This is a genomic window from Roseburia zhanii, assembly GCF_014287635.1.
GTDB classification, from domain to species: Bacteria; Bacillota; Clostridia; order Lachnospirales; family Lachnospiraceae; genus Roseburia_B; species Roseburia_B zhanii.
The window spans coordinates 288,358-403,700 of record NZ_JACOPH010000002.1 but is presented as its reverse complement, the minus strand read 5'-3'; the positions used below and the strand labels follow the sequence as shown (position 1 = coordinate 403,700).

Annotated in this window: 86 protein-coding genes, 1 tRNA gene, 1 other RNA gene and 1 other annotated feature (1 of these 89 running past the window's edge); of the genes, 74 read left to right on the top strand and 14 right to left on the bottom strand. The window is 39.6% G+C overall.

All coding sequences use genetic code 11. From position 1 onward, the window contains the following. Window positions 1-7 precede the first annotated feature (7 nt). The 6 genes from H8S17_RS04865 to H8S17_RS04840 are packed head-to-tail and all read left to right on the top strand — an operon-like array spanning window position 8 to window position 11,164. A complete protein-coding gene (locus H8S17_RS04865; protein ID WP_186866460.1) occupies window positions 8-1,057 on the top strand; it encodes a response regulator in 1,050 nt (349 codons plus the stop codon). A 41-nt stretch (window positions 1,058-1,098) separates the two neighbouring features. Continuing rightward, a complete protein-coding gene (locus H8S17_RS04860; RefSeq protein ID WP_186866459.1) occupies window positions 1,099-3,891 on the top strand; it encodes an ATP-binding protein in 2,793 nt (930 codons plus the stop codon). 4 nt (window positions 3,892-3,895) lie between these two features. After that, on the top strand, window positions 3,896-6,571 hold the full coding sequence (locus H8S17_RS04855; RefSeq protein ID WP_186866458.1) for a DegV family protein: 2,676 nt from the start codon (window positions 3,896-3,898) through the stop codon (window positions 6,569-6,571). Between the two features lie 9 nt (window positions 6,572-6,580). Next, window positions 6,581-8,335: an LTA synthase family protein gene (locus H8S17_RS04850; protein ID WP_243237967.1), complete on the top strand. Its 1,755-nt coding sequence runs from the start codon at window positions 6,581-6,583 to the stop codon at window positions 8,333-8,335. A gap of 10 nt (window positions 8,336-8,345) precedes the next feature. Further along, entirely contained in the window at window positions 8,346-10,829 is a 2,484-nt protein-coding gene (locus H8S17_RS04845; protein ID WP_186866456.1) for a YfhO family protein, read from the top strand. Then, complete coding sequence (locus H8S17_RS04840) at window positions 10,826-11,164, top strand: hypothetical protein (protein WP_186866455.1); 339 nt, start codon at window positions 10,826-10,828, stop codon at window positions 11,162-11,164. Before H8S17_RS04845 ends, H8S17_RS04840 begins: the two co-directional genes overlap by 4 nt. A 53-nt stretch (window positions 11,165-11,217) precedes the next feature. On the opposite strand, the gene H8S17_RS04835 is transcribed toward H8S17_RS04840, so the two are convergent. Continuing rightward, complete coding sequence (locus H8S17_RS04835; protein WP_186866454.1) at window positions 11,218-11,547, bottom strand: helix-turn-helix domain-containing protein; 330 nt, start codon at window positions 11,545-11,547, stop codon at window positions 11,218-11,220. Between the two features lie 199 nt (window positions 11,548-11,746). On the opposite strand from H8S17_RS04835, the gene H8S17_RS04830 reads away from it, so the two are divergent. From H8S17_RS04830 to H8S17_RS16720, 11 genes are all read left to right on the top strand, one after another. Further along, window positions 11,747-11,968 (top strand): hypothetical protein, encoded by a 222-nt coding sequence (locus H8S17_RS04830; protein ID WP_186866453.1) that lies wholly within the window; start codon window positions 11,747-11,749, stop codon window positions 11,966-11,968. Further along, window positions 11,949-13,676: a phosphoadenosine phosphosulfate reductase domain-containing protein gene (locus H8S17_RS04825; protein WP_186866452.1), complete on the top strand. Its 1,728-nt coding sequence runs from the start codon at window positions 11,949-11,951 to the stop codon at window positions 13,674-13,676. The genes H8S17_RS04830 and H8S17_RS04825 overlap by 20 nt, the downstream gene beginning before the upstream one ends. Next, the gene (locus H8S17_RS04820; RefSeq protein ID WP_186866451.1) at window positions 13,677-14,558 is read left to right on the top strand and encodes a DUF4007 family protein; all 882 of its coding nucleotides are present in this window, start codon (window positions 13,677-13,679) and stop codon (window positions 14,556-14,558) included. It abuts the gene before it with no gap. Further along, window positions 14,546-18,061, top strand: coding sequence for a hypothetical protein (locus H8S17_RS04815; protein WP_186866450.1), 3,516 nt, complete (start codon window positions 14,546-14,548; stop codon window positions 18,059-18,061). Before H8S17_RS04820 ends, H8S17_RS04815 begins: the two co-directional genes overlap by 13 nt. Window positions 18,062-18,082: 21 nt before the next feature. Beyond that, the gene (locus tag H8S17_RS04810; RefSeq protein ID WP_207723360.1) at window positions 18,083-19,264 is read left to right on the top strand and encodes an aminotransferase class V-fold PLP-dependent enzyme; all 1,182 of its coding nucleotides are present in this window, start codon (window positions 18,083-18,085) and stop codon (window positions 19,262-19,264) included. 59 nt (window positions 19,265-19,323) lie between these two features. Continuing rightward, window positions 19,324-21,195: a DUF262 domain-containing protein gene (locus H8S17_RS04805; protein ID WP_186866449.1), complete on the top strand. Its 1,872-nt coding sequence runs from the start codon at window positions 19,324-19,326 to the stop codon at window positions 21,193-21,195. Further along, complete coding sequence (locus tag H8S17_RS04800; protein ID WP_186866448.1) at window positions 21,183-21,335, top strand: hypothetical protein; 153 nt, start codon at window positions 21,183-21,185, stop codon at window positions 21,333-21,335. Before H8S17_RS04805 ends, H8S17_RS04800 begins: the two co-directional genes overlap by 13 nt. A 57-nt stretch (window positions 21,336-21,392) precedes the next feature. Beyond that, the gene (locus H8S17_RS04795) at window positions 21,393-23,420 is read left to right on the top strand and encodes an AAA family ATPase (RefSeq protein WP_186866447.1); all 2,028 of its coding nucleotides are present in this window, start codon (window positions 21,393-21,395) and stop codon (window positions 23,418-23,420) included. Beyond that, window positions 23,420-23,923 carry a hypothetical protein gene (locus H8S17_RS04790; protein WP_186866446.1) on the top strand — a complete coding sequence of 168 codons (504 nt, stop codon included), beginning with the start codon at window positions 23,420-23,422 and terminating at the stop codon, window positions 23,921-23,923. Before H8S17_RS04795 ends, H8S17_RS04790 begins: the two co-directional genes overlap by 1 nt. 634 nt (window positions 23,924-24,557) lie before the next feature. Beyond that, window positions 24,558-26,780 (top strand): Piwi domain-containing protein, encoded by a 2,223-nt coding sequence (locus H8S17_RS04785; RefSeq protein ID WP_186866445.1) that lies wholly within the window; start codon window positions 24,558-24,560, stop codon window positions 26,778-26,780. Window positions 26,781-27,068: 288 nt separating this feature from the next. Next, the gene (locus H8S17_RS16720; protein WP_279287800.1) at window positions 27,069-27,197 is read left to right on the top strand and encodes a hypothetical protein; all 129 of its coding nucleotides are present in this window, start codon (window positions 27,069-27,071) and stop codon (window positions 27,195-27,197) included. Window positions 27,198-27,373: 176 nt separating this feature from the next. On the opposite strand, the gene H8S17_RS04775 is transcribed toward H8S17_RS16720, so the two are convergent. Further along, window positions 27,374-28,207, bottom strand: coding sequence for an AraC family transcriptional regulator (locus H8S17_RS04775; RefSeq protein ID WP_186866444.1), 834 nt, complete (start codon window positions 28,205-28,207; stop codon window positions 27,374-27,376). 198 nt (window positions 28,208-28,405) lie between these two features. Here H8S17_RS04775 and gnpA point away from each other — a divergent pair, with 198 nt between their 5' ends. The 15 genes from gnpA to H8S17_RS16715 all read left to right on the top strand — a co-directional run bounded on the left by gnpA (window position 28,406) and on the right by H8S17_RS16715 (window position 43,143). Then, a complete protein-coding gene (gnpA, locus tag H8S17_RS04770; protein ID WP_186866443.1) occupies window positions 28,406-30,565 on the top strand; it encodes a 1,3-beta-galactosyl-N-acetylhexosamine phosphorylase in 2,160 nt (719 codons plus the stop codon). Window positions 30,566-30,833: 268 nt separating this feature from the next. After that, window positions 30,834-31,025, top strand: coding sequence for a hypothetical protein (locus H8S17_RS04765; RefSeq protein ID WP_186866442.1), 192 nt, complete (start codon window positions 30,834-30,836; stop codon window positions 31,023-31,025). 94 nt (window positions 31,026-31,119) lie between these two features. Then, entirely contained in the window at window positions 31,120-31,656 is a 537-nt protein-coding gene (gene ispF / locus H8S17_RS04760; RefSeq protein WP_186866441.1) for a 2-C-methyl-D-erythritol 2,4-cyclodiphosphate synthase, read from the top strand. Window positions 31,657-31,723: 67 nt separating this feature from the next. Further along, window positions 31,724-31,935, top strand: a binding site (T-box leader). A 91-nt stretch (window positions 31,936-32,026) separates the two neighbouring features. Continuing rightward, window positions 32,027-32,698 (top strand): serine O-acetyltransferase EpsC, encoded by a 672-nt coding sequence (epsC, locus tag H8S17_RS04755; RefSeq protein ID WP_178051720.1) that lies wholly within the window; start codon window positions 32,027-32,029, stop codon window positions 32,696-32,698. Between the two features lie 5 nt (window positions 32,699-32,703). Continuing rightward, complete coding sequence (cysS, locus tag H8S17_RS04750; RefSeq protein WP_186866440.1) at window positions 32,704-34,110, top strand: cysteine--tRNA ligase; 1,407 nt, start codon at window positions 32,704-32,706, stop codon at window positions 34,108-34,110. Further along, entirely contained in the window at window positions 34,095-34,529 is a 435-nt protein-coding gene (locus H8S17_RS04745; protein ID WP_186866439.1) for a Mini-ribonuclease 3, read from the top strand. The genes cysS and H8S17_RS04745 overlap by 16 nt, the downstream gene beginning before the upstream one ends. 105 nt (window positions 34,530-34,634) lie before the next feature. Beyond that, on the top strand, window positions 34,635-35,372 hold the full coding sequence (rlmB, locus tag H8S17_RS04740; protein ID WP_178051331.1) for a 23S rRNA (guanosine(2251)-2'-O)-methyltransferase RlmB: 738 nt from the start codon (window positions 34,635-34,637) through the stop codon (window positions 35,370-35,372). A gap of 4 nt (window positions 35,373-35,376) precedes the next feature. Continuing rightward, window positions 35,377-35,964 carry a sigma-70 family RNA polymerase sigma factor gene (locus tag H8S17_RS04735; RefSeq protein ID WP_186866438.1) on the top strand — a complete coding sequence of 196 codons (588 nt, stop codon included), beginning with the start codon at window positions 35,377-35,379 and terminating at the stop codon, window positions 35,962-35,964. A gap of 78 nt (window positions 35,965-36,042) precedes the next feature. Continuing rightward, a tRNA-Leu gene (locus H8S17_RS04730) sits at window positions 36,043-36,127 on the top strand. 209 nt (window positions 36,128-36,336) lie between these two features. Next, on the top strand, window positions 36,337-38,424 hold the full coding sequence (locus tag H8S17_RS04725; protein ID WP_186866437.1) for a methyl-accepting chemotaxis protein: 2,088 nt from the start codon (window positions 36,337-36,339) through the stop codon (window positions 38,422-38,424). Window positions 38,425-38,789: 365 nt separating this feature from the next. Next, window positions 38,790-39,746 (top strand): TAXI family TRAP transporter solute-binding subunit, encoded by a 957-nt coding sequence (locus tag H8S17_RS04720; RefSeq protein ID WP_330595621.1) that lies wholly within the window; start codon window positions 38,790-38,792, stop codon window positions 39,744-39,746. Between the two features lie 25 nt (window positions 39,747-39,771). After that, complete coding sequence (gltS, locus tag H8S17_RS04715) at window positions 39,772-40,959, top strand: sodium/glutamate symporter (protein ID WP_186866436.1); 1,188 nt, start codon at window positions 39,772-39,774, stop codon at window positions 40,957-40,959. Window positions 40,960-40,996: 37 nt separating this feature from the next. Then, a complete protein-coding gene (locus tag H8S17_RS04710) occupies window positions 40,997-41,176 on the top strand; it encodes a hypothetical protein (RefSeq protein WP_178051327.1) in 180 nt (59 codons plus the stop codon). Between the two features lie 146 nt (window positions 41,177-41,322). Continuing rightward, entirely contained in the window at window positions 41,323-42,927 is a 1,605-nt protein-coding gene (gene pckA / locus H8S17_RS04705; protein ID WP_186866435.1) for a phosphoenolpyruvate carboxykinase (ATP), read from the top strand. A gap of 93 nt (window positions 42,928-43,020) precedes the next feature. Continuing rightward, on the top strand, window positions 43,021-43,143 hold the full coding sequence (locus H8S17_RS16715) for a hypothetical protein (protein ID WP_279287798.1): 123 nt from the start codon (window positions 43,021-43,023) through the stop codon (window positions 43,141-43,143). Window positions 43,144-43,265: 122 nt separating this feature from the next. Here H8S17_RS16715 and H8S17_RS04700 read toward each other — a convergent pair whose 3' ends face one another. Continuing rightward, window positions 43,266-43,631 (bottom strand): hypothetical protein, encoded by a 366-nt coding sequence (locus tag H8S17_RS04700; protein WP_186866434.1) that lies wholly within the window; start codon window positions 43,629-43,631, stop codon window positions 43,266-43,268. Window positions 43,632-43,866: 235 nt separating this feature from the next. Between H8S17_RS04700 and H8S17_RS04695 the strand changes: the two genes are divergently transcribed. The 7 genes from H8S17_RS04695 (at window position 43,867) to H8S17_RS04665 (ending at window position 56,208) form a co-directional block, all read left to right on the top strand. After that, window positions 43,867-45,579 (top strand): sensor domain-containing protein, encoded by a 1,713-nt coding sequence (locus tag H8S17_RS04695; protein WP_186866433.1) that lies wholly within the window; start codon window positions 43,867-43,869, stop codon window positions 45,577-45,579. Between the two features lie 36 nt (window positions 45,580-45,615). Continuing rightward, entirely contained in the window at window positions 45,616-49,059 is a 3,444-nt protein-coding gene (addB, locus tag H8S17_RS04690; RefSeq protein WP_186866432.1) for a helicase-exonuclease AddAB subunit AddB, read from the top strand. Continuing rightward, a complete protein-coding gene (addA, locus tag H8S17_RS04685; RefSeq protein ID WP_186866431.1) occupies window positions 49,056-52,658 on the top strand; it encodes a helicase-exonuclease AddAB subunit AddA in 3,603 nt (1,200 codons plus the stop codon). Before addB ends, addA begins: the two co-directional genes overlap by 4 nt. A 40-nt stretch (window positions 52,659-52,698) precedes the next feature. Next, entirely contained in the window at window positions 52,699-53,295 is a 597-nt protein-coding gene (locus tag H8S17_RS04680; RefSeq protein WP_186866430.1) for a Maf family protein, read from the top strand. Window positions 53,296-53,444: 149 nt separating this feature from the next. After that, window positions 53,445-53,708: a glyoxalase gene (locus tag H8S17_RS04675; RefSeq protein WP_186866429.1), complete on the top strand. Its 264-nt coding sequence runs from the start codon at window positions 53,445-53,447 to the stop codon at window positions 53,706-53,708. A 57-nt stretch (window positions 53,709-53,765) separates the two neighbouring features. Then, on the top strand, window positions 53,766-54,746 hold the full coding sequence (locus tag H8S17_RS04670; protein ID WP_186866428.1) for a peptidyl-prolyl cis-trans isomerase: 981 nt from the start codon (window positions 53,766-53,768) through the stop codon (window positions 54,744-54,746). A gap of 49 nt (window positions 54,747-54,795) precedes the next feature. Next, a complete protein-coding gene (locus tag H8S17_RS04665) occupies window positions 54,796-56,208 on the top strand; it encodes an MATE family efflux transporter (protein WP_330595619.1) in 1,413 nt (470 codons plus the stop codon). Between the two features lie 145 nt (window positions 56,209-56,353). Here the strand turns inward: H8S17_RS04665 and htpG are convergent, their stop codons facing one another. Further along, on the bottom strand, window positions 56,354-58,435 hold the full coding sequence (gene htpG / locus H8S17_RS04660; RefSeq protein ID WP_186866427.1) for a molecular chaperone HtpG: 2,082 nt from the start codon (window positions 58,433-58,435) through the stop codon (window positions 56,354-56,356). Window positions 58,436-58,720: 285 nt separating this feature from the next. Here htpG and H8S17_RS04655 point away from each other — a divergent pair, with 285 nt between their 5' ends. From H8S17_RS04655 to H8S17_RS04645, 3 genes are all read left to right on the top strand, one after another. Then, window positions 58,721-59,605: an Rpn family recombination-promoting nuclease/putative transposase gene (locus H8S17_RS04655; protein ID WP_186866426.1), complete on the top strand. Its 885-nt coding sequence runs from the start codon at window positions 58,721-58,723 to the stop codon at window positions 59,603-59,605. Between the two features lie 92 nt (window positions 59,606-59,697). Beyond that, window positions 59,698-62,484: a hypothetical protein gene (locus tag H8S17_RS04650; protein ID WP_186866425.1), complete on the top strand. Its 2,787-nt coding sequence runs from the start codon at window positions 59,698-59,700 to the stop codon at window positions 62,482-62,484. Between the two features lie 74 nt (window positions 62,485-62,558). Next, window positions 62,559-62,705 (top strand): hypothetical protein, encoded by a 147-nt coding sequence (locus tag H8S17_RS04645; protein ID WP_186866424.1) that lies wholly within the window; start codon window positions 62,559-62,561, stop codon window positions 62,703-62,705. Between the two features lie 13 nt (window positions 62,706-62,718). Here H8S17_RS04645 and H8S17_RS04640 read toward each other — a convergent pair whose 3' ends face one another. Both H8S17_RS04640 and H8S17_RS04635 read right to left on the bottom strand, forming a co-directional pair. Then, the gene (locus H8S17_RS04640; protein ID WP_186866423.1) at window positions 62,719-62,901 is read right to left on the bottom strand and encodes a hypothetical protein; all 183 of its coding nucleotides are present in this window, start codon (window positions 62,899-62,901) and stop codon (window positions 62,719-62,721) included. Window positions 62,902-63,036: 135 nt separating this feature from the next. Further along, the gene (locus H8S17_RS04635) at window positions 63,037-67,287 is read right to left on the bottom strand and encodes a 2-hydroxyacyl-CoA dehydratase (protein ID WP_186866422.1); all 4,251 of its coding nucleotides are present in this window, start codon (window positions 67,285-67,287) and stop codon (window positions 63,037-63,039) included. 195 nt (window positions 67,288-67,482) lie between these two features. Here H8S17_RS04635 and H8S17_RS04630 point away from each other — a divergent pair, with 195 nt between their 5' ends. The 19 genes from H8S17_RS04630 to H8S17_RS04540 all read left to right on the top strand — a co-directional run bounded on the left by H8S17_RS04630 (window position 67,483) and on the right by H8S17_RS04540 (window position 85,092). Then, window positions 67,483-67,665: a LysM peptidoglycan-binding domain-containing protein gene (locus H8S17_RS04630; protein ID WP_243237966.1), complete on the top strand. Its 183-nt coding sequence runs from the start codon at window positions 67,483-67,485 to the stop codon at window positions 67,663-67,665. A gap of 80 nt (window positions 67,666-67,745) precedes the next feature. Beyond that, complete coding sequence (locus H8S17_RS04625; RefSeq protein WP_186866421.1) at window positions 67,746-67,991, top strand: dihydrodipicolinate reductase; 246 nt, start codon at window positions 67,746-67,748, stop codon at window positions 67,989-67,991. After that, window positions 67,975-68,403 carry a PIN domain-containing protein gene (locus H8S17_RS04620; RefSeq protein WP_178051816.1) on the top strand — a complete coding sequence of 143 codons (429 nt, stop codon included), beginning with the start codon at window positions 67,975-67,977 and terminating at the stop codon, window positions 68,401-68,403. Before H8S17_RS04625 ends, H8S17_RS04620 begins: the two co-directional genes overlap by 17 nt. A gap of 159 nt (window positions 68,404-68,562) precedes the next feature. Further along, on the top strand, window positions 68,563-69,414 hold the full coding sequence (locus tag H8S17_RS04615) for a hypothetical protein (protein WP_186866420.1): 852 nt from the start codon (window positions 68,563-68,565) through the stop codon (window positions 69,412-69,414). A gap of 11 nt (window positions 69,415-69,425) precedes the next feature. After that, on the top strand, window positions 69,426-70,601 hold the full coding sequence (locus H8S17_RS04610) for a glycosyltransferase (RefSeq protein ID WP_186866419.1): 1,176 nt from the start codon (window positions 69,426-69,428) through the stop codon (window positions 70,599-70,601). Window positions 70,602-71,647: 1,046 nt separating this feature from the next. Then, complete coding sequence (gene aroD / locus H8S17_RS04605; protein ID WP_186866418.1) at window positions 71,648-72,403, top strand: type I 3-dehydroquinate dehydratase; 756 nt, start codon at window positions 71,648-71,650, stop codon at window positions 72,401-72,403. Between the two features lie 277 nt (window positions 72,404-72,680). Further along, on the top strand, window positions 72,681-73,694 hold the full coding sequence (locus H8S17_RS04600; RefSeq protein ID WP_178050696.1) for a deoxyguanosinetriphosphate triphosphohydrolase: 1,014 nt from the start codon (window positions 72,681-72,683) through the stop codon (window positions 73,692-73,694). A gap of 35 nt (window positions 73,695-73,729) precedes the next feature. Further along, window positions 73,730-75,511 (top strand): DNA primase, encoded by a 1,782-nt coding sequence (gene dnaG / locus H8S17_RS04595; RefSeq protein ID WP_178050697.1) that lies wholly within the window; start codon window positions 73,730-73,732, stop codon window positions 75,509-75,511. A gap of 47 nt (window positions 75,512-75,558) precedes the next feature. Next, entirely contained in the window at window positions 75,559-76,731 is a 1,173-nt protein-coding gene (gene rpoD / locus H8S17_RS04590; protein WP_207723359.1) for an RNA polymerase sigma factor RpoD, read from the top strand. A gap of 4 nt (window positions 76,732-76,735) precedes the next feature. Continuing rightward, complete coding sequence (locus H8S17_RS04585) at window positions 76,736-77,461, top strand: tRNA (adenine(22)-N(1))-methyltransferase (RefSeq protein WP_186866417.1); 726 nt, start codon at window positions 76,736-76,738, stop codon at window positions 77,459-77,461. A gap of 13 nt (window positions 77,462-77,474) precedes the next feature. Next, window positions 77,475-78,257, top strand: coding sequence for a Nif3-like dinuclear metal center hexameric protein (locus H8S17_RS04580; RefSeq protein WP_186866416.1), 783 nt, complete (start codon window positions 77,475-77,477; stop codon window positions 78,255-78,257). 11 nt (window positions 78,258-78,268) lie between these two features. Beyond that, window positions 78,269-79,930, top strand: a complete 1,662-nt coding sequence (locus tag H8S17_RS04575; RefSeq protein WP_186866415.1) for a nucleoside kinase — start codon at window positions 78,269-78,271, stop codon at window positions 79,928-79,930. Between the two features lie 56 nt (window positions 79,931-79,986). Beyond that, an RNA gene (gene rnpB / locus H8S17_RS04570) (RNase P RNA component class A) lies at window positions 79,987-80,326 on the top strand. A gap of 84 nt (window positions 80,327-80,410) precedes the next feature. After that, entirely contained in the window at window positions 80,411-81,469 is a 1,059-nt protein-coding gene (locus H8S17_RS04565; protein WP_186866414.1) for a type IV pilus twitching motility protein PilT, read from the top strand. 108 nt (window positions 81,470-81,577) lie between these two features. Continuing rightward, entirely contained in the window at window positions 81,578-81,973 is a 396-nt protein-coding gene (locus H8S17_RS04560; protein WP_178051346.1) for a hypothetical protein, read from the top strand. Window positions 81,974-81,984: 11 nt separating this feature from the next. Beyond that, complete coding sequence (locus H8S17_RS04555) at window positions 81,985-82,863, top strand: DUF5685 family protein (protein ID WP_178051345.1); 879 nt, start codon at window positions 81,985-81,987, stop codon at window positions 82,861-82,863. Continuing rightward, window positions 82,847-83,506: a J domain-containing protein gene (locus H8S17_RS04550; protein ID WP_178051344.1), complete on the top strand. Its 660-nt coding sequence runs from the start codon at window positions 82,847-82,849 to the stop codon at window positions 83,504-83,506. Before H8S17_RS04555 ends, H8S17_RS04550 begins: the two co-directional genes overlap by 17 nt. Window positions 83,507-83,516: 10 nt before the next feature. Beyond that, a complete protein-coding gene (locus tag H8S17_RS04545) occupies window positions 83,517-83,870 on the top strand; it encodes a hypothetical protein (protein ID WP_186866413.1) in 354 nt (117 codons plus the stop codon). After that, window positions 83,860-85,092, top strand: coding sequence for an O-antigen ligase family protein (locus H8S17_RS04540; RefSeq protein ID WP_243237975.1), 1,233 nt, complete (start codon window positions 83,860-83,862; stop codon window positions 85,090-85,092). Before H8S17_RS04545 ends, H8S17_RS04540 begins: the two co-directional genes overlap by 11 nt. Window positions 85,093-85,202: 110 nt before the next feature. On the opposite strand, the gene glmS is transcribed toward H8S17_RS04540, so the two are convergent. From glmS to pyrB, 3 genes are all read right to left on the bottom strand, one after another. Next, window positions 85,203-87,017: a glutamine--fructose-6-phosphate transaminase (isomerizing) gene (glmS, locus tag H8S17_RS04535; RefSeq protein WP_186866411.1), complete on the bottom strand. Its 1,815-nt coding sequence runs from the start codon at window positions 87,015-87,017 to the stop codon at window positions 85,203-85,205. A gap of 320 nt (window positions 87,018-87,337) precedes the next feature. Next, the gene (locus tag H8S17_RS04530; protein ID WP_186866410.1) at window positions 87,338-87,781 is read right to left on the bottom strand and encodes an aspartate carbamoyltransferase regulatory subunit; all 444 of its coding nucleotides are present in this window, start codon (window positions 87,779-87,781) and stop codon (window positions 87,338-87,340) included. A 4-nt stretch (window positions 87,782-87,785) separates the two neighbouring features. Further along, the gene (pyrB, locus tag H8S17_RS04525) at window positions 87,786-88,700 is read right to left on the bottom strand and encodes an aspartate carbamoyltransferase (protein ID WP_178051339.1); all 915 of its coding nucleotides are present in this window, start codon (window positions 88,698-88,700) and stop codon (window positions 87,786-87,788) included. Window positions 88,701-89,141: 441 nt separating this feature from the next. Here pyrB and H8S17_RS04520 point away from each other — a divergent pair, with 441 nt between their 5' ends. Further along, window positions 89,142-89,534 carry a PH domain-containing protein gene (locus tag H8S17_RS04520; protein ID WP_186866409.1) on the top strand — a complete coding sequence of 131 codons (393 nt, stop codon included), beginning with the start codon at window positions 89,142-89,144 and terminating at the stop codon, window positions 89,532-89,534. Window positions 89,535-89,582: 48 nt separating this feature from the next. Here the strand turns inward: H8S17_RS04520 and H8S17_RS04515 are convergent, their stop codons facing one another. Beyond that, window positions 89,583-90,002 (bottom strand): putative ABC transporter permease, encoded by a 420-nt coding sequence (locus H8S17_RS04515; protein ID WP_178051337.1) that lies wholly within the window; start codon window positions 90,000-90,002, stop codon window positions 89,583-89,585. Between the two features lie 227 nt (window positions 90,003-90,229). On the opposite strand from H8S17_RS04515, the gene H8S17_RS04510 reads away from it, so the two are divergent. The 6 genes from H8S17_RS04510 (at window position 90,230) to H8S17_RS04485 (ending at window position 103,954) form a co-directional block, all read left to right on the top strand. Then, window positions 90,230-95,428: a family 43 glycosylhydrolase gene (locus H8S17_RS04510; protein WP_186866408.1), complete on the top strand. Its 5,199-nt coding sequence runs from the start codon at window positions 90,230-90,232 to the stop codon at window positions 95,426-95,428. A 39-nt stretch (window positions 95,429-95,467) separates the two neighbouring features. Beyond that, window positions 95,468-99,031, top strand: a complete 3,564-nt coding sequence (locus tag H8S17_RS04505) for a carbohydrate binding domain-containing protein (protein WP_186866407.1) — start codon at window positions 95,468-95,470, stop codon at window positions 99,029-99,031. A gap of 16 nt (window positions 99,032-99,047) precedes the next feature. Continuing rightward, a complete protein-coding gene (locus H8S17_RS04500; protein ID WP_186866406.1) occupies window positions 99,048-100,043 on the top strand; it encodes a peptidyl-prolyl cis-trans isomerase in 996 nt (331 codons plus the stop codon). Between the two features lie 442 nt (window positions 100,044-100,485). Then, complete coding sequence (locus H8S17_RS04495; RefSeq protein ID WP_186866405.1) at window positions 100,486-103,314, top strand: M64 family metallopeptidase; 2,829 nt, start codon at window positions 100,486-100,488, stop codon at window positions 103,312-103,314. Between the two features lie 105 nt (window positions 103,315-103,419). Continuing rightward, complete coding sequence (locus tag H8S17_RS04490) at window positions 103,420-103,662, top strand: hypothetical protein (protein ID WP_178051520.1); 243 nt, start codon at window positions 103,420-103,422, stop codon at window positions 103,660-103,662. Further along, window positions 103,643-103,954, top strand: coding sequence for a YbjQ family protein (locus H8S17_RS04485; RefSeq protein ID WP_178051519.1), 312 nt, complete (start codon window positions 103,643-103,645; stop codon window positions 103,952-103,954). The genes H8S17_RS04490 and H8S17_RS04485 overlap by 20 nt, the downstream gene beginning before the upstream one ends. Window positions 103,955-104,011: 57 nt before the next feature. On the opposite strand, the gene H8S17_RS04480 is transcribed toward H8S17_RS04485, so the two are convergent. Continuing rightward, window positions 104,012-104,356: a PilZ domain-containing protein gene (locus H8S17_RS04480; RefSeq protein ID WP_178051518.1), complete on the bottom strand. Its 345-nt coding sequence runs from the start codon at window positions 104,354-104,356 to the stop codon at window positions 104,012-104,014. A gap of 199 nt (window positions 104,357-104,555) precedes the next feature. On the opposite strand from H8S17_RS04480, the gene H8S17_RS04475 reads away from it, so the two are divergent. From H8S17_RS04475 to H8S17_RS04460, 4 genes are read left to right on the top strand one after another with little or no spacing between them, the layout of a single operon-like run. Further along, window positions 104,556-105,434: a phosphoribosylaminoimidazolesuccinocarboxamide synthase gene (locus H8S17_RS04475; protein ID WP_186866404.1), complete on the top strand. Its 879-nt coding sequence runs from the start codon at window positions 104,556-104,558 to the stop codon at window positions 105,432-105,434. Window positions 105,435-105,452: 18 nt separating this feature from the next. After that, window positions 105,453-106,901, top strand: coding sequence for an amidophosphoribosyltransferase (purF, locus tag H8S17_RS04470; protein ID WP_186866403.1), 1,449 nt, complete (start codon window positions 105,453-105,455; stop codon window positions 106,899-106,901). A 46-nt stretch (window positions 106,902-106,947) separates the two neighbouring features. Then, window positions 106,948-108,381 carry an adenylosuccinate lyase gene (purB, locus tag H8S17_RS04465; RefSeq protein WP_186866402.1) on the top strand — a complete coding sequence of 478 codons (1,434 nt, stop codon included), beginning with the start codon at window positions 106,948-106,950 and terminating at the stop codon, window positions 108,379-108,381. After that, window positions 108,374-109,255, top strand: a complete 882-nt coding sequence (locus H8S17_RS04460; RefSeq protein ID WP_186866401.1) for a hypothetical protein — start codon at window positions 108,374-108,376, stop codon at window positions 109,253-109,255. The genes purB and H8S17_RS04460 overlap by 8 nt, the downstream gene beginning before the upstream one ends. A gap of 29 nt (window positions 109,256-109,284) precedes the next feature. Here H8S17_RS04460 and H8S17_RS04455 read toward each other — a convergent pair whose 3' ends face one another. Next, window positions 109,285-110,106, bottom strand: coding sequence for a bifunctional hydroxymethylpyrimidine kinase/phosphomethylpyrimidine kinase (locus tag H8S17_RS04455; RefSeq protein WP_186866400.1), 822 nt, complete (start codon window positions 110,104-110,106; stop codon window positions 109,285-109,287). Then, window positions 110,096-110,701 carry an ECF transporter S component gene (locus H8S17_RS04450; protein ID WP_186866399.1) on the bottom strand — a complete coding sequence of 202 codons (606 nt, stop codon included), beginning with the start codon at window positions 110,699-110,701 and terminating at the stop codon, window positions 110,096-110,098. Before H8S17_RS04450 ends, H8S17_RS04455 begins: the two co-directional genes overlap by 11 nt. A gap of 579 nt (window positions 110,702-111,280) precedes the next feature. Here H8S17_RS04450 and H8S17_RS04445 point away from each other — a divergent pair. Beyond that, the gene (locus H8S17_RS04445; RefSeq protein ID WP_186866398.1) at window positions 111,281-112,099 is read left to right on the top strand and encodes a hypothetical protein; all 819 of its coding nucleotides are present in this window, start codon (window positions 111,281-111,283) and stop codon (window positions 112,097-112,099) included. 69 nt (window positions 112,100-112,168) lie between these two features. Here H8S17_RS04445 and H8S17_RS04440 read toward each other — a convergent pair whose 3' ends face one another. Next, a complete protein-coding gene (locus H8S17_RS04440) occupies window positions 112,169-113,809 on the bottom strand; it encodes an ABC-F family ATP-binding cassette domain-containing protein (protein ID WP_186866397.1) in 1,641 nt (546 codons plus the stop codon). 499 nt (window positions 113,810-114,308) lie between these two features. Here H8S17_RS04440 and H8S17_RS04435 point away from each other — a divergent pair, with 499 nt between their 5' ends. Then, window positions 114,309-115,343: the 5' portion of a [Fe-Fe] hydrogenase large subunit C-terminal domain-containing protein gene (locus H8S17_RS04435; protein WP_186866396.1), read on the top strand. The gene runs 195 nt beyond the window's last position; only the first 1,035 of its 1,230 coding nucleotides appear in the window; its start codon is at window positions 114,309-114,311; the stop codon falls past the right edge of the window.

The following is a 115,343-nucleotide window of genomic DNA, read 5'->3' as shown; positions in this document are numbered from 1 at the left end:
AGAGCATATGAACGAAGTGATTTTAGTGGTTGACGATGACAGTGCAAACTTAATGTTAGCACAGAAAATGTTAGGGAAAGAATTTCGCATTGCAGCCGCAAATTCAGGAAAAGCAGCCTTGCGTTATTTAGAAAAACATAAGCCGGATCTGATCCTTTTAGATATCAATATGCCGGAAATGGATGGTTTTGAAACCATGGAACAGCTGCAGGGCAATGATTCCTATAAGTCCATTCCTGTGATCTTTTTAACAGCAGATAAAAGCGTGGAAACAGAAACGACCTGTTTTCAGGTAGGTGCGATCGATTTTGTAGGAAAACCTTTTGTGCCGGAAGTGCTCTTAAGCCGTGTAAAGAAAACACTTGAATTAGAGCATTACCATATGCATTTAGAGGATATGGTAAAAGAAAAGACACAGCAGATCAAAGATATTCAGGAGCATGTGATCGCAGGTATGGCAAACTTGATCGAATCAAGGGATAACAGTACCGGTAAACATGTGAAGAATACACAGATGTATGTGAAACTGATCGCAGATGAACTGCGCGAGCGTGGAATCTATCAGGACATTTTAAATGATGCATATATCCATGATCTGTGTAATGCAGCACCATTACATGATGTCGGAAAGATCAGGATACCGGATCACATTTTACAAAAACCCGGAAGACTGACGGAAGAAGAATATGAAGTGATGAAGATGCATACAGTCTACAGCAGAGATATCATACAGGATATCATCGGAGATGTAGAAGATGAAGAATACGTAAAGATGGCGCAGGATATCGCATATTACCACCATGAAAGATGGGACGGCAGGGGATATCCGATGGGACTTTCGAAGGACAGGATACCATTATGTGCCAGGATCATGGCATTAGCAGACGTATTTGATGCATTGTATGAGGAACGGTGTTATAAACCGGCAATACGTCCTTTAGAAAAAGTCATGGATACGATTTTAGCCGGTAAAGGAACACAGTTTGATCCTATTATCACAGATGTATTTATCAGCATGGAAGATAAATTGCGGGAAATATTAAATCAGATGGAATGATAGAGATTGTGTTACAGTTATAAATTAAGTGGAGGAATACAGTGGAAAAAACAGATTATCTGGAGGAAAGCCAGTCGAAAAAGGAAAAGATCATACTGATCATTTATAGTTTCTATACGTTAGCCATGTCATTAGTGACATATGTGATTGGCTGGGCAAGCTGGATACTGCCATTTATACTGATTGGAATGGCAGTGGCATGGTGGATATCCATAAAAAAATACAGAACTTACCGTTTTCGGGCATTTTGTATCAGTGCGATCGCATTATTTAATTTTGTGATCTATGGAATGCATTCACAGAGCCTTCCACCGATACTTTCTACTATGGGTGCACTTGTGATCCTGCTTGGAATATTTAATATCCCGCAGATTGTACATTTAGCAGTTGCAGCGTCACTCTTTTTAATGATCTATCATGGATTTGTCATACGGACGATCCACGCATCTGCGATAGAGGATGTCGTTCGTGTGATCTTACAGATCGTGTCTGTATTTACGATTGAATGTGTGACCTATTATCTGGTAAAAACACATATTGACGTAAATGAAACCTTAGTCAGTACCATAGAAACCTTAACAATAGCAGAACAGAGCAAAGATGATTTTATGGCAAATGTTTCCCATGAGATCAGAACCCCGATCAATACTGTCTGTGGCATGAGTGAAATGCTGCTGCGCGAGGATCTTTCAGAGAGTGCACGAGAATATACATTTGATATCCAGACAGCCGGAAGAAACCTGCTGTCTGTTGTCAGTGATATCTTAGATTTTTCAGAATTAGAATCCGGGAAGATGGATCTGATCGAAGAACCTTATAATATCACATCAACAGTCAACGATGTCATGAACATGGCAGTTGCCTTGAAAAATAATAAAAATGTGGAACTGATCGTGGACTGCGATGCTTTGATTCCCAGAAATCTGTCAGGGGACGAACAGAAACTGCGCAGGGTGATCATGAATTTAGTCAGCAATGCGATCAAATTTACAAGGGAAGGCTGTATATTGATCCGGTTTAGTGCCAGAAAAGAGGAGTATGGGATCAATCTGACAGTCAGTGTCAAAGATACCGGAATCGGGATACAAAAAGAGAATTTAGAGAAATTATTTACCACCTTTAATCAAGTCGATACGAAAAAAAACAGGGAAGAAGGCGGTATTGGTTTAGGTCTTGCAATCTCACAGGCAATCGTCAAAAAAATGGGTGGATTCATTACAGTAAAAAGTACTTATGGAAAGGGGACGGAAGTCCAGTTCGTGATTCCACAGAAAGTTTTAGAAGATGAGCCGATCGTAACTATCAGAAATCCGGAAAAGATCCATGCGATTGGTTATATCAATATGGAAAAATATGATTATTCGGCAATCAGGGAAGGTTATGCTAAAAGTATCGAACGGATGGCAGGACAGCTTCGCGTATCATTCCGGTTGTGCCGGAATCTGCCGGAATTAAAGCGCCGTATCGAGAAGACAAACTATACACATGTCTTTATCAGCTGGGAAGAATATTGCGAGGACAAGCCGTATTTTGATGCATTAGCAGAAAAGACAAAAGTAGTTTTAATTTTAGACCGGGAAAATGACAGCAATGTAAACCGGAAACTGTTCAAGATATATAAGCCATTTTATGTATTATCCGCAGTATCTGTGCTCAATGGAGAGAGCGTGGTACAGAGTATTGACAGCAATATCTATGCAAATCACCGGTTTATCGCACCGAAGGCAAGTGTTTTAGTTGTCGATGATAATATTATGAACTTACGGGTTGTAGAAGGACTGCTCCGTCCTTACCGGATCAAAGTATTTACGGCAACAAGCGGCAGGGAGGCATTACAGAAATTAGATACGATGGAATATGATTTTGTATTCATGGATCATATGATGCCGGAAATGGATGGAGTGGAAACCCTTTATCATATCCGCCAGAAGCAGGGCAATTACTTTAAAAACATTCCGGTCATTGCACTTACAGCAAATGCGATCAGCGGGGCAAGGGAAATGTTTTTATCCGAGGGATTTGCGGACTTTGTAGCAAAACCGATCGAACTTTCCGTATTAGAGCGTGTATTAAGACGATATATTCCGGAGGATAAGATCATCAAAGTAGAAGAATATGAAACGGCGAAGAAGGAAAAGACAAAACTGTATTCTGAAGAAAAAAAGGAACATGATCTTTCGATGCAGGGGATCAATGTACAGCAGGGGATCATTTACTGTGGAGGACTTATAGAAGATTATATCGATGTTGTATCTGCTTATTATAAGACCGGACTGCATAAGATTCAGGAGATTGAAGATTCTTATCAGAAAAAAGACTGGAAAAACTATACGATCTTAGTCCATGCGGTTAAGAGCACATCACTTGGGATCGGGGCAGAAGAATTATCAGAAATGGCAAAAGCATTAGAAGCAGCAGGGCAGTCGTCTGATGAAGCCTATATCACGGAACATCACGAAGCAATGATGCAGGAATACCGTAAGATCATGGATGTGCTTAAAGACAATATCATTACAGAAAAAACAGAAGATACTTCCGGTGATACCGGTGCGGCAAAGATGGAAGATACATCAGAAGGATATGCATCAGAAGAACGTGGAACAGAGAAACAAATCGGAAAAGACAGACTAACGGAATTATTTACACAATTAGCAGAACAGTTAGATACATTTGAAAGTACGGCTGTAGAAGGGTTATTAAAGGAACTTTTCCAATACGAATATCAGGGACAGGCATTAAGGACTGTGTTATCTTCTGTAGAAGAAAAAGCAGAGGCATTTGACTTTTTAGGGGCAGAAGAAGAACTGATGAAGTTACAGGAAAAAATGAGGTGATAAGATGTTTAATGTATGGAAAGAAAAAATACATGGAGAAGATGTCCCATTAAGGGAAAAGATTTTTTATCTGATGTTATTTATGGTACTGTTATCTTCTATCTTATCCTTTGTGGCAGGGGTGTTCAGGCAGGATGTAGCAGGACTGTTGCTGCCGATGCTGATACCGGTTCCGATCGTAATATTTTCATTCTGGTATACGATGAGGTATCGGAAAGTAGAATTGCCGGCAGTATTAGTGGATATCGCAATTCATTTTATCCTGATCCCGCTTGCTTTCTTTACCAGAGGTGGTGCAGACGGCGGTACTGCCGTATGGTTTATCCTGGCTATTTTATATGTGTTCCTGATGTTCCATGGAAGACTGTTTTATGTTATGCTCACAGTTACCCTGTTGATGATCATTGGTTTATACAGTATGTCCTATGTACATCCGGAATGGGTCATTGGGTTAGCGGACAGAGCAGAAGTTTACACAGACTCAGTGGTTGCAGTTATTCTTGCAGGGATTATCTGCGGCTGTCTGGTTAAATTCCAGAACCGGATCTATGCAGAGGAAAAAGAGATCACGGAACAGCAGAAGGAAGAAATCGAACAGTTAAGCCGTTCGAGAAGTGCATTTTTTACAAATATGAGCCATGAGATCAGAACACCGATCAATACGATCATCGGTTTAAATGAAATGACACTTAGGGAAAATATATCCGATGAGATCGCAGAAAACTCCATCAATATCCAGAATGCGAGCAAGATGCTGTTAGTGCTGATCAACGATATTTTAGATATGTCTAAGATCGAATCTGGCAAAATGCAGATTGTTCCGGTACAGTATGATACGGGAAATCTCTTTAGTGATCTTGTGAATCTGATCTGGATCCGGGCATATGAAAAGAAGTTAGAGTTTAAGATCGATATTTCAGAAGATATTCCATCGACCTTATTCGGGGATGAAGTAAGGATCAAACAGGTACTGACGAATATTCTGACCAATGCAGTCAAATATACAAATGAGGGTTCTGTCACATTATCAGTGCAGAGTGAACAGATGGCATCAAATATCGTCCGTCTGCGTATTTCCGTATCAGATACAGGTATCGGGATCCGTAAAGAAGATATGGAAAATCTGTTCCATTCATTTAAACGTGTAGACGAAGCAAGAAACCGCGGCATAGAAGGAACAGGACTGGGACTTACGATCTCGAAACAGTTAGTGGAAATGATGGGCGGAAAGATCACGGTGGACAGTATCTATACGAAGGGAACCGTCTTTACAGTTATCTTAGATCAGAAGATCGTTGATGGAAATCCGATCGGATCAATTGATTTTATGCTAAAGAAAAAGTCATTAAGCCGTTCAAATTATAAACAGAGTTTTGAAGCACCGGATGCAAAAGTGCTGATCGTCGATGACAATGAAATGAACCTGTTAGTTGCATGTAAACTGCTCCGTTCCACAAAAGTGCAGGTTGATACCGCAGCAAGTGGAAAAGAATGTTTAGAAAAAACAAGACATAAGTATTATAATGTTATTTTTATGGATCATATGATGCCGGAAATGGATGGTATCGAAACCTTAAAACAGCTTCGTGTACAGGAAGACGGACTTTGCAAAGATACACCTGTCATTGCACTGACAGCACATGCGATGTCGGGTGCCGAGCAGCTTTATATCCAAAATGGATTCCAGGGCTACTTATCCAAACCGATCAGTGGGACGTTATTAGAGGCGGTTCTGTTAAAATATCTGCCAAAAGAATTAGTCGAATACACTGCAGATGCAGAAGAAGTATTAGAGGAACAAAAGACGATCCGCCTGATCTCTAAAAAACGGAAACGATCTGTTACGATCACGACAGACTGTGTCTGCGACCTGCCGGAAGAATGGCTGCATATGTATGACATCAAAAATATGTATTACTATGTCTATACTGATGAAGGAAGATTCTGCGATACAAAAGAGATCAGTTCCGATGGTCTGTTACAGTATATCGAACAGAATGGTCGTATGGCACACTCAAAGCCTGCGAGCGTCAGTGAATATGAGAATTTCTTTGCCAATGTATTAGAGGAATCAGAAAGCGTGATCCATATCTCCATGACCTCCCTTGTCAGCGAGGGATATGCACAGGCAGTATCCGCAGCAAAAGGATTTGACAATGTAACAGTCATTGATTCAAAGCATCTTTCCAGTGCCATGGGGATCATGGTATTATATGCTGGAAAATTAGCAAAAGAAGGTAAGAGTAAAGAGGAGATCATTGCACAGACAGAGAAGCTAAAAGAGAGAGTATCGACCAGTTTTATTGTTCCAACACCGGATAATCTGTATCGGAACGGTAAGATTAAAAAGCATGTAAAAGTAATGTGTGAAGTATTGAACCTGCATCCGGTCATTGAAATCAGACAGGGAAGAATGGGCTGTGCCTGCATTGAAACGGGAAACGTTAAAACAGCATATAAAAAATACATACGCCGGAAAATGCGTGGAAGAAGAAAAATCGATCACAGGATATTGTTTATCACCTATGCAGGCTGTTCAGTAAAAACGCTCGAACTGATCGAAAAGGAAGTGGAAAGATACATGAAGTTTGAAAAAGTCATTTTCCAGCCGGCATCTGCAACAATCTCAAGTAATTGCGGATTAGGTGCATTTGGACTTTTATATTTGAAGAAGAAGTGATAAAAAATGATGGACAGAAAACAAAAAATTATCGCAGGCATCGTAGGAATGACAGTCTGCCCAATTATGTATTTTTATTTATTAGAGGCATATACACATAATGGATTTACAGAAGTAAGACCATGGTCACAGTTTTTTAATATCATCTTATTTGAACTTGTGGCATGGATATTATTCTTTTTGTTCCGGAGTGCCAAATGGGCACTGAGAACAGAGGGGATCGTGGCAATGACAGCAGGACTTGCCAATGCCTATGTGTATTCCTTCCGTTCCCTGCCACTTGTGCCATGGGATATTTATTCCGTCAAAACGGCAATGAGCGTAGCAGATAATTATGATTTTATGCCATCGGTCAGGTATGTAGTGGTTGTACTCGGATTTGTGGCTATCATATCTGCAGTCCGGTTTTTTGATCTGCGCTTAGAGAAACTGAAATGGTATGCAGGTCTTGCGGCAGCAGTTGTGATCTGTATCATACTCTCAGGTGTGACGTATGTTTTACAGCAGGAAGATTTTCAGAACCGGCACAGAATGTATAATAAATTGTTTACACCGGTATATATGTGGCAGGTTAATGGATTTGCACTGACCATGGTCATGGAACTTCCCTATATATCGGTAGATAAGCCAGATGGTTATGATAAAAAGGCGGCAGAAGAACAGCTCATGGCATACCAAAAAAAAGCAAAAGAGAACGATGCCCAGACAAAAAATAAGCAGGATCCGAATATCATCGTGATCATGGATGAAGCATTTTCAGATCTTGCCATTCTTGGAGATTTTCAGACGAATAAAGATTATATGCCTTATTTTCACAGTATGCAGGGAGCAGACAATACAATCAGCGGCTATCTGAATGTATCAGTCTGCGGTGGTAATACTGCAAATACGGAGTTTGAATTTTTAACAGGCAATACGATGGCATTTCTGCCACAGGGAAGTGTGCCGTATCAGCAGTATGTGAAACATAACATCGAGGCACTTCCGTCATATTTAACAGGCTTAGGTTATGAAACCTATGGAATGCATCCATATTATGCAAGCGGCTGGGACAGAGATACGGTATATCCGTTGCTGGGATTTGAGCATACGGCATTTATCGAAGATTATACAGACAGAGAGTATATCCGCAAATATGTCAGTGACAGAAGCTGTGTAGAAAAGATCAAGGAAACCTTTGAACAGAAGAAAACCGGTAAACCAATGTTTTTATTTAATGTCACGATGCAGAATCATGGTTCTTACAGTGACGCTTATGATAATTTTATACCGGATATTGCTGTGGAAGGTGCATCATCAGAATCGTTATCAGCCTATTTATCACTGATAGCAAAAACAGATCAGGCATTAGAAGAACTGATCACATATTTTAAAAATGTGAATGAACCGACGATGATCGTGTTCTTTGGAGATCACCAGCCAAACGATGTTGTGGCAGAACCAGTCTTGCGTTTAAATGGAAAGAGCAGCAGGAATCTTTCAGAAGAAGATACAAAACTGCGTTATCAGGTACCGTATCTGATTTGGGCGAATTATGAGATCGACACAAAAACAGAAGAAGATACCAGTGCCAATTATTTAGGAATGAAAGTATTAGAAGCAGCAGGGATCACATTGCCGGCATATCAGGAATTTTTAAAAGATTTTGAAAAAGGTTATCCAATCCTTTCCGCAGTCCGTACAGAGGCGGCATCTTCACCGGAGATCAGTAAAAATGAATACCGGCAGCTGCAATATTATGAATTATTTGATAAAGGAAACTAAAGGAGATTTCATGGACAGATTAAAAAAGGACAGGGGCGTGTATGCGTGTGCATTTTTGCTCCCATTTTTGATCGTGAGTATTATCTGTATCAAAAATCAGGTATATCCGTTTGGAGAAAATTGTATTCTCCATATCGATATGTATCATCAGTATGAGCCTTTTTTTACAGAACTGATGGATAAATTAAAAAACGGAGGGAGTCTTTTATATTCGTTCCGTATCGGGCTGGGTTCAGATTTTGTATCATTATTTGCATATTATTTAGCAAGCCCGTTTAACTGGCTGAGCGTATGTATTCCAAAGGGATATGTCATAGAATTTATGACAGTGCTGATCCTTATCAAAACAGGACTCTGCGGACTGACCTTTGTGATCTATCAGAAAAAACATTATGGTCTGGTCAGTTATGCCGGCGTGATCTTTGCAGGATTCTATGCATTGTCCGGTTATATGGCAGCTTATTACTGGAACATCATGTGGTTAGACTGCTTGGTTTTAGCACCGCTTGTGGTCGCAGGTTTGGAGCGTTTAGTTAAAAAGAAAGATGCAGGACTTTATTGTATCAGTCTTGCCATATCCATTCTTTCTAATTTTTATATATCGATTATGCTCTGTATTTTTCTGGTGCTGTATGCAATGATCTTATTGGCAGAAGAAACAGAAAACATCAGACAAAAGGTACAGGTATTTTTTAGATTTGCATTGTATTCTCTGTTAGCAGGAGGCATGGGAGCCGTTTTGATCTTTCCGGAGATCGCAATTTTAAGCTACAGCGGATCATCAGGCGTATCTTTTCCGGATACGGTCGAATGGTATTTTGATCTGATCTCCATGCTGGCAAGACATTGTAATAATGTGACGGTTTATACCGGACAGGAGCACTGGCCGAATCTGTACTGCGGTGCAGCCGTTTTCTTATGTCTGGTATTGTATTTATGCAACAGGAAGATCTCATGGAAGAAGAAATTACATCGTGTGCTTTTGATCGTATTTTTCTGGCTAAGTTTTTCAAATAATATGCTGGACTTTATCTGGCATGGAATGCATTTTCCAGACAGTCTTCCGGGCAGGGAAGTGTATCTGTATGTATTTTTGTTAGTGACAATGGCATATGAAGTTTATGTCTTAAAAGAGGGCAATACACGATTTCATATCGTGCTCGGAGTGATCGTAACAGCAGCATTTCTTGGAGTGTCAGCGTATGTTGCTGACACCGGACAGGTTGCGGTAAGATCCCTGCTTTTAACAGGTGCTTTTACTTTTTTTTATGGAATCTTTATGATTGTGCAAAAAAGCAGCGATCAGGAACGGAAATTGTTTGCGTCCTATATGCTTGGGACATTAGCTATTCTAGAGTTATTTATGAATTATGATACAACAGGGATCTCGACGGTCAGCCGTACTGATTATACAAAAAACTGGGAATCCGTACAGACCTTGCTGGAACAGGTTGATGCGATGGATGCAGAACCGTTTTACCGGGTGGAAGAAAATGAGCGGCTGACGAAAAATGATGCCGCTATCTATGGTTATTCTTCTTCGACGATATTTTCTTCGCTGATGAATATCGGAGTGAGCAGATATTACAGAAGCCTTGGCATGGAAGGCGGTAAAAACTTCTATAGTTACAGCGGAGCAACGCCGCTGACATCAGCGATGTTATCCGTCAAATATCTGATCTCAAAGAGTCCGTATCTTGAAAGCCCGCTTCGGACATTGGTTGCACAGGACGGAATAAATTATATCTATAAAAATGCATATACGCTGCCACTTGGTTTTATGTTAGATACTGATTTTGAATATCGGTGTGCATTAGTACAGGGCATGGCAGTCAGAAATTTAAACCGGTTTGCCAAAAACTTAGGTGCCACAGAAGATATGCTCGTACCATTTGATGGTATAGTTGATGCAGGTGATGAAAAGACAACCGTCACAGCGGCAGAGGACGGTTATCTGTATGCGACCTATACCGATACATCTGTGACAAATATTACAGTAAAAAATGGAGAACGCACACAGAAATTCAATAAGTGTGACCATGGCTACATCTTAGATCTGGGTTGGTGTCAGGCAGGGGATGTTGTGGAGATCACGAATACGAACAAAGTCTCAGAGTTTAAAGTAGCGGTCTACAGCCTGAATATGGATGCACTGCAGACGGCATATCAGACTTTAAATGCACAGACGTATACGGTAGATACATTTGAGGATACAAAGATTACAGGACACATTACAGTAGAAAAGGCCGGAGATCTTATCTTATCCATTCCAAATGAAGCAGGTTTTCGTGTATCTGTCGATGGAAAAGAAACAGAGTGCCAGACATTTATGAACAGTATGATAAAGATACCATTAGAAGAGGGAACTCACGAAGTAACCTTACAGTATATGACACCCGGACTGAAAATGGGCGCAGCAGTCAGCATCAGTTGTCTGTTTCTGTTTATATTGCTGTGCATATGGTATCAAAAAAGGGAAAAGGAAGTTTTATGAAATCAAAAGAATTTGTGAAAAATTATAAGCAGCCATTTAGTGAATACTGCCCCTGTGTGATCGACTGGAATGGTGAGATCTATCTGTGCAGTAAGGGACATTTAGAAACATTAGTGGAAATTAGTGGAGATAAAGATATTTTAAGCGGGATTCCAAAAGAAGTATCCCCGTTATTCTATCTCACGGAAAAATTAAAGTGCGTGGTTGTCGATTATGAGAACCAGCTGTATGCCGAAGAGTTATCGCAGGAGCAGCGGTATGCACTGTTAGATCTGGCGGAGGCAAAGCTGATACTTGTTCGTCCGGTGGATATTAAGGAAAAGAGTGGGGGTTAAAGTGAAAAAACTGCCGCACCAGCCAGATGTCTGGGGCGGCAGTTCTTTTCTTGTTAGTCTATATCCAGCAGTTTTTTGACTGCGTCTAACATCTCAGGATGTTCTCTCAAATTTAAAATGAGTTTCTTTTCAAAATCTGTGATCTGCAGGGAAGGTTCTGTTTTATGACCAAACGTTCCCTGAATATCTTTAATATTATAAATCTCACAAAGTATCAAAAGCGTATCTACACTTGGTTCAGACTGACCATTTTCCCAGCCATAGATTGTTTTTTCTGCAACGTTTACCGAACGGTCTTCTAATTTGCAGACAACATCTCTCACAGAAAGTGCATTCTGCTTTCTGGCTTCTTTTAATACCTTTGCGATCAATTCGTTTTTCATAGCTACCTCCAGAGGAATGATTTTGGAAAATTCCAACCTTATAACGGATACAAAATTCCCCGTATATCTCTATCTTATAGTAGTATGCAAAACGCGTCAAATCATTCTTAAAATATAAGAAAAACAATATTGAAAATCTTACAAATAAAGAATATAATGAAATAATAATTCTTAAAATCTAAGAATGGTGGTGCTATTTTTGAAAGAACATAGTAAGTCATCAGAATGGCTTATCCAATATATAAAGGAACAGAAGATTTCCATAAAACAGATGGCAGCAGATCTTCATATCGATGAGGACCGTTTTGTGGATGGGGCAGTTTTTGGAATCGAAGAATTTTTAGATATTTGCGGTTATTTACATATTACACCAGAAAGAGTACAGAAAGAGATCAGGGAAAATGATAAGGTATCGATGTGAAATACATGGGAAGGATCGTTCTATCTGGCTGAAAGAGAATTTTTGTCCGGAGTGCAATCATAGAAAATACGTTAAGACAGAATCAGATATTTACTGGTGTAAGAGGTGCAATGTACCGCTTTATGACAAGATATGTCCGGTCTGTGGCACGCATGGCAGGCGTGTAGCATCTGATCTGCGTCCGGTTTTTCCGGAAGAACGTCTGTTAGTGGAGATTATCTTAGGCAAGCCATTTTGTTACAAAGAGGCTTCTGTCTGGAATACATCGGGAAACAGTTACATTATTGACGGTGAACTGAAACGGTTTTCCATTGCAGCATTGAAGGAATTAGATACAGATGCCATCAGGGAGGCATATGCTGCAAATGCAGATCATAATACGGATACGGCTTTTTTGAAATATGCATCACAGTTTGTCTTATGCAATCAGGATCGTTTTGCAGAGATCGAAGAAGAAGCATTGCGGTATTTGCAGGAAGTGACAGCCGGATATGATGCAAAGGATATGTTTGTATCATTTTCCGGAGGAAAAGATTCTACGGTAACATCAGATCTTGTGATGCGGGCACTTAGTAATCCGCGGATACTGCATATATTTGGGGATACGACGTTAGAATTTCCGGAAACAGAGCGGTACATTGATCGTTTTAAAAAAGAACATCCGGTGACACCGGTGATCTCATCAAGAAATAAAGAGAAGAATTTTGAGGAATTATGTCAAGTGATTGGACCACCCAGCCGTGTGATGCGCTGGTGCTGTACGATTTTTAAAACCGGTGCGATCACAAGAAAGATCTCAGGTCTGTTTCGTGGGAAAACAAAGATTTTAGCATTCTATGGTATCAGGAGAAGTGAATCAGCAAGCAGAAGTAAATATGAGAGAGAATCCGAAGGACATAAGATCAGTAAACAGATCACGATATCACCGATCATTGACTGGTTAGATTATGATATCTGGCTGTATCTTCTGACAACAAAGATTGATTTTAATACAGCATACCGTCTGGGCTATACCAGAGTGGGCTGCTGGTGTTGTCCAAATAACAGTGCATGGTCAGAGTTCCTTTCTAAGATCCATATGAAAGAGCAGTATGAACACTGGCATCAGTTTCTTGTGGATTTTGCAAAGAGTATTGGTAAGGCAGATGCCAAAGAATATGTGGATACCGGTAAATGGAAAGCAAGACAGGGGGGAAACGGAGTCAGCTATGCAAAAAAATCAGTCATAGCTTTTGAACCCTGTGCATTAGAAGAAAATGCATTCAATTATGAACTGCAGAAACCAATCACAGAGGAATTATATGAATTATTTAAACCATTCGGGTATATCAACAGAAGTTTTGGGATTGAGCGTTTAGGCGAGATTTATATCATGCGTAAAAGCGGTCAGCCGATTTTGAAATTGCAGGGAAGGATCGGAAGTTCGCATTTAAAAGTGACGATCTTAGACCATCATATAGACGGTGCACAGAATCTTGCAGCGGCAGAAGATAAGATCAAATGCCAGCTTACAAAATACCAGATGTGTATCGGGTGTCGTGCCTGTGAAGGTATCTGTAAACATGGAGCGATCCGTATAGAAAGCAATGAAGATGGGATCACATATCATATCGATGATACAAAATGTGTCCGCTGTGCAGAATGTGTCAATCATTTTATTGCAGGATGTTATATGAGAAAAGTATTAGCAACAAAGAGGAATGGATAAATGGCAGTAAATAAAATACGTTTAAAAGGGCATGAAACATTTATATTGCGTGACGGATGGCTGACAAAAGGACTGATGGCAGTCGCAGCAGATCCGAAAGTATTTTCTAAAAATCATGGTGCAGATGCACTTGGCGTAGGTACAAATATGGCAAAAGCTATCCGCTACTGGCTCAGGGAAAGTGAACTTACGGAAGAAGATACAAAAGAAGGCGTAAAACTTACAGATACAGGTGAACTTATCCTAAAAAAAGACAGTTATTTTGAGGATGATTTTTCACTCTGGCTTGTACATTGTAATCTTGCGATGAATGCTCAGAAAGTGACAAGCTGGTATACATTTTTTAATCTGCTGGAGTCCGAAACCTTTACGAAAGAAGAATTAGAAGATGAGTTAGAAGATAAGATCCTGCAGTTTTTTCATGTGGAAAATGTACCGAAACGTTCGATCAGTGATGACTGCAATGCCATTTTAAATATGTACTACAGGGAAAATGAAAAGGATTATGATCCCGAAGAAAAAAAGGTCAGTCCCTTTGCACATTTAGGACTGCTCCGTAAACATATTGACCGTTATAGCAGGTCACAGCCGTATTTGAATACATTATCCGCAGATGTTATTTTATATATTTTAGCAAAAGCACAGGCAAAAGAGCACATGGACAGCCTGAGTATCGATACCTTAGTCAACGGACAAAATATGCCGGGAAAACTTTTAAACTTAAACCGGATCATGGTCAACCGGTATTTAGATGAATTAGCAGATGATAATTATCTGACTGTGAACCGGACAGCCGGATTAGATATGGTTTATTTAGAACAATTAGAAGTACAGACGGTATTAGAAAAGCACTATCAGAAAGGATCACCATGTACGAATTAAATGAAGTTATTGGGATTGACAGAAGATTTCAGAATTCGGTCAATCTTTCCATGGATCTGAATAATCAGAAAAAAATAGACAGTTATATCCCGACACGCTCTGCGAAAAGTATTTTAAACTGGTATCAAAAAAGTATAGAACAGAATACAGATAACGCAACAATACTGATCGGACCTTATGGAAAAGGAAAATCGCATCTGCTTTTAGTATTGTCAGATCAACTGCGTAAACGAGAAAAACCATTTCTTCCGGTGATCGTTTCAGGCACATATGAGGACCTGAACCAGGCATTTCTGATGGGGATCCTCGATGCATTAAAACGTGAGGATTTATCAGATCTTGCACCGGAAAGTTATTACAGCAAAGCCATAGATACGATAGAGTTGTGGAAAAAACAATATCCGATGGCATACGAGATCTTTTTACAGGAGATCACTGCTTTTGGATATCAGGAAAAAGACTATCATAAGCAGCTGGAACGATTAAATGAAAAAGTGCTTCGCAATTTCCGGAAAATTTATCCGAAGATCACAAATGGCAGTGAGTTTCAGCCGATCGTAGAACTCGAAACAACGAAGATCTATCAGGAGATCAGCCGGCTGTTATATGAAAAGTATCAGTATGCCGGTATTTTTATTGTATTTGATGAATTTAGCAAGTACATAGAAGGACATCAGGTCGAAACATTTGCAAGAGATATGAAGATCGTGCAGGATATGTGTGAGTTGTGCAACAGTTCGAAAAATCCACAGATGCATATCACATTTGTAGCACATAAAAGTATCAAAGAATATGGCACAGCACTTCCAAAAGAAATGGTTCATGCATTTACCGGTGTTGAAGGAAGATTAAAGGAAGTACCGTTTATTGTATCTTCGCAGAATAATTATGAACTGATCGAGCATGTCATAGAGAAGAAGATACCGGATTTTAACAAATATATCCGCAGTTTAAAACCATATTATGAAAATGCACAAAAATCTTATGGATTACAGTTTTTCCATTCATTGTTTGAAGCAGAAGATTTTGAAAAGATCATGGTCATGGGCTGTTACCCACTGCTTCCGGTCACTGTCTACCTGTTATTAGCGATCAGCGAAAAAGTGGCACAAAATGAAAGAAGTATCTTCACATTTCTTGCCAATGATGAAAAGGGAAGTCTTTACCGGATGATAAAAGAACGGCAGAGAGAGATCAAAGATGGCGGAGTGACGGCGGATGTTGTATATGATTATTTCTGTAATCTGTTCCGGGAAGAAACCGGTCTGGTTTCTATCCATACAGAATGGTTGAAAGCAGATTATGCATTGACAAAGACAACAGATAAAACAGAACAGAAGATCATTAAAGTGATGGCATTGTTACTGATGCTTCACAGAATAAGTGAGGCACCGGTAGAAAAAGAGATACTTTCACTTGCCTTAAATCTGCAGGAAGAATCTTTAGTGGCATACATGGAATCCCTTTGTGAAAAACAGGTCGTAGAATGGAAACATCAGAGTGCATCTTATGTATTCCGTAATAATGTCGGGATCGATCTTGAAAAAGAGATCAAAGATGTGATGGCGAAGATTCCGGCACAGGCAAATGATGCAAAAGTGATCAGGGAAATTTCTGAACTGGATTATATCCTGCCGAAACAGCACAATCAGGAGAATACCATTTCAAGATTTTTTGAATATGTCTATATGACAAAGGAGCAGTTTTTAAAACTGCCCGATGCAAAATATCTGTTTGAAGAACATTTTTCCGATGGTAAACTGATTGCCTTATTATCAGAAGAAACAGAAGATCGTTTAGAACAGGAGATCACAGACAAGATCCATACCTTACAGGATAAAAGAATCGTCGTTCTCTGCCCCTATGATGTATTTTCTGGAAAAAGTCTGCTGCGGAGATATCTTGCAGTTTTAAAATTATTGGAAGATACAGAGTTTTTAGAGCAGAATCGTGTATTAAAACAGGAACTTGAAAATAATGCAGATGATATCCGCTATGAATTAAATCAGATGTTGAAAAAGTCTTATCTTCCCGAAGAGGGAAATTGTGCAGTGATACATATGTCAGGTATTTATCCGCATGATGTCTGGAAGAAAAAGACATTTAACAGTTTCTTAAGTACTGTCTGTGATGAAGTATATCCGAAAACACCCAGAGTCAATAATGAGCTCATCAACCGTCAGCATATTTCAAGCCAGAATAAAAAAGCACGAAAAAAAATCGTAGAAATGCTTCTTTTAGAACAAGGAGAAGAAGTCCGGCAGAAATATGAAACCGGAACAGGACCGGAGGCGACAATCTATCGTGCAACCTTGCAGAGAACCGGAATCAGGGGTAGCAGACAGTTAGATCCGGGTTCAAAATTCGTCTTAGATGAGATCAATGCATTTATTGCAGACTGCGATGGCAGAAAGATTTCTTTTCAGAAACTCTATGAAAGGCTGCTAGGAGAAGAATATGGCGCAAGGCGTGGAATCCTGCCTATTTATATAGCAACACAGTTGATCCGGCTGCAGGGAACACCGGTGATCTATTTTGGAGATCGGGAAGTAGAATTAAAGGCAGATGTTTTTGAAAATATCAATGATCAGCCGGAAAATTACAGTCTTTATGTAGAACATGAAACAACAGAAAAACAAAAGTATCTGCAAAATTTAGAAGAACTATTTTCCATTGATGGACAAGAACATAAACAGGATGCAAAAGACAAACGGTTAAAACAGATCGCAGTCAGTATGCACAGATGGTACCGCTCACTGCCACAGGTGACACTCAATTTTAAGAACTGTCCGTCTGATATGACAAAAAAGCGGTTTAAAGAGATATTAGCATTTCGCAGATTATTCAGAAATATCGAATTAAATCCAAGAGAATTGTTATTTGAAAAAATTCCAGAGATTTTTGGAAATGAAGAATATGCAAAGACCGCAAAGAAAGTATCGCAGATCAAACTTTTTTTAGACAGCTATTTTAAAAGCTTGCAGCAGCAGGCAGTGACAGCAGTCAAAGAAGAATTCCGGGCAAAAGAAAATGAAAGTCTTTCAGCCTGTCTTTCCCATTGGTATGAGGGACAGAGCCAGATGGCAAAGACATTGTTATCAGGCAGTCGTGTTACCGGATTTATGCAGTATATGGCACAGTTAGATACATATGATGAGTTAAAGATCATACGCAGACTTTCAAAGATCATCTTAGATATCTATATGGAGGACTGGCAGGATACTTCTTTAGAAGAATTTAAAAAGATGCTGCATGAAACCAGACAGGAGATTGAAACTATCGGGCAGAATGACAGCACTCATACAGGCAGACAGCATCTGGTATTTACTAATCATCAGGGAGAAAAAATTGAACGGTTTTATGAGGATACCGAAGATGACAGCACCAGTTATTTTTTAAAGAATGCGATCTTAGATGCATTAGAAGAATTTGGGGATTCCTTAGAAACGAATCAAAAAGTGGCTGTATTGGTACAGACATTAGAGAAATTGATACAGTCATAAAAGGACATATGAGGAGAGAACATGAAACGTACAATATATTTAGATCATGCGGCAACTACTTTTCCAAAGCCGGAATGTGTATATCAGAAAATGGATGAGATTAATCGCAGCTTAGCAGTCAATGCTGGGCGTGGTTCTTATGCTCTGGCAAGAAAAGCAGTAAATGTGATAGATAAAGTCCGCATGGAATTAGCAGAAATCGCACATGCCGCACAAGTCGCAGAGGTTGTACTCACACCCTCTGCGACTTGTGCGTTAAATGAGATCATCGGAGGTATAAAACTCCGGCAGACAGATACGGTTTATGTATCACCATTTGAACATAATGCGGTTATCCGGTCATTACATTTGAAGCAGGAAAAAATCGGTTTTACAATCGAAGAACTGCCATGCAGGGAGGACTGTGCAGAGATTGATATAGAAAAAATGAAATATATGTTTGCGAAGAATCCACCGGCATATGTATTTATGTCCCATGTCAGCAATGTAACGGGTTATATATTGCCGGTAGAGAGGATCTCCAATGAGGCAAAAAAATATCAGGCAGAGATCATCGTAGATGCATCGCAGTCAATGGGACTCATTCCGATTGATTTTGCAGCATGGGATCTTGATTATCTTGTATTTGCAGGACATAAGACACTTTATGGAGCATTTGGAACAGGAGGATTTCTGATCCGGCATAAAAGAAGATTAGAGCCGTATTTTGCAGGAGGAACCGGAAGTGATTCTTTAAATCCAAGAATGCCCATACAAGCCCCCATGGCTTATGAAGCAGGAAGTCCGAATATCGTATCAGCAGGTGGACTTTTAGCAGCTATGGAAGATTTGAAAGCACATGGAAATGGAGCATATGAAGATGGGATACACTTCTTTTATGAAAAGGAGAAGATGCTGACAGAACGTCTTATTACAGGATTGCAAAAAATCAAAAACGTACAGTTATATCTGCCACCGGCAGATGCACATATAGGTATCGTAGCATTCAATCTCAAAGGGTATCAGGCAGGAGATGTCGGCATGATCTTAGATGAAGATTACCAGATCGCAGTCCGGACAGGCTATCATTGTGCACCGCTTATACATAAAGTGCTAGGAGATGAAAGTTATGCAGGTGTTGTCAGGGCAAGTGTTGGAAGATTTACGACAGAGGAAGAAATTGAGAGTTTTGTGGATGCAGTAGAGGAGATTTTGGAGGGATAGAGATGGGATCTATCGATATCTAAGATAAAATTTAATTATATAGAAAGGTTGGAAAAGTTATGGAAGCAAAAGAAGCATCATTAAAAGACATTATTGAGAGAGAACCACATCGATTAGAAGTACCATATTTTCAGAGGAAATATGTATGGCAAGAGGAACATTGGGAAGAATTACTGGAATCAGTTGAACATTTTCAAGATGAAAAAGTTTTTTGGGGGTCTATTATTATCAAATTAGCATCAGAAAAAGATAAAAATTTAGGTTTTAGTAAAGGATATATTATTGATGGACAACAGAGGTTGACAACGATTGCACTTTTGACAAAAGCAATCTATGATTCATTGGATCAAGATGAAATGAAAGATAGATTTAAACAAATAATGGAAAATGATATTTTCTTTAAGCCATATGCTTCGGCTCCTAAAAATGAGTATCAAATAATCATTAAACATTCGAGGGTTGATAAAAGAGAATTTGAGAAAATTGTGACAACAGGAATATATGATAATGAGAAAGTAACACTTTCTGATGAAGATTGTGGACAGATAGGTAGATGTTATCAATATTTTAGAAAATATTTAGATCAGAAAAGTGAATCAGAACTTGCAAAGTTAATGGATAATTTATATTGCGATGAAAAAGTATTTGTTTTAATAAGTTTAAATGAAAAAGATGTAAATGAACAGGCAATTTTTGATTCTATTAATCGTGCAGGACAGCATTTATCAACTGCGGATATAATCAAAAATAATTTGTTTAAAAAATTAGCTGCGTTAAATAATAATGAGGATGAAATTGGAAAACTGTGTGATAAATATTGGGATAATATTTTCTGGAGTGATGAAATTTGGGATGAGCAACGGAGATTTGGAAATTTGTCGAAATCTCATTTAGATTTTTTATTATATTGCATTGCATGTATAAAGTGGAGCGATGAATCTATTCAAGAATTAAATGATAATAAAAAATTAGAAATGATATATGAAAAAAGAACAGAAAATTATAACTATCAGGAATTAGAAGAATTAGTACATCAAATAGCAGAAATGGCATTGATTTATCAAAAATATATATGTCAATTTTCTGAAGATTTAGAAGAACAAACCTTTGATAAAAATTCAGATGTAACAAGATTATTGCTAATTATGGAAAAATGTCAAATTCAAATGTTCTATGCATATGTTTTAAAACGTTTGTGGGAAAATAAAAGTTTTTTTGATATTGACAGAAAACAGGTTGATTGTAATTTAGAAGATGAAGATTTAAGGGCAGATGCAAGAGCATTAGAAACTTATATTATGCGAAGAAAGATATGCAGTGCCAGTACATCAGCTTATTCAAAAAAATGTATAGAAATTTTGAAAAAGGGAATTAAAAGTTTATTTGCTGAATATCGAAATGACAAAGAATTAGAAAATCAGGAAAATAAAAAAATTGCGGAAAAAATAAAAACACTTAAATCGGAAGTTGCAAAAATCGTTCTATTTTGTTTGGAATTAGAAAAATGGGATAGTAGGGATGATGTTGGTAGTTTTTCATATACATATCAACTAGAACATATTATGCCGGTAAAGTGGAATCAATATTGGAAACTGCCAAGTGAAATTTCAGCAGATGAAAGGGATCAGGGAGTTAAAGAAATAGGAAATATGATTTTACTTAGTCAATCATTAAATAAACACATTAAGAACAGAGAGTTTGATGTAAAAATTAATGGGGAACAAATTACTGGAAAAAGCAAAAAAGAGGGTTATAAAGATAAGACACAGTTAAAAATGACTAAAAAAATTGTAGATACATATAACGCTGGGGATAAAGTGTGGGATGAAACACATATAAAAAATCGAACAGATAAAATTAGAAAAGAGATTATTGAACATTGGAATATACATGATTTATTAGACAGGGAGGAACCACCATGCCAGAACTAACAGAAGAAACCATGCGAAAGATCATATTTGAAATCTTACACAAAGAACGGAAAAACCTAAGAAGCAAGGCAAAAACCGATCAGCGGATGGCAGAAGAAATTGGAAAGACCATTATAGATTATTCAACAATGAGATTTTAACGGTGTAAGTGACAGAAAATAAAATTGTTTATATAACAAAGAATTGGGAGAATACATATGAGATTTAAGAGTTTGGAAATGTCTAATTTTATGCGTTATAAAGGAAATAACCGCATTGAATTTAGTTGTGATGATAAGAAAAATGTTACGATCATTTTAGGTGACAATACAGCTGGAAAAACGACGATTGCACAGGCATTCCGTTGGTGTTTGTATGGGGCACTTCTTACGGAACGCGGCAAAAAGCAGGAAGATTATCAGCTTTTAAATAATGATATATTAGCAAAAATGGATGCGAATAGCAGGGCAAGTGTTTTTATAGAGATCATAGCAGAAGATGACAGACATGTTTATCAGATTCGCAGAGAAGTACAGTATACAAGGCTTTACCCTAAGATGATTGCAAAAGAATTTTATAAGAAGGTAGCATTATATCAGTCAGAGAAGGATGATCCAGATATAAAACTTGAGATTCAAGGAGATTCAGAGATCAATGAACTGATCAACGAATTATTTCCAAGAAATCTTTCCCACTATTTTTTATTTGACGGAGAGCGTTGGAGTGATGCAACTGTAGATGGAGTAAAAGAAAATATCAAAGATTCTGTACATATTTTAACAGGATTATCTGCATATCAGGCAGCCATGAAACATTTAAAAGATATGGGCGGAAATTCTGTCATACGAAAATTTAATGATAAGATCAAAGGCAGCGGAAATATTTATGATAATCTGGCAGAAGATCGAAAGCAGATGGAGAGAAAGATTGAAAAATGTGAAGAAAGCGTAGAAACGGCAAAAATCAATATTACGCACTATGAAACTAAATGTCAGGAAATTGAAAACTATTTAGAAGAAAATAAAAATACAGAAATATTACAGAATAAGTATAAACAATGTCAAGTGGTCAGACGTACACAGGAAGAACGTAAGAATAGTGAATATAGAGCCTTAGTGCAGAGATTTAGTGAAAAAGCATTTATGATATTTGCAGAACCGATGATAGAAGCTTCTTTGAAAATGGTAAAATCCGTAGCAGGAGAGAGGCGGGATATACCACATATGCATCAGGCGAGTATTGACCATATCATTAAAAGTGGGAAGTGTATTTGTGGGCACAGCATACTACCGGATTCTACAGAATATCAGAATTTAATGGAACAGAGAAATTATCTTCCACCGGCAGATATTGGTTCTTTATTAGGTGAATTTGAACATATCGGGAGAAACTGGAAAAACACTACATCAGATACATTTGATGATATGAGAGAAAGTGCGCAGAGGGTAGATGATTGTTTAAGAGCTTATGAGGAAACCTGTAATCAGCTATCATCGATCGAAACACAGATGAATGAACAGATTGATTTTAAAGAAAAGAAGAATCAATTACAACATTATCGCAATGAAATGAAAAGACATTGCAACGAAAAAGGAGAATTAGAAGGTCGGATTGAATCTTATCGCAAACGTATTGCTACGATTGAAACGGATATGCGTAAACAGGAGGCACAGAGCGAAGAAAACAAAAAATGGCGTATGAGAGTAGAAATGGCAGAGCAGGTTTATGCACGTATGAAAAAAGATTTTAAAGAACGTGAAAGAGAAATCTTTACGGAATTAAATCAGCAGATACAGAACAATTTTGAGCGTATGTTTAATGCAAAAGATAAGAAGATACAGTTGACAGAACAATATAATATTCAAATGCTTTATAAGACAGAAATCGGAGGCTATCGAGAGGAAAAGAATTTGTCAGAGGGTGAAAAGATTGCCCGAAATTTTGCATTTATAGTAACAATTATGGAATACAGCAGGAAGAAAAAAGCTCAAAAGCTAATGTCAGATGAGATTGAAAATGATACATTACCGATTGTATTAGATGGACCTTTTTCAAAATTAGGAGATGAGAATATCCGTTTGATTGCAAAAGTACTGCCGGAAGTATCAGAACAGGTCATTATCTTTATGCTTCGCAAAGACTGGGCATATACGGGATTGGATGAGTATGTTGGAGCATCTTATTCGATCGACAAAGATGCAGATAAGTCTTATGCATCCATTCGCAGAACAGGGGGAATTTTATAATGGAAAACTATGAATTTTTTAAGAGAGAATTTGAGTTTCGTGGCAAACATGCACGTATGGCAGAAGAATTATGGATTTTAAATGATTATGAACATACTTATTTTAAGCGGTTGATAGACCTGTATGTATTAGCAGCAGTGGTAGGATTTCGTATGAACAGAAAAGCAGAACCGGATCTGTCGCCATTTACACCAAAGAGTATTTTCCCTGAACAGATGTTAAAAGAAAAAGCCAACTTAGATTTTATCATGCAGATGATGCTCATGTTAGATGATACAGAATCCATTACAGATGAGGAAAGAGTAAAAAAAGCATTTCGTGGGGCATCGACAAAAGAAGAATTTGACCAGATGCAGGAAATGTTTAACTCTTATGTCAGAGGTGGAGTAGAAGAATTATATGAGCGGCTGATCGTGCGGACACCAGATGCAGACGATGATTATTATGACGAAAAAACTGCAAATATTATGGAACTGTTTGAGCGTTTTGCGTGTCAGAATTAAAAAATGCGTATTGAAAATTTTTGAAAAAATAGTTGTAATAAGGTCGAAGAAGATAGCAGATTTCATAAAGCAGCTTTATGAGTATTATTATTTGAAAAAAATGAAATAAAAAAATGCAAAAAATATATCTCCTGAATGGTTATCAAGTTTTGACCAGCAACTAACGAAAACAGAAGATATAAGAGTGGAGATGCATAAAGCAGTTCTAAACTGATTTAAGTTTAGCAGAGAAGGGTAATGCCTGGCAAGAGGAAAATGCAAATTTATACGCATTTTTTTCGTAGAGAAGTTAGTGTGATCATCTAATGTGGATAACTTTCCTGAATTTATAAGAAATGTGAAAAACTATGAATTTTCCAAATTGGTAGGCTGTAAAATAAATTTACCTTTCAAAGCTTGGAAAAGCATGTTTCAGTAGTAGGATTACGCTTTTTGTGTTATATTAATTGGTGTGTGGTTATTAGTTCCACACAGATAAAAGCAGCTGTTAAAGTTAATACAGAACGACTTTACTTTACATATGTTGTTTTTTTGTGCTAATTTCTACACTGGTCACATTAGTACGACTGGTGATATCGTAAAATTCAGTTATCATGGAAATATTATATACAAGCATATATAGTTGGAGGTTCAAATGGAAAAGGATTTACGTATGGAAGTGTTTTCTTCTAAAGATATTGTCAGAGAAACGTGCTTACATGTATATCAGTTACATACACAGAAGATTGATAACGCATTTTCCATTATAAGGGGTGCTGCATGGAAGCTTAGGAATTATTATCATGTAGGGGTATTTGAGGATGGAAAGAGGATTTATACTACTGAAAAAATTGAAGGAAACGTTCCAAATGCTGATTTTAGCATTGAATATGAAGGACTTCAAGAATTACCAGTACTAAGTCATAGAAAGATTTATTGTGAGTTGATTAAATATTTGATCACACAGAATTTGTCGAAAGTAATGATATTTGATAAGTATAGGAAATATTCATGCAAGAGTAATATTACAAGCAAATGGCTTATGACCAACCAAGGGTTTCAGACATTTACGTCAGAGAATAAAGAAATAAGCATTGAAAGAAAATATAATTTTTGGGTTGAAATATTAGATAATGGAAAGGCATATCTTAGACTCGATACTGGAAGTGTGTTTACTTCTAATCTTACAGTAAATGATTATTTAATAAGAGGTGTTGATCCTACCGGGATGGAAGTGAAAAATGATTGGGCAAAAAACAATCAGACAGGTATATTAACCGAAATTTGTGATTTTACAGTTACAGATAAACTAGATTTTGCTGATAACCTTAAGGCATATTATATTGAGCGTAAAGAAGGGTATAGGGTTGAAAAAATTCCTGATGATACAACAGTGGTGAAAGTGGAATTGCAACCTGGTAAATCATATCCATACTATCCTCAGGCTTTGAAACCTGTACTTACAAGAGAAAAAGTGGGAGAGATAGATCCTTTGTTTTCGCTTCGGATAGACTCGTACGTTAAAAGAGATATGCAAACAAGATTGGAATTAGATATAGATTTTATAAGAGACATAGGTGCTCTTTCTGATTTAGCTAATTTGGAGTTTAATACAGAAACATGCACAGTTGAAGAAATGGAATATACAAAAGGAAAGGTTCCATTACCTAAATTAATTTGTGGTAAGGATAAAGTCATTGAATGTGGCAAGGAATTTCAGGTGTTTAATTATGGATTTTATCGAAAGACAGATAGAAAAATAAGGATTGGCTACATTTACCCTAAGAATACTTTTGAAGAAATGAAGGCAATTGTCAATGAAATTTATTCATTTGCAACGCTCGGTAAGTATCATGGGGAAAGAGATAAATACATAATAGAAGGATTACTTGATATTCAGGCAGAGCCAATGATTAGAGAAGAATACGAAATTGGAGATTTAACGGATTATAAGAGAGCTGCCAATAGATTGCAGAAGGTGGAGGGGATAGACATAGTGATTGCACTTATTCCAGACGGTGTTGATGAGGATGGACCATATAATCCATTTAAGACAATATGGGCAAAAGCAAATATTCCATCGCAGATGATAAGCATGAAAACAGCCGAATTATTTGCAAGAGGAAAAGCAGAAGGCAATAAATCAAAGTATTATCTTCAGAATATTATCCTTGGAATTCTTGGAAAAACTGGAGGTGTTCCATGGATTGTAAAAGATATGCCCGGAAATGTAGATTGTTTTGTTGGTCTTGACGTTGCGACAGTTGCAAAAGGGATTCATTATCCGGCATGTTCAGTAGTTTTCGATAAGTATGGCAGGCTGCTTGGGTTCTATAAACCTACGACTCCACAGCAAGGAGAAAAAATAACAACAAGAATATTGCAGGATATATTTGATCAGGTTATTTTTTCTTATGAAGACAAATTCGGAGAGAGGCCAAAGAATGTGGTTATCCATAGAGATGGGTTCAGTAATGAAAATGATGATTGGTACAAGAATTATTTTGGGGCGAAGGGAATCGAGTATACTATTATTGAAGTCAGAAAGAATATTAGTTCAAAACTTATATTATTGCAGGATGATAAAGTTACCAATCCTCCAATGGGATACTGTGTTTATAACAATAATAGGGGTTATTTGATTACCACAGATATGAAAAATAAAAAAGGTTCACCTAATCCGATATTAATTGAAAAGAAATGCGGTGATATTTCCATGGCACATATTCTTACACAGATTCTATATTTGTCGCAGTTACATGTGGGTTCAACACATAAAATGAGGTTGCCAATTACAACTGGATATGCAGATAAAATATGTAAAAATAGAGATTTTGTGCCAGAAGGAAAAGTGGATGATAGGCTATTTTTTTTATGAAATCATACGTTCTATAAAATGTTTTCCGTAAGTTGTATTGAAAATTATTAGGTAAGTCGTAAAGTAGTAAACACCGATATATGGCTTCGATATGTAAAATGTGAAAATGCTTAATTAGCATGAAAAATTTCGAGAAAACACGATTATTTTGTAGAAATTATGATGATATGTGACATCACCTGTCCAGTGTATGGAAATCACGTTGTGTTCAAAACCTTATAATGAATATATGCACCTTATGGTGTAAATTCATTACAAGGTCAATCATGGATCACTGCTTATGTCCATATGTACGAATCCTTTGGCGGTGTTGCCAGAATTCTCGTACCGGATAACTGCAAGACAGCAGTTGTTCACAATGGTGGATGGAAAGACCAGCAGATCAATGAAACCTATCAGGAAATGGCCAAGCACTAGGGCACAGCTATCGTATGATCAGCTTGGAGCAATCATTGACCGCATTGCCCATGACAGCTATCAGATCAACATCACAAGCATTGATGCTGAGCATGGCAGATTCCTGAAGCACATAAAGTTCCGTTTTCCGGTGTGTTTTGGAGACAGGGAGACACAGAAAGATTGTAAAATATGATTCACCCCTGCTGTTTTCGAAACTGTTGTGGAGTCATGCCGGTTTCTTTCCGGAAAGCCTGTGAAAAATAGGACTGGGAAGAAAAACCGGTGCTTTCAGCAATCTGCAGGATAGAATGGTCTGTATTGATTAAAAGTTCTTTTCCTGCCTGTATTCTGCGGGATAAAAGATAATGGATCGGCGATTTTCCAATACATTCAGAAAAAGAGTGTGCTAAATAATATTTATTGGTATGTGTCATTTCTGCAAGCGTATCCAAGGTGATATTTTTGCTGTAATTAGCATCCATATAGCGTTTTGCAGCAGCACACTCTTTGGAGATCCGCATACCTTCATCTGAGATTAGAGATATATGCTGTTCCCGAAAAATATAAATAAACAGGATCTGTAAGATATTCCGGCAAACCAGATCAAAATCCGGTTTCTTTTCTAAAAATTCCTGCATCATCAGACGTGCAAACTGGATCAGATGGTTCTGTACAGAAGAATAGCTGTAATGTCCATAGTTTAAAGGAGCATCTTCTGCATGTTTCTTTGGAAAAGAAAATGCCATTCCATCGACTCCGAATACAATATATTCCATCGGAGCGGAAATCTTTGCTTTTTCGGTATGTTCAATATTCGGATTGATCAAAATCAGGTCATTTGGACGTACCGGAATGGTATCTCCGTCTATAAAAAATTCACCTTTCCCACTGATAATATAAAAAAATTCTGAAAAAGGATGCGTATGAGGCAGAGAAGGCCAGTCCCCCTCATATTTTGAAAATGATATGGAACGCAGATGAAAATCAGGTGTTTTAGTCTTTTGAAAAAAAATACTTTCGCTGCTCATACGCGGCTCCTTTCGCAATGGATATTCTCTGTTTAGTATAACATAAATTTTTTAAAATGAAAATTTTACTGTATCAATTTATAATCGCAAGATTTATAAAAAAGATAACAAAAATAAAATTGCAGACATGGCATGTGCCCGATATACTAAACATAAAGTAACGGTTTCGTATTTTGTATAAACAAGGAGGAGCATACGATGGAACAAAGGGGAAGATTAACATTACCGACAGATGCAGATATGGTAGAAGAAACACTCCGTTTAAAGGAACTTTTAGGAGCAGATGCATTGCGTGACTGCGATGGCACGACTATGCCGGATGAATTACTGTCTGCGGATGCTAAAAAATATGCAACTTATTATACAACAAGAAAAGATAATGAATGGGCAAAGGCTAATCCAGAGGAGATCCAGCAGGAATATCTGATCAGTGACCGTATCACAGCACGCAGTAATACGCTTCGGATTCGTCTGATGAAGGGATTTCATACAGAACAGTTAAAAGTCAATGAGATTGATGATCCAAAGCGCTGGTGGGAAGTGATCGACCGCACGACAGGAGAGGTTGTACCAACAGATCAGTGGGAATATGATAAAACGACCGGAGAAGTAGAGATACACACGATACCATATCATCAGTATACCGTAAGTTTTTTAGCATTTCTGATCTGGGATCCGGTGCATATGTACAACTTTATTACAAATGACTGGAAAGATGCGCCGCATCAGCTTACGTTTGATGTGCGCCAGCCAAAGACGCAGAAACATGTCAAAGAAAAATTAAAACAGTGGTGTATCGAACATCCCGATATTGATGTTGTGCGTTTTACTACTTTTTTCCATCAATTTACACTGACATTTGATGAGCAGAAACGGGAAAAGTATGTTGAGTGGTTTGGCTATAGTGCGAGTGTCAGCCCATATATTTTAGAAAAATTTGAAAAATGGGTGGGTTATAAGTTTAGACCAGAGTTTATCGTCGATCAGGGTTATCATAATTCCATGTTTCGTGTACCAAGTAAGGAATTTAAAGATTTTATAGAATTTCAGATGATCGAGGTCAGCAAGCTGGCAAAAGAAATGGTGGATATTGTACATTCCTATGGAAAAGAAGCCATGATGTTTTTGGGAGATCACTGGATCGGAACAGAACCGTATGGAAAATATTTTGCAAATATTGGTCTAGATGCAGTGGTAGGTTCAGTTGGAGATGGTGTGACCATGCGTATGATCTCTGATATCAAAGGTGTAAAATACACAGAAGGAAGATTACTACCATATTTCTTCCCAGATGTATTCTGTGAAGGCGGTGATCCGATCGGGGAAGCAGAGGAGAACTGGCTGAAAGCGAGAAGGGCTATCTTGCGTTCTCCATTAGACCGTATCGGATATGGTGGATATTTAAAACTGGCATCAGAATGGGATGGATTTATTGATACGATACAGCATGTAGTTGGAGAGTTCCGGCAGATCCATGAAAATATGCAGGGTAGCAGTGCTTATATGGCACCGTTTAAAGTTGCAGTATTAAACTGTTGGGGAAATTTAAGAAGATGGATGGCAAATCAGGTACATCATGCGATCTGGCATCGGGAAATCTATTCTTATGTGGGTGTTTTAGAGTGTCTTAGCGGTATGCCGATCGATGTAGAATTTATTACATTTGAGGATATTAAAAATGGCATCTTAGACAATGGTGAGATCAAAGTGATCATCAATTCAGGAGATGCCGGTACAGCATTTAGCGGGGATAAAAACTGGATCGATGAAAAAGTAGTCACAACGATCCGCAGATTTGTGGATAATGGTGGTGGATTTATCGGTGTCGGTGAACCGAGTGCCTATCAGTTTGAAGGACGTTATTTCCAGCTTAGCGATGTGCTTGGTGTAGATCGGGAAATGAATTTCTCTTTAAGCACAGATAAATACAATGAGATGGATCCAGAGCATTTTATTTTAGAAGATATTGATGGAGAAGTCGATTTTGGTGAAGGTATGAGCCGCATCTATGCACAAGGGGAAAATTACCAGATCTTATGCATGGATGGTGAATACAGCCAGTTAGTTGTAAATACCTATGGAAAGGGACACAGTGTGTATTTTGCAGGACTTCCATATTCTCCGCAGAACTGCAGGATTTTACTTCGTGCGATCTATTATGCAGCAGGCATGGAAGATGAAATGAAAAAATTCTATGTGACAAATGTGGATACAGAGCTTGCGGTATTTGAAAAGACGAAAAAGATCGCTGTGATCAATAATGCGAAAGAAGCAAGAGAAACCGATCTCTACGTGCATGGCAAGAAGGTTATGCATTTGGATTTAGAGCCTATGGAGATGCGCTGGGTAGAGTATTGAGTTTGAGAAAAACGGTTGCCTCTGTTTTTTATCTATGTTAAACTTAATGCAAGCAGAAAGTCGAAATCATATTTTATATGGGATGGCAATGCCATCCCATTATCTCTTTATCTGCAACTTTTTAGTACTTGATAGTTGCAGTGATCTTATAGTTTAAAAACTTCACTGCTTAGATTCCATAAACAAGTGAATAGCAGGGAGGTTTGAGTAGGTATCTGCATAGTATGTGTAAAAGAATCGGAAAAACTGATGGAAAAACTAGGAATTCATGGATATTTTAAATGAGATCAATAGCGAGGAGACAACAATCTTATTAGTAACACACGATGCAAAAGTGGCAGCAAAGGCAGATAAAGTGATCTATTCAGAGGATGGAACTATCAGGAAAATCTGTAGACTTGCAAAGCACAAAGATTCTTGTATAATTGTAAATGTATCATTGCAAAATGTAATGATATGAGGGGAAAATATTTGCTCCTCATTCGTAAGTAGTCATTATAAAGTACAAAATAATTGCAGTAACATATATAACAGTTACAGAAACAGGAGAACCCATGCGAGTAGGAATAGGATATGATGTACACAAATTAGTAGAAAATAGAAAACTCATCTTAGGAGGCGTTGAGATCCCTCATACATTAGGATTATTAGGACATTCGGATGCAGATGTCTTACTTCATGCCATCATGGATGCATTACTAGGAGCAGCCGCATTAGGCGATATTGGAAAACATTTTCCGGATACTGATGAGCAGTATAAGGGAATTTCGAGTATCCGTCTGTTAGAACATGTCAGAGATCTGATTGAAAAAGAAGGTTATCTGATTGAAAATATTGATGCAACTGTGATCGCACAGAAACCGAAACTCCGTCCATACATTGACAAAATGCAGGAAAATATTGCAAATGCTTTAAAAATTGAAAAAAATCAGGTCAATGTCAAGGCAACAACAGAAGAACGGTTAGGATTTACCGGCAGGGAGGAAGGAATTTCTTCACAGGCAATCTGTGCATTGAGCAGTCTGTATGAAAATAGCGTGATGGTGTCTGACAGTACAGGCGGCTGTTGTGGTGGGTGCCAGAGAGGATAGGTAAAAAAGTATTATGACAAAAACAGTTGACAAATAACAATTTCCTGCATAAACTATAAAAGGATTGAAAAAGGCATAGAACGGAAAAAGTAGAAAGTCCGCTGTAGTAAAGAGAAAAACTGTCATCGGCTGTGAGCAGTTTTACACAAGATTTTTGAAGTGCGTCCGGGAGCTGATCTGGTGAAGAAAGTAGCTGGATACGGATCATGCACGTTACGCATATCGAGTGAAAGCATAAGCTTTTAATAGAGTGGAACCGCGGATAACTTCGCCTCTAAACAGAGGTGGAGTTTTTTATTTTATAGAATAAAATGCTCCGCAAGGATATGTTCTTTTGTGCCTTTTTAAATGAAAGAAAGAAGTGAAAAAAATGGGTATTATCAAGCATATCAAAGAGGAAATTGAAGTAATACAGGAAAGAGATCCTGCGATCAAGTCACCGATCGAAGTGTTGTTATATCCGACATTCCGCGTGATGTTAAGTTACCGGAGAGCACATAAGCTGTATCTGAAAGGACATTTTTTCTGGGCAAGATATATATCCCAGCGTGCAGCAAGAAAAACCGGTATTGAGATACATCCGGGAGCAATCATTGGTAAAGGATTTTTTATCGACCATGGAAGTGGAGTAATCATCGGAGAAACGACGATCATCGGGGATAATGTAACTTTGTATCAGGGAGTGACTTTAGGCGGAACCGGTAAAGAAACAGGAAAGCGGCATCCGACGCTGTGTGATAATGTCATGGTCAGTGCAGGTGCAAAAATCATAGGTTCTTTTACGATCGGGGAAAATTCCAAGATTGGTGCAGGCAGCGTTGTTTTAGAAGAAGTCCCGCCAAACTGTACCGTTGTCGGTGTTCCGGGACGTATCGTAAAACGTGATAATAAGAAAGTACCAAGAAGTGATATGGACCAGATACATCTTCCGGATCCGGTAAAAGAGGATATTACAGCATTACAGCATGAAAATTCTGCTTTGTGCAACCGCATATTAGATTTAGAAAAACAGCTGAAAGAGTTAGAAAAAGAAAGGACTTAAGAAGCATGAAATTATACAATACTTTAACAAAACAAAAAGAAGAATTTGTTCCTTTAGAAGAAGGAAAAGTAAAAATGTATGTCTGCGGCCCTACCGTATATAATTATATCCATATCGGAAATGCAAGACCGATGATCGTATTTGATACAGTAAGACGCTATATGGAATATAAAGGATATGATGTAAATTATGTGTCAAATTTTACAGATGTAGATGATAAGATCATTAAAAAAGCGATTGAAGAAGGAACATCTGCTGAAGAAGTGTCAAAACGTTTCATTACAGAATGTAAAAAAGATATGGCAGATATGAATGTCAAACCGGCAACCACACATCCGCTTGCAACACAGGAAATTGACGGCATGATCGATATGATCTCTAAGCTGATCGAAAAAGGTTATGCATATGCAGCAGAAGATGGAACCGTATATTACAGAACACGTAAATTTAAAGATTACGGAAAATTGTCCCATAAAAATATCGATGATCTTCAGGCAGGTCACAGAGATATCAAAGTGACCGGTGAGTTAAAAGAAGATGCACTCGATTTTGTATTATGGAAGCCGAAAAAAGAAGGAGAACCTTACTGGAAATCTCCATGGTGTGACGGTCGTCCGGGCTGGCATATCGAGTGTTCTGTTATGTCAAAGAAATATCTTGGCGATGAAATTGATATCCATGCAGGTGGAGAAGATTTGATTTTCCCACACCACGAAAATGAGATTGCCCAGAGTGAGGCAGCAAATGGAGTTGAATTTTCAAAATACTGGATGCACAATGCCTTTTTAAATATTGATAATAAGAAAATGTCAAAATCCCTTGGTAATTTCTTTACTGTTCGTGAAATCGGAGAAAAATATGATCTTCAGGTACTGCGCTTTTTCATGTTAAGTGCACATTACAGAAGTCCATTGAATTTCAGTGCAGATCTGATGGAAGCTGCAAAAAATGGTTTGGAAAGGATTGTTACTGCGGCAGAAAATATCAGACATTTAAGAGAAAATGCAAAAGCAGCAGATCTTACAGAGGAAGAAAAAACTCTGTTAGCGGACAGCAAGGCATTTACAGAAAAATTTGAAACTGCCATGGATGATGATTTTAATACGGCAGATGCGATTTCAGCAGTATTTGAACTTGTAAAATTTATCAATACCCATGTTTCAGCAGACAGCAGCGAGGCATTTTTAACAGCTTTATATGACCAGATGAAGTCACTTTGTGATGTGCTTGGAATCATCATTGAAAAAGAAGAAGAAATGTTAGATGCCGAGATCGAAGCGTTGATCGAAGAACGTCAGGCTGCAAGAAAAGAAAAAAATTTCCAAAGAGCAGATGAGATTCGTGATATTCTTTTAGAGAAAGGGATCATTCTAAAAGATACCAGAGAAGGAGTACAATGGAAAAGGGCATAGATGCATATATCAGAGAACAGTTTGACATCAAAGAGGTGGATATCCGGACATATTCACCTCTGACACTTGCCTATATCGGAGATGGGATATTTGATCTTGTGATCCGTTCCATCGTTGTCGGACGGGGCAATACCAGAGCCAATGAACTGCATCACCGGACAAGCCATATTGTAAAGGCACATACGCAGGCAGAGATGGCAGAAAAGCTGTTACCGGTTTTAACAGAAACAGAAAATGATATTTACAGGCGCGGAAGAAATGCAAAATCTCCAACCATGGCAAAAAATGCAACCATGTCAGATTATAGAAAAGCGACCGGATTTGAAGCTCTGATGGGATATTTATATCTGACAGACCAGTTTGAGAGGATTGTTTTTTTAGTAAAAGAAGGACTTGTTGCAATCGGAGAAACATGCTGATCTTTTGCATGTAAAAACATGATTTTTGTGTTTGCAGACAGGGAATTATTGGAAGTATGTGAAATTGTTCTATAGAACATAAAAGGATAGAATGGGAGAATCCATATGAATTACGAAGAATTAAAAATAGAAGGAAGAAATGCTGTGTTAGAGGCATTCCGTTCCGGCAAGACGATCGATAAGCTGTTTGTCTTAGACGGATGCAAAGACGGGCCGGTACAGACAATCTTAAGAGAGGCAAAAAAGCATGATACCATTGTGAATTTTGTTGCAAAAGAACGCTTAGACCAGCTTTCAGAAACGAAAAAGCATCAGGGCGTGATCGCAATGGCAGCAGCTTATACATATGCAACAGTAGAAGATATTTTACAAAATGCAAAAGATAAAGGAGAAGCACCATTTATCATATTATTAGATAATATTGAAGATCCACATAATTTAGGAGCAATCATCCGTACGGCAAATCTTGCCGGAGCACATGGCGTGATCATTCCAAAGAGAAGGGCTGTAGGGCTGACAGGAACAGTTGCCAAGACTTCTGCCGGTGCGATCAACTATACTCCGGTTGCAAAAGTGACAAATCTGACTAATACGATCAAGGAATTAAAGGAAGAAGGATTGTGGTTTGTCTGTGCAGATATGGGTGGTACGACCATGTACGATCTGGATCTGAAAGGGCCGATAGGCCTTGTCATTGGAAGTGAAGGCGAAGGAGTATCTAAGCTGGTAAAAGAAAATTGTGATTTTGTCGCATCCATACCGATGAAGGGAGATATTGATTCCTTAAATGCTTCTGTAGCAGCAGGCGTATTAGCATATGAAATCTTACGGCAGAGAGGATAATGGAATGGAAGATTATGCAGGTCGCACAGATGAAGAACTGATTGCAGAGTTGAGGGACAATAGAGATGAGATCATTGACTACCTGTTAGAAAAATATAAATCATTAGTCAGAAAACATGCAAATGCGTTGTATCTGATCGGTGGAGATACCGATGATCTGATCCAGGAAGGTATGATCGGATTGTTTAAAGCAATCCGGGAATACCAGCCGGGGCATGAGGCATCGTTTTATCATTTTGCAGATCTTTGTATTGCAAGACAGATGTATACAGCAGTAGAAGCATCCAACCGAAAAAAACATGCACCTCTAAATTCATATATTTCGTTATACGATGATCCCGATGCAGACGGTGTGACATTAGCGGATATTCTGCCTGCAGATGCAGACGAGAATCCTGAGCATCTTCTGATCGGAAAAGAGAATATCGAACAGAAATTAGAAATGCTGTCAAAGAAACTGAGTAAAATGGAAAAGCAGGTCTTTGATCATATGTTAGAGGGATTGAATTACCGGCAGATCGCAGAGAGAATGGGAAAATCTCCAAAAGCTATTGATAATGCGATCCAGAGGATGCGTGGAAAAATTATGTAAAAAAATAAAAATTAAGTATTGACAGATCATAAATGATTTGATACTATATACAAGTCGTCGGTGATAACCGAATGATTTGCGGAAGTGTCGGAACTGGCAGACGAGCAAGACTAAGGATCTTGTAAGCATTGCGCTTGTGTGGGTTCAAGTCCCATCTTCCGCATTATTAAAAGTTTCAGGTTTTTCCTGAGGCTTTTTTATTTTGTCCAGTTGAAGTTTAACAGTAACGATAAGTCTGAATAAATAAAATAATGTCGGAATTTCGTATTTTCAACTTTAGATTTTTGTGATATTCTGAATATAGTCGTAATGTACTCTTGGTATTTTTTAATGAAGAATTTCGAAAGTACATGATATGAGGAGGAATATGCAATGATATATGATGAAAATGCTTTCAAAGAGAAAGCAAACCGAAAAGCACGTAAGATATGGATTGTTTTTGCGGTTTTATTGAGTGCCAATTATGGAACCGATACTGCAAACAGCCTATATCCGACCAGTTCTTATATCATTTTTCTGTTATTGTGCTGGCTGCCGCTGATTTCAGGAGAAATTTTATTACGTGTGAAAGGCTGGGCAACAGAGCTTTACAGGTATGATCTGGTCATTGGTTATGGGATTTTTTATACTTTTGTCATATGTACGACAGATTCGCCGATCGCATTTACTTATATTTTGCCGGTAACGAGCCTTCTGGTATTGTATAAGAACCGGCGGTTTATGATCAACTGTGGGATTGCAAATGTGATAGTTATCGTGGGAGCTGCAGTTTACCGGTATATGTCAGGGTTTAACAGTGCAGCAGATATGAAGAATTATCAATTACAGTTATCCTGTATTATTCTCTGCTATATCTGTTATGTCATGTCTATCCGTCATTTAAATGAATCAGACGGTGCTATGACTGACAGTATTAAAGATGATCTTCACAGGGTGGTCACGACAGTGGAGCAGGTAAAGACTTCGAGTAATACGATCTTAGATGGTATTACTGTTGTAAGAGAACTTGCATCTGAGAATAAACATGGATCAGATATTGTTATGCTCGGAATGGGTGAATTGAACGGAAATAACGTCCGGCTACAGGACCGTACAACGTCATCTACACAGATGACTTCTGATATCCGTGCACAGGTAGAAAATGTCGTTGATCTTATCGGAGAGATGGTCACGCTGGTCAAAAAGTCCGAAACACATGCAAGCGAGAGTGCACAGGATTTAGACAGCCTTGTAAATACTGCAGCTACAATGTCAGAACTTTCCTCAGATCTCGAACAGGTTTTACAGGATTTTGAACAGGAATTTGATATGGTAAAACAGGAAACCGGAACAATCGAGAAGATCACGAACCAGACGAACATGTTAGCCTTAAATGCTTCGATCGAGGCTGCGAGAGCCGGAGAAGCCGGAAAAGGCTTTGATGTTGTTGCAAATCAGATCCGCACATTAAGTACGGAAACACATGATTCCTCCGATCAGATACGTGAAGCACTTTCCCGTCTGGATACAACGTCTGAAAAGATGATGACAACTATTGAGGAAACATTACGATTGATTCAGGTCACACTAGAAAAAGTTACGCAGACTGGAGAAAACGTCAATCAGATCACTTCCGATTCGGAACAGCTTGGCAGACATATTCAGGTGGTTGACCATGCGATCAAGGAAGTGGAAAATTCAAATACACAGCTGGTATCTAATATGGAACAGGTTTCTGAAATCGTAGGTACGATCACTGAATGTATTGCACATTCCAGTCAGACAAGTGAGCGTATGCTCAGTAAATATGAGGAAACATCAAACAATATCAATACAATTGAAGGTGTCATGGAAAAAATGATGTGCGATCTTGGAATTGGTGGATTCATGGGAGTCGAAGATATCCAGCCGGGAATGAAGATAGAGATCGCATTGTCAGAACAGCCGGATAAAAAGTATTATGGTGAACTGATCCGGCAGATCCAGGATGGAATACAGATTTCCTGTCAGGACGGATTGAAAGTAAACGATGCCGTTTCCGGTATGATCCAGATCACAGCAGGAAATATTCTCTATTGCTGGGATAATGTGATATTAGAGCCAAGTCCGGCAGATGGATCAGGTATATTTAAGATATCGATCAATACAAGACCACGTATCAATAACCGTCGTAAGTATCAACGTATGGATCTAAACAACAGTTGTACCGTAGAGTTTAAAAATTCCGATAAAAAATACGAGGCAACCATGGATAATATCAGTGCGAACGGATTTGCATTTTTAGTGACAGATGAAGTTTTTGCACAGAGCAAGGGCAGGGAGATCACGATTACGATCAATGACTTTGCACTTCAAAATCATAATGTCCTTGAAGGCCGCATTATCCGCTGTTCTGACGACAATGGTTTATATATCGTAGGCTGTCAGATGCCGGAGGATGATTTCTATATTTATGATTATGTGGAGCAGAATATGCAGTAATGATGATGTGGATGTTTCTTTTGATAAGAGGAATGTCCACATTGTTTTTTTGATACTCGAACTAGATTGTGGAGGAAAGAAGGTCTCATACCTATGCAGTCTATGGTGGAATACTTTTTTCATATATCCGTTCTTGCCGTATCATCCTTTAGCGGAAGGGATTCAGTAATTTGCAGCTAGTCTGTTGCATAGACTTCAGTTGTTCTGTAATTCAGATTGCAGAGGGATCAGCCGGATTCATGGAACGCTGATCTGTTTGGATTTTACGAAATTTGTGAAGAAACAAAGAAAAACAGAGGATTTATTATATTAAAAAAATGTTTTGAAATAAAACATAAATATCACACAGAAAGGTGAAGAATAAGTTGAAAAGCAAAAAGTACATGATTTTTGGCACTATGATTCTGCTGCTCACAGGCTGCGGACTGCATCAGAAAACGATCCGTTTTGGTGCAGCCGGCATTGGTGGAATGTATGATGCATTTGCAAATGCATATGTCAGTATAGCGAACAAAGAAGAAAACGGTTTAAAATTAGAAACCAAAAATACAGCAGGATCGGCAGCAAATATCCGGCTTTTATCAGGCAGATATATTGAGCTTGGGATCGCACAGGCAGATCTTGTGGAAGAAGCTTATGGTGGAACAGGTGAATTTAAGGATGAAGCCTATCAGGGATATCAGGCAGTTGCCAATCTCTATCCAGAGGCATGTCAGATCGTTGTTTTAGCAGATTCAGATATTGAATCCACAGAAGATCTTTTAGGAAAAAGGATCAGTATCGGAGAGGCAGAGTCAGGAACAGAGCGGAATGCAAAACAGATACTTTCGGCACTTGGCATGAATAATGGGATGGTAGAAATGGTAAATTTAGATTATACCCAAGCAGCAGCAGCGCTTGCAGATGGTGAGATTGATGCATTTTTCTGTACGGCAGGGATCAAGACAAACGTGATCGAAGAACTGGCAAAAGAGAGCGGTATCCGGCTTTTAGATATCGGGGAAGACTGCAGAAACCGCCTGCTTGCGGCATATCCGTCTTATTCTGTCTATACGGTTCCGGCAGATACTTATACCGGACAGAGTGAAGATGTAGAAACCTTATGTGTACAGGCTGTGCTGCTTGCCAGTGAGAAACTTTCGGAAGATACGGTAAAACTGCTGACCGAGTTATTGTTTGTACATGAGAAGGACATCCGGTATGCGGCTTCTATCAATTTAAGTGAAAAGGAAGAAGATGCAGTAAACGGCATAACGATCCCATTCCACAAAGGTGCTGCTGCATATTATGCAGAACATGGGATAGAAGTAAAAACAGAATGATAAAAGACAACCAGAAAGGATCAATATGCAAATTCAGTTAGATATGTATCAGACATTGGCAGCTTCGGTGCTGGTGCTGATGCTTGGTGGTTATTTAAAACAAAAGATACACGTATTAGAAAAGTTCTGTATTCCGGCACCGGTGGTCGGAGGAATTTTGTTTGCGATCGGAACATGTATCTGTTACAGTACCGGAATCATGGAAATATCATTTGATGATACATTGAGGGAAGTCTGTATGGTATTTTTCTTTACTTCGGTAGGTTTTCAGGCAAATCTGAAAGTGTTAAAAAGCGGCGGCAGATCCTTAGCCGTCTTTTTGGGATTAGTCCTGCTTCTGATCGTGTCGCAGAATCTGCTTGCGATCGGAGTATCGCATCTGCTTGGGATCGATACGCTGATCGGTATGTGCACCGGCTCTATTCCGATGGTAGGCGGACATGGAACAGCAGGAGCATTTGGACCGGTACTAGAAGATCTCAATGTCAAGGGAGCAACAACAATCTGCACCGCAGCAGCCACATTTGGATTGATCGGCGGAAGTCTGATCGGCGGGCCGTTAGGAAAGCGGCTGATCGAAAAGAAAGATCTGCTTTCTACTGTTGTGCCGGAAGATGACAGCCTTTTAGTAGAAGAAGAAAAGAAGCATGAACGTCATACCAATCTGTATGCATCAGCAGTATTCCAGCTGATCCTTGCAATAGGGTTAGGTACAATCTTTTCATGGCTTTTAACAAAAACAGGAATGACATTTCCCATCTATATCGGTGCAATGATCGCAGCAGCATTATTTCGTAATATCGGGGAATATTCCGGCAAATTCGTCATTCATATGGGTGAGATCAATGACATTGGAGGAATTTCCCTGTCGTTATTCCTTGGTATGGCAATGATCACCTTAAAACTCTGGCAGTTAGCATCACTTGCTCTGCCGTTGATCGTCCTGTTGGCACTACAGGTAGTATTGATCTGTGTATTTGCGGATATCGTTGTATTTTGTGTGATGGGCAGAGATTATGATGCAGCCGTGCTTGCAGCAGGTACGTGTGGATTTGGAATGGGAGCAACACCAAATGCCATGGCAAATATGCAGGTGCTGTGTGACCGGTATGCACCTTCTGTAAAAGCATATCTGATCATTCCATTGATCGGCAGCCTGTTTGCTGATTTTATCAATAGTCTGGTGATTACATTTTTTATCAATATATTGTAAGAGGAGCGTTCTGAACAGTTACAGAGGAGGAAAAAATATGTTTGGTTTTAAAAAGAAAAAAGAAGAAGATCATGCATATGATCTGGCATATGACAATCTGGCAGTCCCGGAGATCCACACACATAAGATCCGGGGATCAGAAGAAGAAAATGACACAGATAGTGGGATTACTTATGACAGTGTAGCGATTCCTGAAATCCATATCAGAAAAAAATAATTATTTATTGTTGATTTTATGGTCGAGATATGTATAATTATAAGAGGTGAAGTTGGGAAACGGAACCGGATATGGATATCGCATTTCCTACATCTGTAGGCGATGATCAAAAACACTAAATATCAAAGAAAAGAGGTTAATGTAAGATGGCAAAAATCGATTTAAGCAAGTATGGTATTTCCGGAACAACAGAAGTAGTATACAATCCTTCTTATGATGTATTATTTGAAGAGGAAACCAAAGCAGGACTTGAAGGTTTTGAAAAAGGTCAGGAAAGTGAATTAGGTGCAGTCAACGTTATGACTGGTATCTACACAGGACGTTCCCCTAAAGACAAATTCATTGTTGTAGATGAGAACTCTAAAGATACTGTATGGTGGACATCTGATGAATATAAGAATGACAACCACCCAATGACAGAAGAAGCTTGGTCTGCTGTAAAAGAGATCGCTAAGAAAGAGCTTTCTAATAAGAGATTATTCGTAGTAGATGCATTCTGTGGTGCTAACAAAGATACACGTATGGCTATCCGTTTCATCGTAGAAGTAGCATGGCAGGCACATTTCGTTACAAATATGTTCATCAAACCTACAGAAGAAGAATTAGCTGACTTCGAGCCGGATTTCGTTGTTTACAATGCTTCTAAAGCAAAAGTTGAGAACTACAAAGAATTAGGTCTGAACTCTGAAACTTGTGTAGCATTTAATATTACAAGCCGTGAGCAGGTTATCGTAAATACATGGTACGGCGGAGAAATGAAGAAAGGTATGTTCTCTATGATGAACTACTATCTGCCATTAAAGGGCATCGCTTCTATGCACTGCTCTGCTAATACAGATAAGAACGGTGAGAACACAGCAATCTTCTTTGGTCTTTCAGGAACAGGTAAGACAACACTTTCTACAGATCCTAAGCGTCTTTTGATCGGTGATGACGAGCACGGCTGGGATGATAACGGTGTATTCAACTTTGAAGGTGGATGCTATGCAAAAGTTATCGATCTTGATAAAGAATCTGAGCCGGATATCTACAATGCGATCAGACGTGATGCTCTCCTTGAGAACGTTACATTAGATGCAGCAGGAAAGATTGATTTCAAAGATAAGAGCGTAACAGAGAATACTCGTGTATCTTATCCAATCAACCACATTGAGAACATCGTTCGCCCGATTTCTTCTGCACCAGCAGCTAAGAACGTAATCTTCTTATCAGCAGATGCATTTGGCGTACTTCCTCCAGTATCCATCTTAACACCGGAACAGACACAGTACTACTTCCTGTCTGGTTTCACAGCTAAGTTAGCAGGTACAGAGCGTGGAATCACAGAGCCTACACCTACATTCTCCGCTTGCTTCGGACAGGCATTCCTTGAACTGCATCCTACAAAATATGCAGAAGAACTTGTTAAGAAGATGGAAAAGAGTGGTGCAAAAGCATACTTAGTAAATACAGGATGGAACGGAACAGGAAAACGTATCTCTATCCGTGATACCCGTGGTATCATTGATGCGATCTTAAGCGGAGATATCTTAAAAGCTTCTACTAAGAAGATTCCAATGTTCAACTTTGAAGTTCCTACAGAACTTCCGGGAGTTGATGCTGGTATCCTTGATCCTCGTGATACTTATGCAGATGTTTCTGAATGGGAAACAAAAGCAAAAGATCTTGCTTCAAGATTCGTTAAGAACTTTGCTAAATACGAAGGAAATGATGCAGGTAAAGCATTAGTTGCAGCAGGACCGGAAGCATAATCAGAATTTACATCTGAATTAAGATATGATAAAATGGTTATAGTTAGTATTTACTAACTATAACCATTTTTTATATCAAAGGAGTGAGAGAAGATGGCATATTCATCAGAGAAATATAAGGAACCTTCCGTCAAAGAATTTACACAGGCAGCAAAAGTGTATGATTCCGGTCATGCCAGTATTTATGAAATGTGTAAGTGTGTGTCGACATGGTGATGTGCGTGTATATAAAAAACAGGAATATGCGGAGATGCTGAAGCAGGCAGGATTTAAGAAGATGACGATTCAGGCAGAAAAAAAGATGCGCTGCCATGTAACTGCCATAAAAAAATAATGTTTTAGCATCTGCCACAGTTTCTGCATGGAAAACAGCCACGGCGTTTTAATTGTGGCTGCCATTTAGAAATAGTGATCGATCCTCCTTTCTGAAAGCTGCCGGTATGGTAATGATCTGTGATCGTTAAAGTATCATCCGTCTGGCGGATCACAAGAGGATATACAGTAATCTCATCTGGATGCATACAGCTTTGATGAAGAACGGGTGCGTAAGTCTGACCGTTCATTACAACCTGCTGGTCATAAGTGATGATCTCACAGACACCATTTTCATAAGTGACCGCAGGTTTTTTATGACAAATATATGATTCTGGAAGTTTGCAGGTATTGATCGAAAACACACCTGCAATTGTTTTTATATCTGACATAATGATTTTCTGACTCCTTTTTTACTGATCACAGATTGTAGGCATTATGACAATTGCGTAGCAATGGGGCAATCCGGGAACATCAGTGAGTGGCAAAATTTGCTTTTGACACTTACTTCATATTATAACGTATCTAATTTATAAATTCAAACAATAGACCATTAGTCATATTTACGTTTGAGGTGATGTCTGCTATAATATGTCAATACGCAGAAGATTTGAAGGGAGCAGTTTGATGATAGAGCTTGATGCTACTGTAACAGCAGGATGGAATCTGTTAGAAGATCCGGCATTAAATAATCTGCCGGGTGGAATCATCATATATGAAGTAACACCAGATCAAGTGAAGATACATTATCTGAATAATAAAGCATATAAGATCCTTGGTTGTAAAACAGAAGAAATTGACCGATCAAGGGAGTTGGAATTAGCGGATTTGGTTACAGAGTGGGAATTAGAAAGAGTACAAAAAGAACTGACAACAGATATGGAGTTAGATGGCAGCTGTGTCTGCTGGTTTCAGGGAAAAGAGTGTAACGGAAGAAATCCATGGTATTCTCTTCATGCAGAACAGATGAAAACAATATCATCACGCAGACTTTATCTGGCAATACTCCTAGATGTAACCAAGAGCAAGGAAGAAGAATTAGAAGCGAAGAAATTAGCGGCAAGGTCACAATATATCTTTGAACATGATTCACTGACCGGACTGTACCGCAAAGAGATCTTTGAGAAAAAAGTAGATGCACTGTTAGCGGCAAACCCACAGAGCGATTATGCGATCGTTATGTGGGATGCAGAACATTTTAAGCTGATCAATGAATTGTTCGGTTATGAAACTGGTAATCAGCTTTTAGTGCGTGCAGCAGCCTTGATGCGCAGGTATGTAGGCAATAAAGGGGTTGCAGGACGAGTAGGTGCAGACCAGTTTATCGCCTGTATCCCATTAGAGCGGCTGGATATGCAGAAGGCCTTCCGCCGGATCAAGCGTATGATCGATGAGATGCATTTAGATTATGAGGTAAGGATATCTGCCGGGATCTATGTGATCATTGATAAAAAGGAATCGGTAGATTTGATGTGTGACAAGGCTTCTATGGCATTGTCGAGCATCAAGGGAAAATACATGGAATCCTATGCTTATTACGACAGTAAGATGATGCATAGCATGATCCATGAGCAGGAGATCAAAAATGAAATGCAGGAGGCATTAGATCAGGAGCAGTTTAAGATCTATGTGCAGCCGAAGTATGATATTGCATCCGGTGCGATCGTTGGCGGAGAGGCTTTAGTACGCTGGCAGCATCCTGGAAAGGGATTTGTCAGCCCGAATGATTTTATCCCTTATTTTGAAAAAAATGGTTTTATCAGTAGCATGGATCAGTATATCTGGAAAAATGTTGCCGAATATTTAGAAAATTGTGTAAAAGAGAGCAAACGTGTATTACCGATCTCTGTGAATGCATCGAGGATTGATTTTTACAGGGACAACCTGTATGAACATTTTACGGAACTGTTAAAAGAATATAATTTAGCGTCAAAGTATTTAGAACTTGAAGTAACGGAAAGTGCTTATACAGCAGATGAAGATGTGATCTATTCGACATTAGAGCAGCTACAGAAAGTCGGCATGACAATATTGATCGATGATTTTGGCAGCGGATATTCCTCTTTTAACATGATGAAGCAGGCACCGGTCGATGTATTGAAATTAGACATGGAATTTTTACGTGGCTTAGATGAAGGCGGACGGGGAAAGACGATCGTCAAACATATGGTACAGCTTGCACAGGATCTTATGATCCCGGTGATCGCAGAAGGTGTGGAAACGCAAGAACATGTGGAACTTTTACAGGAGATCGGCTGCGATTACGCACAGGGATATTATTATTCGAAACCTGTTCCACTAGAAGAGTATGATAAGATGGTGCAAAAAAGCAGGAAATGATAAAGTAAAAGTCAGTTTGGTAAAAAGGGGAAATATATGGCATTACAGTTTATTCTGGGTAATTCCGGCAGTGGGAAAACCTATTATATCCATCAGAAAATTGTGGAATTATCGAATCAGGATCCAAAGAAGAATTTTCTGATCATCGTGCCGGAACAGTTTACGATGCAGACGCAGCGGGAACTGGTAGATATGCAGATGCATCACAGTATTATGAATATCGATATCTTAAGTTTTAAACGGCTTGCATACAGGGTGTTCGATGAATTAGGAAGTTTCTGTTATCAGGTCTTAGAAGAAACCGGAAAGAATCTGATCTTAAGACGCATTGCACAGGAAAAAGCGGACGAGCTTACGGTACTTAAGAAGAATATGACAAAAATGGGCTATATTGACGAAGTAAAATCCCTGATTTCTGAATTAGCACAATATAACATAATGCCTATGCAGTTAGCAGAGGCAGCAGAAAAACTTCCTGAGGGAAGTTTTTCTTATAAATTAAAAGATGTGCTGACGATGTATCAGGGTTTTTTGGATTTCTTAGAGGGACGTTTTGTAACGGCAGAAGAAGTCTTAGAGTTATTGATCGATGTCGCAGACCAGTCAGAGATCTTAAGAAACAGTGTGATCGTATTTGATGGATTTACCGGATTTACACCGATACAAAACCGGCTGATCAATGAATTATTAAAAACGGCAGAAGATATCTATGTGACTGTGACGATCGATGTGAGGGAGAACTTTTATCATTGTATGGGTGCACATGAACTTTTTGCGATGAGTAAAAAAATGATCAGGTCTTTACAGAAGATGGCAGATGAACTGCATATTCCTGTTACAGATCCGATCGTTTTTGCACATCATAAAAACAGCCGTTTCAAGCAGTCAGAGGCACTCTTTTTCCTTGAGCAGAATCTGTTCCGCAGCAGGGGGGATCAGTATGATCTAAAGGAAGGACAGACGGATATTTCTATCTACAGCCTGAAAAATCCAAGGGAGGAACTGCAGTATATTGCAAGGGAGATTGAACGTTTAGTGCGGAATGGGCAGTACCGTTATAAGGATATTGCGATCGTCTGTGGCGATCTGCAGGGATATGCGAATTATGCCAATGAAGTTTTTATGGAGTATCAGATTCCGGTATTTATCGATCAGAAAACTTCAATCATATTTCACCCATTTATTGAGTTTTTACGGGCATCTCTAGCAGTGGTATTATATGATTTTTCCAATGAGAGCATTTTCAGATATCTGCGGAGTGGGCTGTCAGGCATTACAGCAGAAGAAGTTGACCGGATTGAAAATTACTGTATTGCAGCCGGAATCAGGGGTTATAAGAAGTGGAGCGAGATGTTCTGCTACCGTCCGAAGGCGTATACAGAAGAATCTTTAGCAGGGATCAATGAGATACGGGAAAAGATCGCAGAACAGTTTTCTTCATTTTATCCGGCACTAAAACAGAAAAATATCACAGTAAAAGAGCAGATACTAAGCTTTTACCGGTTCATCTGTGAACGGCAGATCGAGAAGCAGTTAAAAGAAAAAGAACAGTTCTATGAAGAAGCAGGAGATCTAAAGCACGCAAAAGAATATGCGCAGATCTACCGGATCGTCATGGAATTATTCGATAAGATGGTTGAACTCTTAGGAGAGGAAGAAATTTCCTTAGAAGAGTTTGCACGTATCTTAGATGCAGGCTATGAGGCGGCAGATGTGGGAATCATTCCTCCGGGATATGACAGAGTAGTCTTTGGAGATATTGAGCGAAGCCGCTTAAATGAGATCAAAGTACTCTTTTTTGCAGGCGTGAATGATGGAGTCATTCCAAAAGCAGGTGGAGCAGATGGGATTCTTTCCCAGTTAGAGCGGGAGCATTTAGAAGAAATGCAGATCGAATTAGCACCGACTGTCAGGGAAAAAAGTTTTATCCAGAGATTTTATCTCTATCTGAATCTGACCAAGCCATCGGAAAAACTTTATCTGTCTTATGCGAGAGTCGATGGAGAAGGAAAAGCGATGCGAAGTTCGTATCTGATCCATATGATCTTAAAATTATATAAAGGTCTTGAAATACAGGAGATTGAGGAAGAACCATTCATCAAGCGGATTGTAACGCCAAAGAGTGCAAGGGCACTTTTAGTTGAGGGAATGGAACATGCCTCAAAATGGCAGAAAAATGAGGAAGAAGAACAGATCCGTTATTGGGCAGCATTATGCCGCTGGTATGAAAATGAGCCGAAGTTAAAAGAAGAAGCCGCAAAACTTTTAGAGGCAGCGAAGTTAAAACATGAAGATACACCGATTTCTGCTGCTGTTACGAGAGCCTTGTACGGAACGTCCATAGAAAACAGTGTGACCAGACTAGAAACCTTTGCAGCCTGTGCTTTTTCCCATTTTCTGACATATGGACTGATGTTAAGGGAACGGAGTGAAAGCGGATTTGCAGCGGTGGATATCGGAAATGTATTCCATGAAGTATTAGAGCAGTATGCGAAGAAACTGCGTGAACATGGATATAGCTGGTTTACGGTTACAGAGGAAGAAAGTGAGCAGATCTTAGAAGAAGCAGTGGAACAGGCGTTAGGAGAAAATCATAATACCGCTTTGTATGAAAATGCGAGAAGCAGTTATGCAAAAGACAGAATGTACCGTATCTTAAAACGGACAGTCAATGCACTTTTATATCAGGTCAGACAGGGAAAATTTGCACCGGATGGATTCGAGGTTTCTTTTTCCTATGCAGAAGATATGAAATCGGTCAATTTCCAGCTGAGTGAAGAAGAAAAGATGCATCTGCGTGGACGTATCGACAGGATTGACACCTATCAGAATGAGGATAAAGTATATGTCAAGATCATTGATTATAAATCCGGCAATACAAGTTTCCAGTTTTTAAATATCTATCATGGATTGCAGTTACAGCTGGTTGTCTATATGAATGCAGCAGTCGAATTGATGGAGAAACGGTATCCGAAAAAAGAAGTAGTTCCGGCAGGTATTTTCTATTACCATGTCAATGATCCGATGGTAGAAACAGATCAGGCATTAAGTGAAGAAGAATTAAAGAAGAATATTTTAAAACAGTTAAAATTAAATGGATTAGCAAATGACAGCCGTGAAGTGATCGACAGTTTAGATACTTCCTTAGATGGGGCAGTCAGTGTCACCTCTGATGTCATTCCGGTCGGTTTAAATAAAGACGGCTCTTTGAAAAAAAATTCAAAGGCGATGAATACCGCCGATTTTGCAGCATTATCTTCTTATGTCAATGAAACGATCCTGCATTTAGGACAGCGGATGTTAAAAGGGGATATCGGTGTTTTGCCATATGCATTAGGAGATCAGACCGGCTGCGATTATTGTGCATACCGTGCAATCTGTCATTTTGACAGAAAGGTGCCGGGATTTGACTACCGGAAGTTAGAAGAATTGTCAGATGAGGAGATCATCGGAAAAATGAGAGGAAGTCAGGAACTATGAGTATGAAGTGGACAAAGGAACAGGAACAGGTCATTACCTTAAGAAACCGGAATATTTTAGTTTCTGCGGCAGCCGGTTCCGGAAAGACAGCTGTCTTAGTGGAGCGTATCATACAGAGGATCTTAGATAAAGAACATCCGGTAGATATAGACAGAATGTTGATCGTAACTTTTACTGCGGCAGCGGCTTCAGAGATGCGGGAGCGTATTGGTGCTGCGATTGAAGCTGCTTTAGAAAAAGATCCGGAAAATACACATCTGCAAAAACAGACGACACTGCTTCATCATGCCCAGATCACGACGATCCACAGTTTTTGTCTGAATCTGATCCGCAATTATTTTCACAGGATCGATCTTGAGCCGAATTTTAGGATTGCGGAAGAAGGCGAATTAAATCTTCTTCGGGAAGATGTGATCGCAGAAGTCTTAAATCAAAATTATGAAGAAAAGACTAAGGAATTTTTACTGTTTGTGGAATGTTTTGCAACAGGAAAAAAAGATGATGCCCTGCGGGAACTGATCTTTAAATTATATCATCTTTCCATGAGTGCACCATGGCCAAAAGAATGGCTGCATGGATTGACAAAGGCATATCAGTTTAAAGATATGGAAGAATTAGAGCATAAGGACTGGATGCAGGCTTTAATGACCTATTTACGGCAGATCTGCATGGATCTTACAGGTTTAGCAGAGCAGAACCTTAAGCTGGCATCAGATGATGATGGACCATTGTATTTAAAGGAAACAGCAGAGCGGGATCAACTTCGCATCGAACATTTAAAAGATGCAGCCGGATATCATCAGATGGCAGAGGTTTTAGAGCATTTTGCATTTGACAGACTTCCTGTAAATCGTAAGTATGAAGGCAGTATTGAAAAATTAGAGTGCTTTAAGGAACAGAGAGATACGATCAAAAGCACAGTCAAAAAATTAAAAGAAGATTTCTTTTTTGACACAGAAGAAGAAATCCTGAACCGTTTAGCACAGATGGCTCCGGTGGTGACGGAATTAGTCCGTCTGACAGAAGAATTTACAGATGCATTTGATGCAAAGAAAAGGGAAAAGAATATCTTAGATTTTTCGGATCTTGAGCATTTTGCATTGAAGATCTTATTAAATGAAGATACAAAAGAACCGACAGAGGCAGCATTTGAGTGTAAAAAACTCTATGAAGAAGTTATGATCGATGAATATCAGGACAGTAATCTGGTGCAGGAGAGTCTGTTATCTGCGGTTTCAAAAGAAGATATCGGCGAATATAACCGGTTTATGGTAGGAGATGTCAAGCAGAGTATTTACCGGTTCCGTTTAGCAAGACCGGAACTTTTTATGGAAAAATATGATGCGTATACGTCTGAAGGATCAAACTGCCAGAAGATCGAGCTGCATAAGAATTTCAGAAGCCGTAAGGAAGTCCTTGATATTACAAATCATATGTTTGAAAAGCTGATGAAACGGGATTTAGGAAATGTTGAATATGATGATGCGGCAGCATTATATTTAGGGGCAGAATATCCGCAATCTGATGACATGAAGCCGGAGATCCTTGTAGCAGACAGCAAAGAGGAACTGTTAGAAGAAGCAGAACTGACTGATCCGGTGGCACTTGAGGCAGAACTTGTCGCAGACCGGATCAAAAGACTGATGAGAGAACAGCAGGTAACGGATAAGAAAACCGGTATGCTGCGGGATATACGCTATTCAGATATTGTGATCTTACTGCGGAGTTTCGGCAAATATGCAGATACGTTTATGGAAGTATTTGAACAGAAAGGCATTCCGGCACATGCGACTTCAAGAACCGGCTATTTTCAGACTTTAGAGATACAGACAATTTTAAGTTTGTTAAAGATTTTAGATAATCCAAGACAGGATATACCGCTCGCAGCAGTTTTACGTTCCCCGATCGGCGGTTTTTCGGATGAAGAATTAGCCAGATTAAAAGCGGCAGGGGGAGAGAGGTCATTTCATGCCAGCGTTTTAGAGGCAGACCAGACGCAGCTAGAAGAAACTCTGTATCAAAAGTTAGAATGTTTTTTACAGAAATTATCGGGATATAGAAGCTTAGTAACGGAACTGCCGATACATGAACTGTTATATTATATTTTAGAGGACAGCGGTTATGCAGGCTATGTATCTGCGATGCCGGGAGGGGAACGGCGGAAAGCGAATGTAGAAATGCTGTTAGAAAAGGCAGTTGCATATGAAAAGACAAGTTACAGAGGACTGTTCCACTTTATCCGCTATATGGACAGGTTACAGAAATATGAGGTAGATTATGGAGAAGCCGATGTTGTAAATGAGAGTGCTGATGCCATAAAACTGATGACGATCCATAAGAGTAAGGGATTGGAATTTCCGGTCGTATTTGTATCTGCAACAGCAAAAAATTTTAATAAAACAGATGTCAGAAGCCGTCTTGTCATTCATCCGGATCTAGGAGCCGGAGTTGATTTTATCGATCCGAAACAGAGGGTCTATGGAGCAACCTTATATAAAAAAGCGGTTGCAAAACAGATGGAATTGGAAAATCTCGGAGAAGAACTCCGTGTCCTTTATGTAGCACTGACAAGAGCAAAGGAAAAGCTGATCATCACCGGAGTAAAAAAAGATGTCAGAGCCTGTATCGAGAAATTAGAGATGCGTTATCAGAGCAAAGATAAGATCGCATTTTTAGAGCGGGCAGGTGCAAGATCGTTTTTAGACTGGATCTTAACAGCGGCAGCAGCCAGTGGCGAAAGTTCCCTGATCGAGATCTGGGACGTACAGAAGTTAGTAGAAGAAGAAACCAAAGAACAGCTTGATAAGGCAGCAGGTTTAGGAGAATTGTTATACCGGGTATCCGATGTTGATGAAGAAGCAGATGCTTATGTTACAAAACAGTTGTCCTATCAGTATCCATATCAGATCGAAACAAACCGGAAGGTCAAATATTCTGTATCTGAGTTAAAGCATCGGGCAATGGAGGCTGTATTCGAGGAAGAAGAACTAAAAAGTGCTCCGCTTCAGAAAACGGAGTCATTGGAATTTACACCGTATATTCCACGTTTTGCAGGTGGTGAAGATACAACAGTCAATCAGGGTGCACTGCGGGGAAGTGCCATGCACCGGGCATTAGAGTGCTTAGATGTGAAAACATTAGCCGGAAGTGATGATTTAGAACAGCAGTTAGAAAAGGAAATCATAAAGATCACTGAAAAAGGACGGCTGACCGAAGAAATGCGACAGCTTTTACGCAGGAAGAAATTAGTGCAGTTTTACCAGTCTCCACTTGCAATGCGTATGAAAGCTGCCGCAGAAAGAGAAGAACTCTTTACAGAGCGTCCATTTGTGATGGGACAGTCCGCAGATGAGATCGAGCATGATGGCAGCGATACAATGGTCTTAGTGCAGGGAATTATAGATGCCTTTTTTATCGAAGATGATGAGATCGTATTATTAGATTATAAAACAGATGTGATAAACAGTGCAGAAGAACTGAAAAACCGCTATCAGAAACAGTTAGACCTCTATCAGTGTGCCCTAGAAGCAAATCTGGGAAAAAAAGTAAAAGAAAAACTGTTATATTCATTTTACTTAGATGCAGTGGTTGAGGTATGATAAAGATATCAGACAGGAAGAAAAAGTCAGGAGTGTCAGAATGAAATATATATTAGCGTCTGCTTCTCCACGGAGAAGGGAACTTTTAGAACAGATCGGTCTGGAATTTGAGATCATTCCGGCTTGTGGTGAGGAAGTGATCCAATATGAAAGACCGGAAGAAGTTGTTATGGATCTCTCAAGGCAGAAAGCAGAAGAAATTGTAAAAAAGCGTACAGAAATCACCATCCCAGAAGTAATTATCGGGGCAGATACCGTCGTAGCTTACAAAGATACAATTTTAGGGAAACCAAAGGATAAGGGAGATGCTTACCGCATGATCTCTTTATTGCAGGGAGACAGCCATAAAGTCTATACCGGTGTGACATTGATCTTACGGTCAGGAGAAAAAACGACTGTACATAGTTTTTTTGAAGAAACGAAAGTGACGATGTATCCGATGAGCGAAGCAGAACGGGAATGGTATATAGATACGAAAGAGCCGTTTGATAAAGCAGGAGGTTATGGGATTCAGGGGAAATGTGCCATATTCATAGAAAAGATCTCAGGTGATTATAATAGCGTGGTAGGACTGCCGGTGGCAAGAATCTATCAGGAATTGTTAAAACTTGGCGTTGATATTTATGGAGAATCATAATATGATATGAAGGGCAATAAGGAATTACTTTTATCCTGCAAGCAGCTAAACGATAGCAGCAATGCCGTCATTCATGGATTTAGAATCGTAACGAAGATGTGGAATAGATAAAGGTATTAGAATAGACAGAGAAATCAGGAGGAATTTCCATGGGAACATATGATGAAGAATGTTTAGAAGTATTTTTAAAAATGCAGACACAGCTATTTCGTGAGGAAGTAGCGTCTAATATGGAAGAAGCAGAAGAATTTTTAGAAGACTGCATGGCAGTTGTCTGTGAAAATATAGAAGAAGTAAAAGAATATTTAGAAGAATCCGGCATGGATGTTGCAGGAATGAGCGATCAGGAAATCGAAGAAGCAAGTGAAGTATTTCCACTTTCAGATCACAGATATCTGATCGTGGAAGGTTAGAGGAACATGGTTACAGCTTTTGAGATCCATAAATTGTAATATAGAATTGGAGCACATATGAAAAATAAGATCAATCTACTTGCAGGGGTACTTGCAGTATCAGTATTTTTTGCAGGATGCAGCATTGGCGGCAAAGAGATCGTAGTTACCAGTGGTGTCGGAAGCAAGGATGTATTTAAAATAGGCGGGGATTCCTGTAACCAGACAGAAGCAAAAGTCTACCTTGCCAATTATCAGAATATCTATGGCAAGAGTTATGGCATCGATCTGTGGGAGCAGGGATTTCAGAAGAAAAAATTAAAACAATATGTAAAAGAAGTTGCACTATCAGAAATGACAAAGATCATCTGTATGGATCTGTTGGCAGAAGATCAGGAAATTGCTTTAACTACAGAAGAAAAAGCACGCATCAAAGATGCAGCAGCAAAATATTATGAGTCCTTAAATGAAGCAGAACTGACCTATACAGGGGCATCACAGTCAGATATTGAGTCCATGTATGAAGATTACGCACTTGCAAATAAAGTATACCAGTCATTGACGCAGAGTGTGGATGAAGAAGTAAGTGATGATGAGGCAAGGATCATGGAAGCCATGCAGATCTATGTCAAGACACAGGATAAGGCAGAAGAGGTATCGGCAAAACTAGCTGCAGGGGAAGATTTTGCAGCAGTAGCAAGCAATTATAACCAGAAACCTGTCATTGAGATTACTTTTGGACGGGGAGATCTTCCGGAAGAAGTCGAAAAAGCAGCTTTTGAACTGGATGATGGAGCAGTATCAGACTGTATACAGACAGACGACGGTTTTTATTTTATCAAATGTATCAATAAGTTTAATGAGGAACTGACAGATGCAAACAAATCAAATATTGTAGATGCAAGGGAAAAAGCAGCATTTGATGATGTATATGAGGAATTTGTATCGACGCTTGCGTCAAACTTAAATGAATCTGTATGGGAAAATATTCCGCTTGTAACAGATGGAAGTATTTCCACAGACAGTTTTTTTGAGATTATCGATATGACAATAGACTGAACAGGGATTTTTTAACCGCATATTCTAAGAAAAAAGTTTAGGATATGCAATGGAGATATATGTAGTAAAAGCAGGTGATACCTTTGGAACGACCGCAGCATGCAGATACATTTCAAAAAAAGAAACAGATTTAGGAGAATTTAAAATGTCACAGTCTATCGGGCAGAAATTTACACCGTTGAAATTATTGAAATTTGCATTTCCATCGATGGTAATGATGGTATTTATGTCATTATATCAGGTCGTTGATGGGATTTTTATTTCAAGATTAGTAGGCAGCAGGGCACTTTCTGCGGCAAATATCGTATATCCGCCGATCAGCGTATTATTTGCCGTCGGAGTTATGATCGCAACAGGTGGAAGTGCTTTGGTGTCAAAAGAATTAGGAGAGAAAAAGGAAAAAGAAGCAAGAGAGGATTTTACATTTCTGGTAGTGGCAGGACTGGTATGTTCGCTGCTTTTAATGGGGATCGTTGTATTTTCAGGAGATGCACTTTACTATCTGTTAGGGGCAAATAAAGAACTAATCGGATATTGCAGGGAATATTTAGTGATCGTTATGTATTTTGCACCGGCAGCCATGTTACAGATGATCTTTCAGTCATTTTTTGTGGCAGCAGGAAAGCCACATTTGGGACTGGCAGTTACGGTCCTAGCCGGAATTACAAATGCTGTCTTAGATTATGTTTTTATGGGCATTGCAGACATGGGAATCATGGGTGCTGCCCTTGCAACAGGAATCGGACAAGTGATCCCTGCGGTCATCGGATGCATTTTTTTCCTGCAGAAAAATAAAGAGCTCCATTTTTGCAGGTTTGTACCGGATTTTGCAAAATTAGGACAAGCATGTTTTAATGGTGCATCGGAAATGGTCACGAATATTTCGAATGCAGTGATCACCTATTTATTTAACATCATCATGATGAAGCTGATCGGGGAAGATGGTGTTGCAGCAATTACGATCATATTATATTCGCAGTTCATGTTCAATTCCTTGTATATGGGATTTTCCATGGGGACAGCCCCGGTGATCAGTTTTAATTATGGAGCAAAAAATGAGGAAGAGGTCAGGAAGATCACAAAGATCTGTAAACGATTTGTGATCGGTTCATCGATCGGTGTGACGATTTTATCGTTCTTATTGGCAGATTTTGTGACGATGGTTTTTGTAACAAGGGGAAGTGCAGTATATGATCTGACTGTAGAAGGATTTATCCTGTTTTCTATTTCTTATTTGTTCAGTGGATATAATATTTTTACATCATCCTATTTTACCGCATTGTCAGATGGAAAAACTTCTGCACTGATCTCATTTAGCAGGACGTTTGTCTGTATTGTGGCATCATTAATGATACTGCCGCAGTTATGGGGAATCTATGGAGTCTGGCTGGCAATCCCATTAGCAGAATTAGTTACGGTAGGACTTTGTATCGTATGCCGGAAAAGAGCAGTGAGAAAGTAGTAAAGAATATCTGAATCGGTGAAATATAAAAAGGTCTTTATATGAAATAAGCAGGAGCAGCGAATGTGAGATCACATTTGTTGCTCCTGTTTGTTGTCAGATGGTTATTTTAAGCACAGACTACTGAGTAATCTGTCTACGGAAATTATTTTGCTAACAGCATCATGATCTTATTGCTTCGTGCAATGAATTTTGTCATGGCATCCGGACTTAATGGCTGGTTGCTTAACATGGCAAGATCGTATAACTGCTCACAGAAATCATTGGTATATTCAGAGTCTTTATGCTCTAAGATATATTTTACCAGATCATTGTTAGCGTTTAATGTTAAGGTCTGGTCAGCACCAAACATGGATGCATCCATACCCATACCGCTCATGGCATACATCTTCATCATATCCTGCATACGACGGCCTTCTTCGGAAAGCGTGATGATAGAGGAAATGTTGGTATCCTTTAATTTTTCTACCTTAACCGTCAGTTTGTCGTTGTTTAATGCTTTGTGAAATACCTCAGAAAGAGTATCTGCGGCATCTTTTAATTCATCAGCATCTGTTTCTTCTTTTAAGGATTCTGTCAGGTCAGCATCGATACGCATGAATTTATATTTTTCATTACGACGCTCTAACTGGGAGATAAATGAAGTATCAATGTTGTGGTCTAAGATCACAGCGTTCATGCCCTGTTCTTTAAACATCTTGATGTACTGTCCCTGCTGGTTCACATCGGTTACATAGTAGATCACACTGCGGTCATCTTTTTCTTCGGTATTGTCATCCGTTGCAGAAGATCCGTCTGCATTTTCAACTTCAGGTGCAGCTTCGTCAGAGGATTCTTCACTTTCTTCGACTGGTTTGATCCATTCCGGCAGGGTGAGATACTTATCATTGATATCTTTAAATAAGATATAATCATTGATCTTATCGCAGAATTTTTCATCTTTTAAGCAGCCGAATTTGATGAATGGACTGATATCATCCCAGTATTTTTCATAGGCTTCTTTATCTGTCTTACACATACCGATCAGCTTATCAGCAACTTTTTTGGTGATATAATCGGAGATTTTCTTTACAAAGCCATCGTTCTGCAATGCACTACGGGATACATTTAATGGAAGATCAGGACAATCGATCACACCTTTTAACAGCATTAAAAATTCAGGAATGACTTCTTTAATATTGTCTGCTACGAAAACCTGATTGTTATATAATTTAATGGTTCCTTCGATGGAGTCGTATTCTGTATTGATCTTCGGGAAGTAGAGGATACCTTTTAAATTAAATGGGTAATCCATATTCAGATGAATCCAGAAAAGCGGCTCTTTGTAATCTGCAAATACTTTCCGGTAGAACGTCTTATATTCTTCTTCCGTACAGTCTTTTGGATTTTTCGTCCAGAGCGGTGTAGTGTCATTTAGCGGAACCGGACGTTTTAAGATCTTTAATTTCTCGGTTCTTGGTGATACTTCAACCGTTTCCTTTTCGCCGTTTTCATTTTCTTTTTCTTCGGTCTTTGCTTCTTCCACAACGGTTTCAATCACGGTATCGGTATCTAATCTGTCTTCCGGATTGATCGTTTCATATTGTGGCTCAGCATTCGCTTTCGATAAGAAAATCTCAACCGGCATGAAAGAGCAGTACTTTTCAATGACTTCTCTTGCACGGTATTCATTTGCAAATTCTAAACAATCCTCATTTAAGAAAAGTGTGATCGTAGTACCGACAGTATCTTTGATACCATCTTTCATATCAAATTCTGTACCGCCGTCACATTCCCAGTGTACGGGCTGTGAACCTTCTTTATAAGAAAGCGTATCAATGTGTACCTCGTCTGCAACCATAAATGCAGAGTAGAAACCAAGTCCGAAGTGACCGATGATCTGATCATCATTTGCCTTATCTTTATATTTCTCTAAGAAATCATTTGCACCGGAAAATGCGATCTGATTGATGTATTCTTCCACTTCATCAGCGGTCATACCAAGTCCGTTATCAGTAAATGTCAATGTCTTTGCATCGGAATCTGTGATGACTTCAATCTTAGGCTTATAATCAGCCGGAAGTTCGTATTCACCCATCATATCGAGTTTTTTCAGTTTCGTGATCGCATCGCAGCCATTGGAAATGAGTTCACGATAGAAGATATCGTGATCGGAATAGAGCCATTTCTTAATGACCGGGAAAATATTGTCACTGTTGATTGATAAACTGCCATGTTTGTCTGCCATATTAAAAACACTCCTTTATACTTAAATGTACTATTTTTGTTCATCTATATATTATCTTATAACGTGGTTTTTCAAAAGTCAATAGAAAACTAGCACTCTTTGATGATGAGTGCTAACAAAGTAGCTGAAATGCCGATAAACAGAGGCGTGGGGGATTTCTTAAAAGTTTATAAAATTTGGGAAACAGATAAAAATTCCATAAAATTTTATACTAAAGAATTGTATCGTTTATAATTTTATGTTACATTTCACTGGTGGTATCCTTCTTTTTGGAGGAAACAGTCTATGGGGAAAAAACGAACATTACAACAGCTTACAATCAAAGATAATTTCATGTTCACCGCAGTTATGATGAATGAGTTAAATTGTCAGGGATTTTTAGAACGGGCACTTGAGATTCAGATTGATCATGTTGTTGTAGACAAAGAGAAAAGTCTTATCTATCATCCAGATTATCATGGCATACGTCTGGATGTCTATGCAAAAGGAAATTCAAAGGCATTTAATATCGAAATGCAGATTCAGCCAAAAAATAACTTACCACGTAGGACACGTTATTATCACGATCAGATTGATATGAGTGAATTGCACCCATCAGAAGGTTATGAAACCTTGCCGGAAGCATATGTTATTTTTGTATGTGATTTTGATCCATTTGAAGATGGAAAATACCGATATACATTTGAAGAAGTATGCAAAGAAACAGGCAAAACTTTACAGAATGGCAGACATACGATATTATTAAGTACAAAAGGAAATAATGAATCAGAAGTACCGAAAGAATTAGTAGAACTGTTAAATTATATTGGGGCAGAAGATGCCATTCATTCGGATGATTGCAATGATTCTTATGTCAGACAGCTGCAAAATAGTGTCAATGATATAAAAAAGAGCCGTCAGATGGAGGAACGCTTTATGATGATCGAAGAATTGATGCAGGAAGAGTTTCAGGCAGGAAAAGAGGAAGGCAGGACAGAAGGTAGGATAGAGGGAAAATTAGAAACATTAGTCACCAATGTTACCAATATTCTAAGTATCAGAAATCTGTTAACAGATTCCATAAAAAAATTAGTTACGCAGACAACAGATACGGATGTACTTCAAAAAATGCTTGAATCGGCTGTGGTTTGTACCAGTACAGATGAATTTTTAGAAACATTCAAAAAATAACACTAAAAAAAAGCATATAAGAAGGATGCCACATATAAAGATGAAATTGAAAATCCGATTCCTCATTACAATAGATAAGAGAGGTGTTTGATATGATCATATTAAAAACAAATTTAGAATTAAAACTGACATTTGAAAAACTCATACGGACGATGAAAGAACCGGTAGAATGGAACGGAACTTTCGTGGTAGTAGGAGATTACCTGATCCTTCAGGGAAGGGTACGGTCATTATTTTTCAATTTTGAGAATAGAAAAGTCCTGACGAATATCATCGATATACCTGTGAAAGAGGAAGATGTGATCGAACTTGACAATCATACAAAAGTGCAGAATGTATTAAATCTTGTATTGTATGCATTTGGAAAATGGGGCATGATCCGCGGTGTGAAAGTGGAACAGGATTACGCACAGTTAAATACATTATTTACAACAGTTCTTCGGGAGTTTGCTGTGGAACCGGGATATAGTCAGGAGAATTTCCGCTTTTATAAAGCCGGTATCCGGCTGAATTATGAAGATGTCATCGGATGTGCCATAGAGGCAGAAGAAGAAAAAGAAAAGCCGGTGGAAGAAGAAATGGAATCCGGTGGATTGTGGCATAAATTAGTCTGGAATAAGCAGAAAAAGACATTTCTAAAACAGGATACAACGTATGCCCAAAGACAGAAGAACCGTCTGGGAAATAACTTTTATATGGTAGGTTATCAGTGTCCGAAATGCAGAGAGTATCTGCACATGGTCGTTTTTCCGGAAAATAAGGAATTTCGGATTGAAACAGTGGAGGGTGGTGTATTTTTAGCCAGAGCCTATACTTGTAATACCTGCCATTGTTTTTATACGCCAAGACCGGAGAAACTCTTAGCAGAAGGCGATGTTTATGTAATGGATTTTATGAGTGATACGCATGCTTATGAGGATTATTTAGAGCTGTTAGGCAGCCAGGGAGATCGTGTGTCCAATTATAAATTCAATGAATATGAAGTGATACGAAAAAGAAAGAATCAGATGCAGATCAACGATACAAAAGAAAGTCTTGAAACGATATGTTCTAATATGGATGCCTTGGATGACAAAGGATTAGAAGTATTAAAGGCGAAGATCGAAGAAGGATTTTATCCGGCTGAAAGTGTGAAGTATTTAGAAAAAGCCGTAGATGAGGCAGGACGCTCACCTAAGCGTGGAAATAGAAATCATGTAGATGACAGACAGAGTGCCAAAGATTTCAAAGCAGGCAGCAGACGAAAAAATGGAGAACATTTCAGTGCAGATGGCAGCCGGCAGACAGAGCCGCAGTCGGGTGCAGATGGCAGACCGGATCGGTCTTTAAAAATGAATGATGGACAGAGCACTGATCTGCAGGATGGAACAGGCAGTCAGCCAGGAAATGAAAGACATTCCGTTATGCATAGCAGCCAGCAGGCAGAAGATCAACAGCAGGAAGATAGTGCATCTTCGGATGGTAAAACGGTATCAAAAGACCAGATAGAAAAGAAAGAGATCCCTAAGACAAAATTAGATGCTGCAAGAAAACGATATCTTGCAAAATGTAATGTGATCGACAGGTTATCACCGACGCAGTTAGAATCGTTTAAAAAGGAGCTCTTGCAGGAAAAAAATCTTTATGATACAGATAAAGAGCCGATCTTAGCTCAGATCCGGAAACGTGAAGAAGCACAGAAATGTGAATATATCCAAAAATTAGCGGCAGGCTGTAAGGGAGAAAATTACGCAAAGATGCAGCGTGCAATTTCAGAAATTGAAAAGACAGATCTGCCGGATACAGAAAAGCAGAAGGTTTTAGAAACTTTGTATCAGGAAAAGAAAAGGCAGGGCGAAGCAGAAGTGGCATCAATGGTACAGAAAGCACCATCGACACAGGATCTAAAACAGTTCCGAGCTTTTATGGATCGTTTAAAAGGCTATTCCGAAGTGGATCTTTCACCATATGAGGCAGCATTAAAAGAGAAGCAGAAAGCAGCAGAAAGCCGTGAGATTTCCAATATGATCCGTCATACAAGGATTGCAGACCGTACCGGACTTACGGAATTGATGAGAAGATTAAAAGGGATGCAGTTTGATGAACAGCTGCTTGCTCCTTACATGCAGAAGTTAGAAGAAAAACTTACAGCAATGGATAGCGAAGCATTAGATAAAATCTGTGAAAATCTGCCGCAGATGACAGCAGATGAAGCCTTAGAAGCCTATCAAAAGGTAGATGAAGGCATCTTTTTGCCGAAGCTTAAGACAAATGCACTTGAGATGTTAAAGAAGCGTCTGATCAAGTTAAAAACAGATGAGTGTGAGTTATTAGTCCATAAATTGCAGGAAAGTTTAAAAGGAAAGATCAAAGAAAATGACAGGTATCATTTCTATCCGGCAAGAAAAGTGATGATGAAAGAAGCAACGGAGGAGGAATTAGCAACGATCCGGTTTGCATTAGATACCTATGGTACAAAACGTGGATTATTTGAATATCCGATCTTAGTTGTGGATACATCAAGAAATCAGTCTGGAAAAGAAGGAATCATCTTGACACCGGAGCATTTATTTTACAGGACAATGTTAAATGCATATATGATTCCGATCGGAGATATCCGGAAAGTACAGACACAGACAGGTCTGTTAAATACAGGCGTGTCGATTGAAATAAAAGATGGAACGAAGATCAGACTTCCCTATGCAGTAGACAAAAAAGAACTGCCTGCATGGGGCAGCTGCCTGAAAGATTTCATATCTTATCTGCAGGAAAAACCGGATTCCAGGAATCTGACATATCTTGCCAGTGAAAAGCATGAAACGATCTGTTGTTTCCGCTGTGGATATACCTATAAAGGTGGAAATGTCTGCCCGAAATGTGGCTATAAAATGAACCGTTAATATATGTATATAAAGAAGAACCGCTGCTGCCATCAGCACCATAGCCTAATTTACCGGAATAGGTAAGTACATGGATGGCATTTGCCTTATTACCGATATTAAAGGCGGCACGAGGATCTGTTATTGCAGTATCTCCTGAAAGAGCAGACTGTTTTACATCAAAAAGTAAAGTAAATGCCTTTGATTTTAAAACAGATGTGTCTGTTACAGATGCGTGGTAAACGGAAGCATTTTTCACTGTACATTTACATCGATCACAGTATCACAGTCAGATACTAAAGAGGTAGCAGTACTGCTTGTTAAGGTCATTCCGTTATTGTCCTCTAAAGGTTTTGAAAAACCTTCCGGAAGCCGGATAGCTTGCGGATAATGTGAGAACAAGTGCCATGCACAGAATCTTTCGTCCCTGTGCTTCATAAAATCCCTCCTGATATAATTTTTAGTACATAGTAAAACCGCTGTTATACGAAGTATACTTATGACTTGTATAACAGCGGTTTATCAAAAGTTCTATATATTATTTTACTAAAAAAGAAAGTTTTTTTGTAAAGTTTACTTAGCCAGATTCTTCTGTGCAGTAGAGAGCATCAGCTTGATACGGTTTAACTGATTTACTTCACTGGCTCCCGGATCATAATCGATCGCTACAATATTTGCAAGCGGATGCTGTTTGCGTAATTCTTTGATAACTCCTTTGCCGACAACGTGGTTTGGCAGACAGCCAAACGGCTGAGTGCAGACAATGTTATTCGTGCCTGTATGGATCAGTTCTAACATTTCACCGGTCAGAAACCAGCCTTCACCTGTCTGATTTCCTAAAGATACGATATCTTTGGCATAATCAGCAAGGACAGAGATCTCTGCAGGCGGGGTGAAATGACGGCTCTTTTCAAATTCATCACGGGCAGCACTTCTTAACCATTCGAAAAATGCAATGCCAAGGTTGGCATTTCTTGCAGCTTTCTTATTCTTGCCAAGATATTCCACTTGAAAATTCTGATTATAGAAGCAGTAGAGTAAAAAGTCAGTCAGGTCAGGAACAACAGCTTCTGCACCTTCTGATTCTAACAGGTCAACTAAATAGTTGTTTGCAGCAGGAAGGAATTTTACAAGGATCTCACCTACAACACCAACTTTCGGTTTTTTGATATCAAGCATCGGAAGGTTGTCAAAATCACGGATAATCTCACGGCACATCTGTTTGAATTTCCGGTGGGAGAGTACTTTATTCTGTGCAACAAAGGCAATGACCTTTTCCTTCCACTTCTCATGCAGTGCATTTGCAGATCCGGGAACTGCTTCATATGGTCTGGTACGGTACAGACAGCGCATAAAGATATCACCGAATATCAATGCATAAAGTCCATGCTGTATCAGCGGAAGTGTAATCTTAAAGCCCGGATTTTTCTCTAAGCCGCTTAGGTTGATCGAAATGACAGGGATATCTTTATAACCGGCTTTTTCTAAGGCACGCCGGATAAAACCGATATAATTTGATGCACGGCAGCCACCACCTGTCTGGGAGATTAAGACAGCAGTTTTACTCATATCATACTGACCGGAAAGGACCGCATCCATGATCTGACCAACGACGATCAGGGAAGGATAGCAGGCATCATTATTTACAAATTTTAATCCGGTATCGATTGCTGTCCGGTTGTCATTATCGAGTACGACCATATTGTAGCCTGCGGTACGGAAAGCAGGCTCTAACAGCTCAAAATGGATTGGTGACATCTGTGGGCAGAGGATCGTATAATTCTTACGCATTTCCTCTGTAAATACCACACGGTTGTAATTTGCAGGAACGATGGTACGGTTCTTATCTGTATTGCGTTTCTCGCGGACACGGATCGCTGCAAGTAAGGAACGGATACGGATACGTGCAGCACCTAAGTTATTGACTTCATCAATTTTCAGGCAGGTATAGATCTTGCCTGATTTACTTAAAATATCATTGACACAGTCTGTAGTAACGGCATCAAGACCGCAGCCGAAAGAATTTAACTGTATTAAGTCTAAATGATCCTGCGTCTTTACATAGTTTGCAGCCGCATAAAGTCTGGAGTGGTACATCCATTGATCCATAACGATTAAAGGACGCTCTACCGGATGCAGGTGTGAGATCGAATCTTCGGTCAAAACAGCAAGTCCATAGGACGTGATCAGTTCCGGGATGCCATGATTGATCTCTGGATCGACATGGTAAGGACGGCCGGCAAGGACGATTCCGCGTTTGTTATTTGCCTTTAAGTATTCTAAGACTTCCTCACCTTTCTTTTCAATTTCAATCCTTGTATCGGAAAGTTCCTTCCAGCCGGCTTTTACGGCAGCGTGAATTTCTTCTTTTGGAATCTGAAATTCTGTGGAAAAGACTTCTGCTAACTGTTTCTCAAGGGCGTGATAGTCTCCAAATGTTAAAAATGGATTTAAGAAACGCACCTGACCGGAAGTAATGGCATCTACATTATTTTTGATATTTTCCGCATAGGATGTAACGATCGGACAGTTATAGTGGTTGTTCGAATCCGGAAATTCGTTACGTTCAAATGGAATATCAGGATAGAAGATAAAATCAGCCTGTTTATTTATCAGCCATGATATGTGACCATGGGCTAATTTTGCAGGATAGCATTCGGATTCACTTGGAATGGAATCAATTCCCATCTCATAGATCTTTCTCGTAGACTGCGGAGAAAGCAGAGTGCGGAATTTTAATTCTTTAAAGAAAACTGCCCAGAACGGATAGTTTTCATACAAATTTAATACGCGTGGAATGCCGACAGTACCACGGACGGCTTCTTCTTTTGAAAGCGGCGGGTAAGCAAACATTCTGCGGTTTTTATAAGCAAAGAGGTTTGGAACATCCTCTTTTTTCTTTACTTCGCCAAGTCCCTTTTCACAGCGGTTACCGGTGATATATTTTCTGTCACCGGAAAAATGGTTGACCGTTAAAAGACAATGGTTTGTACATCCCTGACAGCGTGTTAATTCTGTATCAAATGTCAGGGCATTGATTTCATCAGTGGAGAGCATACTGCTTGTCTGGTTTTCCTCATAGCGTTCTCTTGCGATAAGGGCAGCACCAAACGCACCCATGATACCGGCAATATCAGGACGTACAACTTTACAGCCGGATATTTTTTCAAAACTTCTAAGGACGGCATCATTATAGAATGTACCACCCTGAACAACGATGTTCTGACCAAGTTCAGAAGCATCAGATAATTTGATGACTTTAAACAGTGCATTTTTGATGACAGAATAAGCAAGACCGGAAGAAATATCTGCTACGGTAGCGCCTTCTTTTTGTGCCTGTTTAACTTTTGAATTCATAAATACGGTACAGCGTGTACCAAGGTCGATCGGATTCTTTGCAAAAAGCGCTTCTTTTGCAAAATCCTGTACAGAGTAGTTTAAGGATTTTGCGAAAGTTTCGATGAAAGAACCACAGCCGGAAGAACAGGCTTCATTGAGCTGCACACTGTCGATCGTCTGGTTTTTGATCTTGATGCATTTCATATCCTGGCCACCGATGTCTAAGATACAGTCTACCTTTGGATCAAAAAATGCGGCTGCATAATAGTGGGCAACCGTTTCTACTTCACCTTCATCCAGTAAAAGAGCCGCCTTTAATAAAGCTTCACCATAACCGGTAGAGCAGGAATGTACGATCTTTGCACCGTCCGGCAGAAGCTTATAGATCTCTTTGATAGAACGGAGAGCTGTAGCGAGCGGACTGCCGTTGTTGTTACTGTAAAAAGAATATAAAAGAGAACCGTCTTCTCCGATCAGGGCGATCTTTGTAGTCGTCGAACCTGCGTCGATACCAAGGTAGCAGCTGCCCTGATAGGAGGCAAAGTCCGCAGTTTTGATATTATGTCCTCTGTGACGGTTTAAAAATTCATCATATTCAGCCTGATCTTCAAAAAGCGGCTGCATTCTGGCAACTTCAAATTCCATATGTAAGTCAGAAGAAAGTTTTTCCTTTAAGGAAGAAAGTGTTGTAATGGAATCTTCTTTATAATTTAACGCAGAGCCGATCGCTGCAAAAAGATGAGAGTTTTCCGGCTCTATCGTATGTTCTTCGTCTAAATTTAAAGTTCGGATAAATGCATTTTTTAATTCGGATAAAAAGTGGAGCGGACCTCCTAAAAAGGCAACATGGCCACGGATCGGTTTCCCACAGGCTAACCCACTGATCGTCTGGTTGACAACTGCCTGAAAAATAGAAGCGGAAAGGTCTTCCCTTGTAGCACCTTCATTGATCAGCGGCTGGATGTCTGTTTTTGCAAATACACCACAGCGGGCAGCGATCGGGTAGATCTCCTGATAATTTTTGGCATATTCATTCAATCCGGCTGCATCTGTCTGGATCAAAGATGCCATCTGGTCAATAAAAGAACCTGTACCGCCGGCACAAATTCCGTTCATACGCTGTTCCACATTACCATTTTCAAAATAGATGATCTTTGCATCTTCACCGCCTAATTCGATCGCAACGTCTGTCTTAGGGGCATATTCAGAAAGGGCAGTTGATACAGCTACGACTTCCTGTACAAAAGGTACTTCAAGATGTTTGGCTAATGTCAGTCCACCGGAACCGGTGATGACCGGTGATAATTTCAGATCACCTAATTTTTCTAAAGCCTTTGTAACAAGGCTGGCAAGTGTTTCCCTGATGTTTGCAAAGTGACGCTCATAATCAGAAAAGAGAATCTGGTTGTTTTCGTCTAAAACGGCGACTTTGACAGTTGTAGAACCGATGTCAATGCCTAGTTTATTCAAGTTGTTATTTTCCATAATACCACCTGTTATTTCTTATTAAAATGTACTTCTGTTTACAAACAAACTGTATTATACGACAGTATACGACAAAACACAAATAAATTTTTTCAAAACTTTTGCTAAAATTTCGGATAGCAGATATTGTTTTGGCAGTAGCAGATGCAGGCTGGGTGCATACAATATGATAACGATTGCTATATGGAGTTTATGATGGAGTGCAGGGGAATTATTCATGTTGTAAAAGAAGGAGATACTTTATATACATTGAGCAGAAAGTATCATGTACCGCTTGTGCAGGTGATGTATGCGAATCCTTTTGTAGATATTTATAATCTGCAGGTCGGGGATGAACTGTGCATACCGGTTTCGTTAAGGAATATGCCAAGAAGTTAGGGGTATCTAAAATTTTAAAATAATTTGTTGAAATGGGGTAAGACTTACAGTATGATAAAAGAAAAGGAAGGGGTTGGTGCATGATGACACACATGAAGGAACGGGCAGTAGAATTGATAGAACGTATACCGGATGATAATATGTTTTATGTGATCAACATTCTTCAAAATCTTGAAGAAATGTCATCTGACAAAACAGCAGAGAAAAAGCAGGCGATGGAAGCACTTGAAGGTGTGCTGAAATTTAGCGGAAGATTATCCGAAGATTTTGATGCAGATAAAGAATTAGAACTGGCGAGGGAGGAAAAGTATGGTAATCCTGATTGATACAAATATTATAATAGATGCACTTGCCGATCGGGAACCATATGCTACAGATGCGAAACAAATAATGGAAAAATGTGCAACAAGGGAAATCACAGGAGTACTTGCTGCACATAGTATTCCAAATTTGTTTTATATACTTAGAAAAGAATTTAGTCAGGAAGAAAGAAGATATCTTTTAAAGAATTTATGTAAAATATTTCAGGTTTCAGAATTAAATGAAAAGAGAATAATTGCTGCATTGGAAAATGAAATGTTTTCGGATTTTGAGGATGGTCTGCAGGAAGAATGTGCCGTTGCGTCTATGGCAGATTATCTCGTTACAAGAAATCCGTCTGATTTTAAACATTCACGAATCAAAGTGATACTTCCAAATGAGTTTCTAAGGAAAATGCAGGAAAACAAAAAGGAATGATTCCTGTTACAGATCACTCCCATAAAAATCCATTTGAAATGACGAAAAGTAATTTTAAATGGATTTTTTTGTTCTGAACAATCCACTGATATGCGTTGACAAAGAATATCTGACAACTTATAATGCAAGTTATAAAAAATACGAAAAGGCGGAATGAAAATGAACAATTTTTTGAATAAGCTGGAACGGAAGATGGGCAGATTTGCGATCCCGAATCTGATCGTATGGATATTAGCAGGTTATGTAGTCGGATATACACTAAGTTATTTAGCACCAGGTGTTTTAAATTATCTGACCTTAGAGCCGTATTATATTTTAAAAGGACAGATCTGGCGGTTAGTGACATGGGTACTGATGCCACCGGATTCAAGCCTCTTATTTGCAGTTATCATGGTGATCTTTTATTACCAGTTAGGACAGGCATTGGAACGTACATGGGGTACATTCCGTTTTAATGTGTACATTTTTGGCGGAATCATCTTTACTGTGATCGGAGCATTTATCCTTTACGGAGTGATGTATGCGGTCTATGGTGTTCCGGTTGCCGGAATGGGAGCATTCTTCTCTACAAATTACATTAACATGGCAATTTTCTTAGCATTTGCCGTATGTTATCCGGATATGGAAGTACTGTTATATTTCATTATCCCGATCAAAATGAAATGGATGGCAGTTGTCTATGGCGTTTTGATCATCTTCAGCCTGATCCAGACGAATTGGGCAGGCAGGGTAGCGATTATCATGTCACTGCTTAACTTCCTTGTATTTTATTTTTCCACAAGGAATTACAAACGGATTTCTCCAAAGGAGATCCACAGAAGGCAGACATTTAAGTCACAGATGCGACAGCCGGCAGGTCATGGCGGTGTAACAAAGCATAAATGTGCAATTTGTGGCAGGACAGAGTTAGATGATCCGACACTCGAATTCCGGTTCTGTTCAAAATGTGAAGGAAATTATGAATATTGTCAGGATCATTTGTTTACACATCAGCATATACACAGAAGCTGACAGGAGAGAACATGAAAGATACGGTCTTATTATTTGAATCAAGAGATCTCTGCTATGAATCAAACCGGTATTTCATCAAGTGCTTAAAGCAGGCATTTGAATCTCTTGGCTATCCGGTAGAAGTCTGTGATCTGTCACTTCGGATGGAAGAAAAATTAGAAACGGTTTTAGCAGGGCAGGAAAAATATATGGCTGCACTTGACTTTAATTCCCTTCTGCCGAGAATGGAATTAGAGGACGGTACACCATATTTAGAGGCATTTCAGGTGCCGTTTTATAATTATTTAGTCGATCACCCACTCTATCATCATGTGGGTATCCGGTGTGGATTTTCGCATTATTCGGTGATCTGTATTGATACCTGCCATCAGAAATATATGCAGAAATATTATCCGCAGATCAGGCAGGTATATTATCTGCCGCTTGGTGCCGCAGAGGCGCAATTTGAAAAAGAGCTTGAACAAAAAAGGTTTGAGCTTCTTTTTTTAGGGACATATGAACCGGAGGCAGCATTGCATGAACAGTTAGAAGATTATGCATTGCCATTAAAAAAAGAAGTCAGTGCCTTGATCGATATGATGGATGCTGACCATGCCCTGACGCAGGAAGATGCCCTGGCTGCTTATCTAAGGGATCAGGGTGAAGTTTTAACAGAAGCAGAGTTTGCAGTACGTTTAAATCATGCATATTTAGCAGATAAATATCTTCGGAATCTGAAACGGAAAAAAGCAGTAATTGCAGCGGAAAAATCCAAAATACCATTTACAGTGATCGGGCATGGCTGGGATGTATTAGATGAACTGCATCATAAGCAGGTCACGCTTTATACCGGTGGAGTTTCTTATCCGGTGTCGATACAGATGATGGCAGATGCGAAAATACTGCTTAATACGACCCCATGTTTTCATGGTGGACTGCATGACAGAGTGTATACAGCAATGCTAAACCATACACTGGCTTTTACAGAGGATACTCCATTTTCAAGAAATGAATTGGCAGATCAAAAAGAAGCAGTTTTATATAATGACAGTGATTTAGATACATTGACAGAAAAGTTAGCAGATATCTATAAACATCCTGCTGAGATCAAAAACATCACAGATCATGCATACCGGAAAGCACAGGCTGCGTACACATGGGAGCATCGGGCAGAAACATTTTTTTCCGGCGTACATACCGATAGGTAGAAGTAGCAACTGAAAATTCTGGACTTTTATATGATGAGATCAGGTAGAAGGCGGAGAACTGGAGGCTTGATGTGAGTGTAATGGATTAGACGGAAGGTAGTGAGCCTGTGTCTGGTTGGGAGCGGTGGTGACAAACTGCCATCGTGCGTATAGCGTCCACTGGTTTCAGCTCGGCTTTCTGGTGCACCTAAGCTGGCTTTGGCGTAAGCGTTTATTCAAAAAACTGCCCAAAACTCGCCTTTTATCTGGTGGAGAGTCTATCGTTATTAAGCTCAGACAGTTGGGCAGTTTTTTACGCTTATGCCAAAGCTAGCTAAGGTGCACACGAAAGCCGGTCAATGAAACCGTGGACGCTATACGCACGATGGCAGTTTGATTTACGCAGTAAAGACACAGGCAGGCTACGTTTTCGTGGACAGATATCAGAACCCTTATCTTGCAAGTGTTCTGTGAAGTAGCCATAAAAAACAGAAAATATGATCAGAAAGTTTGTTATTTATGAGTGATGAAATAAATTCAAATTTTTCAGAATATACTGAAATCCCAAAAGAAACCTTATCCTTCCCCACCACATAAATTATAGCTGCACATTCCAGACACCAACCCACCACAACGTAAATTGCCTGTGTCAAACAAAGTGTAGATTATACTGCCATTGCGTCCGTATCCGGTGGTCTGGTTTCATTGACCGGTTTTCGTGTGTGCCTTAGCAGATGGTGACATAAGCGCAAAAACTGCCCAACTGTCTGAGCTTAATAACGATAAACTTTCCACCGCATAAAAGGCGAGTTTTGGGCAGTTTTTAGAATAAGTGCTTATGTCACCACCTGCGTAGGCACACTAGAAAACCGGGCTGAAACCAGACCACCGGATACGGACGCAATGACAGTATACCAAAACCCTACCCAGACACAGGCTCACAATTTATCCATCATTCCACTTTACATAATCCCCTACATACGCTATCCTTAACTACAAAGCCATCTCAAAACATAACATTCATTATAAGAGAAATATTACAAGAAAAAACCAACAGGAGTCCCCAAATGAAAACAGTAAAAGTCAGAAACTTAATTATCGGTGAAGGAATGCCAAAAATCTGCGTCCCCATCGTAGAGAACACAGAAGAAAATATACTAACAGAAGCTGAAAAAATAAAAACTCTGCCGGCAGATATTGTAGAATGGCGTATGGACTGGTACGCACAGGTCACAGATGAACAGGCAGTCGTAAAAACAGCAGAAAAACTGCGAAATATCTTAGGAGAGATGCCATTACTTGCCACTTTCCGTACAGCAAAAGAAGGTGGAGAAAAAGAGATTTTAAAAGCAGATTATGAAAAACTGAATCTTGCCGTTATAAACAGCGGCTATGCAGATCTGATCGATATTGAAGCATTTATCGGGGAAGATACCGTAAAACGGCTGATTGTAGCAGCACATCAGGCAGGAGTTAAAGTAGTAGCATCTAACCATGATTTTACAAAGACACCACCCAAAGAAGAAATCATAAAACGGCTACGTCAGATGCAGTCGTATGATGCAGATATTCCAAAGATAGCAGTCATGCCGGAGAAGAAGGCAGATGTATTGTCATTATTAGAAGCAACAACAGAGATGCATGAACAGTATGCAGACCGCCCGATTATTACCATGTCCATGTCACATGATGGAATGATCAGCCGGATCTGCGGAGAATTGACAGGTTCAGCTCTCACCTTTGGGGCAGCAGGAAAGACATCTGCTCCCGGACAATTAGATGTACATGAATTGAAGCAGATATTGTCTGTTTTGCATCGTTAGTTATCATGTGAATAAAGGAACAGCTTAGCATACAAAGATGTCACGGAAAGTAAATCTGCGGCATCTTTTTTGTAGTTACTGCTTCGCAGTATCATTTCAAACATTACATCTGCCTTTTACGTGCGAGCACGACAAGTCAGAGGCAATGTTTGAAATTAGCCTTGAATCGTAACTAAATTTTTAAAAAAAATGTAATAAAAAAAGGAAAAGAGAAAAAAATGCGGTAAATATAAAGAGTAGGGATTCATTTGGCTAAGTCAATATGGGAGATGAATAAATGACAATTCGTGAAAATATTGAAAAAATGGAACAGGAAACATTGAGTCCATATGCAACCCTTAGTATTCATACAAGAGGCAGGGAACGGGAAGAAGAACCCTGTGATATCCGTCCGGTTTTTCAGAGAGATCGTGACAGGATCTTACATTGCAAGTCTTTTCGGAGATTAAAGAACAAGACACAGGTTTTTCTGACACCCAAAGGTGATCATTACCGCACCCGTTTGTCGCATACCCTGGAAGTATCCCAGAATGCAAGAACGATCGGAAAGGCATTACGTTTAAATGAAGATTTAGTAGAAGCGATCGCATTAGGGCATGATCTTGGGCATACACCTTTCGGACACGCAGGAGAACAGATTTTAGATTCGCTTTGTCCGAACGGATTTCACCATAATGAACAGGGTGTCCGTATTGTAGAAAAATTAGAAAAAAACGGCAGAGGACTAAACCTGACATGGGAAGTGCGGGATGGTATCTTAAATCATCAGACAAAGACGATGCCTCATACTTTAGAGGGAAAGATCGTAAGGCTTTCCGATAAGATCGCCTATATCAATCACGATATCGATGATGCGATACGTGCACAGATCATGGTAGAGGAAGATATTCCAAAAGATCTGCGTGATATTTTAGGACATACGACAAAAGAACGTTTGAATACTTTAATACATAATATTATCACAAACAGTATCGGCAAAGATGACATTATGATGTCAAAAGAAGTCGGAGAAGCAATGTTAAAGCTGCGTGAATTTATGTTTGAGCATGTCTATAAGAATCCTGTCGCAAAGGGTGAAGAAGTCAAAGCGAGGGCATTATTAGAACAGCTTTATGATTACTATTTAGATCATATGGAACTGATCCCGGAGAAATATATACGGATGACCGATACCGGTGAAACAAAGGAGCGTATCGTCTGTGATTATATTTCCGGTATGACAGATCAGTATGCCATTGCAAAGTTCAGCGAATTTTTCCTGCCGCAGGCATGGCAGGTCGATGGCTATTAAAGTTGGATTTGAGATAGAAAAAGGAGGGAAGGAGTGTGCCGTTTTATTCAGATGATTTAATAGAAGAAGTCCGTTCAAGGAATGATATTGTCGATGTGATCTCGAATTATGTCAGATTACAGAAAAGAGGAAGTACTTACTTTGGGCTGTGTCCGTTTCATAATGAAAAGACGGCTTCTTTTTCTGTAACTCCGGGAAAGCAGATGTATTACTGCTTTGGATGTGGTGCCGGAGGAAATGTATTTACATTTCTGATGGAGTATGAGAATTTTACATTTGCAGAAGCAATGCAGGCATTGGCAGAGCGGGCAGGTGTAGAACTGCCGGTGCAGGAGTATTCTCCACAGATGAAGCGGGAAGCGGACAGGAGACAAAGACTTTTAGAAGTGAATAAAGAAGCAGGAAAATATTATTATATGCTGCTTCGGAGTGAACATGGAACACAGGCACTTGATTATTTTAAAAAGCGTGGTTTAAGCGAAGAAACCATGCGGAAGTTCGGGCTTGGTTATTCGGATAAGTTCAGTGATGATCTTTACCATTATTTAAGAAATAAAGGATATGAAGATGAACTGTTAAAAGACAGCGGTCTGATCTCTTATGACGAACGCCGCGGCGGACATGATAAGTTCTGGAACCGGGCGATGTTTCCGATCATGGATGTGCACAATAAGATCATCGGATTTGGCGGGCGTGTCATGGGAGAAGGAGAACCGAAATATCTGAATTCCCCTGAAACCAGGATTTTTGACAAAAGCCGTAACTTATACGGACTTAATTTTGCAAGAACGACCAAAAAACCACAGCTTCTGCTATGTGAAGGCTATATGGATGTGATCGCACTGCATCAGGCAGGATTTGACAATGCCGTTGCATCTTTAGGAACGGCACTGACAAGCGGACATGCGAATCTGCTGAAACGGTATACCAGGGAAGTATATTTAACCTATGACAGTGATGGCGCAGGTGTGAAGGCTGCCTTACGTGCGATACCAATCTTAAAGGAAGTAGGGATCGTGACAAAAGTCATCAATATGCGTCCATATAAAGATCCTGATGAATTCATTAAGGCTTTAGGGGCAGAGGCTTATGAGGAACGGATCGCACAGGCAGAAAACAGTTTTATGTTTGAGATCCGTATGTTAGAGCAGAATTATGATATGAACGATCCGGAAGGCAAGACTGCATTTTATAATGAAGTTGCACAGAAACTGTTAGGATTTACAGAAGACCTTGAACGTGATAATTATATAGAAGCAGTTGCAGGCAAGTACCAGATCGGATTCGAAAATCTTCGGAAATTAGTCCTGCATCTAGGGACAAAAGGCGGCATCACCGCAAAGAAACCACCGTTAAAATCCGGTATTCATGAGAACAAGAAAAAAGAAAACGGCATGAAGCAGTCACAGAAACTGCTCTTGACATGGCTCATTGAAGATACCCGATTGTTTCCGGTCATTGGAACATATATCACACCGTCGGATTTTACCGAAGAAGTCTATGGCAGAGTTGCAAAGATCTTATATGAGCAGTTTGAAGAAACGAAGACGGTCAATCCGGCAAAGATCATCAGCATGTTTGAGAGCGAAGAGGACCAAAGAGAGATTGCTTCTTTGTTCAACGCACATATCCACAATATCGAAACAAGGGCAGATATGGAAAAAGCATTAAAAGAAACGGTTGTGCGGATCAAAAAGAACAGTATCGACCACCGTTCAGCGAATTTAGCACCGACCGATATGGCAGGCTTACAGCAGTTAGTAGCAGATAAGCGACAGTTAGAACAATTAGAAAAAATGCATATTTCTATCGAATAAGGACAAAATAGGTTACTGTTCATAACTAACTATGAGAGGAAGAAGACATGGAAGAAAAGAAAAGTAAAACAGAAAAGAGTACGAAAAATCAAAAAACAGAGATTGTTGCAGCAGATAAAGCGGAGCGTGCAGCAAAACTGACAGAGAAATTAAAAGAACTTGTGGAAATCGCAAAGAAAAAGAAAAATATGCTCGAATATCAGGAAATCAGTGATTTCTTCCAGAGCATGGAATTAAATGCAGAAGAATTTGAAAAGATCTTAGACTGTTTAGAGGCAAACAATATCGACGTGCTTCGTATCAGTGATGACGAGGATGACGAGGAGATCCTCTTAGATGATGAAGAAGAAATCGAAGTGGAGAAGATCGATCTCTCTGTACCGGATGGAGTGAGCATTGAAGATCCGGTGCGTATGTATTTAAAAGAGATCGGTAAAGTGCCGCTTTTAAGTGCAGAAGAAGAGATTGAATTAGCAAAACGTATGGAACTTGGCGATCAGGAAGCTAAGAAACGGTTAGCAGAAGCGAACCTTCGTCTGGTTGTTTCCATTGCAAAGCGATACGTAGGACGCGGTATGTTGTTTTTAGACCTGATCCAGGAAGGAAATTTAGGTCTTATTAAAGCAGTCGAAAAATTTGATTACCGGAAAGGATATAAGTTTTCCACTTATGCAACGTGGTGGATTCGTCAGGCAATCACAAGAGCGATCGCAGATCAGGCAAGAACAATCCGTATTCCGGTGCATATGGTAGAAACGATCAACAAACTGATCCGTGTGAGCAGACAGTTATTACAGGAATTAGGACGGGAGCCGTCACCGGAGGAAATTGCAGCAGAGATGAATATGCCGGTCGACCGTGTGCGTGAAATCTTAAAGATCTCACAGGAACCGGTTTCCTTAGAAACACCGATCGGTGAAGAAGAAGACAGCCATTTAGGTGACTTTATCCAGGATGATAATGTTCCGGTTCCGGCTGATGCAGCAGCATTTACACTGTTAAAAGAACAGCTTCAGGAAGTACTTGGTACGCTGACAGAACGTGAACAGAAAGTGTTGACACTCCGTTTCGGTCTGGATGATGGCCGTGCAAGGACATTAGAGGAAGTAGGAAAAGAATTTAATGTTACCCGTGAACGAATCCGTCAGATCGAAGCAAAAGCCCTGCGCAAACTGCGTCATCCGAGCAGAAGCCGCAAGTTGAAAGATTATTTAGAGTAAGCATATGGTAAAACTTTCAAAAAGATTGTCACATCTGGCAGATATGGTATCAGAAAACAGTATCCTTGCAGATGTCGGCACTGACCATGGATATATACCGGTCTGTTTAGTACAGACAAATAAGATCGCAAAAGCATTTGCGATGGATATTAAAAAAGGTCCGCTGCTGCGTGCCAAAGAACATATTGAAACATATGGATTGGGTGATTACATAACAACAAGACTTTCTGATGGAGTAGCAGCTCTCTTAGAGGGCGAAGCGGATTCCATTCTGATCGCAGGAATGGGCGGAGGTGTGACACTCCATATCTTACAGGATGGAGAGGCTGTGATCGCATCAGCAAAGGAACTGATCTTACAGCCGCAGTCAGACATTGCAAAAGTACGGGAATACATTTACCGGAAAGGTTATGTGATCGATCGGGAAGATATGGTCTTTGAAGATGGAAAATATTATCCCATGATGCATGTGGATCTTACGAAGCAGCTGACAAAACAAGAGCAGGATAGATATTTGAGTGAAGATGGGCAGGTACTCTGCCGTTATGGAGAATGTCTGCTGCGTGATAAAAATGAAGTTTTATATTGTTTTTTACAGCATACCATCAGTCAGCAGGAGCAGATACTTTTGAAACTTTCAAAAACAGAACAGACAGAAGCAGTCATACTGCGTATAGGGCAGATCGAAGAAAAACTTGCCTGTGCAAAATTGGCGCTGGCATATTTTTAAGGAGTGATATCAGGTGAAGTGTAGAGAATTGATTCATATTTTAGAAGAACAGTCACCGGAATATTGTGCCTGTGACTGGGATAATGTAGGACTTTTAACAGGCAGCTTAGAAAAAGAAGTAGAAAAAATCTATATTGCATTAGATGCAACAGATGCAGTCATTGATGCGGCAGTCGCAGCAGGTGCAGATATGTTATTGACGCATCACCCGCTTATTTTTAAAGGGGTGAAGCAGATCACATCAGACGATTTTACCGGCAGAAGGCTGATCAAACTGATCCGGCATGATATTGCCTGCTATGCGATGCATACGAATTTCGATGTCAGAGGCATGGCAGATCTATCAGCAGCCATGATCGGATTGGAAAAATGCAGAGTATTGGATGTAACAGCCGTTACAGACGGAAAAGAAGAAGGCATCGGAAGAACCGGCAATTTGATCGATCCTATGACATTAAAGCAATGTGCATTATTTGTAAAAGCAATTTTCTCTTTAGAGCAGGTCAAAGTATTCGGGACACCGGATACGATCTTAACTAGGGCGGCTATTTCACCGGGATCTGGAAAAAGTGAGATCAAAAATGCGATCGCACAGGGCGCAGATGTACTTATTACAGGGGATATCGACCACCATGACGGAATTGATGCAGTAGCACAGGGACTTTGTATCATAGATGCCGGACATTATGGACTGGAACATATTTTTGTATCCTATATGAAAGAATATTTAGAACGCCGTTGTGAGAATATAGAGATTATGACTCAGAAACTGACATTTCCGTTCTGGGTGGTTTAAGGAGAGATGATATGGGTGAAGAATATGTAACACTTAAGATCAACGGAGAAGAAAAAAACTATAAAAAGGGAACTTTATATCTGGATATTGCAGAGGAGTACCAGAAAGATTATCAGGACGATATTGTATTAGTCACATTAGATAACAGACTCTGCGAACTGCATAAGAAAGCAGATAAAGATGGAGAACTTAAATTTGTGACAACAGCCGATGCCGCAGGACGCAAAGCATACCGCAGAAGCCTGACACTGTTATTACAGAAAGCACTTTATCATCTGCTTGGTAAGAAAAAATCCGTGATACGTGTGATGCATTGCATCAGTCAGGCATATTACTGTGAATTAGTGGAATATGGAAAACCAGACGAAGCCTTATTGCAGCGTGTCAAAGAAGAAATGCTGCGTATGGCAGAAGAAAAACTCCCGATCGAAAAAAGCAGTATGGGATTAGATGAAGCCGTTGCCCTGTTCCATGAACTGGGCATGACTGATAAGGAGCGTCTGTTCCGTTACAGAAGAAGTTCTAATGTCAATATCTATTCCTTAGATGGATATTTAGATTATTTCTATGGATATATGGTAGCACATACCGGATATTTAAAATATTTTGATCTACGGCTCTATGATGACGGTTTTGTACTCATGTTCCCAAATGAAAATACAAAAAAAGTTGCAGAGTTTAAGCCTTCAGTAAAACATTTTGACACTTTAAACAGTGCGAGGGAATGGAGCCAGACGATGGGCGTCGGTACGATCGGAGCATTAAATGATGCGATTGCACAGGGCAGGATGCAGGAAATGATCTTAGTGCAGGAAGCCTTAATGGAAAAGAAAATCGGGGAATTGGCACAGAAGATTGCATCTTCCCAACACCATAAATTTGTGATGATCGCAGGGCCGTCCTCATCAGGAAAAACAACATTTTCACACCGCCTTTCCATTCAGCTTGCCACATTAGGACTGCATCCTTATCCATTAGGTTTAGATGATTATTACCACAGCAGGGAGAAGTGTCCGAAAGATGAAAATGGTAACTATGATTTTGAATGTTTAGAAGCCTTAGATGTGGAACTGTTCAATCAGGATATGCAGGCACTTTTACATGGCGAAACCGTAGAACTTCCGACATTTAATTTTAAAACAGGAAAAAGAGAATACAAAGGCAGAACCTTAAAATTAGGCGAAGGAGATATTTTAGTCATTGAAGGTATCCATGGCTTGAATGACAAATTATCTTATACCCTGCCAAAAGAAAGCAAATTTAAGATTTTTATCAGTGCCTTAACACAGATCAACGTGGACGAACATAACTACCTGCCAACGACAGACGGCAGACTGATCCGCCGTATTGTAAGAGATGCGAGAACAAGAAATACAACTGCACAGGAAACGATCGCCATGTGGGATTCTGTCAGACGCGGAGAAGAGAAATATATCTTCCCATTTCAGGACAGTGCAGATGTTATGTTTAATTCGGGCTTGATTTATGAGCTGGCTGTGTTAAAATCATATGCGGAGCCGTTATTGTTCGGAATCGAGAAAACGGCACCGGAATATATGGAAGCAAAAAGACTTTTGAAGTTTTTAGATTATTTCCTGCCGGTACCTAGTGAGGAGATCGGAAGAAATTCCATCTTAAGGGAATTTATTGGCGGAAGTACGTTTCATGTATAATAGAATTGTGTGAGTTGCATAGCAATGGAACAATTCATGTATTAAGTCAATCATAGTAAGTAGGGTAAATGATCGCGGCTGTATGAACATACAGGTGAGGAAAGTCCGGGCTTCACAGGGCAGGATGCCGGATAACGTCCGGTAGAGGCGACTCTAAGGATAGTGCAACAGAAATATACCGCCAGATTTTTCTGGTAAGGGTGGAAGGGCAGTGTAAAAGACTACCGCCTTTCTGGTAACAGAGAGGGCATATGTAAACCCCATCCGAAGCAAGACTGAATAAAAGCGTTGACGTGGCCCGCCAGCTTTAGGTTAGTTGCTTGAGATAACTGGTAACAGTTATCCTAGATAGATGATCATTCACGACATAACCCGGCTTATCGCTCTGCTTACATTATTGAGAGTATCCGTCAGCAGGCATCAGGATCAAAAGATGCCTGCTGAACTTTTACATATATGAGAAGGATCAGGGGGATTTCCATGAATATTAGAGAAATATTAGAAAAAGCCTACCAGAAAAAGGCATCGGATATCCATATCATACCCGGCTGTCCGGTGATGTTTCGGATCAACGGACAGATGTGTGCACAGGAGGAGATCTGTACAGAAAAAACAGATATAGGGCACTTTTTGCAGGAACTGCTGACAAAAGAACAGTTTGTCACATTAGAGCAGGAAGGCGAGATCGATACCGCTGTCACTCTGCCGGAATTTTCGAGAGTACGTGCAAATATCTACAGACAGCAGGGGATATATGCGATCGCAGTCAGAATGCTTTCGGCAACCATACCAACACCGGAAGAATTAGAACTGCCTAAAGCAGTAACAGATCTTACGAAAGAGAATAAAGGTCTGGTACTCATTACCGGAGAAGCGGGAAATGGAAAGACGACAACAATCGTAAGTCTGTTACATAAGATCGCAGAAACAGAAACAAAAAATATCATTACGATAGAAAATCCAATCGAATATGTGATCCCGCATGAAAAGAGCATGATCTCCCAGCGTGAGATCGGAAGTGATACGACAAGTTATGCAAAGGCAGTAAAAGCAGCCCTCCGGCAGGACCCGGATGTGATCTTTATAGGGGAACTGTCCGATGCAGATACGATTTTAGAAGCAATCGCAGCAGCAGAAGCAGGGCATTTAGTATTTTCTTCCCTGCATACAAACCGGGCAGAAGATACATTACACAGGTTGATCGATATTTTCCCGGAACACAGAAGACAGCAGATCCGCGTCCAGTTAGCAGATGTATTAAAAGGGATCGTGGCACAGTGCTTAGTCCCTTATCAGCAGGCAGAAGAAAGAAAGGCTTTATTTGAGATCATGTCCGTTGATAAAGAGATACAGACATTATTAAGGGAAGACCGTATCTCACAGATCCCGTCTGCAATGGAAAGTAAAAAGAACGTGAGGATGCAGACATTAGATGATGCACTTTTAGAAGCCTATATGAAATGTCAGATTTCCGCAGAAACGGCTGTGTCTTATGCATTTGACAGTGAACGTATGAAAGAGCGTACCAAAATTTACTAAATATTATCTGTTTATAAAATGTTTCTTAAAAGACGATAGGTTTATTGACAGTCAGGATTGTAAAATGTACCATAGTTTTAAACAAAAGAAATGAAGGTGCATGATAATATGAAAGAAAAAGTACAAAGATTTATGATGGGGCGCTATGGTTTTGATGAACTCTCCAAAGTATATTTAGGAGTAACGATCGTATTGATGATCTTATCCATGTTTGTAAAAAGCTCCCTTTTATATGTTTTGGCATTGCTGTTATTAGTTTACAGTTACTATCGGGCGTTTTCTAAGAATATCGCTAAAAGGCAGACAGAGAACCAGAAATTTTTAAACAGCAGATATCAGGGCGTAGTCAGCTGGAATAAATTTAAGAACCGGCAGGCACAAAAGAAGATTTACCGTTTCTATAAATGTCCGCAGTGCAAACAGACAGTCCGGGTGCCAAAGGGCAAAGGAAAGATCTGTATCACCTGTCCGAAGTGTCAGACGGAATTTATTAAGAAAAGTTAGGAAGAAATGCTATGTTTGGATATATCAACATTAACAGACAGGAATTGACAGAAGAAAGTGCAAAAGCGTATCAGTCTTATTACTGTGGACTTTGCCAGAAATTAAAGAGTAACTGTGGAACCAAAGGGCAGATGCTTTTAAATTATGATATGACATTTCTGATCGTACTGTTGACAGGATTATATGAATTAGAGCATGAAGAAGTGACATTTACCTGTCCGATCCATCCGACGAGAAAACAGAGGGCATGGATCAATGAAGCAACGGAATATGCAGCTGATATGAATGTGATCTTAGCCTATTATAATTTAGAAGATGACTGGAAAGATGAGCGGGCATATACGAAGAAGGCATTTGCTAAAATGCTTACAAAAGATTATGAGCGTATTAAGCAAAAGTATGGCAGACAGGTACAGGCAGTAGAAACTTATATGGAAAAACTTGCTGCCGCAGAAAAAGCAGGAGAAGAAAATATAGATGTCATTGCAGGACTGACCGGAGAAATGGTCGGAGAGATCTTCGACTGGAGAGAAGACGAATGGTCGGAAGAACTGCGCTGCTTGAGTTTTTATCTTGGAAAATATGTTTATCTGATGGATGCATACGAAGATATTGAGAAGGATAAGAAACGTCAGGAGTACAATCCGTTATCAAAGATGGTTTGTGAAAAAGAGGGCGATTTTGAAACTTTTGCAAAACTGCTCTTAACGAGTATGATGTCAGAATGTGCAAAGTCTTTTGAGCGGCTGCCGATACTTGTACATGCCGATATTCTTAGAAATATACTCTATTCCGGTGTCTGGTCGAGATACGAATATCTACAGCTTAAGAAGAAAAAACAGCAGGAGAAAAAAGCAAAGAGAGGAAAAGCAAATGTTAAATCCCTATGAGATACTAGGCGTATCTGCGAATGCCAGTGACGAAGAGATCAAAAAGGCATACCGTACATTGAGCCGCAAGTATCATCCTGATGCAAATGTCAATAACCCGAATAAAGAGCAGGCAGAGGAAAAATTCAAACAGATCCAGCAGGCATATGATCAGATCATGAAAGAAAAACAGCAGGGTTACAGCTATGGTGGCAATGGTTACAGTTACGGAAATGCAGGAAAATCCACTTATGGCTATGGCGGAAACCGGACATATGGCGGATATTCTTCAAGAAACAGTGATTCCATTGAATTACAGGCAGCAGCGAATTATATTGCAAGCCGCCACTATGCAGAAGCATTGCATGTATTAAGTTCTATTGTTTTTGCAGAACGCGGGGCAAGGTGGTATTATTATAGTGCGATGGCGAATGCCGGCATGGGCAATAATGTTACAGCCAAAGAACATATCGATCAGGCTGTTGCATTAGAACCGAGTAATATGGAATACCGGCAGTTTAAGCAGCATTTAGATTTTGGAGGAACATGGTATCAGGATATGGGTCATAGTTATGAAAGACCTTATGCAGGAACAGGAAGCTGGTGTCTTAGTATGCTGTTTTTGAATATGCTCTGTAACTGCTGTTGTCTAAGACCATGTTAAGTGGGAGAATATGAGAAAACAAAAGAAAGCAGGAAGAAAAAACAAAGCCGTAAACCAGACAGAACGGACAGATCTTACAGGAATCTATATCACACTTCTGTTTATATTGTTTCCCTTAGCGATCCATTACGGGTACACAGATATCCTTACGGTAAAAACAAATATTTTCTATATTCTTACAGAAAGTTATCTGTTTCTTATGTGTATTTACTTTCTGACAAGAGAATCACATACAGAAAAGAAATTCTGGGACAGCAGGTCTGTGTCAGATTTTTTTGCGTTGGGATTTCTGGTTACGGCAGTTATTTCATGGCTTTGTAACGGGAATAAGAAGGAACAGTTTTTTGGCACTTATGGCAGATAATATGGGACTGCTTGCGGTCATCTGCTGTGTGCTGTTATATCTGACAGTCAGGGCAACGCTGCAGTTTAAGCAGTATGTCATCAATGGCATATTAGCAGCCGGAATGGTGGTCTGCTCTCTGGCTGTGATCAACCATTTGGGATTTGATCCGTTGTCGGCTTATGTGGGATTTGAAGCAGATACGAAATTTTTATCGACACTTGGCAACCGGAATACGTTAGCGGCATATATCGCTCTGCTCCTGCCATTTGGCATGACATTTTTTATGGTCAGTAAACAGTGGAAATCAAAGATCTATTATGGAATCTTTTGTTTTATCGGATTTCTTGGAATGACAGCCGCAGACAGTGACAGTGCCTATCTCGTTACAGGAATCATGTTTTTGGTTTCATTACTGCTAGCCAAAGAAACAGAGGAAGGATTTTATCTGATTACTTTAGTTTCTGTTTATTCTGTGGCGGAACTTTTATTTGTGCTTTTACGAAAGATCAGAGGGAAAGAGTCCTGTCTGTATCTGCATGGAGGGCTTCCAGAGATGCTTTTAGATATCAGGATCAATCTTGTTTTGCTAGTGATTACCCTGATCTTACTTTTGACAGGATATATGTTATGGAAACAAAAGAAAGATGCAAAAGTATTCTGGAAATGGTTTCGGATCGTCATATTAAGTGTAACTGCTGTTTTTGCAGCAGGGCTTGTGATCTTTATGATCTATGTAAATGTGGCATGGACAAAACACGAGGCAAAAGAACAGTTAGGAGCCTTATATTCCTATCTGTATTTTAGTAATACATGGGGAACGAAACGGCTGCGTATCTGGAGAGCGGCACTAGAGATCTATATGAGAATGTCAATTCCAAAGAAGCTGATCGGAGTGGGACCAGCCGGATTTTATTTTGCATCACAGACGTATTTATCAGCAGAAGAGTTAGCTGCATTTGCCAACGAGGGGCAGCTGATCGATGCACATAATGAATATCTGCAATATCTGGTGACGTATGGCATGATAGGTGTTGTGTTGTTTATCGGATATGTGACTTCAGCCATTAGAAGTATTTTGAAGGTAGGAAAAGAAAAACGTGAGATACTTGCGTTTGCTATGGCAGGGATTGCATTTTTAGTTCAGGCAGTTGTAAATAATGCACATATTTATATAGATCCATTGGCATTTGTATTACTGGCTATGGGAATGAGTTTTGTGAATGAGGAGAAGTTAGTATAGTATGGAAGGACCGGATAGTTACAAGAAGAAAATAAAAACAGCAGATATAAGAAAAGCACAAAACCGTTTAAAAAAATCCGGTTTTGTGCTTTTTTGTGATCGTTCTCTGTTTATTCTACAGTAACCGATTTTGCTAAGTTTCTTGGCTGGTCAGGATTCAATCCTTTGCCGACAGAAGCATAGTACGCGATCAACTGGAAGATCACAACCGCAGAGAAGATTGCAAATGCATCCGGTGTATCTGGAAGCTGTAAATGTACATCACAGATGGAGTTATCTGTAATGGACTGATCTTTGCTTAAGAGAATGACATAAGCACCTCTTGCCTTTACCTCGCGGATATTAGAAATCACTTTACTGTATACATGCTGCTGGGATGCAACAGCGATCACAGGAACACCTTCACTGATCAGTGCGATCGTTCCATGTTTTAATTCACCGGCAGCATAAGCCTCCGCATGAATGTAAGAAATCTCTTTTAATTTTAAAGCACCTTCCATGGAAAGTGTATAATCAAGTCCACGGCCGATAAAGAATGCATTCTGTGCATTGATCATACGTTTTGTCAACTGCTCGATCGTATCAGCCTGCTCAATGAGTGGTGCGATCGTGTCAGGTACTTTCTGTAAGGTCGCGATAAAATCTTTTGCATAGGTTTCGTCAATCTTATGCAGTACAAGACCGAGTTTACATGCTAACAGATAGAAACTTGCAACCTGTACGGTATATGCTTTGGTACTTGCAACTGCAATTTCAGGGCCTGCATGGGTATAAAGCACATAATTGCTTTCCCTTGCGATCGAAGAACCTTTTACATTTACGATCGCTAAAGTCTTTTTCGTATATTTGTTTGCAAGGCGGAGTGCTTCAAGTGTATCGATCGTTTCACCGGACTGTGATACGACGATGACCATGGAGTTTTCACCGATCACAGGTTCTTCATAGCGGAACTCCGAAGCGATCGCTACCGTTACAGGGATTTTAAGCATACTCTGGATCAGTGTTCTTCCGACCATTCCTGCATACATTGCAGTACCGCAGGCAACTACAGTGATATCCGAACAGTTTTCAAAGAAAGAATCCGGTATGGCATCTTCTGTAAAATCCGGTAAGCCGTTTTTGATCCTTGGAGCGATCGTACGAGTGATCGCAGCCGGCTGTTCATGGATCTCTTTTAACATATAATGCGGATATCCTTCTTTCTGGGCAGCAGTAACGTCCCAGTTTACTTCTAAATATTCCGGTTCCACGGCATGACCGTCAAGATCATGTAACAAGATACCATCTGCGGACATTGTCAGGATATGATATTCCGGTACGATAAAATAGCGTTTGCTATATGCGATAAATGCTGTCAGGTCAGAAGCGATAAACGAACCTTCCTTGCAGTAAGTAGCTACCATCGGGCTTACATTACGGACAGCATAGATCTTTCCCGGATGATCTTTAAACATGATACAAAAAGCAAACGAACCGCAGAACAGTTTTACCGCTTTTTTGATCGTTGCCTCCGGATCTCCATTATAGAGCTTGTTGAAAAGAGCAGCAGCAACTTCAGTATCTGTTTCTGAGATCAACTGGGACTGCAGGTCATATGTTTCGACAAGTTCGTGATAGTTTTCGATAATGCCGTTATGGATCAGAGCAACATTTCCAACCTTGTGTGGATGTGCATTGGCATTTGTAACACCTCCATGTGTTGCCCAGCGGGTATGACCGATTCCACAGGTCGAGTTGTTGTCATCATCACAGATCGCACGCAGATCAGCAACTTTTCCGACCGTTTTCCGAATGGAAATCTTTCCGGTGTCTTTGAAATAAGCAATACCTGCACTGTCATAGCCGCGGTATTCCAAACTTGCAAGACCGTCTAATAAAATACTCTGTGCTTCCCTTTTTCCGGTAAATCCTATAATTCCACACATATTAAAAATCTCCTTTTATTCAATTTTATGATTATCAGACGGTTTGCAGAAGCTTTGTTAAAAAGTCACCTTTTCTTTTTGACTGCTGCATACGTGACCGCCTGTCACGTTCAGGCATCCGCCGAACCTTCGATCACCTGAATCCTCGTCAACCAGTGTATGTTATCCGTACCCCACTGGTGCATGGCGCTAAAGTTTCTAACTTTTCGAAATTCATGTCCTCCCAGCACGAATTGTCTTATTCTAACATATTATAATGGCAGTGTCAAAAAGTAAAAATAAGCACCGGAAAACATATTTTAAGCTTTCCGGTGCCTGTGTTAACGTGTGATATTTATTTTTTTCTTCTGTTGTTCTTCGCAGTATTTGCAGCGATAGATCTCTTTTTTGGAATCTGTCAAAATAAAGATCTGGTCAAGTTCCTGTTCAATCGAAGTGATACAGCGTGGATTCTTACAGTTGATCACATTGACGATCTGTTTTGGCAGATGCAGTTCTTTTTTCTCAACAATCTCATCATTCTGAATGATATTGACGGTGATATTGTGATCGATAAATCCGAGGATATCAAGATCCAGGGCATCGATCGGACACTCGACTTTGATGATGTCTTTTTTACCCATTTTATTACTTTTGGCATTTTTGATAATAGCAACAGGACAGTCAAGCTGCTCTAATTTCAGATATTTATAGATCGACATACTCATACCTGCCTTGATATGGTCAAGTACGAAACCTTCGTGGATACCACTGATATTTAACATATGATTACCTCCATTTCAACAGGGTGAGAATTAACGCCATCCGGACATAGACACCATACTGTACCTGCTTAAAATATGCAGCTCTTGGATCGTCATCGACTTCAACAGAAATTTCATTTACACGAGGAAGGGGATGTAAGATCAGCATATCTTTCCTTGCAAGGGAGAGTTTGTCCTTTGTTAAAATATAGAAATCTTTCATGCGTACATAATCTTCCTCATTGAAGAAACGTTCTTTCTGTACACGGGTCATATATAAAATGTCAAGTTCAGGAAGGGCATCTTCTAACCGTTCTAATTCTTTAAATGGAATATTGTTTTTCTTTAAAACATCTTCTCTGATATAGTCAGGAACCCGCAGTTCTTCCGGTGAGATCAGTACAAATTCTACGCCCGGATAACGGGTTAAGGCATGGATGAGAGAGTGTACGGTACGTCCGAATTTTAAATCACCGCAGAGTCCGATCTTTAAATGATCTAAGCGTCCTTTTAAGGAACGGATCGTAAGAAGATCGGTAAGTGTCTGGGTTGGATGCTGATGACCACCATCACCGGCATTGATGACTGGAATAGAAGATTTAGAAGAAGCTACAAGAGGTGCACCCTCTTTCGGATGACGCATAGCACAGATATCTGCGAAGCAGGAAATAACACGGATTGTATCAGAAACGCTTTCACCTTTTGCAGCGGAACTGCTGTCTGCACTTGAAAAACCTAAAACAGAACCACCAAGATTTAACATGGCAGATTCAAAACTAAGTCTTGTACGTGTGCTCGGCTCATAAAAACAGGTTGCCAGCTTCTTTCCTTCACATGCATGGGCATATTTCCGGGGATTTTTTTCGATGTCGTTAGCCAGAGTAAGAAGTTCATCTAATTCTTCTACAGAGAGGTCTAACGGGCTCATTAAATGACGCATAAAAGTCCTCCTTCATGATGATAAATGATAAAATTTATTCATAAATGGGCAAAAAAAAATCCTGATGCAGAAATTTTCTTTGCGGCATTTTTACTATCATATACCCTCAAAACAGAAATTGCAAGAAAAAAATGTTTTCTTTCAGAAATGATTATGGTACTATGGTTACAGTTCACACAGCAGACAGACATTTACTGTCTGACTGCGTAAGAAAGTGATTCAAGTGGTGATTTTTGCTTCGCAAAGCGAACTTTCATGTAAAAATCACGAGTTACTGCTCACGGAGTGAACAGTAACGTACTATGTTGATACAAGGGTCAAAAGTCATTTTCCTTGGAAAATGAACGGATTCCAAAGGTGTGCAGAATTGCGGGAACTGCCACGCAGCGGAGCAATTCGTGTATCAACTAATTTGAAGAATTTGAAAGGGAGAACAATATCATGGCAGATAACAGAAAAGATAATAATGAAGAAATCATGTATAAGGAAAGAAAGCGTCTTTTATTTTTTGGCTTACCGTGGACATTTACAAAATATACCATTACACCATCTGTACTGACGATTGACGAAGGTCTGTTAAAGACAACAGAGAACGACTGTTACATGTATAAGATACAGGATGTCAGACTGACACAGACAATAGGAGAGAAGATTTTCGGTTTAGGCAGCATCGAATGTTTTTCCGGTGATGTCACACATCCTGATCTGAAACTGATCCATATCAAACATGCAAAAGAGATTAAAAATTACATATTAGATGCATCTGAAGAGGCACGTATGAGACGGAGAACTGTCAATACGATCGATATCGGAGCAGATGCATTAGATGATTGATCGTTACTGCTTACGGAGTGAACAGTAACGATTGATCCACTGCAGTAGTCATGGTTCATTATTATGGTCCTGTAAGTGGCAGAGAATATGTTCAAAGAGCAGACCGGCTCCCATCCACAGAGGGAGATAGTCTAAACGGATCAGTCCGTTGATATTGAGTTTTGCATTGCTATAGTCCCAGGGGCAGAGTTTGTGTTTCTTTAAGAAACTTCCACTGAAATATTCAAAAGAAATAATACCGATCCCATAGATTCCACTGCGTAAAAGCAGTGGATATTTTTTTATATAAGGATATAATTCCCCGATCAGGGATGCCATGCCATAGATCGGAAACATCCAGATCGAAGTGTTCCCGGTTAAAGTTTTATCTTTTTTACTGAAAGATCCAAGAGAAGTATAGATGATCTCCATACACCATCCGGTCAGTCCGCAGATGGCAAAGTTTTTTTCAAAATGATGTTTTTTCATAAAAGAAGTGTGTGCAGGAACGATAAAAATATACCTTATATAAGAAAAAAATGAAAAAAAGACAAACCGCACAAAAATCATACAAAAAACTTATTTATTTTTACTAAAAATGCCATAAAAAGTAAACTTTTACTAAAAACTGCATTGAAAAAATATGCAATATTATATAAGATAGTATATGTGAAATATATGGGAAAGCTGGCAATATTGCCAAAAGGAGGAAAAATATGAAGGGACTCAAAAAAGTGTTGGGTTTTGTAACTGCAAGTGCACTGTTTGTAACTGCATTGCCGGTAAGCAGTATGGATATGACCGTATTTGCTGATACGGCTGTTACAGCAGATAAGACGATCCGGTTACAGCCAGGAGATGCATCTGCGTTCCATGATACGGATGAAGATGGATTTGGTGAGTTTGAAGGCTGGGGAACTTCCCTTTGCTGGTGGGCGAACCGTATTGGTTATAATGCAAAATTAACAGATGAGGCGGCAAACGCATTTTTCGGTGATAATGGACTGGAAATGAATATTGGCCGTTATAATGTCGGTGGTGGTGACAATGTCGGAACAGAAGATGATGGCAGTGAATACTGGCATAAAGCACATATCGTCCGTTCTGATTCCGCAGTACCGGGATATGCCACAGATGTAACAAAGATTGACACATCAAAAAAGACGATTGAAGAATATAAGTCAGAGTTTACCAGAGTAGATGAAGAATGTGGTTATGCATGGAACTATGACTGGAATGCTGATAAGAACCAGATGAACGTTCTGATCGCAGCAGCAAAGGCAAGTGGAAAAGATTTTATTGCAGAAGCATTTTCTAATTCACCGCCATATTTTATGACAGAAAGCGGATGTAGTTCGGGAAATACAAATTCAAGTGTAGACAATCTCCGTAAAGATTCCTACAATGCATTTGCAGCATATATGTCAGATGTCATTGTACATTGGGCTAAGGAAGGTGTGATCGATTTCCAGAGTACAACACCTATGAATGAGCCGGATACCAATTACTGGGGTGCAAACAGCAATAAACAGGAAGGCTGTCATTTTGATCCGGGCCGTTCACAGTCAGAGATCATTGTGGCGTTTGCAAAGGAATTACGTGCACAGATCGCAGCATCTGATAATGACAATGTAAAAGCATTAGAGAATATCATTTTTTCAGCATCAGATGAAACAAGCATTGATTCAGCCATTACAAACTATGGTTCTTTATCAAATGCAGCAAAGAATGTTGTAACAAGAATCGATACACATACATACAGCGGTTCAAAACGTGAAGAATTAAGAAAAACAGCAGAAGAAGCAGGTGAAAACCTGTGGATGTCTGAAGTAGATGGTGCTTATACAGCAGGAACAGATGCCGGTGAAATGACCGCAGCATTAGGACTTGCACAGAGGATCATGACAGACTTAAAGGGCTTAAAGTCTTCCGCATGGATTCTTTGGAATGCGATCGATATGCATTCAGACAGCACGACAAAGACAACATTATGGCCAAACAGTAACAATGATTTTGCATCTATGGATGATCTGTATGCAGCAGTAGATTTAAATGCAGGCTACTGGGGAATCGCATATGCAGACCATGATAACAGCAAGATTGCATATACAAAGAAATATGATGCATTTGGACAGTTCTCAAAATATATCAAACCGGGATATGCGATCATCGGATCAGATGGCAACACCTTAGCAGCATATGATCCAAATGAAGGAAAAGTTGTTATCGTTGCGATCAATACAGATAAAACAGACCAGACATGGAAGTTTGATCTTAAGAGCTTTGCTACGGTAGGAACGAATGTAACAGCAAACCGTACAAGTGGGAAAGCTGATAAAGCAGATTATACAACCAGAACAACCACTGATGGAGAACGCTGGGCAGATGTAGCAGCGTCTGATGATATCAAAGTAAACACAACAGGTAAATATTTTACAGCAACCGTAAAAGCTAATTCCATTACAACTTATACGATCGATGGAATTACTTATGATGCATCAACAGATGATTACGGTTATGATGATGCGTTCTTAAAAGAACTTTCTTTAGATGGGGCAGCCGTAACAGGAAGTACACCTTGGAAGGACAGTACAGTCAATACACCGGATAAAGTTATCGATGGAAACTACAGCACATTCTTTGATGGTGTAAGTAATGGATATCTGACGATCGATCTTGGTGAAGCAAAAGATATCGTAGCAGTAGGTTACGCACCGAGAAGCGGTTTTGGCGGCAGATGTGTCAATGCATCTTTCTATGGATCTACAGATAATACAACATGGACAAAATTATATACGATCACAAATACGCCATCCGCAGGTTCCATTACAGTAGCTGCATTAGATGATTTAGCAGGTTCTTACCGTTATATCAAATATGCAGTACCGGAAGGCGACAGCAGTGCAAACTGTAATATCGCAGAGATCAAATTATATGGAACCATGTCAGGCATAAGTGAGAAAATTGCTTACTACAAAGGACTGACAGATGGAAAGACTTATTCTGAAAAGACAAAAGCAGCTTTTGATGCAGCAATGGCAGCAGCACAGGCACTTGTAGATGATGGTACTACAGACAGAGTAAAATTACGTGATGCAGCTTATGCACTTGAAGATGCTTATAACGCATTAGTTGAGGTCGGAGAAAAGAGCTCTTTCTCTGGTGTAGATGGAACAGTTATGTATGATACAGAAGGCAATGTGATCCAGGCACATGGCGGCCAGATCCAGCAGATCAGATATGATTATGATTACAATGGAAATGGCACGTTCGATGATGATGAGCATACATTCTGGTACTGGGTTGGTGAAGATAAGACCAATGATTACCGTCCATGTCCGGGTATCCGCGGATATATTTCCAAAGACCTTTATAACTGGAAGGATATGGGAAATATCTTAAAGACAGCAACTGACTGGGATGAATTTACAACAGATTCTTATTTTACAGATCTGTATGGTTCCGCAGGTGTTTCAAAAGAGGAAGCAAAAGAAAGTGGTTTATGGGATATTTACGCAGATATCTGGAAAGGTGAATATTCTGATGAAGGATGCGTGATCGAGCGTCCGAAGATGCTTTACAATGCTAAGACAAAGAAATATGTGATCTGGTTCCATGCAGATGGACAGACACCGGAATCTACCGGAGGAAACTACGCAAAAGCAAAAGCCGGTGTTGCAGTTTCTGACAGTCCGTTTGGACCATTCAAGTTACAGGGAAGTTATTTATTAAACTGTGATGAAAATGCAGATCACGGATTCGATTCAGAGGGTGGTCATGTGCGTGATATGAACCTCTTTAAAGATGAGGATGGTACAGCATATGTACTTTATTCTTCCGATGGAAATCAGACCATGCACATTGCAAAATTAAATGATGAGTATACAAATGTAGCCAAAAAACAGGGTGAAGCTGTAGAAGGTGTTGATTTCTCGAGAAACTTTGTTGACGAATCAAGAGAAGCGCCGGCAATGTTTAAATACAATGGAAAATATTACCTGATGACTTCCGGCTGTACAGGCTGGTATCCGAATCAGGCAAGTTATGCTGTAGCAGACAGCCCGTTAGGACCTTTTACGACGGTAGGTGATCCTTGTACAGACAACGGATCAAGCACGACTTACGATACACAGAGTACCTGTATCTTCCCGGTAGATGCAGCAAAAGGTAAGTTTATTTATATGGGTGACCGCTGGAGCAATCCGGATAAAGGAAATGCATTACGTGATTCTAGATATGTATGGCTGCCGATCGAATTTTTACCGGACAACCAGATGGCGATCAGAAGATATACAGACTGGACATTAGAGGAATTAGAGAATAAAGAGGCATTTGCCGTAACAACAGAACTTCCTACGGTTGTAACGTCTGCCGCAGAAGTAGAAGAAAAGATGCCACAGACGCTAGAGATTACCTTAGCATCCGGTACCAAAGAAACCGTTGATGTCACATGGGATGGATTTCCGACAGAGGAACGTACATTAGGAATGGTTACATTAACAGGTACTATGAGTAATGGACGTGTAGTAACACATAAAATTAACGTTGTGGATGCAAAGACGATTTATTTCTTCGACTGTGCAGCAACAGAAGATGCAGGTTACCTGACTGTTTTAAAACAGCAGCTTAAGAATGGTTTGCGTAATACAGCAGCAGACCAGAAATATACATCTGCGAATAAAGCAGGTTATACAGGTATACTTGATACAGATTTTGGTATCAAAACAGCAGGTTCAGATATCTGGGCACATGGTTACTGGGCAAAGAGCGGTAAGAATATCACATATGCATTTAAGTTAGAAGCTGGTACTTATACCGTTGCAACCGGATATCAGGAATGGTGGAGTGCATCGAGAGGTATTCAGGTAGCAGTTACAGATACAAAAGATAATACATTAGCATCTAAGAGCTTTACACTTGCTTCTTCTGACACAAGCTTACAGAAGAATGTGCCATTTACGATTGATGAAAAAGAAGTAGTAACTGTTACAATAAGCAAGACGGGATCGGCTGATCCGGTCTTAAGCTGGATCGCTGTTATGCAGGATGAAAAAGGTGCAAGTATAGAAGACAGATTATTAGCAGCCGTTGCAGAAGGTGAAGCGCTGAACAAAGATCTGTATACTGCAAAGAGCTATAGTATTTATGCATCAGTTTTAGCATCAGCAAAAGAATTATTGGCACAGGACGATATCACAGAAGCAGATGTCAACCGTATGTTAAAGAACTTAAATGATGCAAAGACAGTCTTAGAGTTAAAGAGAGCAGATACACCAAATACAAACCCATCTGTACCGGATAATAGTTCTAATGCAGGTAATAACAATAGTAATCATACAACTGTAACACCACAGACCAAATCCGAACCGGTGATCATCTGTGATGAAGAATATGATGTAACATATGGTGATAAATCATTCCATCTTGGAGCAGAAGTTGCAGCAGGAAATGGAACACTCACATACAGTAGTTCCGATGACAAAGTTGTTTCTGTAGCAGCAGATGGTACTGTAACGATCAATGGTGTCGGTATCTGTACGATCACAGTAACACTTGCTGAGTCTACAGATTATACGGCAGTTTCCGTACCGGTAACCATTACTGTAAATCCAAAAACAGTAAGCGTTAAGCGTGTGAAAGCTTTATCCGGCAGGAAGTTAAAAGTCCAGTGGAAGAAAGATACAAGTGTGACTGGCTATGAAGTACAGTGTGCATTGAATAAGACATTTAAGTCTGGCAAAAAAACAGTGAAAGTAACAAAAGCAGGTACAACATCTGCAACGATGAAAAAACTGAAAAAAGGCAAAAAGTACAATGTACGTGTACGTGCCTATAAAGTAGTTCGTGTCAATGGAAAATCACAGAAACTGTATGGTGAATGGAGTAAAGTAAAAACCAGTTCCAAAGTAAAATAAGCAATGAAGGATCATAGAAGATCCAGAAAGGAAGCATATATGAGGAAGAGGATATTTCGTTCCGGCATATCTCTGATGCTTACAGCGGCGATGCTTGCGGGCAGTATGGCAGTTGCAGAACCTGTAAAAGCAGATGAAACTGTTGGAACAACATATTATATTGATGCTCAAAATGGGAATGACAGCAATGATGGTACATCCGAAAGTGCAGCATGGAAAACATTTGCAAATGTGGATGACCTGACATTGACAGAAGGAGATCAGGTTCTTTTAAAGGCGGGCTGTACATGGAACAGCGAAAAGCTGTTTATCCAGAATGCAAAAGGAACTGATCCGAATCCTGTTGTCATAGGTAAATATGGCGATGGAGCAGATCCTGTGATCAATGGTAATGGTAATCCATGGAATGACAGCAAGGATGTCAGCAGTCTGAAGAAAGAAGATGTTGCAGCCGTACATATCAAAAATTCAGAACATATTGTGGTACAGCATCTTGAAGTAACCAACTGGGAAAGCGATGAAGCAGATCTGATGGATGATACGATACCGGAAGGTGGATATCAGCAGAGTAAATCCATGCTGACAGGTATTTTAGTAGAAAATCGCGATGCTGGTGAATTGGAAAGTGTTGCAATCAAAGACAACTATGTACATGATGTCAATGGTTATATGTCAACAAATGGTTCCGAAGGTGATAAAAAAGGTTCCGGTGGTATCATGGCTTTAGTTACCGGTGGAACAACACAATCTTATTTTAATAATTTAGTGATTACTGGAAATAAAGTAGAAAAGGTATGCCATGAGGCTATTTATATGGAAAGCTGCTGGGCAGCACGTACTTTAGTTGGTGGTGCAAAGAGCCAGCAGGCAGGAAGTTTGGAATGGGTAGGCTGGTCAGGTGTCTATGTGGCAGATAACTATGTAAATAATGTTGCCGGAGATGGTATCGTACTGATCAATGCAGACGGTGGTGAAGCAGAGTATAACCTGATCACTGCCAGTGCAAAAGAAGATTGGAATTACAGCAGAAATCCCGCTCATGCAGCGATCTGGATGTGGAATTGCAATAATGTAACGATGAAGTATAACGAAGCAGCATATACAGAGAGTACGCAGGATGGTATGGCATTTGACTGTGATTACGGTAATCAGAATGTGATGTATGAGTACAATTACAGCCATGACAATAAAGGTGGTTTCTGGATGGCGTGTCCGGGACCATACTACACAGTCAATTCTGTAGTACGTTATAACGTCAGTATAAATGATGGTCTGTTCAATGGTGGTCGTATCATTCGTGTTGGTGAATATGGAAGTATTGGACATCAGGTATATAACAATACGATCTACTGGAACAATGGATATGAATTATCTGCTGTAGAACAGGGAAGCTGGACATCTGGTGTAAATGGAACGGTACCGGGTGTTACAAGCGGAACAGATATTTACAATAATATCTTCTATGGCGACAGCGGAACATTCGTAGATAATGCAGGAACAACTTACAATAACAACTGTGTATGGGGTGCAGCAAAAGACAGCTATATGGCAAATGTGGATGATGTCAATGCAGTGATTGCTGATCCGAAGTTTGTGGACGTAGAAGATTATACAACCGGAATATTTAATGAAAATAAAAGGGTAACACTTGGTAAAGCAGACGGATTCAAACTGACAGCCGCATCTCCTTGTATTGATGCAGGTATGGAATATATGGCTGTACCGGAGGAATCATTTGATGCTGTAGCAGATGAGATGGTAAAAACCAATATTACACTTGAAAATAAGGATTATGATGGAAAAGCAGTTCCGTATGAAGATACAAAAGTGGATATCGGAGCATTTGAGTATCAGGGAAAAGGTTTGGCACCGGAAGAAATTGTTACAGATAAGTCTTATTTAAAAGCATTACTTGCACAGGCAGAAGCTTACAAAGAAAGTGATTTTGAAACATCAGGATGGAGCGCATTTAAAACCGCTTATGATAAAGCACAGACCATAGAGAAACGTGTAGATGTGTTACAGGAAGTGGTAGATGCATATGCTAAAAATCTTGAAAACGCAATGATGGGACTTGCAAAATCCGGAGCAGTCCGTGAGGGAACACCGGCAGATGATACATTAAGTTCTTATACATCTGCTGATACAGTGGATAACTCAACATTTGAAAAGAGCGGTACAGACTGGGGTTACTGGCAGGCAACAGTATCTGTTTCTAATGAACAGGCACATACCGGTTCCGGAAGTCTTAAGATTGCAAAAACAGCAGGTAAAGATACCGGATATTCCGAACTTGGAAAGATCCCGGTAAAACAGAATACAGAGTATGTATGCGAAGCATGGATCTATTGTGGAGATTCCGCAGCAAGCAGTGTAGGATTAGAAGCAAAACATCATAACAGCTATGCAGGATCTGATATCAAACTCGGTACAGCAAGTGCAGAAGATGTTGAAGGTGATACATGGAAAAAAGTAAAAATGGAATTTACCACACAGGGGTATGACTGGATCAGTATTGCAGCAAGCAGTACATTAGATACCGCATATCTTGATGATGTTGTTCTTTATCAGAAGACATTTACAACTGATGAAGTGTTAGACCGTACAGGTTTACAGACTGTATTAGCAACAGTCCCATCTGAAAAAGAAGATGCATATATGTCAACAGCATGGAAGAATTACAAAAATATTTTAACAGCAGCAAGATTAAAATGTGCAGACGCAATGGCATCACAGGCAGAGTTAGATCAGGCGGTCTTAGATGTCAATGAAGCATTGAGTGCATTAGAGAATGCAAAACGTGGTAACAAGACCGTATTAACAGCTATGTATCATGCATATGCATCTGATGTACAGGGAAGTTACACAGCAGATACATGGAATGCATTCTGCAGCGCATTACAGAATGCAAAAGCAGTGATCGATGAACAGGATGCAATGCAGCCGGAAATTGATACAGCACTTGCAGCATTAGTAAATGCAAGAAATAATCTGAAGATTCAGGCAGGAAGTGGAAATGGAAATACAACAACCACTGTAACAACAAAAGCAGATCAGCAGATCACAGTAAAAGACAGTTATACAAAGACAGCCGGAGATAGAGCATTTACGATCAGTGCAAAATTAACAGCCGGAAATGGTACATTACAGTTTGCAAGTTCGGATGAACGTGTTGCAACAGTTTCATCACGAGGCAGAGTAACCGTAAAAGGTGCCGGAATCTGTAAGATCACAGTAACAGCAACTGCAACCGCAAATTATAATGCAAAGACAGCAGAAATTTTGATCAAAGTCAATCCGAAACAGGCAGCAGTTAAGAGTATCAAAGCTGCTAAGGGCAGGAAAATGACTGTAAAATGGGCAAAAGATTTTTCTGTCAGCGGATATGAGATCCAGTATGCATTAAAATCTAATTTCAAAGCTGCAAAGAAAGTGACTGTTAAGAAAGCATCTGCGGCATCTACAACCATTAAGAAATTAAAAGCCGGCAGGAAATATTATGTTCGTGTACGTGCATACAAAGATGGAAGTGTCAATGGCCAGACAGAAAAACTTTACGGAGCATGGAGCAAAGCAAAGAAAACCGGCAAGATTAAAAAATAAAGGAAGATAAGTCAGAATGCAGGGCAGAATCAGAAAAACGATTTCGATTGGCATGATGACAGTGATTTGTGCCGCAGTGTTTATATCCTGCGGCACAAGTGCTGTAAAAGACCGTGCCACAGTCATGGAGATTGATGGACAGATTGTACAAAAAGAAGAATACCAGATGTTAGCACAAAGCCATGTGGCAGAAGTGAAGATGCAGTATACGACCGATGAGGCAAACCGGAAGGATTTCTGGACAACGGAATTTGAAGATGGCAGACCGGTCGATCAACTGATCACACTTACAACTGATGAATTAGTCGAAAAAAAAGCCATAGCAAAACTTGCTAAAGATGCTAAGATCGATAACGATACCGATTATGCAGCCATGGAAGAATCATTAGGAAACCGAAATGAAAATGCGGTCTATGGTGTGACAGAGATGGAACTGTCAGATTATTATGAATATATTTATACGCAGACAGAATCAGAATTATTAGAATATCTGAAAAAGAAAAATCCTGTCACAGAAGAGGAAGTACGAAAAGCATATGAAGCGGATATTGAAGATTATACCAGTGATGTGAGTATAGATCTGTTAGTTGCAGAAATGGATGCAGATGCCAAAGCAGACGAACAGACACAGATAGTGAAAGCATTAGAAGAAGAAGCGGATATCAATGTGCTTACACAAAACTATCAGGATGTGGATTTTTATACGATCACATTGTCCTCTTTAAATACGCAGGAAGGAAAAACCGGTGTGTATACAAGCCGCTGGGAAGTGGCATCAAAGATGCAGCAGGATGAAGTATCAGATGCTGTTTATGCAGATAATCATGTACTGTTTATGCGCTGCTTAAACCGCAGTGAGCATGTGGCAGAACCTTTTGAAGATATCAAAGGAGAATTAGAGAGCCAGATCCTTACGAAAAATGCGAGAGCGGTTATACGGCAGGAAGCGGAGCAGGCAGAAGTGGTGGAAAAGGTTGATTTAGAGAAGGTTGTGTTAGAGGCTGTACAGTGATGGAAAAGTAGTGAGCCTGTGCTGGGTGGGGTATTGACAAACTGCCACAGAATCCGTATACTGCCGGCTCTTTTCAAGCCCGGCTTTTTAGTGTACCTAAGCAGGTGGTGACATAAGCGTTTATTTCAAAAACTGCCCCAAACTCGCCTTTTGACGTGGTGATAGGTTTTACGTTATCAGGCTCAGACAGTGGGGCAGTTTTTGACGCTTATGTCACCACCTGCTAAGGCACACACAAAAGCCAGTCAACGAAAAGAGCCGGCAGTATACGGATTCTGTGGCAGTTTGATTTACGCTGTGTGGGCACAGGCAATTTACTTTTTGGATGTGTGATGTTAATATGTAGGTAAATATTTTACAAAAGAACTGGTATTCAGGCTATTATTACTGTTTACAGTAGGTGAGCACGAATGGTCTATGGATAAACAGCTTAGGAGGATCAATGAAAAAGAGAATAAAGCGATTTGAAGCAGCATTGCTTAGTATGGCAATATTATTTTTGACATTTTCTGGTGATATGGTCATGGCAGCGGATACTGAAACGCAGAAAACGACTTTTCCGGTCCATGTCATTCACAAAACGGGTGATGATAAAGAAAATTTTGTCATTGTGATCATGGGGGATGGGTATACTGCAGAACAGCAGGATCAGTTTTTGGAAGATGTAAAAAGAAAGGCGCAGGGAATGTTAAGCTGGTCACCATATAAAGAGTATTCAGATCGTATCAATATCTATGCCGTACAGGTAGTTTCAAATGAGTCGGGGATCAGTGAGTATGGAGGGAAGAGCGTTGATACTTATTTTCATGTTAAAGCTGTCGGAAAAGCACCTGGATTTACCGGTGATGGAGCCGAAAAAGCCAGAAAGATAAGAACAGAATTGGAAGATGATTATTTAGATCATGGTGCAAATGTCGGAACTATCCATATTATATCTAATGATGAAGGTTATTATGGTGCATCTGTCAATCCATTATTTTCATTTTCAGCTAATTGCAGTGAAAATCTGGATGGATCCGTTATGGCACACGAAATGTCACACAGTATCGGAAGATTAGGTGATGAATATGGAAGATATACAAACACTCCTAATACTTCAGATACGTCAGATCCTGATATGATCAAGTGGAATAAATTGTTGGGATTTCGAGGAATCGGGATTACGATGGCAGGAACAGATACAGCATTCGCTCCTAGCCGGAAATGTATGATGCGCTGGCTGGATCAGCCTTTTTGTGAAGTGTGTAAGATGGAACTGGTCCGAAGGTTAAACAGTACAGATTACGTCAGGAATCCGCAAGCACTCTATCTGGCCGATCCTGAAATTACTATTTCACATAACAGAACAGGAACGCTGGATACAGATAGTGAAAAATACAGGATTAGTGAAAAAAATATCACAAAGGCTAATGAGGAGTCACTGGAATTTCGTACAGTTGTGCAGAATATGGTTGATCGGGAACAGCATCTGAAAATGAGTTTTCAAATCCTGGGTGAAGATGGAGTTACCGTTAAATATAAAACAGAAAAAGAGTATACGATTCCTGCACTTACGAATACCTATGATCCGGATGCTGCAAGAGAATCTCTTTCGGTTGTGCTTCCGGTTGTCTATGGATTGTCTGGTGGGGACAGGTTAGATGGAAAGATCATTGATATGGATACCCAGGAAGTTTTAGCGACAGATAAAACTTCCAGACAGACATGGAATACAGTCAATATACATTATGAGTGCCGGAATGAAGATGGAACGAACAGTGCCATTCCTGATACAACGCCAGCCATTGTATATGTACCAGAGGATTCCACTTATATCTTAAGGAAACCGGAGCTGTCTGGTTATACCTGTGTGGGCAGCAGCATAGATCAGGAACAGATAAAAATTACAGAGGATGGTACAGATATTACTTATTATTATGAAAAAAACAATGACTCATCCGGAGATTCTGATCAAAAAATAGCCGAGTGTACAACAAATCCTGTCTGTGTGACGTATGACGAAAAACCTCATACGTTTGATATTACACCGGGAGAGGGTGTAAAGATGCGTTATCGTCTGACAGAAGATGCACCTTATACACTCACAGAATTACCGGCACATACAGATGCAGGAAACTATACGATTTATTATGAAGCATCTTCGGATGCAGCGAAAACATCTTATGGTCAGGCATCTTTAGAGATTATGAAAGCTGCGACAGATCTTAAGTTAGTGCCTGCAGCAGAAAATTTAGAAGGTGGTGGAAAGGTAGGATTACAGCTTATCAGGCAGGGAATTCCTGAGAAAGAAAAGGTCAATATGGTTTGTGATAGTTCTAAGATCACACTGACAGAGATGCAGGATGACAGATGGGAAGTCATACTGCCGAATGAAACAAAGACATATGTATTTACGGCATATTATGGTGGAGATGATAATTATAAGGAAAGTAAAGCCGATTGTCAGGTCGCTGTAACAAAAAAAGAAGACCAGTCAGGCGGAACGACGGGAGGGACTACCGAAGAAACACCGGGAGGAACAACAGGAGGAACAACAGGAGAAAAACCCGAAGAAACACCGGGAGGAACAACAGGAGGAACTACCGAAGAAACACCGGGAGGAACAACAGGAGAAAAAACCGAAGAAACACCGGGAGAACCAAATCAAGTAGAAACACTCTCCGGTAAGATCATTCTGCTCAGACCAAAGGTCATAAAAAATACTTCAAACGTAGAAAATATCAATACTACCCTGAAAAAAGCTGTCATTGAGGCGGACCAGCAGGCAAAGAACAGTTCCATCAGAATAAAATGCAATGCCGGAAAGAGAAAAAAACTGATCTTTAAGCTTGAGAGATCAACCATAAAATTACTTGTGAAAAAAGAAGTGAAAAAATTGCAGTTTGATAGTGGAAATCTCAGGATTACAATGGATCGAAAAACATTAAAGGAAATAGAAAAACGAATTTCTGTAGATGTTTATTTAGAGATCAGAAAAGCAGATAAAGATATCCTTTCCCGAAGGGCAAAGAAGCTTGTCGGAAAACATACAATATATGGATTTAAAATCAGAGGAGCAAAGAAAAAACAGATAAGCAGGTTAAAAAAAGGCAAGATCACCGTAGAAATCCCTTATCGTTCTTCTGAGATAGAAAATTCAAAACAGCCTTTTGCATATGCCATCAACAAAAAAGGCAATATTGTAAAACAAAAAAAATCTTCTTATGATGCAAAGAAAAAGGCAATTAAGTTTACAACAAGCCAGCTGTCTAAAGTGCTTACCGGATATTAAGAGAGCATTTCAAACTTATTGGAAAAATTTCAGAAAAAGGTTGACAAAATGCTCTAAATGTATTATTGTACTAATTAGGTAATACAAACAAAGGAGAACATGGTTATGGAAAACAGGAAGATACAGCACAGGAAGAAAATGGCAGCACCGATCATCATAGCAGTTTTATTGATCCTCTGGTATATTGGAATGGCGATCGCCTGTTTTTGTATACCGGAGATCCCGTTCATATTCAAGATACTTATGGCAATTATTCCGGCAGCTATTTCCGGTGTCATAAGTTTTGTATTAGCAGAAAGAATCAAAGAGATAAGGAGTGGAGAAGAAGATGATCTTAGTAAATACTGATTATATCACAGGAAAAGAATTTGAAATGTTGGGTTTGGTAAAGGGCAGTACGATCCAGAGCAAGAATATCGGAAAAGATATCACACAGAGTTTTAAGACGATCGTAGGCGGTGAACTGAAAGCATACAATGAGATGATGAACGATGCAAGGGCTTTAGCAACCAAACGCATGGTAGAAGAAGCGGAAGGCATGTCGGCAGATGCAGTTGTCAATATCCGTTATGCATCTTCAGCGATCATGCAGGGAGCAGCAGAGGTTATTGCCTATGGTACGGCAGTAAAATTTGTTTAAGTATTATAAAAAGAGAGCATATGCTCTCTTTTTGTCTGCCATGATTTATATTTCATTCTATGCAGTTGCATGGTTTAAAAGTTCATCGAGATGTTCTAATGTACTATTGAACCTGCAGCCATACTGATAGTGGTCATGGTCAATCGCACGGCTGTGTATGATCTCTACAACCGTAAAAACATTTTCAATGGAATCTTCAGACTCCAGTGATGCATTAAAGTAGTAGCCGGTAGGCAGAACACATTCGGAAATAAATGCAATACCATCTTTTGATATATCTACTAACTGTATCGGAGAATCCAGGTCATGGATACCTGATACGACCGGATCGTCTTTATACAGATCTGAAATACTTAAGTGTAATGTGATCGGAATACGCTGGTTCTTCCTTTTTTCTATCATAGTACTTCCCTCCTATAACCCTGTAATGTCAATTATATAATGGTTTTTTCGGCTTCGTCAAGTGCAAAAAGTTCTGTAAATACATTGACTTTGTAAAACCCACTGTATTATAATTTACGCGGGTAGATTGGTAAGCTGTTATTACAATCTACAACAATCATGGAAATATGTTTACAAAAAGCATAGGATGGAGGAACAGATGAGTATTCAGGAATTTAAACCGGTAAAAGAAGGAAAAGTACGTGAGGTATACGATGCTGGTGACAGTATGATTATCGTAGCAACAGACAGAATATCGGCATTTGACCATATTTTAAAGAACATCATCACAAAAAAAGGTGCGATTTTAACACAGATGTCTAAATTTTGGTTTGATTTTACAAAAGATATTGTACCAAATCATATGCTTTCAGTAGATGTTAAAGATATGCCGGAATTTTTCCAGACAGAGCGTTTTGACGGAAACAGCATGAAATGTCAGAAATTAAACATGCTTCCGATCGAATGTATCGTGCGTGGATATATTACAGGTACCGGCTGGGAAAGCTATCAGGAGAATGGAACTGTATGCGGGATCAAACTTCCGGAAGGGTTAAAAGAATCCGATAAATTACCGGAGCCGATCTACACACCGACCACAAAAGCAGAATTAGGTCTGCATGACGAACATATCACATTTGAAGAAAGCGTGGATATTTTAGAAAAGCTTTATCCGGGCAAAGGTGCTGATTATGCAAAGCAGATCAAGAACTGCACGATCGCATTATATAAAAAATGTGCAGAATATGCACTCAGCAAAGGAATCATCATTGCAGATACGAAGTTTGAGTTTGGTTTAGATGAAAATGGCAATGTGGTACTCGGTGATGAAATGCTCACACCGGACAGCTCCCGTTTCTGGCCATTAGAAGGATATGAAGCAGGAAAATCACAGCCATCTTTCGATAAACAGTTTGTAAGAGACTGGTTAAAAGCAAATCCGGACAGTGACTATTTACTTCCGGAAGAAGTCGTAAAGAAAACAGTCGACAAATATGAAGAAGCATTTGAATTATTGACAGGTAAAAAGTTTGAATAATTAAAGCAGGAGAATCCAATGAACAACACTGAATTAGACAACAAAAATCCATGGGAAGGCCTGCATGAGGAATGCGGCGTATTTGGAATGTATGATCTGAGTGGAGGAGATGTAGCCTCAACCATCTATTATGGACTGTTTGCATTACAACACAGAGGACAGGAGAGCTGTGGTATCGCTGTAAGCGAAACGGATGGTCCAAAAGGCAAGGTGACAACTCACAAAGATATGGGATTAGTCAATGAGGTTTTTACAGGTAAGACATTAGAGCAGATGAAAGGGGATATCGGTGTAGGACATGTCCGGTATTCCACTGCCGGAGCTTCCACAAGAGAGAATGCACAGCCGTTGGTGTTGAACTATGTTAAGGGGACATTAGGATTAGCGCATAATGGTAATTTGATCAATGCCAGAGAATTACGGCATGATCTTGAGTATACCGGGGCTATTTTCCAGACAACGATCGATTCAGAGGTGATCGCTTATCACATCGCAAGAGAACGTCTGGAATCCAAATCCGCAGAGGAGGCGGTTGTTCGTGCCTGTCGTAAGATCAAAGGTGCGTATTCATTAGTTGTTATGAGTCCCAGAAAACTGATCGGTGCAAGAGATCCGTTTGGATTTAAACCACTTTGTATCGGAAAAAGGGACAATGCTTATATCATTACATCAGAAACCTGTGCACTAGAAACGATTGGTGCCGAATTTGTGCGTGATGTGCTGCCGGGAGAAGTGGTTGCCATCACACCGGATGGACAGATCAGCTCAGATTGTTCTTTATGTCTGCCACAGGAAAAAGAGGCAAGATGTATTTTTGAATATATCTATTTTGCAAGACCTGACAGCCATATTGACGGTGTATCTGTCTATGCATCAAGAATCAAGGCAGGACGTTTCCTTGCCATGGATTCACCGGTAGATGCAGACCTTGTTGTCGGTGTTCCGGAATCGGGTAATGCTGCAGCATTAGGCTATGCGTTAGAATCCGGTATTCCATACGGAACTGCATTTGTGAAAAACAGCTATGTGGGAAGGACATTTATCAAGCCAAAGCAGAGCAGCAGGGAATCTAGTGTACGTGTAAAATTAAATGTATTAAGAGAAGCGGTAAATGGAAAACGTGTCATTATGATCGATGACTCGATCGTAAGAGGAACGACTTCAGACCGTATCGTAAAAATGCTTCGGGATGCCGGAGCAACAGAAGTACATGTCCGTATCAGTTCACCGCCATTTTTATGGCCATGCTATTTTGGTACGGATATACCGGAGAGGGAGCAGCTGATCGCCTATAACCGCACGATCGATGACATCTGTAAAGTCATTGGCGCAGACAGTTTAGGCTATCTTGAAATCAGACGGTTAGAAGAATTGTCAGAAGGACTTCCAATCTGTAAAGGATGCTTTACCGGTAAATATCCGTTAGAACCTCCAAAGGAAGATATCCGTGGAGATTTTGAACGGTAAAAAAATAGTGATACGAAATATCAAACAAAAAAGAGGAGAATAGATAATGAGTACAGACAGATATACAAGCCCGTTATCCGAAAGATATGCCAGCAAAGCAATGCAGTATATTTTTTCACCGGAGATGAAATTTAAAACGTGGAGAAGATTGTGGATCGCATTAGCAGAAACTGAGCAGGAATTAGGACTTGATATTACAGATGAACAGATCGCAGAGTTGAAAGTACACAAAGACGATATCAACTTTGAGGTCGCAAAAGAGCGTGAAAAATTAGTCCGCCATGATGTTATGTCCCATGTATATGCATATGGTGTACAATGCCCGAAAGCAAAGGGAATCATCCATTTAGGAGCAACTTCCTGTTATGTTGGCGATAACACAGATATCATCGTGATGGCAGAAGCATTGAAATTAGTCAAAATAAAATTAGTCAATGTGATGGCTGAGTTAGCAAAATTTGCAGACACCTATAAAGAACTCCCAACATTAGCATTTACGCACTTCCAGCCGGCACAGCCTACAACAGTAGGAAAACGTGCAACATTATGGTTACAGGAATTTATGATGGATCTTGAAGATCTTGAATATGTAGCAGGTAGTTTAAGACTGTTAGGTTCTAAAGGAACAACCGGAACACAGGCAAGCTTTTTAGAACTGTTTGACGGAGATAATGAAACCGTTGATAAGATCGATCCGATGATCGCAGAGAAGATGGGATTTAAGAACTGCTATGCAGTATCCGGTCAGACCTATTCCAGAAAAGTAGATACACGAGTGGTCAATATCTTAGCAGGTATTGCTGCAAGTGCTTACAAAATGTCAAATGATATCCGTCTGTTACAGCATTTAAAAGAAGTAGAGGAGCCATTTGAGAAAAATCAGATTGGTTCTTCCGCTATGGCATATAAGAGAAATCCGATGAGAAGCGAAAGAATCGGTTCTTTAGCACGTTATGTCATGGTAGATGCCTTAAATCCGGCAATCACATCAGCGACACAGTGGTTTGAGAGAACCTTAGATGATTCTGCAAACAAACGTTTAAGTGTACCGGAGGCATTTCTTGCGATCGACGGTATCTTAGATCTCTGCTTAAATGTAGTAGATGGTTTAGTAGTCTATGATAAAGTTATCACAAAACATCTGATGGCAGAACTCCCATTCATGGCAACCGAAAATATTATGATGGATGCTGTGAAAAAAGGCGGTGACCGTCAGGAATTGCATGAGAAGATCCGTCAGCTTTCCATGCAGGCAGGTGCACATGTAAAACAGGAAGGAAAAGAGAATAATCTGCTCGAACTGATCGCAGCAGATCCTGCATTCCAGTTATCTTTAGAGGAATTACAGGCATCTATGGAGCCTTCAAAATATGTAGGACGTGCACCAAGACAAGTGACAAAGTTCTTAGAGGATGTTATACAGCCTATTTTAGATGAAAATAAAGAACTGCTTGGCGTGAAAGCAGAGATAAATGTTTAAAACATATCAGAAAATATGTAACAGAACAGCCATCCTGCTGGTATTCTTTCTGTTGCTTTATATAGTGGCAGCAGAAAGTGTGCCGGATAGGCTGATGCAAAAGAAACAAAACATCACTACACAGGAAACAGTCATCAAAAGAGAAATACAGGCAGGAGTTGTATTAGATCTTAGAGAAAGGCTTTTTGATACGGGCATTATTTCAAAAGAGTTAGAAGTAGTATATCTGACACCGGAAGAAGAAGCAGAGAAAGTCTATACATTTCTGCAGGGACCAAGGGCTTTTAGTGAGAGTCTGCCATGGTCAGGTGACTGGTGCCAGAAGATCGTCCGCCATAATTCCTTCGGTGGTTTTGGATGTGGATTATGCTGTATGGCGAATATTTACAGCACACTGACACCATATGAGTGTTCTCCATGGGATATGTATGAATATGCTACACAGGCAACGCTTTATTATCCGACAAAAGAAAGCGGTGCGATTGGCTGGGACGATATGAAACAGACCTTAGCATCTGTGGGATTTACCTGTGAAAATTGCAGCAAACCTGCTACCTATGAAGAATTTCAGGAACAGATGACACATACGGATTCTGCAATCGTATTAGTCAGCAGTGGAGAAGACGATATGTTCTGGAAAGATACCGCAGGTCATTATGTCAATATCTGGCTTTATCAGAAGGACAGTGACATGGTATTTCTTGCCGAGCCGGGAGATCCGGAGAATAACAGGACATGGATACCGCTTCGATATGTATATGATGCTTTAAAAACCGTCAGCCAGTATCAATATCTGACTGTGACAGCTTATGCAGAAGAAAGTAATCAGTGGAAGTGGAATGGAATAGATGATGTTTGGAACGGAAAATTCTAATAGGCAGACTGCCTGTATTTGCAAGACTATTAAAGATTGGTCAGCAGATACAGGCAGTTTTCGATTGCAGCTCCTTCGACAGATGGAATATCTTTTGAAATCTCAAGACATTGACATATAAAATCCGATGCAGTATCAACCGATTGTTCCAAAGAAAACTCCCGAAGCAGCAGGGCAGATACGATACTGATAAAAATATCACCGGTTCCGGGACGAGAAGGCGTGATCTTTTTCTGTTCGATCAGGGAAAGCGAAGATTCAAAAATGGCATTTATGACAGAATCCTTTCGTTCGATTCCCGTAATGACGATCTTTGAGGCTCCCATAGCCTGTAATTTCCGGCAGATTTTTACAAGTGCTTCATCGGTTGGGTCAGGAGCATAGTTGGTATCTGTCAAAAGGCAGGCTTCTGTTAAATTTGGTGTGATCAAAGCGGTAAAAGGAAGCATCGCCTTTAAACTTTCGATAAAAGCAGGCGTAACAGTTTTATAAGCCTTTCCATGATCACCCATGACCGGATCAAAGAAAATCGGGATTTCCTTTTTTAGGGTAGAAAAATAAGCTTTTAACTGTTCAATCTGTTCTGTAGAATTTAAAAATCCACAGCAGATACCATCAAAAGAAACCGGAAGCAGGTTTAAATGGGATAAAAACTGTGGAAGATGTGACGATAAGTCAACCGAATAATGTGTTTCAAATCCGGTATGATTGCTGAAAATAGCAGTGGGGATCGGACATGCCTGTACCTTACAGCAGGAAACAACAGGAAGGGCGACTGCCATAGAGCATCGCCCAACCCCTGCCATATCATTTATGATCAATAATTTTGGCGGAATCTGTTTATTTGTCATAAGAAGTACCTTTTGCTGCCGGAGCATATAAACACTGTGAACGGAGAAGTGCAGGACGCAGAGCCATATATACGGCAACGGCTGCGACTGTTGAAATAACAGCGTTAATGCTTGTGGCAGTAATGTTCCATGCAAGTGTCAGTTCAGCAGCAGGTTTTCCTAAGATAACCAGTTTGTAGAAATAACCTACGAGCGGATCGAAGATCACATTAAATAACAGACCACTGATAGATGCGATCAAAGCCCATTTAAAGATTTTCTTAGAATCTGTTAAGGTATTGATCTTTCCGATACGGTGCGCAACTAAGCCTGTGATCAGTCCGATGCAGAGTTTTAAGATAAAAGTCTTTGGTGCATAGATGATATAGACAGGATCAAGAAGATCACCGATCGTCATTCCAATCGCACCGCCAAGTCCACCATATAAGCCGCTCATGATCAGGGCACCTAAGACACAGACAGCATTTCCTAAATGAATGGAAGTAGCATCACCGCCCGGAAGTGCGATCTTGATCTGCAAAAAAGTAAATACTACATAAGAAAGTGCAGCAAAAAGTCCGATTGTTACAATTCGCGTTACATGTTCGTTTCTCATAATAACTCCTCTTTTCTCTAAAACTTTGTTTTAAGCTATTATAAGCTATAATGGTATGAAACAAATAACCAGTTGATGAAAATTTGACCATGCCAGTTTAAACGTGGGGAAAAGAGTCCTCATTTTGTATAGGATCCATAAAATGAGGAGTGCCCCGGTATCCGAAGACACCGAGGCTATTATGAAAAAATTTATCAATATAAACATGAAAATAAACTAAGAAAAGTTTTCCTTTAAACAAATATTATTGTAGCAATTATATATGAATAAAATATGAACAAAATAAAAAAATATTGTGAAAATAACAGAAAATATATGGTATACAAGATGTGGTTTGTGTAATATCACGAAAAAGTGGACGGCAGAAATATTACATCTGCTTCTTACGTGCAAGCACGACGAGCCAGAAATAATATTTGAAATTCGCTGTGTATAGTAATTATTAAAAAAATCAACAATTCACAACAATAGTATGGACGCAGTCTGTATAAAATGCTAAAATAAAAATAACTATAAAATACGTTTTTGCAAAATGTTCGGACAGGGAGGTTAGAACATAAGAGTCAAAGGAGTGATCATATGGCACTTACAATTTCATCAAACGCCCGGTTAGTGGGAAGCTTATTTTCTGGTATGTCCTCAAGAAGGACAAATAATTTTACAAGCAGTCTGTTTTCATCATCAGATATGTTAGGCATCAATTATATGGATTATGCCAGCATCAAAAGCGGTTCTTATTATAAACTGTTAGATGCATACTATTCTTTAGATAAAACATCAGACAGCACGAAGACTTCTGCAACAGATAAGACAAAAGATAAAAGTGATTTACTGACAACTGCTAAAACAACAGATTCCGCTTCTAAGTTAGCAGCATTAGAAGAAAAATCTGAAAAGTTAGGCGATGCAGCAGATGCATTGACAACCGTTGGTAATAAGTCTTTATTTAAAACAACGACAAAGACTGATGAGAATGGCAAGACAACAACTGTTTATGACACAGATAAGATTTACCAGGCAGTCAGGGATTTTGCAGATCAGTATAATTCACTTTATAACAGTGCAAGCACTTCAAAAGTAAAACAGATTTCAAATGCGGCAGCATCTATGGTGAATTATACAGCATCAAATGAGAAACTGCTTTCTTCCATGGGAGTTACGATCGATGAAGAAACAAAGAATCTAAAGATCGACGAAGAAGCTTTCAAAAAAACGGATATGAGCAAAGTAAAAGGACTGTTCAATGGTTCGGGTTCTTATGCATACCAGGTTTCTGTAAAGGCATCCATGATCAACTATCATGCACAGCATGAAGCATCTAAGGCGAATACCTATACAAAAGCCGGCGGATATTCAAACAATTATTCTTCAGGAAGTATCTGGGACAGCATGATCTAAATCATTTCTTATGTCAAATAAAATGGGCTAAGGTTTTTCCTTAGCCCATTTTTGATTCAGTTCATTGCGCTAATTATCATTTTCATCATCAGATGACATGGAATAAACAGAACGTTTTCTTGCCATTTCATCATTTTCAAGATATTCATCATAAGTTGTGATCTTATCAATGATCGTTCCGTCCGGTAAAAATTCAATGATACGGTTCGCTGTTGTTTCAACAACCTGATGGTCACGGGAGGAGAAAAGGATAACGCCCGGGAATTTGATCAGACCATTGTTTAATGCAGTGATCGATTCCATATCCAGGTGGTCAGTCGGCTCATCTAAGATCAGTACATTAGAAGCTTCGATCATCATACGGGAGAGCAGTACACGTACTTTTTCACCACCGGAGAGCACACGCATCTTTTTCACACCGTCTTCACCGGCAAAGAGCATTCTTCCTAAGAATCCGCGTACATAAGTTGCATCTTTGATCTCAGAGAACTGTGTCAGCCAGTCTACAATGATCAGGTCTGTATCGAAAATCTTAGTATTGTCTTTCGGAAAATAGGACTGTGAAGTTGTTACGCCCCATTTGTACGTTCCCTCATCCGGTTCTAATTCTCCGGTAATAATCTTAAATAAAGTTGTTTTTGCAAGTTCGTTACCGCCGACAAATGCGACTTTATCATCATGTCCGAGGATAAAGGAAACATTGTCTAATACTTTTACACCGTCGATTGTTTTGCTGAGGTTCTCTACCATCAGTACGTCATTACCGATGTCGCGGGACGGACGGAAGTCGATATATGGATATTTACGGCTGGATGGACGGATCTCATCTAGCTGGATCTTCTCAAGTGCCTTCTTTCTGGAAGTAGCCTGCTTGGATTTCGAAGCATTTGCAGAGAAACGTGAAATAAATTCCTGTAATTCTTTGATCTTTTCTTCTTTTTTCTTATTGGCTTCTTTCATCTGCTTTACTAAAAGCTGGCTGGATTCATACCAGAAATCGTAGTTGCCGGCATAGAGCTGGATCTTTCCATAATCAATATCGGCAATGTTCGTACAGACTTTGTTCAGGAAGTAACGGTCGTGGGATACGACGATCACTGTATTTTCAAAGTTGATCAAAAATTCTTCTAACCATGCAATCGCATCGAGATCTAAGTGGTTTGTAGGCTCGTCGAGAAGCAGGATATCAGGATTTCCGAATAATGCCTGTGCTAACAATACTTTGACTTTTAATGCACCCGGCAGATCTTTCATCAGGGAATAATGCTCTTCAGTCGGAACACCAAGACCATTTAAGACCATAGCAGCATCAGATTCAGCATTCCAGCCGTCCATATCTGCAAATTCGGCCTCTAATTCACTTGCGCGGATACCATCTTCGTCAGAAAAATCTTCTTTCATATAGATAGCATCTTTTTCTTTCATAATATCATAAAGACGTTTATTACCCATGATAACGGTATCTAAGACCGGATATTCGTCATATTTGAAGTGATCCTGCTGTAAGAAAGAAAGACGCTGTCCCGGTGTGATGATAACTTCACCGTTTGTCGGTTCTAACTGACCGGAGAGAATTTTTAAAAATGTAGATTTTCCTGCTCCGTTTGCACCGATCAGACCGTAGCAGTTCCCCTCTGTAAATTTAATGTTGACTTCTTCAAATAAGGCTTTCTTGCCAAGCCTTAACGTGATGTTACTTGCCTGTATCATATAATTTACCTTTCTTTGACGTAACCATGTAAGAATGGTTACTTTTCTACTTATTATAATTATTGTGTCTAACCATAATTATTGTACAAGAAAATCTTTTTTTTGCAAGACTTTCTTCATAAAAGGAAAATATTTTACACATACTTTGAAATATAGGGTTCGAGTATCAAAAGGTGGCTTATAACTTAGTGGCTGGCAAATTGTACAAAGCCGAGCCTGTTTTTATTCCGTTGTACGAAAATAAGAAAATCTAAGTCTGCCTGAATTAGGTTATGACAAAGTGACGTGTACGTCTTAAACGCCCCGTCCATGGGGCGTTAAGACTTTTGCTGCCGTCCATGGCAGCAAAACACTATGCATGAACAGGCTGACTAAGATTTACTAATTTTCTTCCAAAGTCACAAACACAGACTCAGCTTTGTACAATTTGCCAATCAACATACTTGAAGCCACCTTTTGACACCTGAATCAATATAGTAATGAGAGAAAAGAGGATTCCATGAAAACATTAAAAGAACTTTATCAGGACATTATGAAAAAAGAATTAGAAAACGGAAGAAAATTAGAAGAAGAAACAGATGCATATTCCCTCGACTGCCTGCTGCATCCAAAGAACCATGCGGCTGTGATCGCAAAAAATAATTGTACAGACTGCAATATGGATCATGACTGCCAGAAGAGCTGTGTCTTTGATGCAATTTCAAAAATAGATGGCAGACTCTATATCGATCCGGCAAAATGTGCCGGCTGTGGAGCGTGCATCGATGCGTGCAAAATGGGAAATCTGATCGAAAATAAAGAAATCTATCCTTTATTAGAAGTGTTAGCAGAGCAGAAAAAAGAAGTATATGCTTTGGTGGCACCTGCATTCATCGGGCAGTTCGGGGAAGATGTGACAGAAGGAAAGATGCGGAGTGCCTGTAAGAGTGCCGGTTTTTCGGGCATGGTAGAAGTGGCTGCGTTTGCTGATATCCTTACCTTAAAAGAGGCATTGGAATTTCACGTAAATATCCATAAAAAAGGAGATTTCCAGCTTACAAGCTGCTGCTGTCCGGTCTGGATCGCAATGATACGCAATGTTTACCATGAACTGATCGGACATGTTCCGGGGGCAGTATCACCGATGATCGCAGCAGGCAGAGTCGTAAAAGCACTGCATCCTGACGCATTTACAGTGTTTATCGGTCCTTGCATGGCAAAGAAAAAAGAGGCAAAAGAAGAAGATATTGCAGATGCCATAGATGTTGTCCTCACTTTTGAGGAAATGAACGATATATTTGAAGCACTGGGTATCGATCCAAAAACAGAAACAGAAGATATCAGGGAACATTCTTCCATGGCTGGACGTATCTATGCAAAAGCAGGCGGTGTCAGCGAGGCAGTCAAAATGACAGCAGAGCAGTTGAATTTAGAGAATACAGTAGAAATCAAAGCTGAAAGAGCAGATGGTGTCAAAAACTGCAAGGAGCTGATACAGCGTATTTTAAACGGAAAAACCGATGCTAATTTTTTTGAGGGCATGGCATGTGTGGGC

Coding starts and splice junctions, on each gene's coding strand:
- H8S17_RS04840 (WP_186866455.1), top strand. CDS start 10,826: ATGAAATCAAAAGAATTTGTGAAAAATTATAAGCAGCCATTTAGTGAA.
- cysS (WP_186866440.1), top strand. CDS start 32,704: ATGAAATTATACAATACTTTAACAAAACAAAAAGAAGAATTTGTTCCT.
- H8S17_RS04630 (WP_243237966.1), top strand. CDS start 67,483: ATGGAGTGCAGGGGAATTATTCATGTTGTAAAAGAAGGAGATACTTTA.
- H8S17_RS04440 (WP_186866397.1), bottom strand. CDS start 113,809: ATGATACAGGCAAGTAACATCACGTTAAGGCTTGGCAAGAAAGCCTTA.
- H8S17_RS04495 (WP_186866405.1), top strand. CDS start 100,486: ATGAAAAAGAGAATAAAGCGATTTGAAGCAGCATTGCTTAGTATGGCA.
- H8S17_RS04485 (WP_178051519.1), top strand. CDS start 103,643: ATGATCTTAGTAAATACTGATTATATCACAGGAAAAGAATTTGAAATG.
- H8S17_RS04695 (WP_186866433.1), top strand. CDS start 43,867: ATGATAGAGCTTGATGCTACTGTAACAGCAGGATGGAATCTGTTAGAA.
- H8S17_RS04865 (WP_186866460.1), top strand. CDS start 8: ATGAACGAAGTGATTTTAGTGGTTGACGATGACAGTGCAAACTTAATG.
- rlmB (WP_178051331.1), top strand. CDS start 34,635: ATGAATTACGAAGAATTAAAAATAGAAGGAAGAAATGCTGTGTTAGAG.
- H8S17_RS04560 (WP_178051346.1), top strand. CDS start 81,578: ATGAAAGAAAAAGTACAAAGATTTATGATGGGGCGCTATGGTTTTGAT.
- H8S17_RS04735 (WP_186866438.1), top strand. CDS start 35,377: ATGGAAGATTATGCAGGTCGCACAGATGAAGAACTGATTGCAGAGTTG.
- H8S17_RS04625 (WP_186866421.1), top strand. CDS start 67,746: ATGATGACACACATGAAGGAACGGGCAGTAGAATTGATAGAACGTATA.
- H8S17_RS04670 (WP_186866428.1), top strand. CDS start 53,766: ATGAAAAATAAGATCAATCTACTTGCAGGGGTACTTGCAGTATCAGTA.
- pyrB (WP_178051339.1), bottom strand. CDS start 88,700: ATGCGTCATTTAATGAGCCCGTTAGACCTCTCTGTAGAAGAATTAGAT.
- H8S17_RS04775 (WP_186866444.1), bottom strand. CDS start 28,207: ATGAGCAGCGAAAGTATTTTTTTTCAAAAGACTAAAACACCTGATTTT.
- H8S17_RS04550 (WP_178051344.1), top strand. CDS start 82,847: ATGTTAAATCCCTATGAGATACTAGGCGTATCTGCGAATGCCAGTGAC.
- gltS (WP_186866436.1), top strand. CDS start 39,772: ATGCAAATTCAGTTAGATATGTATCAGACATTGGCAGCTTCGGTGCTG.
- H8S17_RS04665 (WP_330595619.1), top strand. CDS start 54,796: ATGGAGATATATGTAGTAAAAGCAGGTGATACCTTTGGAACGACCGCA.
- H8S17_RS04850 (WP_243237967.1), top strand. CDS start 6,581: ATGGACAGAAAACAAAAAATTATCGCAGGCATCGTAGGAATGACAGTC.
- H8S17_RS16720 (WP_279287800.1), top strand. CDS start 27,069: ATGTACGAATCCTTTGGCGGTGTTGCCAGAATTCTCGTACCGGATAAC.
- H8S17_RS04475 (WP_186866404.1), top strand. CDS start 104,556: ATGAGTATTCAGGAATTTAAACCGGTAAAAGAAGGAAAAGTACGTGAG.
- H8S17_RS04645 (WP_186866424.1), top strand. CDS start 62,559: ATGGCATTTGCCTTATTACCGATATTAAAGGCGGCACGAGGATCTGTT.
- H8S17_RS04710 (WP_178051327.1), top strand. CDS start 40,997: ATGTTTGGTTTTAAAAAGAAAAAAGAAGAAGATCATGCATATGATCTG.
- H8S17_RS04530 (WP_186866410.1), bottom strand. CDS start 87,781: ATGTTAAATATCAGTGGTATCCACGAAGGTTTCGTACTTGACCATATC.
- purF (WP_186866403.1), top strand. CDS start 105,453: ATGAACAACACTGAATTAGACAACAAAAATCCATGGGAAGGCCTGCAT.
- H8S17_RS04675 (WP_186866429.1), top strand. CDS start 53,445: ATGGGAACATATGATGAAGAATGTTTAGAAGTATTTTTAAAAATGCAG.
- aroD (WP_186866418.1), top strand. CDS start 71,648: ATGAAAACAGTAAAAGTCAGAAACTTAATTATCGGTGAAGGAATGCCA.
- H8S17_RS04640 (WP_186866423.1), bottom strand. CDS start 62,901: ATGAAGCACAGGGACGAAAGATTCTGTGCATGGCACTTGTTCTCACAT.
- H8S17_RS04450 (WP_186866399.1), bottom strand. CDS start 110,701: ATGAGAAACGAACATGTAACGCGAATTGTAACAATCGGACTTTTTGCT.
- H8S17_RS04510 (WP_186866408.1), top strand. CDS start 90,230: ATGAAGGGACTCAAAAAAGTGTTGGGTTTTGTAACTGCAAGTGCACTG.
- htpG (WP_186866427.1), bottom strand. CDS start 58,435: ATGGCAGACAAACATGGCAGTTTATCAATCAACAGTGACAATATTTTC.
- H8S17_RS04575 (WP_186866415.1), top strand. CDS start 78,269: ATGGGTGAAGAATATGTAACACTTAAGATCAACGGAGAAGAAAAAAAC.
- H8S17_RS04455 (WP_186866400.1), bottom strand. CDS start 110,106: ATGACAAATAAACAGATTCCGCCAAAATTATTGATCATAAATGATATG.
- rpoD (WP_207723359.1), top strand. CDS start 75,559: ATGGAAGAAAAGAAAAGTAAAACAGAAAAGAGTACGAAAAATCAAAAA.
- H8S17_RS04805 (WP_186866449.1), top strand. CDS start 19,324: ATGGAAGCAAAAGAAGCATCATTAAAAGACATTATTGAGAGAGAACCA.
- gnpA (WP_186866443.1), top strand. CDS start 28,406: ATGGAACAAAGGGGAAGATTAACATTACCGACAGATGCAGATATGGTA.
- glmS (WP_186866411.1), bottom strand. CDS start 87,017: ATGTGTGGAATTATAGGATTTACCGGAAAAAGGGAAGCACAGAGTATT.
- H8S17_RS04610 (WP_186866419.1), top strand. CDS start 69,426: ATGAAAGATACGGTCTTATTATTTGAATCAAGAGATCTCTGCTATGAA.
- H8S17_RS04500 (WP_186866406.1), top strand. CDS start 99,048: ATGCAGGGCAGAATCAGAAAAACGATTTCGATTGGCATGATGACAGTG.
- H8S17_RS04815 (WP_186866450.1), top strand. CDS start 14,546: ATGTACGAATTAAATGAAGTTATTGGGATTGACAGAAGATTTCAGAAT.
- epsC (WP_178051720.1), top strand. CDS start 32,027: ATGGGTATTATCAAGCATATCAAAGAGGAAATTGAAGTAATACAGGAA.
- H8S17_RS04820 (WP_186866451.1), top strand. CDS start 13,677: ATGGCAGTAAATAAAATACGTTTAAAAGGGCATGAAACATTTATATTG.
- ispF (WP_186866441.1), top strand. CDS start 31,120: ATGCGAGTAGGAATAGGATATGATGTACACAAATTAGTAGAAAATAGA.
- H8S17_RS04680 (WP_186866430.1), top strand. CDS start 52,699: ATGAAATATATATTAGCGTCTGCTTCTCCACGGAGAAGGGAACTTTTA.
- H8S17_RS04855 (WP_186866458.1), top strand. CDS start 3,896: ATGTTTAATGTATGGAAAGAAAAAATACATGGAGAAGATGTCCCATTA.
- H8S17_RS04795 (WP_186866447.1), top strand. CDS start 21,393: ATGAGATTTAAGAGTTTGGAAATGTCTAATTTTATGCGTTATAAAGGA.
- H8S17_RS04700 (WP_186866434.1), bottom strand. CDS start 43,631: ATGTCAGATATAAAAACAATTGCAGGTGTGTTTTCGATCAATACCTGC.
- H8S17_RS04545 (WP_186866413.1), top strand. CDS start 83,517: ATGAGAAAACAAAAGAAAGCAGGAAGAAAAAACAAAGCCGTAAACCAG.
- H8S17_RS04505 (WP_186866407.1), top strand. CDS start 95,468: ATGAGGAAGAGGATATTTCGTTCCGGCATATCTCTGATGCTTACAGCG.
- H8S17_RS04725 (WP_186866437.1), top strand. CDS start 36,337: ATGATATATGATGAAAATGCTTTCAAAGAGAAAGCAAACCGAAAAGCA.
- H8S17_RS04810 (WP_207723360.1), top strand. CDS start 18,083: ATGAAACGTACAATATATTTAGATCATGCGGCAACTACTTTTCCAAAG.
- pckA (WP_186866435.1), top strand. CDS start 41,323: ATGGCAAAAATCGATTTAAGCAAGTATGGTATTTCCGGAACAACAGAA.
- H8S17_RS04745 (WP_186866439.1), top strand. CDS start 34,095: ATGGAAAAGGGCATAGATGCATATATCAGAGAACAGTTTGACATCAAA.
- addA (WP_186866431.1), top strand. CDS start 49,056: ATGAGTATGAAGTGGACAAAGGAACAGGAACAGGTCATTACCTTAAGA.
- H8S17_RS04765 (WP_186866442.1), top strand. CDS start 30,834: ATGGATATTTTAAATGAGATCAATAGCGAGGAGACAACAATCTTATTA.
- H8S17_RS04825 (WP_186866452.1), top strand. CDS start 11,949: ATGATAAGGTATCGATGTGAAATACATGGGAAGGATCGTTCTATCTGG.
- H8S17_RS04655 (WP_186866426.1), top strand. CDS start 58,721: ATGGGGAAAAAACGAACATTACAACAGCTTACAATCAAAGATAATTTC.
- H8S17_RS04650 (WP_186866425.1), top strand. CDS start 59,698: ATGATCATATTAAAAACAAATTTAGAATTAAAACTGACATTTGAAAAA.
- H8S17_RS04460 (WP_186866401.1), top strand. CDS start 108,374: ATGTTTAAAACATATCAGAAAATATGTAACAGAACAGCCATCCTGCTG.
- H8S17_RS16715 (WP_279287798.1), top strand. CDS start 43,021: ATGGCATATTCATCAGAGAAATATAAGGAACCTTCCGTCAAAGAATTT.
- H8S17_RS04555 (WP_178051345.1), top strand. CDS start 81,985: ATGTTTGGATATATCAACATTAACAGACAGGAATTGACAGAAGAAAGT.
- H8S17_RS04615 (WP_186866420.1), top strand. CDS start 68,563: ATGAACAATTTTTTGAATAAGCTGGAACGGAAGATGGGCAGATTTGCG.
- H8S17_RS04445 (WP_186866398.1), top strand. CDS start 111,281: ATGGCACTTACAATTTCATCAAACGCCCGGTTAGTGGGAAGCTTATTT.
- H8S17_RS04520 (WP_186866409.1), top strand. CDS start 89,142: ATGGCAGATAACAGAAAAGATAATAATGAAGAAATCATGTATAAGGAA.
- addB (WP_186866432.1), top strand. CDS start 45,616: ATGGCATTACAGTTTATTCTGGGTAATTCCGGCAGTGGGAAAACCTAT.
- H8S17_RS04565 (WP_186866414.1), top strand. CDS start 80,411: ATGAATATTAGAGAAATATTAGAAAAAGCCTACCAGAAAAAGGCATCG.
- H8S17_RS04515 (WP_178051337.1), bottom strand. CDS start 90,002: ATGAAAAAACATCATTTTGAAAAAAACTTTGCCATCTGCGGACTGACC.
- H8S17_RS04790 (WP_186866446.1), top strand. CDS start 23,420: ATGGAAAACTATGAATTTTTTAAGAGAGAATTTGAGTTTCGTGGCAAA.
- H8S17_RS04635 (WP_186866422.1), bottom strand. CDS start 67,287: ATGGAAAATAACAACTTGAATAAACTAGGCATTGACATCGGTTCTACA.
- H8S17_RS04600 (WP_178050696.1), top strand. CDS start 72,681: ATGACAATTCGTGAAAATATTGAAAAAATGGAACAGGAAACATTGAGT.
- H8S17_RS04585 (WP_186866417.1), top strand. CDS start 76,736: ATGGTAAAACTTTCAAAAAGATTGTCACATCTGGCAGATATGGTATCA.
- H8S17_RS04540 (WP_243237975.1), top strand. CDS start 83,860: ATGGCAGATAATATGGGACTGCTTGCGGTCATCTGCTGTGTGCTGTTA.
- H8S17_RS04620 (WP_178051816.1), top strand. CDS start 67,975: ATGGTAATCCTGATTGATACAAATATTATAATAGATGCACTTGCCGAT.
- H8S17_RS04845 (WP_186866456.1), top strand. CDS start 8,346: ATGGACAGATTAAAAAAGGACAGGGGCGTGTATGCGTGTGCATTTTTG.
- purB (WP_186866402.1), top strand. CDS start 106,948: ATGAGTACAGACAGATATACAAGCCCGTTATCCGAAAGATATGCCAGC.
- H8S17_RS04480 (WP_178051518.1), bottom strand. CDS start 104,356: ATGATAGAAAAAAGGAAGAACCAGCGTATTCCGATCACATTACACTTA.
- H8S17_RS04800 (WP_186866448.1), top strand. CDS start 21,183: ATGCCAGAACTAACAGAAGAAACCATGCGAAAGATCATATTTGAAATC.
- H8S17_RS04835 (WP_186866454.1), bottom strand. CDS start 11,547: ATGAAAAACGAATTGATCGCAAAGGTATTAAAAGAAGCCAGAAAGCAG.
- H8S17_RS04490 (WP_178051520.1), top strand. CDS start 103,420: ATGGAAAACAGGAAGATACAGCACAGGAAGAAAATGGCAGCACCGATC.
- H8S17_RS04785 (WP_186866445.1), top strand. CDS start 24,558: ATGGAAAAGGATTTACGTATGGAAGTGTTTTCTTCTAAAGATATTGTC.